Source organism: Enterococcus sp. E5-162 (assembly GCF_035725965.1).
Classification (GTDB): Bacteria; Bacillota; Bacilli; order Lactobacillales; family Enterococcaceae; genus Enterococcus_B; species Enterococcus_B lactis.
Map to the genome: position 1 here is coordinate 1 of NZ_JAPRFV010000007.1, position 115343 is coordinate 115343.

The 115343-nt window shown below is 37.3% G+C and carries 110 protein-coding genes, 1 pseudogene and 1 riboswitch (1 of these 112 running past the window's edge); of the genes and pseudogenes, 88 read left to right on the top strand and 23 right to left on the bottom strand.

The window, feature by feature from the left end:
- The first annotated feature begins 303 nt into the window (after positions 1-303).
- The 8 genes from OZZ83_RS08080 to OZZ83_RS08115 all read left to right on the top strand — a co-directional run bounded on the left by OZZ83_RS08080 (position 304) and on the right by OZZ83_RS08115 (position 7822).
- A complete protein-coding gene (locus OZZ83_RS08080) occupies positions 304-657 on the top strand; it encodes a DUF7006 family protein (protein ID WP_002309671.1) in 354 nt (117 codons plus the stop codon).
- A 780-nt stretch (positions 658-1437) separates the two neighbouring features.
- Positions 1438-2904: a helix-turn-helix domain-containing protein gene (locus OZZ83_RS08085; protein ID WP_002320356.1), complete on the top strand. Its 1467-nt coding sequence runs from the start codon at positions 1438-1440 to the stop codon at positions 2902-2904.
- Positions 2905-3066: 162 nt separating this feature from the next.
- The gene (locus OZZ83_RS08090; protein WP_278023714.1) at positions 3067-3726 is read left to right on the top strand and encodes a WxL domain-containing protein; all 660 of its coding nucleotides are present in this window, start codon (positions 3067-3069) and stop codon (positions 3724-3726) included.
- Positions 3713-4747 (top strand): DUF916 and DUF3324 domain-containing protein, encoded by a 1035-nt coding sequence (locus OZZ83_RS08095; RefSeq protein ID WP_278023712.1) that lies wholly within the window; start codon positions 3713-3715, stop codon positions 4745-4747. The genes OZZ83_RS08090 and OZZ83_RS08095 overlap by 14 nt, the downstream gene beginning before the upstream one ends.
- Before the next feature lie 139 nt (positions 4748-4886).
- Positions 4887-5204 (top strand): LPXTG cell wall anchor domain-containing protein, encoded by a 318-nt coding sequence (locus OZZ83_RS08100; RefSeq protein WP_002320353.1) that lies wholly within the window; start codon positions 4887-4889, stop codon positions 5202-5204.
- Positions 5191-6372: a hypothetical protein gene (locus tag OZZ83_RS08105; protein WP_278023711.1), complete on the top strand. Its 1182-nt coding sequence runs from the start codon at positions 5191-5193 to the stop codon at positions 6370-6372. The genes OZZ83_RS08100 and OZZ83_RS08105 overlap by 14 nt, the downstream gene beginning before the upstream one ends.
- Before the next feature lie 275 nt (positions 6373-6647).
- On the top strand, positions 6648-6881 hold the full coding sequence (locus OZZ83_RS08110; RefSeq protein ID WP_002320351.1) for a hypothetical protein: 234 nt from the start codon (positions 6648-6650) through the stop codon (positions 6879-6881).
- Complete coding sequence (locus OZZ83_RS08115; RefSeq protein WP_002320350.1) at positions 6869-7822, top strand: SPFH domain-containing protein; 954 nt, start codon at positions 6869-6871, stop codon at positions 7820-7822. Before OZZ83_RS08110 ends, OZZ83_RS08115 begins: the two co-directional genes overlap by 13 nt.
- Before the next feature lie 292 nt (positions 7823-8114).
- On the opposite strand, the gene OZZ83_RS08120 is transcribed toward OZZ83_RS08115, so the two are convergent.
- A complete protein-coding gene (locus OZZ83_RS08120; RefSeq protein WP_123830804.1) occupies positions 8115-8777 on the bottom strand; it encodes a CPBP family intramembrane glutamic endopeptidase in 663 nt (220 codons plus the stop codon).
- Complete coding sequence (locus tag OZZ83_RS08125; protein ID WP_002320349.1) at positions 8777-8953, bottom strand: hypothetical protein; 177 nt, start codon at positions 8951-8953, stop codon at positions 8777-8779. The genes OZZ83_RS08120 and OZZ83_RS08125 overlap by 1 nt, the downstream gene beginning before the upstream one ends.
- A 979-nt stretch (positions 8954-9932) precedes the next feature.
- Between OZZ83_RS08125 and OZZ83_RS08130 the strand changes: the two genes are divergently transcribed.
- The 19 genes from OZZ83_RS08130 (at position 9933) to OZZ83_RS08220 (ending at position 29413) form a co-directional block, all read left to right on the top strand.
- The gene (locus tag OZZ83_RS08130; RefSeq protein ID WP_002320348.1) at positions 9933-10349 is read left to right on the top strand and encodes a PTS mannose transporter subunit IIA; all 417 of its coding nucleotides are present in this window, start codon (positions 9933-9935) and stop codon (positions 10347-10349) included.
- A gap of 60 nt (positions 10350-10409) precedes the next feature.
- Positions 10410-10901 carry a PTS system mannose/fructose/N-acetylgalactosamine-transporter subunit IIB gene (locus OZZ83_RS08135; protein ID WP_002320347.1) on the top strand — a complete coding sequence of 164 codons (492 nt, stop codon included), beginning with the start codon at positions 10410-10412 and terminating at the stop codon, positions 10899-10901.
- A gap of 13 nt (positions 10902-10914) precedes the next feature.
- A complete protein-coding gene (locus tag OZZ83_RS08140; protein ID WP_002320346.1) occupies positions 10915-11724 on the top strand; it encodes a PTS mannose/fructose/sorbose/N-acetylgalactosamine transporter subunit IIC in 810 nt (269 codons plus the stop codon).
- Complete coding sequence (locus OZZ83_RS08145; protein WP_065772728.1) at positions 11721-12548, top strand: PTS system mannose/fructose/sorbose family transporter subunit IID; 828 nt, start codon at positions 11721-11723, stop codon at positions 12546-12548. Before OZZ83_RS08140 ends, OZZ83_RS08145 begins: the two co-directional genes overlap by 4 nt.
- Positions 12542-12808 carry a hypothetical protein gene (locus tag OZZ83_RS08150; RefSeq protein WP_278023709.1) on the top strand — a complete coding sequence of 89 codons (267 nt, stop codon included), beginning with the start codon at positions 12542-12544 and terminating at the stop codon, positions 12806-12808. Before OZZ83_RS08145 ends, OZZ83_RS08150 begins: the two co-directional genes overlap by 7 nt.
- Positions 12768-13253, top strand: a complete 486-nt coding sequence (locus tag OZZ83_RS08155) for an HAD-IA family hydrolase (protein ID WP_249457895.1) — start codon at positions 12768-12770, stop codon at positions 13251-13253. Before OZZ83_RS08150 ends, OZZ83_RS08155 begins: the two co-directional genes overlap by 41 nt.
- A 169-nt stretch (positions 13254-13422) precedes the next feature.
- On the top strand, positions 13423-15936 hold the full coding sequence (locus OZZ83_RS08160) for a sigma 54-interacting transcriptional regulator (protein WP_002345037.1): 2514 nt from the start codon (positions 13423-13425) through the stop codon (positions 15934-15936).
- 482 nt (positions 15937-16418) lie between these two features.
- On the top strand, positions 16419-18281 hold the full coding sequence (locus OZZ83_RS08165) for a BglG family transcription antiterminator (RefSeq protein WP_278023708.1): 1863 nt from the start codon (positions 16419-16421) through the stop codon (positions 18279-18281).
- A complete protein-coding gene (locus OZZ83_RS08170) occupies positions 18281-18613 on the top strand; it encodes a PRD domain-containing protein (RefSeq protein ID WP_002291790.1) in 333 nt (110 codons plus the stop codon). The genes OZZ83_RS08165 and OZZ83_RS08170 overlap by 1 nt, the downstream gene beginning before the upstream one ends.
- A gap of 19 nt (positions 18614-18632) precedes the next feature.
- The gene (locus OZZ83_RS08175) at positions 18633-18989 is read left to right on the top strand and encodes a glycine-rich SFCGS family protein (RefSeq protein ID WP_002309668.1); all 357 of its coding nucleotides are present in this window, start codon (positions 18633-18635) and stop codon (positions 18987-18989) included.
- Positions 18990-19004: 15 nt separating this feature from the next.
- Positions 19005-19355: a DUF4312 family protein gene (locus tag OZZ83_RS08180; protein WP_002288312.1), complete on the top strand. Its 351-nt coding sequence runs from the start codon at positions 19005-19007 to the stop codon at positions 19353-19355.
- 28 nt (positions 19356-19383) lie between these two features.
- A complete protein-coding gene (locus OZZ83_RS08185; RefSeq protein WP_002309666.1) occupies positions 19384-20163 on the top strand; it encodes a DUF4311 domain-containing protein in 780 nt (259 codons plus the stop codon).
- A 10-nt stretch (positions 20164-20173) separates the two neighbouring features.
- On the top strand, positions 20174-20851 hold the full coding sequence (locus OZZ83_RS08190; RefSeq protein WP_002309665.1) for a DUF4310 family protein: 678 nt from the start codon (positions 20174-20176) through the stop codon (positions 20849-20851).
- A gap of 18 nt (positions 20852-20869) precedes the next feature.
- The gene (locus tag OZZ83_RS08195; RefSeq protein ID WP_002309664.1) at positions 20870-21976 is read left to right on the top strand and encodes an amidohydrolase/deacetylase family metallohydrolase; all 1107 of its coding nucleotides are present in this window, start codon (positions 20870-20872) and stop codon (positions 21974-21976) included.
- Positions 21966-23057, top strand: a complete 1092-nt coding sequence (locus tag OZZ83_RS08200; protein WP_002320339.1) for a DgaE family pyridoxal phosphate-dependent ammonia lyase — start codon at positions 21966-21968, stop codon at positions 23055-23057. Before OZZ83_RS08195 ends, OZZ83_RS08200 begins: the two co-directional genes overlap by 11 nt.
- A gap of 12 nt (positions 23058-23069) precedes the next feature.
- Positions 23070-23810 carry a 2-dehydro-3-deoxy-phosphogluconate aldolase gene (gene dagF, locus OZZ83_RS08205; RefSeq protein ID WP_002309662.1) on the top strand — a complete coding sequence of 247 codons (741 nt, stop codon included), beginning with the start codon at positions 23070-23072 and terminating at the stop codon, positions 23808-23810.
- Between the two features lie 285 nt (positions 23811-24095).
- Positions 24096-26036: a PTS fructose transporter subunit IIABC gene (locus OZZ83_RS08210; RefSeq protein ID WP_325066042.1), complete on the top strand. Its 1941-nt coding sequence runs from the start codon at positions 24096-24098 to the stop codon at positions 26034-26036.
- 89 nt (positions 26037-26125) lie between these two features.
- Positions 26126-28048, top strand: coding sequence for a BglG family transcription antiterminator (locus tag OZZ83_RS08215; protein WP_002309660.1), 1923 nt, complete (start codon positions 26126-26128; stop codon positions 28046-28048).
- A gap of 342 nt (positions 28049-28390) precedes the next feature.
- Positions 28391-29413, top strand: a complete 1023-nt coding sequence (locus OZZ83_RS08220; RefSeq protein WP_002309658.1) for an LLM class flavin-dependent oxidoreductase — start codon at positions 28391-28393, stop codon at positions 29411-29413.
- A gap of 343 nt (positions 29414-29756) precedes the next feature.
- Here OZZ83_RS08220 and OZZ83_RS08225 read toward each other — a convergent pair whose 3' ends face one another.
- Together OZZ83_RS08225 and OZZ83_RS08230 are read right to left on the bottom strand one after the other, a co-directional pair.
- Positions 29757-30710 (bottom strand): 1-phosphofructokinase family hexose kinase, encoded by a 954-nt coding sequence (locus OZZ83_RS08225; RefSeq protein WP_002309657.1) that lies wholly within the window; start codon positions 30708-30710, stop codon positions 29757-29759.
- Positions 30676-31467: a DeoR/GlpR family DNA-binding transcription regulator gene (locus tag OZZ83_RS08230; protein WP_002309656.1), complete on the bottom strand. Its 792-nt coding sequence runs from the start codon at positions 31465-31467 to the stop codon at positions 30676-30678. The genes OZZ83_RS08225 and OZZ83_RS08230 overlap by 35 nt, the downstream gene beginning before the upstream one ends.
- 221 nt (positions 31468-31688) lie before the next feature.
- Between OZZ83_RS08230 and OZZ83_RS08235 the strand changes: the two genes are divergently transcribed.
- The 5 genes and pseudogenes from OZZ83_RS08235 (at position 31689) to OZZ83_RS08255 (ending at position 34938) form a co-directional block, all read left to right on the top strand.
- Complete coding sequence (locus OZZ83_RS08235) at positions 31689-32147, top strand: PTS sugar transporter subunit IIA (protein WP_002309655.1); 459 nt, start codon at positions 31689-31691, stop codon at positions 32145-32147.
- A gap of 11 nt (positions 32148-32158) precedes the next feature.
- Positions 32159-32458: a PTS sugar transporter subunit IIB gene (locus OZZ83_RS08240; protein WP_002309654.1), complete on the top strand. Its 300-nt coding sequence runs from the start codon at positions 32159-32161 to the stop codon at positions 32456-32458.
- A 70-nt stretch (positions 32459-32528) separates the two neighbouring features.
- Positions 32529-33890, top strand: a pseudogene (locus tag OZZ83_RS08245) (PTS galactitol transporter subunit IIC).
- A gap of 21 nt (positions 33891-33911) precedes the next feature.
- Entirely contained in the window at positions 33912-34172 is a 261-nt protein-coding gene (locus OZZ83_RS08250) for a hypothetical protein (protein ID WP_252707329.1), read from the top strand.
- Positions 34173-34185: 13 nt separating this feature from the next.
- Positions 34186-34938, top strand: coding sequence for a class II aldolase/adducin family protein (locus OZZ83_RS08255; protein ID WP_002291817.1), 753 nt, complete (start codon positions 34186-34188; stop codon positions 34936-34938).
- Between the two features lie 92 nt (positions 34939-35030).
- On the opposite strand, the gene OZZ83_RS08260 is transcribed toward OZZ83_RS08255, so the two are convergent.
- The 4 genes from OZZ83_RS08260 to celB all read right to left on the bottom strand — a co-directional run bounded on the left by OZZ83_RS08260 (position 35031) and on the right by celB (position 39253).
- Positions 35031-35636 (bottom strand): alpha/beta hydrolase, encoded by a 606-nt coding sequence (locus OZZ83_RS08260; protein ID WP_087062995.1) that lies wholly within the window; start codon positions 35634-35636, stop codon positions 35031-35033.
- Between the two features lie 52 nt (positions 35637-35688).
- Entirely contained in the window at positions 35689-36663 is a 975-nt protein-coding gene (locus OZZ83_RS08265; RefSeq protein ID WP_049142556.1) for a ring-cleaving dioxygenase, read from the bottom strand.
- Between the two features lie 471 nt (positions 36664-37134).
- Positions 37135-37854 (bottom strand): GntR family transcriptional regulator, encoded by a 720-nt coding sequence (locus OZZ83_RS08270; protein ID WP_002309645.1) that lies wholly within the window; start codon positions 37852-37854, stop codon positions 37135-37137.
- Between the two features lie 127 nt (positions 37855-37981).
- Entirely contained in the window at positions 37982-39253 is a 1272-nt protein-coding gene (gene celB, locus OZZ83_RS08275) for a PTS cellobiose transporter subunit IIC (protein ID WP_278023707.1), read from the bottom strand.
- A gap of 152 nt (positions 39254-39405) precedes the next feature.
- Here celB and OZZ83_RS08280 point away from each other — a divergent pair, with 152 nt between their 5' ends.
- The 4 genes from OZZ83_RS08280 to OZZ83_RS08295 all read left to right on the top strand — a co-directional run bounded on the left by OZZ83_RS08280 (position 39406) and on the right by OZZ83_RS08295 (position 42544).
- Positions 39406-40803 carry a glycoside hydrolase family 1 protein gene (locus tag OZZ83_RS08280; RefSeq protein ID WP_002309643.1) on the top strand — a complete coding sequence of 466 codons (1398 nt, stop codon included), beginning with the start codon at positions 39406-39408 and terminating at the stop codon, positions 40801-40803.
- Positions 40804-40883: 80 nt separating this feature from the next.
- Positions 40884-41324, top strand: a complete 441-nt coding sequence (locus OZZ83_RS08285) for a universal stress protein (RefSeq protein ID WP_002289467.1) — start codon at positions 40884-40886, stop codon at positions 41322-41324.
- A gap of 143 nt (positions 41325-41467) precedes the next feature.
- A complete protein-coding gene (locus tag OZZ83_RS08290; RefSeq protein WP_002291828.1) occupies positions 41468-41794 on the top strand; it encodes a PadR family transcriptional regulator in 327 nt (108 codons plus the stop codon).
- Entirely contained in the window at positions 41795-42544 is a 750-nt protein-coding gene (locus tag OZZ83_RS08295) for a permease prefix domain 1-containing protein (protein ID WP_278023706.1), read from the top strand.
- 160 nt (positions 42545-42704) lie between these two features.
- On the opposite strand, the gene OZZ83_RS08300 is transcribed toward OZZ83_RS08295, so the two are convergent.
- Both OZZ83_RS08300 and OZZ83_RS08305 read right to left on the bottom strand, forming a co-directional pair.
- Positions 42705-43160: a Spx/MgsR family RNA polymerase-binding regulatory protein gene (locus OZZ83_RS08300; protein ID WP_002316150.1), complete on the bottom strand. Its 456-nt coding sequence runs from the start codon at positions 43158-43160 to the stop codon at positions 42705-42707.
- Positions 43161-43582: 422 nt separating this feature from the next.
- Positions 43583-43858: a hypothetical protein gene (locus OZZ83_RS08305; RefSeq protein ID WP_002309639.1), complete on the bottom strand. Its 276-nt coding sequence runs from the start codon at positions 43856-43858 to the stop codon at positions 43583-43585.
- 294 nt (positions 43859-44152) lie between these two features.
- Here OZZ83_RS08305 and thiD point away from each other — a divergent pair, with 294 nt between their 5' ends.
- Positions 44153-44968, top strand: coding sequence for a bifunctional hydroxymethylpyrimidine kinase/phosphomethylpyrimidine kinase (thiD, locus tag OZZ83_RS08310; protein ID WP_002309637.1), 816 nt, complete (start codon positions 44153-44155; stop codon positions 44966-44968).
- Positions 44969-45294: 326 nt separating this feature from the next.
- Here the strand turns inward: thiD and cls are convergent, their stop codons facing one another.
- A complete protein-coding gene (gene cls, locus OZZ83_RS08315) occupies positions 45295-46776 on the bottom strand; it encodes a cardiolipin synthase (protein ID WP_002348259.1) in 1482 nt (493 codons plus the stop codon).
- A gap of 311 nt (positions 46777-47087) precedes the next feature.
- On the opposite strand from cls, the gene OZZ83_RS08320 reads away from it, so the two are divergent.
- The gene (locus tag OZZ83_RS08320) at positions 47088-49754 is read left to right on the top strand and encodes a cation-translocating P-type ATPase (protein WP_002345042.1); all 2667 of its coding nucleotides are present in this window, start codon (positions 47088-47090) and stop codon (positions 49752-49754) included.
- A gap of 424 nt (positions 49755-50178) precedes the next feature.
- Complete coding sequence (locus OZZ83_RS08325) at positions 50179-50931, top strand: class I SAM-dependent methyltransferase (protein ID WP_002309632.1); 753 nt, start codon at positions 50179-50181, stop codon at positions 50929-50931.
- A gap of 22 nt (positions 50932-50953) precedes the next feature.
- Here OZZ83_RS08325 and OZZ83_RS08330 read toward each other — a convergent pair whose 3' ends face one another.
- Complete coding sequence (locus OZZ83_RS08330; protein ID WP_002309630.1) at positions 50954-52108, bottom strand: hydroxymethylglutaryl-CoA synthase; 1155 nt, start codon at positions 52106-52108, stop codon at positions 50954-50956.
- A gap of 184 nt (positions 52109-52292) precedes the next feature.
- Here OZZ83_RS08330 and OZZ83_RS08335 point away from each other — a divergent pair, with 184 nt between their 5' ends.
- Positions 52293-54734, top strand: coding sequence for a hydroxymethylglutaryl-CoA reductase, degradative (locus tag OZZ83_RS08335; RefSeq protein WP_080491747.1), 2442 nt, complete (start codon positions 52293-52295; stop codon positions 54732-54734).
- A 158-nt stretch (positions 54735-54892) separates the two neighbouring features.
- Positions 54893-56260: a phosphatidylinositol-specific phospholipase C gene (locus tag OZZ83_RS08340; protein ID WP_002345885.1), complete on the top strand. Its 1368-nt coding sequence runs from the start codon at positions 54893-54895 to the stop codon at positions 56258-56260.
- A gap of 181 nt (positions 56261-56441) precedes the next feature.
- Here the strand turns inward: OZZ83_RS08340 and OZZ83_RS08345 are convergent, their stop codons facing one another.
- The 3 genes from OZZ83_RS08345 to OZZ83_RS08355 all read right to left on the bottom strand — a co-directional run bounded on the left by OZZ83_RS08345 (position 56442) and on the right by OZZ83_RS08355 (position 58445).
- On the bottom strand, positions 56442-57146 hold the full coding sequence (locus OZZ83_RS08345; protein WP_119365061.1) for a hypothetical protein: 705 nt from the start codon (positions 57144-57146) through the stop codon (positions 56442-56444).
- A 185-nt stretch (positions 57147-57331) separates the two neighbouring features.
- Positions 57332-57577, bottom strand: coding sequence for a hypothetical protein (locus OZZ83_RS08350; protein WP_002309626.1), 246 nt, complete (start codon positions 57575-57577; stop codon positions 57332-57334).
- A 16-nt stretch (positions 57578-57593) separates the two neighbouring features.
- The gene (locus OZZ83_RS08355) at positions 57594-58445 is read right to left on the bottom strand and encodes an aldo/keto reductase (protein ID WP_002309625.1); all 852 of its coding nucleotides are present in this window, start codon (positions 58443-58445) and stop codon (positions 57594-57596) included.
- Positions 58446-58610: 165 nt separating this feature from the next.
- Between OZZ83_RS08355 and OZZ83_RS08360 the strand changes: the two genes are divergently transcribed.
- Entirely contained in the window at positions 58611-59615 is a 1005-nt protein-coding gene (locus OZZ83_RS08360) for a nucleoid-associated protein (RefSeq protein ID WP_002290131.1), read from the top strand.
- A gap of 196 nt (positions 59616-59811) precedes the next feature.
- Here the strand turns inward: OZZ83_RS08360 and OZZ83_RS08365 are convergent, their stop codons facing one another.
- Positions 59812-60168, bottom strand: a complete 357-nt coding sequence (locus tag OZZ83_RS08365) for a YxeA family protein (protein WP_002309624.1) — start codon at positions 60166-60168, stop codon at positions 59812-59814.
- Positions 60169-60535: 367 nt separating this feature from the next.
- Here OZZ83_RS08365 and tuf point away from each other — a divergent pair, with 367 nt between their 5' ends.
- Entirely contained in the window at positions 60536-61723 is a 1188-nt protein-coding gene (gene tuf, locus OZZ83_RS08370; RefSeq protein ID WP_278023705.1) for an elongation factor Tu, read from the top strand.
- Positions 61724-61911: 188 nt separating this feature from the next.
- On the opposite strand, the gene mprF is transcribed toward tuf, so the two are convergent.
- Positions 61912-64503, bottom strand: a complete 2592-nt coding sequence (gene mprF, locus OZZ83_RS08375; protein WP_080491746.1) for a bifunctional lysylphosphatidylglycerol flippase/synthetase MprF — start codon at positions 64501-64503, stop codon at positions 61912-61914.
- Between the two features lie 25 nt (positions 64504-64528).
- Positions 64529-65290 carry an alpha/beta fold hydrolase gene (locus OZZ83_RS08380; protein WP_002313891.1) on the bottom strand — a complete coding sequence of 254 codons (762 nt, stop codon included), beginning with the start codon at positions 65288-65290 and terminating at the stop codon, positions 64529-64531.
- Between the two features lie 165 nt (positions 65291-65455).
- Between OZZ83_RS08380 and OZZ83_RS08385 the strand changes: the two genes are divergently transcribed.
- The 17 genes from OZZ83_RS08385 to OZZ83_RS08465 all read left to right on the top strand — a co-directional run bounded on the left by OZZ83_RS08385 (position 65456) and on the right by OZZ83_RS08465 (position 85424).
- Positions 65456-66088 (top strand): lysozyme family protein, encoded by a 633-nt coding sequence (locus OZZ83_RS08385; protein ID WP_002320675.1) that lies wholly within the window; start codon positions 65456-65458, stop codon positions 66086-66088.
- A gap of 57 nt (positions 66089-66145) precedes the next feature.
- Positions 66146-67006, top strand: a complete 861-nt coding sequence (locus tag OZZ83_RS08390; RefSeq protein ID WP_002309619.1) for a DUF368 domain-containing protein — start codon at positions 66146-66148, stop codon at positions 67004-67006.
- 187 nt (positions 67007-67193) lie between these two features.
- Positions 67194-69509, top strand: a complete 2316-nt coding sequence (locus tag OZZ83_RS08395) for a cation-translocating P-type ATPase (RefSeq protein WP_002309616.1) — start codon at positions 67194-67196, stop codon at positions 69507-69509.
- Positions 69510-69690: 181 nt separating this feature from the next.
- Entirely contained in the window at positions 69691-71532 is a 1842-nt protein-coding gene (dnaG, locus tag OZZ83_RS08400; RefSeq protein ID WP_002345046.1) for a DNA primase, read from the top strand.
- Between the two features lie 23 nt (positions 71533-71555).
- Positions 71556-72665, top strand: coding sequence for an RNA polymerase sigma factor RpoD (rpoD, locus tag OZZ83_RS08405; protein ID WP_002290142.1), 1110 nt, complete (start codon positions 71556-71558; stop codon positions 72663-72665).
- A gap of 216 nt (positions 72666-72881) precedes the next feature.
- Positions 72882-74975 (top strand): cell division site-positioning protein MapZ family protein, encoded by a 2094-nt coding sequence (locus OZZ83_RS08410; protein ID WP_278023704.1) that lies wholly within the window; start codon positions 72882-72884, stop codon positions 74973-74975.
- Positions 74976-75256: 281 nt separating this feature from the next.
- On the top strand, positions 75257-76120 hold the full coding sequence (locus tag OZZ83_RS08415; protein WP_002290150.1) for a virulence factor B family protein: 864 nt from the start codon (positions 75257-75259) through the stop codon (positions 76118-76120).
- Positions 76121-76224: 104 nt separating this feature from the next.
- Positions 76225-76698: a ferric iron uptake transcriptional regulator gene (gene fur, locus OZZ83_RS08420; protein ID WP_002290152.1), complete on the top strand. Its 474-nt coding sequence runs from the start codon at positions 76225-76227 to the stop codon at positions 76696-76698.
- A 95-nt stretch (positions 76699-76793) separates the two neighbouring features.
- Entirely contained in the window at positions 76794-77681 is an 888-nt protein-coding gene (gene xerD, locus OZZ83_RS08425) for a site-specific tyrosine recombinase XerD (protein WP_002309610.1), read from the top strand.
- 18 nt (positions 77682-77699) lie between these two features.
- On the top strand, positions 77700-78071 hold the full coding sequence (locus OZZ83_RS08430) for a GNAT family N-acetyltransferase (protein WP_002290158.1): 372 nt from the start codon (positions 77700-77702) through the stop codon (positions 78069-78071).
- A complete protein-coding gene (locus tag OZZ83_RS08435; protein ID WP_002316162.1) occupies positions 78068-78838 on the top strand; it encodes a segregation/condensation protein A in 771 nt (256 codons plus the stop codon). Before OZZ83_RS08430 ends, OZZ83_RS08435 begins: the two co-directional genes overlap by 4 nt.
- Entirely contained in the window at positions 78822-79397 is a 576-nt protein-coding gene (scpB, locus tag OZZ83_RS08440; protein WP_002309607.1) for an SMC-Scp complex subunit ScpB, read from the top strand. The genes OZZ83_RS08435 and scpB overlap by 17 nt, the downstream gene beginning before the upstream one ends.
- Positions 79398-80114, top strand: a complete 717-nt coding sequence (locus OZZ83_RS08445; RefSeq protein WP_002313886.1) for a pseudouridine synthase — start codon at positions 79398-79400, stop codon at positions 80112-80114.
- A gap of 81 nt (positions 80115-80195) precedes the next feature.
- A riboswitch (FMN riboswitch) is annotated at positions 80196-80320 on the top strand.
- Between the two features lie 123 nt (positions 80321-80443).
- Entirely contained in the window at positions 80444-81055 is a 612-nt protein-coding gene (locus tag OZZ83_RS08450) for an ECF transporter S component (protein ID WP_002309605.1), read from the top strand.
- A 377-nt stretch (positions 81056-81432) separates the two neighbouring features.
- Positions 81433-82956, top strand: coding sequence for a YfcC family protein (locus OZZ83_RS08455; protein WP_002290168.1), 1524 nt, complete (start codon positions 81433-81435; stop codon positions 82954-82956).
- Between the two features lie 236 nt (positions 82957-83192).
- Positions 83193-84533 (top strand): M20 family metallopeptidase, encoded by a 1341-nt coding sequence (locus OZZ83_RS08460; RefSeq protein ID WP_325066045.1) that lies wholly within the window; start codon positions 83193-83195, stop codon positions 84531-84533.
- Between the two features lie 153 nt (positions 84534-84686).
- A complete protein-coding gene (locus OZZ83_RS08465) occupies positions 84687-85424 on the top strand; it encodes an alpha/beta hydrolase (protein ID WP_002345049.1) in 738 nt (245 codons plus the stop codon).
- A 161-nt stretch (positions 85425-85585) separates the two neighbouring features.
- Here OZZ83_RS08465 and OZZ83_RS08470 read toward each other — a convergent pair whose 3' ends face one another.
- Entirely contained in the window at positions 85586-85807 is a 222-nt protein-coding gene (locus tag OZZ83_RS08470; protein ID WP_002309599.1) for a ferredoxin, read from the bottom strand.
- Between the two features lie 30 nt (positions 85808-85837).
- Here OZZ83_RS08470 and OZZ83_RS08475 point away from each other — a divergent pair, with 30 nt between their 5' ends.
- From OZZ83_RS08475 to OZZ83_RS08520, 10 genes are all read left to right on the top strand, one after another.
- Positions 85838-86869: a helix-turn-helix domain-containing protein gene (locus OZZ83_RS08475; protein WP_002309598.1), complete on the top strand. Its 1032-nt coding sequence runs from the start codon at positions 85838-85840 to the stop codon at positions 86867-86869.
- On the top strand, positions 86856-88259 hold the full coding sequence (locus OZZ83_RS08480) for a RecQ family ATP-dependent DNA helicase (RefSeq protein ID WP_002309597.1): 1404 nt from the start codon (positions 86856-86858) through the stop codon (positions 88257-88259). Before OZZ83_RS08475 ends, OZZ83_RS08480 begins: the two co-directional genes overlap by 14 nt.
- Positions 88260-88324: 65 nt before the next feature.
- Entirely contained in the window at positions 88325-88960 is a 636-nt protein-coding gene (locus OZZ83_RS08485; protein ID WP_002309596.1) for an SAG1386/EF1546 family surface-associated protein, read from the top strand.
- A 48-nt stretch (positions 88961-89008) separates the two neighbouring features.
- Positions 89009-89689, top strand: a complete 681-nt coding sequence (gene cmk / locus OZZ83_RS08490) for a (d)CMP kinase (protein WP_278023703.1) — start codon at positions 89009-89011, stop codon at positions 89687-89689.
- A gap of 134 nt (positions 89690-89823) precedes the next feature.
- Positions 89824-91053 carry a 30S ribosomal protein S1 gene (rpsA, locus tag OZZ83_RS08495; RefSeq protein ID WP_002320679.1) on the top strand — a complete coding sequence of 410 codons (1230 nt, stop codon included), beginning with the start codon at positions 89824-89826 and terminating at the stop codon, positions 91051-91053.
- 181 nt (positions 91054-91234) lie between these two features.
- Positions 91235-92545, top strand: coding sequence for a ribosome biogenesis GTPase Der (gene der, locus OZZ83_RS08500; RefSeq protein WP_002290177.1), 1311 nt, complete (start codon positions 91235-91237; stop codon positions 92543-92545).
- A gap of 242 nt (positions 92546-92787) precedes the next feature.
- Positions 92788-93063 (top strand): HU family DNA-binding protein, encoded by a 276-nt coding sequence (locus tag OZZ83_RS08505; protein ID WP_002290178.1) that lies wholly within the window; start codon positions 92788-92790, stop codon positions 93061-93063.
- 232 nt (positions 93064-93295) lie between these two features.
- Positions 93296-94342, top strand: coding sequence for a hypothetical protein (locus OZZ83_RS08510; RefSeq protein ID WP_104867277.1), 1047 nt, complete (start codon positions 93296-93298; stop codon positions 94340-94342).
- Between the two features lies 1 nt (position 94343).
- On the top strand, positions 94344-95603 hold the full coding sequence (locus OZZ83_RS08515; protein WP_002290180.1) for a tetratricopeptide repeat protein: 1260 nt from the start codon (positions 94344-94346) through the stop codon (positions 95601-95603).
- 5 nt (positions 95604-95608) lie between these two features.
- The gene (locus OZZ83_RS08520; RefSeq protein WP_002309587.1) at positions 95609-96190 is read left to right on the top strand and encodes a ReoY family proteolytic degradation factor; all 582 of its coding nucleotides are present in this window, start codon (positions 95609-95611) and stop codon (positions 96188-96190) included.
- 81 nt (positions 96191-96271) lie between these two features.
- Here the strand turns inward: OZZ83_RS08520 and OZZ83_RS08525 are convergent, their stop codons facing one another.
- Positions 96272-97147 carry a YitT family protein gene (locus OZZ83_RS08525; RefSeq protein WP_002309586.1) on the bottom strand — a complete coding sequence of 292 codons (876 nt, stop codon included), beginning with the start codon at positions 97145-97147 and terminating at the stop codon, positions 96272-96274.
- A gap of 147 nt (positions 97148-97294) precedes the next feature.
- Here OZZ83_RS08525 and OZZ83_RS08530 point away from each other — a divergent pair, with 147 nt between their 5' ends.
- The 8 genes from OZZ83_RS08530 to OZZ83_RS08565 all read left to right on the top strand — a co-directional run bounded on the left by OZZ83_RS08530 (position 97295) and on the right by OZZ83_RS08565 (position 105926).
- The gene (locus OZZ83_RS08530; protein ID WP_002309584.1) at positions 97295-97627 is read left to right on the top strand and encodes a nucleotide pyrophosphohydrolase; all 333 of its coding nucleotides are present in this window, start codon (positions 97295-97297) and stop codon (positions 97625-97627) included.
- A gap of 110 nt (positions 97628-97737) precedes the next feature.
- Complete coding sequence (locus OZZ83_RS08535) at positions 97738-98946, top strand: CCA tRNA nucleotidyltransferase (protein ID WP_002309583.1); 1209 nt, start codon at positions 97738-97740, stop codon at positions 98944-98946.
- 153 nt (positions 98947-99099) lie between these two features.
- A complete protein-coding gene (locus OZZ83_RS08540) occupies positions 99100-99555 on the top strand; it encodes a hypothetical protein (protein ID WP_002290187.1) in 456 nt (151 codons plus the stop codon).
- A 465-nt stretch (positions 99556-100020) separates the two neighbouring features.
- Entirely contained in the window at positions 100021-100296 is a 276-nt protein-coding gene (locus OZZ83_RS08545; protein ID WP_002290188.1) for a hypothetical protein, read from the top strand.
- Between the two features lie 12 nt (positions 100297-100308).
- Positions 100309-102387, top strand: a complete 2079-nt coding sequence (locus tag OZZ83_RS08550) for a cation:proton antiporter (protein ID WP_002309582.1) — start codon at positions 100309-100311, stop codon at positions 102385-102387.
- A 158-nt stretch (positions 102388-102545) separates the two neighbouring features.
- Positions 102546-104429, top strand: a complete 1884-nt coding sequence (locus OZZ83_RS08555) for an ABC-F family ATP-binding cassette domain-containing protein (protein ID WP_002309580.1) — start codon at positions 102546-102548, stop codon at positions 104427-104429.
- Between the two features lie 11 nt (positions 104430-104440).
- The gene (locus OZZ83_RS08560) at positions 104441-105388 is read left to right on the top strand and encodes a thymidylate synthase (protein WP_002345052.1); all 948 of its coding nucleotides are present in this window, start codon (positions 104441-104443) and stop codon (positions 105386-105388) included.
- Positions 105389-105407: 19 nt separating this feature from the next.
- Positions 105408-105926, top strand: a complete 519-nt coding sequence (locus OZZ83_RS08565; protein WP_002313876.1) for a dihydrofolate reductase — start codon at positions 105408-105410, stop codon at positions 105924-105926.
- 63 nt (positions 105927-105989) lie between these two features.
- Here the strand turns inward: OZZ83_RS08565 and trhA are convergent, their stop codons facing one another.
- The gene (gene trhA, locus OZZ83_RS08570) at positions 105990-106643 is read right to left on the bottom strand and encodes a PAQR family membrane homeostasis protein TrhA (RefSeq protein WP_002309577.1); all 654 of its coding nucleotides are present in this window, start codon (positions 106641-106643) and stop codon (positions 105990-105992) included.
- Between the two features lie 129 nt (positions 106644-106772).
- On the opposite strand from trhA, the gene OZZ83_RS08575 reads away from it, so the two are divergent.
- From OZZ83_RS08575 to lepB, 6 genes are all read left to right on the top strand, one after another.
- Complete coding sequence (locus tag OZZ83_RS08575; protein ID WP_002309576.1) at positions 106773-107615, top strand: DegV family protein; 843 nt, start codon at positions 106773-106775, stop codon at positions 107613-107615.
- Positions 107616-107771: 156 nt separating this feature from the next.
- A complete protein-coding gene (locus OZZ83_RS08580; RefSeq protein ID WP_002316172.1) occupies positions 107772-108665 on the top strand; it encodes an SGNH/GDSL hydrolase family protein in 894 nt (297 codons plus the stop codon).
- A 5-nt stretch (positions 108666-108670) separates the two neighbouring features.
- Positions 108671-109384, top strand: coding sequence for a YpmS family protein (locus OZZ83_RS08585; RefSeq protein WP_278023702.1), 714 nt, complete (start codon positions 108671-108673; stop codon positions 109382-109384).
- Positions 109385-109403: 19 nt separating this feature from the next.
- Positions 109404-109922, top strand: a complete 519-nt coding sequence (gene msrA, locus OZZ83_RS08590; RefSeq protein WP_002309572.1) for a peptide-methionine (S)-S-oxide reductase MsrA — start codon at positions 109404-109406, stop codon at positions 109920-109922.
- The gene (locus OZZ83_RS08595; protein ID WP_002309571.1) at positions 109919-110146 is read left to right on the top strand and encodes a YozE family protein; all 228 of its coding nucleotides are present in this window, start codon (positions 109919-109921) and stop codon (positions 110144-110146) included. Before msrA ends, OZZ83_RS08595 begins: the two co-directional genes overlap by 4 nt.
- A gap of 149 nt (positions 110147-110295) precedes the next feature.
- Positions 110296-110847 (top strand): signal peptidase I, encoded by a 552-nt coding sequence (gene lepB / locus OZZ83_RS08600; protein ID WP_195943657.1) that lies wholly within the window; start codon positions 110296-110298, stop codon positions 110845-110847.
- Between the two features lie 87 nt (positions 110848-110934).
- Here lepB and OZZ83_RS08605 read toward each other — a convergent pair whose 3' ends face one another.
- Complete coding sequence (locus OZZ83_RS08605) at positions 110935-111477, bottom strand: folate family ECF transporter S component (RefSeq protein ID WP_002313872.1); 543 nt, start codon at positions 111475-111477, stop codon at positions 110935-110937.
- A gap of 236 nt (positions 111478-111713) precedes the next feature.
- Positions 111714-112112 carry a VOC family protein gene (locus OZZ83_RS08610; RefSeq protein WP_278023700.1) on the bottom strand — a complete coding sequence of 133 codons (399 nt, stop codon included), beginning with the start codon at positions 112110-112112 and terminating at the stop codon, positions 111714-111716.
- Between the two features lie 260 nt (positions 112113-112372).
- On the opposite strand from OZZ83_RS08610, the gene ylqF reads away from it, so the two are divergent.
- From ylqF to topA, 4 genes are all read left to right on the top strand, one after another.
- Positions 112373-113233: a ribosome biogenesis GTPase YlqF gene (gene ylqF / locus OZZ83_RS08615; RefSeq protein WP_002309567.1), complete on the top strand. Its 861-nt coding sequence runs from the start codon at positions 112373-112375 to the stop codon at positions 113231-113233.
- Positions 113226-113993, top strand: a complete 768-nt coding sequence (locus tag OZZ83_RS08620; protein WP_002309565.1) for a ribonuclease HII — start codon at positions 113226-113228, stop codon at positions 113991-113993. The genes ylqF and OZZ83_RS08620 overlap by 8 nt, the downstream gene beginning before the upstream one ends.
- A 55-nt stretch (positions 113994-114048) precedes the next feature.
- Positions 114049-114906 carry a DNA-processing protein DprA gene (gene dprA, locus OZZ83_RS08625; protein WP_148411661.1) on the top strand — a complete coding sequence of 286 codons (858 nt, stop codon included), beginning with the start codon at positions 114049-114051 and terminating at the stop codon, positions 114904-114906.
- A 121-nt stretch (positions 114907-115027) separates the two neighbouring features.
- On the top strand, positions 115028-115343 hold the start of the coding sequence (gene topA / locus OZZ83_RS08630) for a type I DNA topoisomerase (protein ID WP_002313870.1). Its footprint extends 1763 nt past the window's final position; only the first 316 of its 2079 coding nucleotides appear in the window; the start codon lies at positions 115028-115030; its stop codon lies beyond the right edge, outside the window.

A 115343-nucleotide genomic window follows, 5' to 3' on the forward strand; every position in this document is an offset into this window, starting at 1 on the left:
ATAGGGACTCGTAGTCCTCAAGGCTTTGTTCGAACTTTCTTTCACTCTTCACTATAATCTAAAAATAGAAAATAGAGGAGAACATCATTCGTCAATGATGTTCCCCTCTAATCTTAGTATGTTTTTAAATGATTGCTTAAGCATTAAATATCAAAAAATATAGAGTTCAAAATTACTGCACAGATTAGATGAAAAATTTGAACAACAAAAAGTGTATTTTTATACTATAATAGCTTTTGAATTTAGTTACTCTATTCAACAGTTATGCTGTGGACAAGTAAAAGAATAAATAGAGGTGAGAAAATGAATAATTTCAAGAAAAAATTTGTGAGTAGATTTTTAAATATGAAAAATTTTTTTGAAAAAAAGGGAGATTATGATGCATATAATTATGTATTAAATCTAGAAAAGCAAACATATTATACACTACGTAAAAATGATGATAATGATTTTTGGACTATATTACCTAAAATGCTTTCGATTGACTCTAAGCTTTCCCTTTTGGAGGAATTTATTAATTTAGATATTGAAGAATTTTGCGGGGGAAAAGAGTTAATTAATATGATAGAGAGTGATTATCATACCTATTATAAAGAAAGTTGTGGATATAAAGTGGATGAGCAATGTCCACAATCAATTATTTTTTACGTTGAGTAATATGGACTATTAAGCAGGAAAGCAACTAGAAGCTACTGGTTTAGTATTTAAAAATATAAACTATATTGCTAACAATTATTTTCTAGAAGAAATAAAAGAACTAAGAATCAAGATGATGTCTTGACTCTTAGTTCTTTTAACATGGAAAAGATGGATAATGCACTGTTAATTTATGATGCATCATCAAAAAAGTTGGAAGGAGAAGATAGAAATCATTAAATGATTTCTACAGATGGTAAATGAAAAAACAAAATATTAGCAAAAATTTGCCTAAATAGATAGTAACACTTTCTAAATTAAATACAAGCGCATTCATAGAATGTTTATACAAATATCTATGTGTTAAAAATTGGATATGTTCACAATAAATAGGAATTAAAATAACGAATTTACGTTTGTTTTTAATTAACAATCAAATTATCTTAATGCAGGAATAAAAAATTAAATTACATATTGTTAATCATTTACATCTCCGTTAATAACTCAAAATGAAAAGATGTTTTTATTTTTATTCTATATTTCAGAAAAAAATTAAACTAGATTATAATAATTCTTCATGTAAAAATAAAAACAATTACTGCTATAATGTTTAAGATAAAACAATTATGAAATCGATATCCGTTTATATACTTGTCATAAGCTAGAAGCAAATAACTAGCCTATGTATGTAAGTGAGATTATATTTATTAAAAGGCTTCTTTTGTTCGATCAGTTATAGTCGAGCGAGAGAAGTTTATTCTTTGATTAAAATAAACAAAAGTAACTTATTGAGGTGAAATGATGCAAACTTTTTTAACTAAAACATCTTTCAAAAAAGTAGTTTTATTAGATTATTTGTTAGAAAAAGACAATTGGTGTGCAATGGAAGAACTTAGAAATTTACTTAATGTTACGGAGAAGTCAGTCTTACACTATATAGAAGAACTAGAGGATTTATTTAAGCAATATAATGGGAATATCCTTCTGAAAAATGAAGATAATAAACGCTTTTTCATAAAAAAAGAGAAAGATTTTCCTATTTATAATATTTATCTTCATTTTTATAAAGCTTCCTATAATTATCATTTGATTGATTTTATGTATAAATATCCTAGAAGTGTTCTAAAAGATTTTGCTAAAGAGCAATTTACTAGTGTATCTACTGTTTTCAGATATGCGAAGCTCTTAATTCCATATTTTAGGCGTTATCATATAACATTTCATCCATTTCAGTTAGAATTGAATGCATCAGAGGCAAACATTCGTAGCTTTTTTTATTATTTCTATTGGAATTCTACACGTGAAAGTAGTGATAAGTGGCCATTTCATATCGAACAAAAGGAAATAGAGAAGTATATAGTTGCTTTTGAGAGGATTTATGATATTACGTTAACTATTTTTCAAAAACGTGTATTTTCTTTTTGGTTAGCCATTAATATAGAAAGAAGTTCATTTAGAAAAGTACGAGTAGATAATGAATATAAATCAGTTATCTCAGATGATCCGCATTTTAATCTTTTGAAGAAGTGGTCAAAACAAATTAATCTTTCTTTTAACAGCGATGAACTGTGTTTCCTTTATCGAATAATTTATTCTTTTGGAGTAATTGATGGAAATGCAATATATGAAAATAGTCATGCATATGCACATCAGCGACAAAATACTTGTTCTTATCGAGCAGTTGAGAATTTGGAGAAAGTTTTACAAAGCATGTTCCGTTTTTCTTTAGATATAAAGGATCCAGAACTCATATTCAATTTTATTGCGTTTCATGAAAGAAGTTATCTATTTTATGGTAATCCAGATCTTTTTTTTAATCGTACGTATATCGAAGAAATGAAAGAAGAAGAACCTCGAACTTATCACATAATGGAAAAACTCAAAAAAGAATTACAAGCAAATGCGGATTTGGACGTATCAAAGAAATTAGAAAACTGGGCACAATTATTTTTGGATTATTATTATGTGTTAGATTATTATGATTTATTTTTAACAAATGTTAAACCGATTAAGATTTTAATACAAGATGATTTACACCATACGCATCGGTTATGGTTAATGAATAAAATTAATCTGTATTTTGGGCATTCTTATGTTTTTGCTTTTTATGATTACAGGACAAATATAACTGAAGTAGATTTGGTTATTTCTAATTACTACATCAATACTGGAAAAACGCCACTACTATTAATGAAAAATATACCTACCGAAAGAAACTGGCGTTTGTTCGAGAAAACGATTTATCAATTAAAAAAAGAAAAAAGCTAGCTTTCTTATGAAGAACAGCTAGCTTATTTGAATGAATCATCTAGTTTGCTTTCTAATTTTTTCTTTATTTTGGAAAATAGTTGAACTAGATAAAAAGTACTGGACGTGTCAAAATTATTTTGGATCAAATTATATCTATTATTATTTAGGAGGAATTATAAAATGAAGAAAACAATGATCACAACTGCTGCGTTAGGTTTGTTAGCAGTAACTGCTTCGGGAAGTATGGTTTCTGCAGATATGATATCAGGGACAACTAATAAGACAGACGTTACTTTGACGGAAGGATCTGGAACAGATGTCACACCAGTTGTGCCAGATGACACGCACGATGATGATCCAAGTACAGGAGACGTTGGTTCTTTATCGATTCCATTTGCATCTAATATCACATTTGGTAAACAAGAAATCCAACAGGGAGATACGGATTACTATGCATTGAATAAAAAACCGCATGTACAAGTAAACGATACTCGTGGAGGAGCAAAAGGCTGGACATTGGGAGTTACCATTTCTCCATTTATTGGAGAAAATGGGAAAGAGTTAACTGGAGCGAAGATGTCTTTGACAAATGGTCGGATAGTAACTAAAGATAATACTTCTGAAGCTCCTAAATTAGCCAATCAAACTTTTGATTTAAATGAAGCTTATCAAGACGTGATGCTTGCTAAAGAAGGACAGGGAGCCGGAGCTTTTGCTGCAGTTTTTGAAGGAAAAGATGGGCATAATGAAAACGTGAAGCTTCATGTACCACGAGCTGGAGTAGAAGCACAAAGCTATACAGCTGATTTGACTTGGGTGTTGTCTGATGCTCCAGCATAATGTCCGAAAAGGGTGGGGGAGAAGCTTTCCCCTCTTTTTTGTTGGTATAGTATTCTTTGCTTTATTCTATTTGTCTACAAACATATTCGCAGATTCAAACAAGGTATCTTTTGATGCACAAGCCATTTTACCAGATAACCAGCAGTCAGAAGCAAGTTATTATGATCTAAAGGTGACACCTGGCGCCACACAAGATTTATCACTAAAATTGAAAAACACTACTGCCAAACAAATAAAAGTAGTGGTAGAAGCCAATAATGCTTGTACCAATAAAAATGGAGCAATCGATTATTCTAACCATGAGGCTAAGTTATTGGGAAAACCTGTATTCCAAGATTTAATTTCTAAATCACAGACGATCACATTGAAGCCTTCTGAGGAACGTGATGTGACCTTTCAATTGAAAATCCCAGAGAAAGGTTTTGAAGGAACCATTTTAGGAGGATTTTATTGCTATGAAGATACAAAAGGAAAAGAAGAAAAAAATGAAGGTTTTAGTCTAAAGAATAAGTTTGCATATACAATCGGTGTAAAGCTAGTTTGTTCAGATAAAAAAGTGGAACCAGGATTTGCTTTAACAAAGGTTAAACCCGGATTAGAGAATGGCTATTTGACTCTTTTTGCCAATTTAGAAAATTCAGAGCCTGTGCTTAAAAGCAAAATGGATCTACATGCAGTCATCAAGAAAAAAGGGGAAAAGGAAGCGTTACATGAATTCAACCAAAAAGTGTCTTTTGCACCACGCACACAATTTCAGTTTCCTTTTAATTTGAATAATGAGCCACTGAAAAAAGGAACCTATGAATTAAGTATTCAGTTAAAAGATGATTCAGATAAAAAATGGACACTCTATAAAGAGTTCGAAATTAAAGGGGACGACGAAAAGCTCAACAAAGATGCAGTGGAAGTAAATAAAGAAAATAAGGATCATTCTTTATTCTATATTCTTTTAGTTCTTTGTTTGATCATTATCATCAGTTTAATTGGATATATTACTAAGTTACGACGAAAAAATCCATAAAAGTATTCGAATCATTTTTTAAGATTGTGAAGTGGGGAAACGATCTTAAAAAATGTGTGAATAATTCATATATAAAATAGATGATTTGGATAACTTTCTATAAAAATGATTGTATAAAAGATGTAGAAAGGAGACAAAAATGAAAAAAATTTTAACAATTATTTGCCTGGGATTGCTGATTGGGGCGGCAATCCCAGTGTCTGCATCAGCTGATGATCAAACAACTAGTAGGGTAGGAATTACTTTTTATCAGTCTACTAATAAGGCAGTACCTATGAAAAAAATAGTTGTACCTGATAAGATAGATCAGATTGCGCCAAGAGAATATAACCAATTGTTACCTAAAACAAATGATAAACAAAACTGGTTTATGAATATAACTGGTATAAGCCTCCTAATACTACTATACTATCTAAAAAAATTTTTATTAGCAGGTGAACAAGATGAAAAAAAATAAGCAGGTTATATTATTATTGCTATTTTTTAGTGGCTTCTTGTTTTTCACATCTCAAAGAGTAGAAGCAGCGCCGCGACCTTTAACAGATTTAGGGTACTTTCACTGGGCAAACCAGGCTAAAACACCAGCAGATAATACTTTTATTATGCACTACAGTGATGATCTTTCAGTAGAGCCAATAGAAGGGATAGCTAATACAAGCTTTATAGAAGTTAATCGTAACACTAATAAAAGTAAAGCATTAGTAAAAAATGTAGGGTTTTATAAAGGAAAAAAAGTAAATTTACTAATAACTTTGGAAAGAAATAGAGGAAACTTAAATGGGGGATCTATTTATTTAACCAAAGATGATTTTTTAAGAATTTATATTTACGGAGAAATGATTGTAACCTATGATTTTTTAGATGAGGATAATCAGCCTCTGACATTGGAAACTGCATTTAATTATAGTGGCTTAAATCAAAACAAATATATCGGTTTTTTGTCTCCTGCAACTTTGATTAAAGGGCTGTATGCTAATAATCCCACGAATATTCTATATGATGTTTGGGATGGAGGGCCAGATGACTATTGGGTATATTTTAAAAACCCAACAGGAGGAGGAGCTTGGGCAGTTGATCCGAGACAAGATTTGGAACTAACAACAAAACCAATTTCTAACGTAAAATTTGTCATCCATAATAATGATTCAACTACTTCTTCGATAAAGTACAGAACAGATTTCTTAGCTGAACCAGAGTTTCCTGTAGCTTACGGAGTAGATTCTTCATTTGAGAAAGCAAATCAGGACATTTATTTAAGAGCACAGCAAACGATTCCTAATATAGAAAAATGGGAAAAAAATAAATCAATGGAGTTATGTTTTAATTTACAAAAAATTTATTCGACCCATCAATATTCTTTTAAGGAAGCAAAAGTAACTAATCTCAATGGTGATGATTTAACAGACTTGTTTAAAACAAGCAATGAACCAAACGGTAATGTCGCTTTAGTGATAAACAATTTAAATGACAAACGTTTATATGATACGGTATTGCTATATGATATTAAACTAAACTGGAAAGGAACGTGGAATGGCAACAGTTTTTTTGACAAATTTTATAAGGTGCAGAACTTCTTTCCGTATGCTATTCCGATTGTCCTTGACAATGAGCCTCCTCGGATGTGACGATCTTCGGCAGGAGCTAACAGTTAAAGTTAGACTGCCTCGCTAGCGTTAGCACATCCGAGCTCATTATCAAGGATTCGCTGCGCCAATCTCTGGTTACGGTAACCAACCGGTGTCTCGTAGCCAAGTGTGCTTTGCAGTATTATTCTATTACCATCTCTGTTAAACAATTCTTTCTAATTTTCTAACTTTTTTAATTCTAATCCTGACCATATTAAATTTTTTGGGATTTTTTTTTTAATATTTAATATATAATAAGAGGAAAGGAGGAGAATATGGCAGATTATTTAGAAAATAAGGTCATAGGAAAGTACTTTCGTTCACCTACTGATCAATTTTTAGGTATTATTCGTGTTTATGGTACTTATACAGAATACCGTGTAATAGAAGGAGTCCCTGAAAAGGATGCTATGCTAGAAATCATAGATGTTCAGTCCGGTGTGCTTCTTACAAGAGTGAATAATAGTTTATTTGTAAACGGAAGAGGGTATATAGAATGTTGGTTGTGAAAATAATCGTTGGAGTATTTGTTGTAGCTTTTCTTATCTGGTTATTGACTAGTACTGCAGTTGTTGTACGTCAAGGGGAAGTAAAAGTAGTAGAAAGTTTTGGTAAGTATGTAAAAACGTTGGAGCCAGGATTACATTTCCTTATTCCAATATTATATACTGTGCGCGAAAGAGTATCGCTAAAACAGATTCCTTTAGAAATAGAACCTCAAAGTGCTATTACAAAAGATAATGTAATGGTTGAGATCGACGAAGCTATCAAATATCACGTTACAGATGTTCGAGCATTTGTTTATGATAATGAAAATTCCGTAGTATCAATGATCCAAGATGCGCAATCGAATTTGCGTGGAATTATCGGGAAAATGGAGCTAAATGAAGTATTGAATGGTACTGAAGAAATTAATGCCTCTTTGTTTGCTTCAATTAAAGATATTACTTCTGGCTATGGTTTGGCAATCGATCGAATTAATATTGGGGAAATAAAAGTATCTAAAGAAATTGTTGAATCAATGAACAAATTGATAACAGCTTCAAGAGACAAAGAATCAATGATTACTCGTGCAGAAGGTGAGAAATCATCTGCGGTACTTAATGCTGAAGCTAATGCATCTAAAATGACCATTGATGCACAAGCAAGGGCACAACAAACCCAAATTGACGCAGAAGCAAGAGCAAAGCGCATTCGTATTGACGCAGAGGCAGAAGCTGATCGTATTGAAAAAATTACTGAAGCAGAGAAAAAAAGAATAATAATCTTAAATGAAGCGATAAAAAATAGTCAACTCGATGAGGTATCCTTATCTTATTTAGGAATAGAAGCATTTAAAGAGGTAGTTTCTAGTCAAACAAATACCATTATATTACCTTCTAACATGACGGAATTAGGCAATATCCCTGTAGCAAAACAGTTATGGGAGAAACAAATAAAGGGAAATTAATTATGGATTACATTTACGTTTTAAAATAGTATAAATCTTTATCTTACTTACATTGTTACTGAAAAGGTCAGTGATCCGTAACCTTGGATTTCATAGTTAGAGAAAAATCACTATTCTTTTTTATATTGTCAAAAAGTAATCTATACAATTCTCCCTCTCAAAAGTTAGTTTAACTATTGAGAGGGAGAATTTTTGCAATATAATACTTCTTGGATTTTTCGATCAACATTTCCTAACGTTATCAAATTGATCCGTAACCTTAATTTCATAGATTGCTTTTTGAGAAAATATTTCACTCCAATTGTAATGGCTTATTAAAGATATCTCTTTTGCGCCATATCAATATAACTAGTATGATTAAAACAAATAAAGAAACGAATATGCTCATATAATCAATTGAGCTATGGTAGATAGTTTGGAAAAGTATACCTTCGCTATCTTGAGTAGAATTAGCCAAACCAAAAAAGTCAGACATAAAAAAGTTATAGGCGCCGTGAGAAGCTGCTGCAACCCAAGTATTAGAAAATAGAATTCTTAATAAAGCCCATACCATACCAATTAAAAAATAATCTATCAACTCTAGCGTAAATCCTCCTGCATTGCTCAGATGCATTAACATAAAAAATAAACTACTTACTACCACTCCCCATAAAAGATTAGTTTTTTTCGCGATCCCACCTAATACAAATCCTCGGCTAATTACTTCTTCTTGTGATCCTTGAGCTAGATAAAACACCATGCTTATTAGTAATGTAGACCAAGAAGATTTCGCAAAAACTTCTTGGAAATCAGCTCCGCCAATTAATACATAGCCGAATACAATAAAAGCAATTAAGAGACCTCCAATTAAATACCCTAAGATAAACTTTTTTAAGAAATCTTTTTTAGAAAAACCTAATATTCTGATATCTTTATATATTAACTTAGTTAATACTACAAAAAAGAAACTAATCATTAAAAAAAGAAAACATCAAGTATCAAGCTAACTAATTGGTTTCCTTGCAGATTTGGAAATAGTTGTTCAAAAAAAACGGATTTTAAATAAATGGAAATAAACAAACCTAAAAAAGCGACAAAATAACTCAGAACAGGGGGGATTATAATAGCAATTGCTTTTTTCATGATTCTCATAAGTCAACCTCCTTTTTTATTTTATTCTAATTGAAATAAACTTATTTAGTAAAACAATCTCTCTAATATACGTTTTATGATCTTATAAACATACGTATAAAGTTTAAATGATGGAATGTAATGATAATTTAATTTATTATCCATCTGAGAAACTTGGTTTAAACCTGTAATGAGTTTTTTTTTTTAATGAAAAATCACTTTTTCTCCTTCCTTAGTAATATCCGAAAGCGAAATGATTAAAGTATATCCTTAAAAATTAAGTGAAAGCTGATTACTTTCAGAGCAGGTAACTAAGACAGATAAATAAAGACCGTTTATAAAGTAAATAAAGAAGAAAAATGATAGTACGAAATCATTATGAAAAGCTGTCTCAACAACCGTTAAGAGAATATTTTTTATTTAAATATTTAAAAAAATTCTAAAAACAGTAAAATTTTCAAACTATTTTTATTTCTATTATCGTGACATAATTAAGTCACTATCACAGACCGTTGACAACTATCTTCCTTTTGAAAACTATTCTCAGGAGTATTTGTGATAGTACTCTTCTCATTATCATTATTCTGCTAGCACTAAACCATTCTCCTATGATTATGATAATGACCTTCTGTTCAAAAGCCACTTAGAAAAGTGGCTTTTTTTAATCAGAAGATTCATTTTTCAGGATAATAAAAATGATTTTTTACATTTTGGTTTATTAGTAGTTTTACCTCAAAATTTTTTATGAAAATAGAGCTTTCTCTCATATATTGAATGAAAGTTAACATGAGCGAAAACGCATCTGTATAGTTAATTAGGTTCGAAGTACTGGTTTAGACAAATTTATTATCAAGCTTTCTATCACCTATTAGCATCTGTTTAGAAGTAAATCAAACTGTTTAAACAGTTTGAAAAGTATTAGAAAGCTCAAGGAATGGGGCTTTCTTATACTTTTATTTTTTGGCATAGTATTTGCTTAATATAAAGTGAGGTGAAAAATATGAAAAAAAAATTTTTAGTTGCAACACATGGGCGACTAGCAAGCGGCTTTCAAAATTCAATGGCGATTCTAGCTGATAAAGGAGCAGAACTTGAAGTCATTAATGCATATTTAACAAATGAAGACTATACGCCCATCATTTCTAACTTTATAGATTCTATCGAAGAAGGAGAACAAGGAATTATCTTTACCGATCTGTTTGGCGGAAGTGTAAATCAAACAGTGGTAGCAGAAATGATAAAACAAAAAAAAGATCAATTGTTTGTCATTTCTAATAGTAATTTAGCAATTATATTATCTTTAGTCCTAACACCGGAAAGTGAAGTCTTTACAAAACAAAGTATAAACGAAGCAATTGAGATAAGCCAGGTTCGTTTAGTATCAACAGATTTGCCTACAGAAGAGACATTTTTTTAAATCAAAAGTGTAAGAAGAAACTATTATAGTAATTTGATACAAAATAAGGAGGAAAAAAGAATGATAACTCAAATACGTGTGGACGATCGACTAATCCATGGTCAAGTAGCTGTAGTTTGGACGAAAGAATTAAATGCGCCATTATTAGTGGTTGCTAATGATGAAGCAGCAAAAAATGAGGTCATGCAAATGACATTGAAGATGGCTGTACCAAATGGAATGAAACTATTGATTCGTTCGGTGGATGATGCTATCAATATATTCAATGATCCAAGAGGAGCCGACAAACGAATTTTTGTCATTGTAAATAGCGTATCCGATGCAAATAAAATAGCTCAAAATGTAGAAAACATAGAAACAGTCAATGTTGCTAACGCAGGTAGATTTGATAAATCTGATCCATCAACGAAAAAAATGATATTTCCTAGTGTGCAGTTGAATCCTAATGAATTAGCTGCAGCAAAGGAATTAGCTAAATTAGATCGAGTAAATAGTTACAACCAGGTGTTGCCGTCAAATCCGCAATTAAGTTTAGAAGATGCATTAGAGTAGGGAGGAATAAAATATGTTAATGCACGCAACTATGGCAGCTTTAGCAGTATTTATCTGTTTTGCGGGTAACTATTTGACTGGACAAAGTATGATGGAACGTCCATTAGTAGTAGGTCTCGTTACAGGTATTTTAATGGGGGACATGAAAACGGGTATTTTGATGGGAGCCTCTTTGGAAGCCGTATTTTTAGGAAATGTAAATATTGGCGGAGTGATAGCAGCAGAGCCAGTAACGGCCACAACTTTAGCTACAACTTTCGCCATCATTTCTAATGTAGAACAAAAAGCAGCAATGACTCTCGCTGTGCCAATTGGTATGTTAGCTGCATTTGTCGTTATGTTTTTGAAAAATGTTTTCATGAATATCTTTGCTCCAGCTTTAGATAAAGCTGCACGTGAAAATAACCAAAAAATGATCCTTACGCTACATTTTGGTACATGGGTGATCTATTATTTAATCATTGCATCTATTTCTTTCATTGGAATTTTAGCTGGGAGTGGTCCGGTAAATTCCTTTGTTGAACATATCCCTCAAAGTCTAATGAATGGTCTTAGTGCAGCTGGAGGGTTGTTGCCTGCTGTTGGATTTGCCATGTTGATGAAGCTCTTATGGGACAATAAGTTAGCTGTTTTTTATATCCTTGGGTTTGTTCTAACCGCTTACTTACAACTGCCGGCAGTGGCTGTTGCTGTGATTGGGGTTGTTATCTGTGTTGTCAGCGCTCAGCGGGATATTGAAATTAGAGAGGTTGGTAAAAATGGTAATAGGCATGACAAAGGGCTAATGACAAAAGCAGAAGAAGAGGAGGACTTTTTCGCATGAGATTCCAAGAAAACTTGACAAAAGAAGAAAAGAAAATGATGCGTTCTGTCTTTTGGCGTTCATGGACGATGAATGCCAGTCGTACTGGAGCAACGCAATACCACGCAGTAGGCGTCATTTACACGCTGCTGCCAGTTATCAATCGTTTTTATCAAACAAAAGAAGAACGTGCAGAGGCAATTGTTCGCCATACAACCTGGTTCAATGCAACGATGCATATTAATAATTTCATTATGGGATTAGTTGCTTCAATGGAAAAGCAAAATAGTGAAGATGAACATTTTGACGCCAGTTCAATCACTGCTGTTAAAGCATCATTAATGGGACCAATATCAGGTATTGGAGATTCATTTTTCTGGGGAATTTTACGGGTAATCGCAGCGGGTATCGGTATCTCTTTAGCAGCAACTGGTTCTCCGCTAGGTGCAATCATATTTTTATTGATTTATAATATTCCGGCTTTTCTCATTCACTATTACGCACTGTATAGCGGTTATTCTGTGGGTGCCAGTTTTATTCAACGAATGTATGAATCAGGTGGAATGAAAATTTTGACAAAAGCTTCAAGTATGTTGGGCTTAATGATGATGGGATCAATGACAGCATCGAATGTCAAATTCAAGACCATCTTAGAGGTGAGCGTGGAAGGCAGCAAAGAAGTGATGAAAATTCAAGATTACCTTGATCAATTATTTATAGGCATCGTACCATTAGCGGTGACGTTATTTGCATTTTGGTTATTACGGAAAAAAGTCAACGTAAATGTAGTAATGTTTGGTATTATGTTTTTAGGTATTATATTAGGACTGTTAGGGATATGCTAGAAAACACTGCTGTTTTTTTCGATATTGATGATACATTATTAGACAATTATAGTGCCTTCAAATGTACCATCCGAAAGTACTATCCTGACTCTTTCCTCGAAGAACCTTTTTTAAAGCGTCTTTATCATGAATTCCGCTGTCATAGCGAAAAGATTTATAAGTTTTATCAAGAAGGAAAATTAGATAAAAAAAAAGAAAGACGAACGATGGTTACTAGTGATGGAAACATTAAATTCAAAGAAGAATACCAATTTATCTGAATTAGATGCTTACTATCATTTATGCCAAAGCAAACAGACTTTGTCAGTTGAAATGTCTTTACTTTTAAGTGTTTTGAAAAAAAGTGGAATTCTATGCGGAATTATAACAAATGGATTCACTCAGCAACAGCAAAGTAAACTAGATCAATTAGAACTTGATCGTTTTATCGAACCGAGATGGCAATTTATTTCAGAAAAGTTAGGTGATGCAAAACCAAGTGTAAGCTGTTTTCGAAAAGTTTCTAAACAATTGCCAGAAAAGATAACAAAAATTTATTATTTAGGGGATAGTTATCAAAATGATGTTATTCCATCTAGATTAGCCGGCTGGTGTCCGATCTGGTTGAATCATTTTGTTGATGATGAAGCAGCAGAGATTCTACAAGCTAAAACCGACAATGAAGCAGCCACCTTGATATTATCTCAATTACTACGTTCGAAATAAGTAGAGCCGTGTCCCATAGGAAAAACTACTGTAGCTAAGAGTATGATTTGATACACTCTGACTGCAGTAGTTTTGATTTTTTAGTATTCCATCTGTTGTAAGTCTTTTTGGAGGATATGGCATTTCCATTTCTTATCATATACTATATTTTTTATGAGGAGGTTTGAGTATGCGACAAGAAACGAGAGAGCAGTTACTGAATTTATTATCTGGAGCAACTACCTTGACAACACAGGAGATTGCTGATTCTATCTCATTAAGCCGCTCAGCAACAAGCTTATATTTGAATGAATTATTAGATAAAAATGAAATACAAAAAAGCGGAACAAAACCAGTGTACTGGTCAATTGCTGAATCAGAAAATAAAGGCGTGAAAGATGCGTTTGCTCAGTATATTGGAAATAATGGTAGTGCTAAACGAGCAATTGAGACGTGTAAGGCAGCAGTATTGTATCCACCATTAGGATTACCACTTCTTTTGCACGGAGCAAGTGGAGTTGGAAAAAGTTTTTTAGCACACTTAATTTTTAAATATCTTAAAGAAAAAAAGTGTAAAGGAACAAAAAATTTCTTTGTCTTCAATTGTGCAGATTACGCTAATAACCCTGAGTTATTATCTTCTATTCTATTCGGACACACAAAAGGTGCTTTTACAGGAGCAGAAAAAGAAAAGGTTGGTCTTTTAGCGCAAGCTGATGATAGTGTTTTATTTTTAGACGAAGTACATCGATTATCTCACGAGAATCAGGAAAAACTATTTCAATTTATGGATACAGGGAATTTTCGGCCTATCGGCGAAGAAGCAGAAATGATTTCTTCGAATGTTCGATTATTATTTGCAACGACTGAAAAGCCTGAAGAAGCACTATTACCGACATTTTATCGACGTATTTCCGTTATTGTTGAATTACCAGCTTTTCATGAACGACCAATATTTGAGCGTATAGAGCTAGTCAAATATTTGTTTGAACGAGAAGCAAAGCGAATAAAAAAGAATATAGTTATTTCAAACGAGAATTTTTTTGCCTTAACAACACAAGAACTTTCAGGTAATATTGGAAGCTTATCAAATCAGGTAAGGATGAGTTGTGCTGATGCATTAAGGCTGACACCTCATAGTCAAACATTATTTATAGGTCAAGATAAGAAAACAACAGTTAAAATAACTTACCCCTCTACATCTAGTCCATCTATTGAGGAATACCAGATTTTTGCAGAGAGACTGATGCCTATATTAGATATAAATGAATTTGCTGAATTAAAAGAAAAATTACAAAAATTTGATAGTCAATACTTAGAAAATGTAGTGACTTTGTCAAATGATAGTTTGTCTTTAAGTATGAAAACAAGCATCCAAAAACAAAATCGTAGAATCATCGACAATGAAGCGATGACGCTAGAACCCCTTGAAATTGTTTGTAGGTTACTACAAATTTTAAAAGGAAAACTACCAGAAAAAAATTTAAAAGAAAAAATACATCTACTATCAAAACAGTATCCTAGAACTATACTTTTAACTACTAATCTCACAAGAGAGCTTCCTCTAGAAATTCGCCCCTTTGTTACTTTCTTCTTAGGTGTAATGCTGATTGGCAAGGTCTCAGAAGACATCCGTTACCAAGCATTACTAGTAGCTCATGGAAATGCGACTGCTAGTAGTATTCAAGCTGTGGCAAATAAAATGTGTGGAGATTACGTTTTTGATGCTATCAATATGCCTTTATCATCTTCTGCTAGAGATATTATCACAAAAGTTAATGATTGGCTTTCAGAAAGAGATACATCTGAAGGAGTGATCATGCTTGTGGATATGGGCTCATTAACTCATTTATATAAGAGCTTGAAGCCTCAAATTTTAGGAGAATTATTAGTTATTAATAATTTAACTACCTCTTATGCACTAGAGATTGGACAGCAACTAATCAATGGAAATCTTTTTTATGAGATTGCAAAAACGGCAGAAAGTGATTTTGTAACGAATATCCAGTATTTTGAAGGTTTTGCTGTAGAAAAAAATGTCATTATTTCTAGTATATCTGGTCGTGATATTGCTAAGAAAATAAAAATGATCTGTGAAAAATACTTTAATCCTGACATTAAGCTAATCGTATTAAACTACGGAGAATTAGTGAGCACATTAGAACGAGCTTCTTCGGAAGAAGGATATTTGAAAGAGACGGCGTTGATCTTGACAACTTCCTATCTGGATAACACAACCCCGGTTCCTAGTATTAATCTAATTGATGTTTTGGATGAAGATGCAGAGAATAAATTGAATAGACAATTGAGAAACCTAATTCATCCTAGTAGTGTTCCATTATTAACGAACGAATTCATTCATTTCTTTTCAAAAGAAGGTTTATCTGAAAAACTCGAATTTTTAAACCCTGATGTGATTATCCGACAAGTAGAAGATGTAGTAGAAAAGTGCGAGAAAAGATTCAGTCTTCAGTTGAATGCTAAAATGAAGTTCAATTTAATGATGCATCTAGCTTTGATGGTCGAACGAACGATACTTGGTGCAGAAGACTATCCAGTCCCAGAAGATATCAACCAGCTGAAAATCAACAACAAATTGTTTTATCAAAATACACAAACGATTTTCTATACTTTGGAACAGTTTTATAAAATCAAAATATCGACATGGGAATTATATATACTTTATGAAATTTTAGTGGGATAGAAAGTATGAATCCATCTGTTTGAATATTTTTTATTTGAGTATGATCAATACCAATAAACGTGTATCATTGATTAGTTTTATTCATTACTTTTAAATATTTATAGTCATAGATAAGCTTCATGTAGGAATTCGTCAGCCGCGTATTATTCTACATGGAGTTTAATTTTTGTATGGTGATCCAGTCAAACTTTATTTAGGATAGAACGTGTAAGCCATGATATTTTTAGAGAATATACGGTTTAAGATATTGAAAGCTGTTCTCAATTTTTTAATTTAAAAAATTTGAAAAAGCGTTTGATTATTTATATTACGACTTAGTGCAATAAAAAACGTATTTTAACAGTACATGTAGTCGTCTTTATAATAGATAAACTCTGTAAGTTTAGTTAAAAAGCTATAAGTTGCACTTAGTTAAGTGCAAACATTTCATATTGTTGTTAGTTTAGAAAACGCTTATATTAGCAATGTAAGGAGAGATGATAATGCAGCAGCTAACAAAAAGAGAAAGGCAGCTTTTGATTTACTTGGTGGAAATGTCTGAACCGGTAACAATCAAAAAGTTGGCTGAAAAAGAAAATGTTAGTGTTCGGACGATAAAATACGATCTAGATGATATAAGAGAGTGGCTGAATGAACGGAAGCAAGTCCTATATAGCAAACGTAGTCAGGGAATTTGGATGAATATTAGTAGCTCTGATCGAATCAAATTAAAAAGCGAATTGATGGATGTTAATCGTTTTGAAATATTTGCAGATCAAAGTCTCCGAATCAAACGTTTACTAATTATGCTTTTAGTAACAAAAGAAGCTATTACTGGAATGAAAATGGCCAACGCATTAGATGTCAGCAAAGATACGATCATGAATGATTTAGATGTGCTGGAAAATAATTTTCTTAAGGAAGGATTGACCTTGAATCGTCAGGCGCGAAAGGGTTTTTGGATCACAGGAGAAGAACGTCTAGTTCGATTAACGATTGAAGAGATTCTTCAAAAAGAGTTCACGGATTATGACATTTATAAATTAATGTCATTGTTATTGAACGGCGGTGAGACTGAATACTTTGAAATGTATTCTGCTACTGCTACACCTATCCAAGAGGTATTTAATCAAGTAATCATTCGAATGCGGCACTTACTGGAATTTGAAAATCTAGAGAAACTGAATTACGCGGAATTACTAAATATTCTGATTCGAGTGACAATTGCTACCGTTCGCTTACGCAAAGAGGCTACAATTGGTCGTTATCAATTGGTTGCTGAACAAGAATTAGACAAAAACGATCTTTCTTATCGCGTCATGCAGCAGGTCTTTGATTATTATCAGTTGCCACTGTTCGAGGATGAATATCATTATATCTATAGTGATACATTCGACACGATTCACCAGCAAGACGTTATGAAACTAGTTGAGAATGTGATTTATAAAGTAAGTAAAGCAATCAACCATTCTTTTTATCAAGATCCACAATTGTTGACGAATCTGTATGGTCATTTATCTATGCGATTATCGAGAAAGAAAAAATTTGTCAATGAATATAATCCTTTTAAAGAAGATATCAAGCAGAAATACCCGGAATTATTTGATGCAATCAAGCAAGCAGTTCGACAAGAAATAAGTGAACAAAATATTCTGATCAATGATTCTTTCGTGGCATATATCGCCTTACACTTTTTGGTTTCCTACGAAAGAGAAGAAGATCTACGAAGCGTTAGAGCCGTCTACATTTGTTCAACAGGGTTGGGTGTGACTAGTCTGATCAAGCAAAAGATCAATGAAGAATTAAATAATATCACTATCGTGGCATTTGCTTCAGTATTGAATGCGCAAGAAATGATTGCTACCAAAGATCCTGATTTGGTGATTAGTATTTTTCCAATCAATGGCATCGATCGTCCTTTCATCAAAGTCCATCCATTACCCACTGAACAGGACTTGAAAAAAATTCAACAAATAATAAAAAAAATACTAGCTTCTTCCAATCAGCAGGAAAGGCATAACTTGAATCTTAGAGAAACGTCCATCAATAAAGATACTTTAGAAGACTTTAGCAAGGAATTGATTTTGAAAGCTTATACGATTTATGAACGTTTACTTGTCATTTTGGAAGCAGAATTGATCCAAGAATATCGAGAAGCTTTTTTGCTTCATGTATTCTTAATGGTTCATCGTATCACATTTGATCAACAATATATGGCAGAAGGTCGTCAAGTAGATCAGATTATTTTAGACAAAGGAACACTGGTAGGAAAAATCGAAGCAGTTTTTGCAGAAAATAATTTAGGAATCAATCAGTCAGAAATCAGTGCATTATTCTCATATATAAAAGAAGGAGCGTCAAGTTAGTGAAAATGTCAGACGAGGCTTTAAAAATTATCGAGGAAAGTCAAAATCGGGAAAAGTTAAAACAAGTGATTGATCTAATTGAAGAGCGATTAGTAGAACATGCTATTGTACCAACCGAGTTGCAGTGGACCATTCTAATTAATCACTTGAATGAGATGCTGAAACGTTCTCAAAGAAAGGAAACGATTCCCGTAGTCGATCGGGATTTGTTCAAAGAAGTATCCAAAGAAGCCATAACTATTTCTGATGAAATAGTTAGAAGTATCGGTAATTTAACCGATGATGAAATATATGTTTTGTCGATTCATTTTGAAACAGCAAAAAATAATTAATATTTAGGAGGGAACAATCATGATTACAGTAGTTATTGCAGACCGTATGGGTAAAGGACAAAATGTGGCCAAAGGGGTAGAAGCAGCTGGCGGCAAAGCATTTGTCGTACCAGGAATGGGGGCAGATATGCGTTTGGGCGATGTGATGCAACAAGAGCATGCAGATATGGGTATCTCTTTTTGTGGTAGTGGTGGTGCAGGTGCATTAACAGCAGCAACAAAATATGGCTATCCAGAACGACATGGTATGCGTTCGATTGAAGAAGGGATCACAGCTATCAAGGATGGCAAAACTGTTCTAGGTTTCGGCTTTATGGATCAAGAGGAATTAGGGAAACGTCTGACAGAAGAATTTATCAAAAAGCATGGAAAATAGAAAGAGGGACATGAAATGAGCGTTCAAAAGACAATTCAGCAAAAAGTTATCGTCTCCGGTAAAGGGGAAACAAAGCAACATGCTTTTGCATCAGCGTTAGCAGAAATTCAAAACAAAATAATGGAACAATCAAACGTATTATTGCGAATCGAACCAGTCAATGTGGATATTTTAAAGGCGGTCGAAAACAAATACACAGAACGCTTTCTATTTTTCTTCTTCCCACGGCAACGTATCAGCTATGAAGTCGAACTTTCTGTTACTGTGGCTGTAACAGAAATAAAATTGGCAGACATATCGTTCAGCCAGCAAATGACTGAAGATCCAAATGGGATTGCCATTCCATTTGTAACTAAAAAAATCTAATTTTGAATTATAAGGGGGAAAGAATAACGTGGATTTCGTAATCATTCTAGTCAAATCGGTTATTATCGGGGGATTACTTGGTTTTGCAGCATCTGTCGGGGCAGCCCGAATGTTTCATGCACCTAATACACAAGGTTTAGGAGCTTTTAGAACATTAGGCGAAATGAATGCCTGCATGGGTGATCCAGCTTCTCATTTTTCATTTGGTTTAGGCTTTTTCTTTAATGCATGGGCTTCTTCAGTTGGTGCTGGTGCATTCACACAAGATGTGACGCATCGAATCATTCCCAATTGGGCAGCGGCAGCACTTCTAGCAAAAAACAAAGATGTCACCCAGACCATGCATGATCCGAAAAAAATGGGGATCATTGGAGCGGTTATCGGGGCAGGGGTGGTAGCCTTCTTAAACACAACAGCTGCAGCAATTCCAGAGGCGTTACAAGTGACGGCGGTTTCCGTTTTGGTACCAGCAGCGACGATTCTGATCAATACAGTAATGCCAGTTATTTTTTGGTTGGCAGCTTTAGACGCAGGGAAACGAACTGGTTTTTGGGGCACTCTTTTTGGTGGTATCGCGCAATTGATCATGGGAAATGCGGTACCTGGTGTTGTTCTAGGAATCTTGATTGGTAAAGGCGTCGATGAGAGCGGTTGGAATCGCGTCACGAAGAGCATGATGATCGCTATTGTTTTATTATTTATTTTCAGTGGATTTTTCCGTGGATTTGATATGGAAATGATCAAGAGCTTCCAGCTTCAAGTGCCTAATTGGCTTGATAACTTGCACAACATCTTTAGTGTGAAATAGGAGGAGAATCATGGAGACAACAGAAGAACAAGCAAAAGTATTAGAAGTAAAGCGGCAAAAGAGCTTTTGGTTTGCAGACTGGTCTTTTCCGCTAATCGTAGGAATTATGTCCGCTGCTGTATTTGCAGGAACACACATGTATGTGATGTATGGTGTGGGTGCATTCAATGAAGTTTCGATCGTGGCGATGTTAAAAGCCGGGCTGGATGGCGGATCCTATGGCGCAGCGGCAGCGTTTGGTGCTAGTTTCTTATTTGCCAGAATTTTAGAAGGCTCTTTAGTTGGGATCTTGGACTTAGGCGGTTCGATCCTAACTGGGATCGGAATTGGGGTACCAGCAATTCTCTTAAGTATGAAAATAGCGGCACCAATCGATAATTTTGCACTCTCTTTATTGACTGGTTTGGTTCTAGGTTTGATTGTTGGTGGCATCATTGTCTTGATTCGTAAATTTACGATCAATCAATCAAATTCCACTTTTGGTGCTGACGTCATGATGGGGGCAGGAAATTCATCTGGACGTTTTTTGGGTCCATTAATTATATTAAGCGCGTGTGCAGCATCTATTCCAATCGGCATTGGCGCTACATTAGGAGCACTAGGATTCTATGCTTGGAAAAAACCAATTGCTGGAGGTGCTATTTTAGGAGCAATGATTTTAGGAGCAATCTTCCCGGCAGTAAATTAATAGAAAGAGGGTCATTAAATGTTTGATACTTTGATTAAAAATGGAAGGTTGATTGATGGATCTAAGATAGAGGTCGCTATAGAAAAAGGCATGATTAAAGCAGTTGCAACAGAAATAAATCAGCCGGCGCAAGAAGTAGTTGACTTGGAGGGAAAGTATTATTTATCCGCTGGGTGGATCGATGATCATGTCCACTGCTATGAAAAGATGAATCTTTATTATGACTATCCTGATCAGATAGGGGTCGAAAAAGGTGTGACGACGGTCATTGATGCTGGAACTACGGGAGCAGAAAACATCCGTGAATTTTATCAATTGACGAAATCGGTCAAGACAAATGTGTATGCGCTAATGAATATCTCTAAATGGGGCATTGTCAAACAAGATGAACTTGCTGATCTAACAAAGATTCAAGAAGATCTAGTAAGTACTGCGTTAGCAGAACTGCCGGAATTTATTGTCGGGATCAAAGCGAGAATGAGTAAGACAGTTGTTGGTGAAAATGGCATTAAGCCATTAGAATTAGCTAAAAAAATCCAGTCAGAAAACAATGATCTGCCATTGATGGTTCATATCGGTTCTGCACCTCCTGAGTTAGAAGAAGTATTGTCAAGAATGGAAAGAGGCGATGTATTGACCCATTGTTTTAATGGAAAACCAAACGGTATTTTAGATCCAAAGACAGATCAAATTAAAAACTTTGTCTGGGATGCTTACAATAATGGTGTTGTCTTTGATATTGGACATGGGACGGATAGCTTTAATTTCCATGTGGCAGAAACCGCACTAAAAGCAGGAATGAAAGCTACCTCTATTAGTACGGATATCTACATCCGCAATCGTACAAATGGCCCAGTTTTTGATCTAGCAACTACTTTAGAAAAATTGAGGGTAGTCGGCTATTCTTGGGAAGAAATCATTGAAAAAGTTACAGCAGTTCCTGCACGGAATTTTCATTTGAAGAATAAGGGCCAGTTAGCTGTCAATTATGATGCAGATTTGACGATATTTGAGATTGTTGAAAATGAAAAGGAATTGAAAGATTCCAACGGATTTACACGTATAGCTAAAGAACAAATTTTACCGATTAAAACAATTATTGGAGGCGTCATATATGACAATTAGCTATGGAAAGTTTGATTTAAAAGAAGTCATTAATGCATCGGGAAAAATGACGATCCTAGGGGTTTCTAAGGTATCTGAAAGTGTCCTAGCAGCACAACGATTTGGAGGCGAGCATTTTTTTGAGATGAGTGATCTTGCCATCAAAACCGGCGCTTATCTTTCTCAATTACTGAAAGTGGAAGATGCGCAAATCGTTTCTTCTGCTTCAGCAGGGATAGCTCAATCTGTTGCTGCTTTAATCGGACAGGGCAACATGTACCATGTCTATCATCCCTATACAGAAAAAATCGCTAGACGGGAAATCATCATACCTAAGGGACATAATGTAGATTATGGGACACCGGTTGAAGTAATGGTTGCTCAAGGTGGAGGAAAAGTCATAGAAGCTGGCTATGCAAATATGTGTACACCGGAACATGTTTCCATGATGATTACGGAAAAAACTGCTGCGCTTCTATATATTAAAAGTCATCATGCAGTTCAGAAAAGTATGCTGACAGTGGCAGAAATGGTAGAAGTTGCCAAAGCTCATCGTTTGCCATTGATCGTTGATGCAGCTGCGGAAGAAGATTTATTCAAATATAGCGAAATGGGCGTTGACTTAGTGATTTACTCTGGGGCAAAAGCAATCGAAGGTCCGAGTGCCGGACTGGTCATAGGAAAAAAGAAGTATATTCAATGGATTCGGCTACAGTCTAAAGGTATTGGCCGAGCAATGAAAATCGGTAAAGATAATATTTTAGGCCTTACCCAGGCACTAGAAGATTATTTAAAAAATGGGAGCGAATCCGGTGACTCCATGAAGCAACGATTAACGCCTTTTGTTAACGCAATCAATCAACTTCCTGACCTATCAGCGAAAATAGTTCAAGATGGTGCCGGCAGAGATATTTATCGAGCAAGTGTAACGATTAATGGCGATAAAAGTGCGAAAGAAGTCATTCAGGAATTAAAAGCACGAAATCCAGCAGTCTACACTCGAGAATATCAAGCAAATAACGGAATCATTGAGTTCGACATTCGTTCCGTCAGCCAAAACGAAATGGAAAAAATCATAAAAAGATTGAGAGAAATCATGTAGGAGGCTTTTAAATTGTCAGTTATCCCAAATTATTATAAAAATCGGGTATGTTTAAATGTATTAGCTCATTCAGTTGAAAATGCAAAAGCATGCTATGAAGCAGCGGAAGGGCATGTCGTACTAGGTGTGCTATCGAAAAATTATGCTAGCGATGAAGCAGCAATCGAAGATATGAAAAGGTACCAAGACGCAACCAATAATGCGTTGTCAGTTGGATTAGGCGCTGGAGATCCAAACCAAAGTCAGATGGTTTCGCGTTTATCTGGGGTTTTACAACCACAACATGTCAATCAAGTATTTACTGGCGTGGGGACTTCTCGTGCTTTATTGGGCCAAAATGATACGGTCATCAATGGATTGGTTTCACCAACAGGTAAGATCGGCTATGTCAATATTGCTACAGGTCCGTTAAGTTCACAAGCGCCAGCAGCTGAAGTGCCTATTGAAACTGCCATTCAAATGCTGCAAGACATGGGAGGTACTTCAATCAAGTATTTCCCGATGAAAGGCTTAGCACATAGGGAAGAATTTAAAGCAGTTGCGGAAGCTTGCGCAAAATATGATTTCTATTTAGAGCCAACAGGAGGAATTGATCTTTCAAACTTTGAAGAAATTCTGAAAATTGCAATCGATGCAGGTGTAAAAAAAGTGATTCCTCATGTTTACAGTTCAATTATAGATAAAGAAACAGGAGATACGCGTATAGGAGACGTAAGGATACTATTAAGCATGGTAAAAAAAATTATTCACTAACTCATTAGAAAATAAGAAGCTTATTCCAGAATGAAATGGAATAAGCTTTTTATAATTAATTACGGAAATTGTTAATGTAGATAATAATTTAGATGTACGTAAGCAGAAGTACAGAAATGTAAGATTTTCCAATAGTATTTTATTCAACATAATAAATTGTATATCAATTTTTTAGCGAAATTTCTATTTATTCCAAAAATTTCAGTTATTACGGAATCATTTTGTGCTTAATAAAAAGAAACCGTTTTTATATACTGTAAGTGTAGAAAGAAAGGCGGTAGGAAAATGAAAAAAATTATTGCAATCACATCCTGTCCAGTTGGCATTGCCCATACATACATGGCAGCAGAAAACTTAGAGAAGGCGGGGAAAGCAGTTGGCGCCGAGGTAAAAGTCGAAACACATGGTTCTATCGGTATCGAAAATGAATTGACTGCAAAAGATATCGAAGAAGCAGCTGGTGTAATCATCGCAGCGGATACTAAAATAGATAAAACACGATTTGGCGGCAAACCATTGATAACCGTAGGCGTGCAAGAAGGAATTCATCATGCAGATGAATTGGTAGGAGAGATTTTAGCAGGAAAAGCGCCAATCTATAAAAGTACAGAGACCACTATTTCTGCCGAAAATAAAAGTGAATCAGAAAATTTAGGTAAGAAAATCTATAAGAGTTTGATGAATGGTGTTTCATATATGGTGCCATTCGTAGTTACAGGAGGATTATTGATCGCGATTTCATTAACATTGGGTGGAACAGCGACGCCTGAAGGAATCAAGATACCAGAAGGAACGATTTGGGCAACGATGAATAGTATCGGAAGTATTGCTATGGGATTGATGGTTCCAATCTTATCTGCATTTATTGCGCAAAGCATTGCAGATCGTCCGGGACTTGTTCCTGGATTTGTTGGGGGGATGTTAGCAGCAAATGGCGCATTATATGGTAGTGATGCGAATGCAGGGTTCTTAGGCGGAATCATCACTGGATTTTTAGCAGGTTTCATTGCTTTAGGAATCAAGAAAGTACGAGTACCGAAAGCTTTACAATCGATTATGCCAATCATTGTTATCCCAATTTTAGGATCATTGGCAGTTGGTTTTGTGTTTATCTACGTTATTGGAGAACCAGTAGCTCTTTTATTTAGTTCGTTGACTCACTTTTTAGCAGGGATGCAAGGAGGAAGTGAAATTGTTTTAGCTATGATCTTAGGAGCAATGATTGCTTTTGATATGGGTGGACCGTTCAATAAAGTAGCCTTTCTGTTCGGATCTGGCTTGATTGCAGAAGGAAATTATTCCATTATGGGTCCAATTGCTGTAGCTATCTGTATCCCTCCGTTAGCATTAGGATTGGCATCATTGACATTGAAAACCAAATTTACAAAAACAGAACGAGAAGCTGGTAAGGCATCCTTAGCAATGAGGCTGTTCGGGATCACAGAAGGTGCGATTCCGTTTGCTTCAACAGATCCATTACGAGTGATTCCAAGCATTGTAGTCGGAGCGATGACAGGAAGTGTCATCGCAATGCTTTCAGGAGTGACAGATCATGTCGCTCATGGCGGTCCAATCGTAGCAGTTTTAGGAGCAGTCGATCATGTAGCCATGTTTTTTGTAGCAGTGATTGCAGGTATTGCTGTCACCGTGTTAATGTTAAGAATCTTGAAACCAACATTACAACATACTGCAGTTGCTGCAGCAAATGGGGTAGCGGTAGCGGATTTAACAGAATCTGAAACAAGGGATGTTTATACAAAACCTGAAACGTTTGATTCTATTACGGATATTATGTCAGATGAAGCAATCGTTCTAGGAGAAACAGCAACAACAAAAGACGGAGTAATCGAAGATTTAGTCCAACGTTTAGAAAAAACAGCGGCGATCACAGATAAAAACGGATTTAAAGAAGTCATCTATGATAGAGAAAAGGAAAGTACAACGGGAATCGGCATGGGAATCGCTATTCCACACGGAAAATCAGCTTATGTTCGTAAACCAACGGTGGCTTTTGCCAGAAGTCAAGATGGAGTAGAGTGGCATTCTTTAGATGGAAAACTTGCACATATGATCTTTATGATTGCTGTACCTGAAAACAGCCAAGGAGATATGCACTTGAAAATACTGCAACGTCTTTCACGTAAATTGATGGATGATGATTTCCGTCAAGCATTGATGGATGCGCCAGATAAAGCAGCGGTTCACCAATTATTAAGTGAAATGTAATAACATAAGATGAAAAATCGACCGTGATGAGACATAATAGATGTGTTATCATGATCGATTTTTTATTTGGAAGGGAGTTTCTGCTTATTATGAATCAGCGTCAGCAATCTTTGATTTACCAATTAATTGAAACGAATAATTATATCACAATAAAAAAGCTAGCAGAGCATTTCCATGTGTCGGAAAGAACGGTTCATAGCGATTTGAATGTCATCGAAACTTGGTTCAGGGACAAACAGCTGCCTTTGATGATTGAAAGAAAAAAGGGTACAGGAATCTTGTTGAATGGTCTGCCTCACGAAAAGGAACAATTGAAACGAGCACTTAATGAAGAGGCACAAACAGAAATGGATAAAAACCAGCTTCGTCAATTATTGATTTTCCATCTGCTAGTAGCAAAAGACGGATTTAGTCTTGAAGAGCTTTCAGAAAAACTATATGTTGGAAAACGTACGATTCGTAAAGAATTGACAGAGCTGAAAAGCTTTTTTGAGTACCATAATTTACAGCTAGTATCCAAAACAAAACTTGGCACTTTTCTTAAAGGCGATGAACAAGAAAAAAGACAGCTGCTTGTTAAGACGCTACGCAATATGCAGAAAGAAGATCCGCAAAGTCCTTCGTTGAAAGAATTTTTTGCCAAAGATACGTTAAAAGTCATCCAACATACATTAAAAGAAGTTTTCTATGAAAATCATCTAGAACAACCAGGAGGACTGGCTAGTGTAGAGATTCATATCTATTTTATGCTTGAGCGAATGAAACAGTACCAGAAAGTGAAATTAAGTAAAGACGAAAATGAAGTCGTTGAGCATACCCAAGCACAGCAGTTAAGTAGTCAGATCTTAGCAAAGTTAGCTACTATTTACCCAATTGAATTTTCTCCTGATGAAATCAATTATCTGGCTTTACGTATCGCCAATCTTTTTACAAACTCACAAGCAGCCACACGATTTCAAAAGGAATCTAGTACACTTGCTGATCATTTGATTGTACAAGTGGAGCAGTTTTTAGGTTATTCATTGAAAGAAGATCAGTTACTGAAACAAAACTTAAGGTCTCATTTATCTTCGACCTATTTTCGACTCCATTACGGCTTGCAGATTTCTAATCCACTGACGAAAAATGTATTTAGTACGTACACACAACTTTTTTTAGTTTTACAGTTGATTCTAGAAGATTATTTTGAGAAAGAAAATTTTTATGTTCCGCAAGATGAGACAGCTTATTTAACGATCCATTTCCAAGCGGCGATCGAGCGACACAAACATCAGAAAAGTAAAAGATACCAAGCCGTTTTAGTTAGTGAATATTCAAAAGCTATGGCTACTTTTCTTGAAGCACGGCTGAACAGAGAACTTCCGGAATTAACGATTATAGATTTAATTGAATATAAGCCAGAACTAGAGAGGGAAGACTTTCCACCTGTTGATTTTATTTTAGCTACATTACCGTTTAAACATGCAAATATTCCAGTAATCGAGATTTCACCAATGATCACAGAAACTGACCTGGCTTATCTGACAAAATATATGCTGGAACATGTACCTATCAAGAAGAAAAAAACGTTTGATCTAGCAAGCTTTACTCATCCATTTTTGATCTTTCCTCATCTTGAATGGGCTGATCCAGTAGATATTTTAAATTTTATGGGGAATGTCTTAGTAGAACATCATTATGTGGAGCCGGAATTCGTCGATTCTGTCTTGGAACGAGACCGTCACGCCAGTACTAGAGTGGCACCATTTGTAACGATTCCTCACGGTAATCCGCTGTATGTAAAACATTCGATGATTTCTATTGCAACAATGAAAGAACCGATCCTATGGCATGGGGAACAGATACGTATCGTGCTGCTGTTAGCAATAAAGAGAAAGGATTTGAAACATGCAGAGTTCAAAAAAATTTTTTCTGTTATTCACTATTTAGAAAAGCAACCAGAACAAATGGCACAGTTGATGCAATCCAATCATCCACTAGAGATTTTAACCTTGTTGTCTAGTTATGAATAAGCAGATATTAAAAAACTGCCTTTATATCTATAATAATTCTAACTATTTATTTAGAAGTAGAAAACTAAATACAAAAAAAGAGGATGTGGTCAAAGTTGTGTCACATCCTTAAATACAGGTTAGAAACAATCATTTTGAGTCAAAAAACAACGATGGAAAAGACTATTAAAAGAGATTAAGACATGGCAGATGATGAAGGAAGTAGGGGTATAGTAAGCCAATAGATTTCTTGAATATGATGCGAGAACAATTATTCGTCTTTTAAGAAAAAAAGTAGTAGAATCAGTTCATATTAAAAATAAAAAACCTTCCATTTTTGTAGGGTTGGAGGAGGTCACTACCTTGAAAAAAATCGGCTTTTTAAGCTTTGGACATTGGATGGAGCAAGGATCACTCGTGAAAACAGCTCAAGATGCTTATTTGCAATCAATCGATTTAGCAGTGGAAGCAGAAAAAATTGGAGTAGACGGAGCGTTTTTCCGCGTACATCATTTTGCCCCTCAGATTGGGTCGCCGTTTCCTTTGTTAGCTGCAATCGGCGCAAAGACGAATAAGATCGAAATCGGTACAGGACTTATCGATATGCGCTATGAAAACCCTTATTATATGGCAGAAAATGCCGGATTGACAGATATCATCACGCAAGGAAGAGTGCAACTAGGAGTGGGGCGTGGTTCACCTGAACAAGTCCTAGATGGCTGGAAATACTTTGGTTATGATTACAGTGAAGAAGAAATCAAAGAGGTAACACGGGAACGCACCCTTGAATTCTTGGAATTACTTGAAGGAAAATCATTTGCAGAACCAAATCCTCAACCAATGTTCCCACAAGGATCAGGAAAATTACGGATCGAACCTTATTCAGAAGGATTACGACAAAGAATCTGGTGGGGAGCTGGTTCACAGCAAACGGCAATCTGGGCAGCACAACATGGAATGAATCTGCAATCATCTACATTAGTCAATTACGAATCCCATGAGCCGTTCCATATCCAACAAGCAAACCAATTACGTGCGTATAAAGAAGCGTGGAAGCAAGCAAGTCATGATTTTGAACCAAGAACATTGGTCACTCGCTCGATCCAGCCAATCACCACTGATTTGGATCGACGCTTATTTGGACAAGACGGTAGTCCGCAACAAGATGCTGTCGGCTATCTTGCTTATCATCGGAACCCGACGATTTTTGGAAAAACTTTTGCAGGTGAACCTGATCAATTAATCAAGGAGCTAGCTGAAGATGAAGCAATCAAAGAAGCAGACACAGTACTTGTCACGATTCCTAATACTTTGGGGGTAGAATACAACATGCACTTGCTTGAAACAATCGTAAAAGATATCGCTCCAGAATTAGGTTGGCGGTAAAAAGGATATTTCTGTAAGTGCAGGATACTTGAGTGAAAAAATAAACACTTCTAATAATCAGTTTAAAGCAAACTCCAAAAGCTAGACTTGAAAATCTGACTTTTGGAGTTTTTTTGTGAATAAACATATAGATAGGGGTACTTATTTTGGATATTCCATTGAGCAGTGAAAATAAGATAAATGAAAAAATTGTTTGTTTATTCATCATTTAGAAAATATTCGATATACTCCGTTTAGTAGATAGAATCGGTTGATATCTGTGGGGTATCATTAGTGTTTTTTACTTTTGTCTCACGCTCTTTTTTGTCTCATTTCATATAAACAATTATTTACTTTGTACTATTTATTTCATTTCTGTGATTTTAATACTTTTTGCTAGATTTTTTACATCAGCTGGAATAACTTTCCCGACTTCTGATTGCTGTGCATTTGACATGCCGCAAGCCATTGCGTACCTTACACATTCTTTTAAAGGATAATTCTGTTCTAATGAATGAGCAAAACCTCCAACAGTGGCATCCCCAGAGCCTGTTGTATTAATGACAGGAATCTTAGGGATCTCAACATTCCAAAATTCTTCTTTTACTTTGACTACTGCACCATACGAGCCGCAAGAAATCATGATAACATCGATATCTTTAAATAAAGGATTTGTTTTTAAATGGTATTTTATATCGCTTTTTTTAGTAATTTTTTGATGGATGATATCTGAAAACTCATGGATATTAGGTTTGATAAACATCGGTTTATACTTACTTGCTAAGACTTCACGGAGATGTTGTCCAGATATATCCATTAATATATAGATGGAAGGATCTATTTGTTCTTTGATATATTGTAATAATTTAGCATACAAAAAGGGGTCTTGATTGTTGACAGAACCATTTATTGTAATGACTGAAAGGTAATTATTTGTGCTGATTTGTTTGATATCATTCATTAATTTTTTGATAGTAGTATCTGCTATTTCAGGACCAGCTTCCACTAGCTCTGTCTGCGTTTCACCATCATGCATGATGGTGACGGCACCTCTTGATTCTTCTGCAATAGGTAAAAAATGCAAATCAAACAAATTTTCATTTTGCAGCATATCTTGAATCATACCGCCAAAATAACCGCCCAAAAACCCCGTTAAAATAACTGATGAACCTAGTAAAGCAGAAGCTCGTCCGCAATTGATTCCCTTGCCGCCTACATAGCGTACCGGAGAAGCAAAGCGTGTCATCGTACCTAATTCAAAGTGTTTTGTAAAATAAATGGAATCAATGGATGGGTTCATCGTGATTGTCAGTATCATTTTTTGGCTCCTTTAATATGGTTAAGTATTTTGAATAATGATGGAAATCTTGTTCTGATAAATGATTATCGGTTATTAGATAATCAAAATCGGTTAATTTTCTAAAAGTATAGACATCTGATTTATTTAATTTTGAATAATCTGCAACAATACATTTGATTTTGGCTGCATTGAGCGCTGCATTTTGAATATTTCCCTCAATAAATTGAGCAGTTGTGACATTGTTTTCAAATATTCCATTTGTTGCAGCGAAAGAGATATCGACATTCAAACTTTCAAAAGATCTTTCTGCAACTTCCCCAATGAACTCTTCTGTAATAGGAGAAAATTCGCCACCAGTAAGTAAAATCCGATAACTAGTATGATTCTTCAAATAGTTGAAAGCAATCAAACTATTTGTAATTACAAATAGATTTTTCTTTTGAATGAAAGGGAGTGCATACAGGATTGTTGTACCGGCGCCTACATAAATAGTAGAATTATCCGGAATTATACTGTTCATGACTTGACCAATATATTTTTTTTCGGCTACATTCGTATCAATCTTTTCTTGAGTCGATAGTTCTCGATTATAAGGTTCCTTTCGTTCAACGCCGCCATACAGCTTTTTTACTTTATTTTTTTTTGCTAATTCAGTGACATCTCGGCGTATGGTCATTTCTGATACGCCTAATTTGTTAGCGATTTCTGAATTAGTTAAATAAAAATCTTTCTCTAATAACGTAATGATTCGTTCTTGTCTTTCTTTTTTCAACATATAAATTACTCCTTTAACATAAAAGTCAAGTTTTGTTCGACTTTGTTCTTCTTAATTATATAGATAAACGATTTTATTTTCAAGTAGATCAAATTTAACAAAATAAATTTCTTTTGAAAGCGTTGACAAAACTAACTAACAGAAATATAATATTCTTGTAAACAAAGATGAACTTAGTAGAACACGAAATTAACAAACTTAATCAAAAAGAGGGTGGAGAAATGGAATATAAAGAGATGTTTGTTCCTAGTCTGATTCAATTAGCGGTAGACGTAAAAAATAAAGAAGAAGCTTTTTTAATAGCTGCCCAACGATTAGAAAAAATGGGGTACGTCAATGAGAATTATTTGAATGGGCTAATTGCAAGAGAAAGAAAATTTCCTACAGGATTGATTACTAAGTATTTAAATATTGCACTGCCACATTCGGAATGTGAATATGTCGAAAAGCCATTCGTTTTTGTTATGCAGCTGAAGAACCCAATTTATTTTTATCAAATGGGGGATAATCAGGAAATGACTGTAGAAAATCTATTTTTTTTAGGAATCAAAGAACCAAAAGAACAAGTAGGATTACTTCAAGCGTTTATGAATTTATTCATGGATGAAACATTCGTAGAAAATTATAAGAAACAAGAAACACCGCAAAAAATATACGAACTTATTACAAATTATATTTAGGAGGAAGAAAAATGAAGAACCGGTTAATTGTCGCATGTGGAAGTGGCGTAGCAACGAGTCAGACAATCGCGAGTAAGATCCAAAGTATGTTAGAAGATGATGGCCTTACATTTCCTGTAGAAGCAGTTGATTACAAATCAATCCAAAATGAGCTTCCTACTGCTGGAATCTATGTGTATGTCGCACAGCCTGATGATGAAGTACTTGAACAAGCAAAAGATTTAGGTATTGAAGTATTTCCAGGAATTCCATTTTTAACTGGAATGGGCGTAGAACCTATTTATGACAGTATCAAAGAGTTAATACAGTAAAGGAGGATTGTTGGATAAAAAATTGTCTCGTAGTTTTTCTACTATATTTCAAAAGAAAGAAGGTTTATTTATGGAAGTCTTCCAAACCGTGATCAATTATGTTTTGAATTTAGGATCAGCTATTTTTGTTCCTTTGATTATTTTGATACTTGGATTATTGGCAGGGATGAAATTTAAAAAAGCATTCATGTCTGCATTGACTTTAGGGATCGCTTTTAGCGGGATGTCTATGGTCATTGGCTATATGTCTAACGCAGTAAGTCCAGCATCAGAAGCATTGGCTAAAAATACGGGAATCAGTTTGCCGGCGCTCGATCTAGGGTGGACGGGTGCAGCAAGCATCACATGGTCGTGGAGTTACGCTTTTATATTCTTTGCAGTAACGATTGGGGTCAATTTTGTACTCTTACTTTTTAATTGGACGAAGACGTTAAATGTTGATATGTGGAATGTTTGGGGGAAAGCTTTAACTGCTTATTTAGTTTATTATGTTTCTGGTAGTTTGGCTGCAGGCTTTCTTACAGCAATGGTTCAAGTTATATTGGAATTAAAGCTTGGTGATATGTTTCAGAAGCATATACAGGATCTCACAGGGATTCCATTAGTAACAGTGACTCATTTTATGACATCTGCCGCTGTCTTGTTGCTCCCTTTCAATATGATCATGGATAAAATACCTGCATTGAATAAACGAGCGGATACGAATGCATTGAAGAAGAAAATTGGGATCTTCTCTGAAAACTCTGTAATGGGATTCATTATTGGCTTGGGACTTGGCTTTGCTGCTGCGTACGGTGTCTCAGGTTCTCTTAATCTGGCAGTATAGACTGCGACTGCATTAAGTCTGTTCCCGATGATCTCTAAAATGTTCATGCAATCTTTGTCTCCTTTAGCAGACGCGATGTCAGAATTTATGAAAAAGCGATTTAAGGATCGTGAAGTATATATTGGATTGGACTGGCCGATATTAGCTGGTCGTTCAGAGATTTGGGTTACTGCTATTTTACTTGTTCCTGTGTTTATCGGTTATGCTATTATTTTGCCAGGAAACCAAGTATTACCATTAGCAGGGATCATCAACTATTCGATTGCGGTCGGCGGATTGCTTCTAACAGGAGGAAACTTGGCTCGTATGCTGATCCTGGGAATCCTCACGATGCCTATTTATTTGTACGGTGCCACTTATCTTGCGCCAATACTCAGTGATTTAGCAGAAAAAAGCGGAGCAGTTGAGGGAATCAAGAAAGGACAGTTGATCACATGGTCATCAATAGAAGGGCCGGAGTTCAGGGTTTTATTTGCGGAGGCATTTAATAGAAATATTCTCGCTATTGTAGGATGCGTAATTTTTCTAGGATTGTTTGTTCTACTTTATAAATATATGATAAAAGCGAAAGTCCCGAGCGAACGTTATGCTGAACTGCAAAAATAGCATCGAAATGGTGGGAAAGCAATGAAAAGAGAAGAGATAGAAAAAATAAAATGGACAGTCGTTCTTTGTGGTACACTTCTGCTATTTCTATATGGACTCTTTAATCAGAATATCATCATCAATCTATTGGTTATTTTTTTCGCACTAGTGATCTATAAATATGGAAATCACGTTTTATTCAGAGAGTACGATGAAAAAAGAAAACAGAAAATAGAAGAATCAATGAAAATAAAAGAAGCTACCAAAGAAATATTGAGAGAAAAAAGTTTTATAAAAAGATAATGGAGGGGTCATTATGTCAGATGGACGTATGTTATTTGAGAGAGAACGACAGGACATGGCACGTATCGTAAGAGTGATTTTCGAAAGGAAAAATACAAATGTCGCAGGAGGGAATTTTTCCTTTAAAACCACTGATGATCAAGGAAAAGACTACATTATCATGACACCGACCATGATGTCAGAAGCCTATCTTGGAGAGATTTCTCCTGCACAAGTTCTAGTAGTAGAACCAAGAACGCGTAGAATCGTTGATGGAGTCGGTCATTTAACTCGTGAAATCAATATGCATGAAGCGATGTACGAGACTAATCCAGCAATCAAAGCTGTCTTGCATGCACATGCGCCTAATGCAATGTTCTGGGCGACTACTGGGTTGCCTATGCCTAATTTGACAGAAGCCACAGCTAAAGTAAAAGAGATTCCTGTCATGGACTTTGAGCCTAATTGCTCTGAAGAACTTGCTGAATTGACAAGCGATTATGTAAAAACACATGATTTAGAGTTGCCCCATATGTTATTACTCAATTCACATGGCGTATTGATCAACACAGGTGGAGAATCAGGAATCGAAGCTATCCATAAAGCACTGCAAATCCTTGATACAGTCGAATGGAATGCAGAAATCGCTTATAAACAGACGATTTTCCAAGCACTAGGGATTACTGATGGGTTTTATTCGAAAGGTGAGAAAATCGGCAGATTGGAAGATTTGAAACATAAAACGGCTATTTATAATAAATCTGTTATTACAGCTAGCGGAGACTAACCTATCTGGCAAAAAAACTACGACTTTCACACACTATGATCCAGATTGATGTCTGCTTCAGGTTGTGTCATATAAGTCGTAGTTCTTTTCTTTTATTTAGTTAGAAGATGCTCTGTCCATTCCCTCGCTTGCTCGATTTCGTCCATCGTCAACTGATGACCTGTTACAGTTAGCTGAATCGTCACATTTGCTTGGCGTGTTTCGAATTGATCGGCCAATTCTTTAAAGGAAGCAGGGGAAACGATTGGATCGTTATCACCATAAGAAAGCCAGACGGTTTTATCCTCTAATGTGGAACGGCTTTGATGGACACCTAGAGACATTGGATGGAAAAACAACCCTTTATTTAGCATGGTCTCACGCTCCAATAATAAATGAGCAGCGATGTTTGCGCCATTTGAATAGCCGACAAGCAGCCAATCGCTTAACGGTATCTGTTCTGTTTCGCTGATATCTTTGATTTTTTCATGGAGCTTATCTGTTTCTTTTTCCAAACTGTCCAGGTCGAATTGATTCAATCCATTACGCTTGAAAAAACGATTCATCCCATCTTCTTGGACCGTGCCACGAAAAGAAAGCAACGTACTGTTTGGTGCAAGAAAGTGAGCGATATCCAGTAAAGAATGTTCATCGCCACCTGTGCCATGAAGTAAGATCAAATGCTTGCCACTTGTTCCTTTTTCAAAAATGTAGGACATTTTGTTCCCTCTTTTCTGTTTCTATAGATGCAAATGAAGTGGCATGAAGAGATTATTCACGTTTTTTATTTGCGTCACTTGTATCGAAAGGACGGACATAGGCTTCAATGGCTTCACGACGTTCTTCTAAGAATGGAGGAAGAGATAGTTTTTCTCCAGCGGATTCTGCTGGTTCATCTTCAAGGAATCCAGGACCGTCAGTTGCTAGTTCAAACAGTACGTGATGAGCGGCTAGGAAGTACTCAGATTGGAAATAGAAACGATCGACGAAACCAGAATTTGGCAATTCAATCTTATTGATTACTTGAATCCAGTATTCCAATGCTTCTTTGTCTGCTACACGCAATGCTAAGTGATGGATATTTCCAAATCCTTCGATTGCTTTTGGCAAGTCTGTCCGATGTTCAATAATGATGCTTGCACCATTTCCGCCTTCACCGATTTCAAATAAGTAGAAATCTCCTGAATGGTCTGTTTCTTTGAATCCTAAGATTTTTTCAAGAATCAAGCGGATATGCTCTAATTGACTGACACGGACAAAGACAGGTCCAAGTCCTGTGATTGCAAATTCTGTCGGTACATTGCTGTTTTTCCAAGGAACGCCAGCTGCTACACCTTGATTGTTTTCGTCAGAGATCAATTGATAATATTGATTATCAAAATCTTCAAACTCGATATATTTTTTGCCGAAACGTTCATTGATTGCTGAATGAGCGACATCATATTTTTCAAATCGTTCCAACCAAAAGTCTAATGCAGCGTCACTTGGCACACGGAAAGAAGCACGAGAGATCGTATCTGTTCCTTTTTTTCCTTTTGGCTGATTTGGGAAATCAAAGAAAGTCATATCTGTTCCTGGTGCACCAGTATCATCTGTAAAGTAAAGATGGTAAGTTTCGATGTCATCTTGGTTAACGGTTTTTTTGATTAAGCGCATTCCTAAAATATCTGTAAAAAAGCGGTAGATTTTTGTTGCGCTAGATGTCATTGCTGTAACGTGGTGAATTCCTCTGATTTGTGTATCCATGATAAATTTCCTCCTGTTAACTTACAAAAAGTAAGTGATTGATTTAGACATAGTATAGAGGGTGCATCTTTATTTTGCAATTAATTTGTCTTCTAAAGTATCAGGAAGGAATCAAGAATGAAAAGAGGAGGAACGGATCAATAAAATAAAAAAACTTACGACTAGCTGTATCGATTTCAAAAAAACTAGCTTTAAAAAACTAACTTTAGAATCATTACGGGTGGTCATAAGTCTTTTTATGATTAGATGGAAACGAGCTTCTGAAAGTACTTGGTAAATGTTATTCAAAAGATTGTATCTGTGACAATCAATCGACTCAAAACTAAGCGGCTTTTTCACAACCTCTGATCCACGGTGTTCAAAAGCCAGTTTCTCGGTAGTAAGTCAAATTTATGCAAAAATGAGGAAAGCCATTTTCACAAAATTTTTCTTACTACTCGAAACTAAGCGACTTTTTCACAACCTCTTTGGTTAAGTTGAACGCACATCCAGCACAGAATAGTTCCGAACATCAAATCGGTTTCGGCTGGAAGAATATTCAATCGGCTGGCCATCTTTGAGATAGACGACTTGCTGAACTTCCAGTACAGGATCGTTTTCTGCACAGTTCAAATATTGCTGATCATATTCATCACTTTTATCTGCAGAAATAGCACGATAAGCCCCTGCAAAATGGACATTCAATTCTTGATGAAGATGATCATAGATAGAGGCTAACAAATGTTCTTTTTTTAAACCCGGCACAAGATGAACTGGCATAAAGGTATGCTCTAAAACATACGGCTCGCCATCTAAGATCCTTAACCGGTGAATATTGTAGACAGGTTGCTCGGCATCGATCATCAATCGTTCTTGGATATATTGATTAGGGAATTCAACATCAAAATGAATGATTTGACTCTTCAAAGAACGATTTCTGCGTTTCATTTGGAGGCTCAAACCTTCATACTCGTTAGCGGGCGATGTGTCTTTTTGCATGAATGGATGATTCAAAATTTTCGTTCCTGATCCTCGCTGCGAATAGACAAGTCCTTCCATCGCTAAGATATTGATGGCTTTTTTGATTGTCATCCGGCTCGCACCAAATTCTTTTACCAAGTCCACTTGATTAGGCAAAAAACTATCGGGAGGATACTCTTTTGAACGGATTCGTTCCCTTAAAATATTTGCGATTTCTTCGTATTTTGGCACGTTATTCACCTCTTCTAGAGTATAACGAAAGATTATGCTTCCGACAACTCGAAGTAGCATCTGGAACATTGTTTATTCGAAAAAAGAGGATATGACAAGTTTCTTGTCACATCCCCTTAATGATCCATTAAGCAATATCTAAATCTGGTTGTTTATCTAATACTTTCAAGAACGGGTACCAGATAAAGGCAACGATGATAAAGTCGATGACTTGCAGCATACCACCAAGCCATGAATTTGTTGCTAAGATACCGCTTGCAATGATTGGCACAGTCCATGGAACTGAGACGCCAGTTGGTGCAGGGACAAGTCCAGCAGCCATTACCAAATAATTGAACGTCGTTACGATTAGAGGCGCTACGACCCAAGGAATAAGGATTGTTGCATTCAATACGATTGGTAGACCAAAAATCGCTGGTTCATTTACATTGAAAATACCAGGTGCTAAAGCTAATCGACCAACATCACGATACTGTTTCTTTTTAAGAACAAAGGCCATCAATAAAACGACAGCTAAAGTCATTCCAGAGCCACCAATACCAACAGTGAAGGTTTCCATGAATGGTTTTGTGATGATGTGCGGTAATTCTTTTCCATGTTGATAAGCTTCTAAGTTATCAAGCATCAGTGTATTCCAAATCGGGTCCATTACAGAGTTGACGATGATTTGCCCGTGAAGTCCGAAGAACCATAAGAATTGGACAAAGAACAAAGCAATCAATGTTGCAGGTAAACTACTTCCCAAACCAGTTAATGGTTTTTGGATCACTTCATAAACGACATCATGTAAGTTAGCATTGAAAATACCAGTCATCACAGCGTTGATTACTAAGAAAACAGTTAGTGTGACTACAGCAGGGATCAAAGCGGCAAATGATTTTGTTACTGCAGGTGGAACTCCATCAGGCATTTTGATCTGCCAACCGCGTTTCGTGATTCTGCAGTAGATTTCTCCAGCCAAGAAAGCAGCGATCATTCCAATGAACATTCCTTTTGCGCCAAGACGATCAAGTGAAAGAACACCAGTTACATCTTCACCACCAACGGTTTTCATTGCAAAAGGCGTAAGAATCAAGAAGCTGGCAAAAGACACGGCACCACCGAAAATACCTTCAACGTCATAAGATTTTGATAAATAATAGCCGATACCAAAAGTAACAAAAACCGACATGATGCTCATTGTTGCATTTTGCCCATTACCGAATAAGTTCGATAAAGTTCCCTTTGTTGCGTCACTGAAAAAAGGCAAGTTATTGATAACGACAACAATCGAACCGAACATTGTTAAAGGGAAGGAAAGCATAAACGCATCCCGTAAAACTGTAAGGTAACGATTTTGCCCTAATAAATTAGCTAAGGGCATGATTTTCTCAGAAAGCTTGTCCATAAAACCGTTCATTTTTATTCACCTCAAATTTATTTGCAATCGATTACATACAAAGTATAACGCCGAATATTTTAAATGTCTAGTCATTTTTATAAAAAGTATTGATTTATTTTTTTAGGTTCGTTATGATTACGATATCAAGAAGAAAAGAGAGGAAGTACAAAATGAAAACCTACACATTTCCAGAAAATTTTTGGTGGGGTTCTGCTGCTAGCGGACCGCAAACAGAAGGAAGAGTAAGTAATGACGGGAAAGGAGAAAATATTTGGGATCATTGGTATACATTAGAGCCTGAAAAATTCTTTAATCAAGTAGGACCTGAAAAAACTTCGCAAGTTTACACAAAATACAAAGAAGATGTTCAGTTAATGAAAGAAACTGGCCATAACACATTTCGTACATCTATCCAATGGAGTCGTTTGATTCCAGAAGGGACAGGTGAAATCAATCAAAAAGCTGTTTCTTTTTATCGAGATTATTTTACTGAATTGCTGAACAATGGTATCGAGCCTTTTGTAAATCTTTACCATTTTGATATGCCACTGTCCTTGCAAGAAAAAGGCGGATGGTTATCAAGAGAAACGGTTGACGCTTATGTTTCTTATGCAGCCGCGTGTTTTGAATTGTTTGGAGACCTAGTCAAAAAATGGTTTACTCATAACGAGCCAATCGTGCCTGTAGAAGGAGGCTACTTGTATCAATTCCACTATCCAAATCATATCAATATGAAAGAAGCGGTCCAAGTAGGCTATCATGAGAATTTAGCAAGTGCAAAGGCAATCAAAGCCTACCATGAAGGTTGTCATGATGGTGAGATCGGAATCATCTTGAATCTGACACCAAGTTATCCGAGAGATGAAACGAACCCAGAAGATGTAAAAGCGGCGAAGATCGCTGACGCATTCTTCAACCGATCATTCCTTGACCCTGCAGTGAAAGGCGAGTTTCCACAAGAGTTGATCGAGATTGTCAAAACATTGGGGATAATACCTGACATTCATGAAGGAGACTTAGAACTCATCAGAGAAAACACAATTGACCTGTTAGGAATCAATTATTATCAGCCTCGTCGGATCAAAGCAAAAGAAACACCGATCAATCACGAACAAAGCCCCATGCCAGATGATTATTTTGATAATTACGACATGCCCAATAAAAAAATGAATCCATATCGTGGATGGGAAATTTACGAAAAAGGCATCTATGATATTTTAACGAATACAAGAGAAAACTATGGTAATATCAAATGCTATATTTCTGAAAATGGGATGGGAGTCGAAGGAGAAGAACGTTTTGTTAACAGCGAAGGCATGATTGAAGATGATTATCGGATCGAATTTGTGACGGATCATTTGAAATATGTCCATCAAGCAATCCAAGAAGGAACGAATTGTGTGGGTTACCACATGTGGACATGTATGGACAACTGGTCATGGACAAATGCTTACAAAAATCGCTATGGCTTTATCGCTGTTGACTTGGAACAAGACGGCAAACGCACGATTAAAAAATCAGGTCGCTGGTTTAAAAAGGTCTCTGAAAAAAACGGATTTGATGCCTGATATTTTTTGCTAAAACGTTCACAAAATGTTTGTCCTAACGCTGTAATCGTGCTACACTAACAGTGAAGGAGGCGTTTACAATGGTAGACACTTATCGCAATATTTTAGTAGCAATTGATGGTTCTGAAAAGGCAGAAAAAGCATTTCTTGAGGCAATCACGATTGCCAAACGAAATCAAGCAACGTTGCACATCCTGTATGTCAATGAAGTAACAGGCAATTACTTTGGTGATTTTGCATTTGTTACAACAAGCCTGCAGGAAGAATTGGATGAGGTTGCGGAAAATCAGATGAAAGAACATCGAAACTTGGCAATCGAAAAAGGCCTGACAGATATCGAGACATATGTTCTTTACGGTTATCCAAAGACACTGATCGCTAATTTCCATGAATCGAAAGAACCAATCGATCTGATTGTCATGGGGGCGACAGGTCTGAATGCGGTAGAACGTGCACTAGTAGGCTCCACTACTTCCTATGTAGTCAACCACGCATCATGTAACGTCATGGTTGTAAAATAAATTAAGGGAACAGAAAGCAAAAAAGCATAACGCTTCTTTTGCTTTCTGTTCCTTTTTATTTTTTGCAAAAAATTACTTTACCTGATGAAGTAATCATGCTATGCTGATTACAACGACAGATGGAGTAATATGGAGGAAAGAACATGATTTCAAGTGATGGAATACGCGGATACAATGATGCGATTATTTTATCGATCCTTAACAAAAACGATTCTTATGGATACGAAATTTCTAAAACGATCCGTGAGAGGACAAATGATTCCTATGTAATCAAAGAGACGACACTTTACTCCGTTTTTGCCCGTTTAGAAAAGAATCAATTGATTGTTTCGTACCCTGGTGAAGTGACCCATGGGAAAAAACGGACCTATTATAAAATCACTGAAATAGGACGTAATCTTTTAGAAGAAAAAAAGCAAGAGTGGCTGACGACGAAAGACGTGGTCGATCAATTTTTGGAGGGAAAGTAAATGGATACAATCCGTAATTATTTAGAAAGTCTTTTTATCGGAGTACCCCGAAGTACCGAGATAGAAAAGCTGAAAGCTGATTTGCTGGCAAATATGGAAGATCATTATCATGAATTAATGGGAGAAGGGAAAAATGAACAAGAGGCCATTGGTACAGTCATCTCGACATTTGGTTCAATCGATGAATTATTAGAAGAATTAGATGTCAAAAAAGAAAATCCAAGTCCCGAGACAGAATCAAATTCAGCTTTGATTTATTTAAGTGAAGCGGAAAACTACTGGAAAGAATACAGAGCAGCAGGTCTTCAAGTAGCGTCAGGTGTCCTATTCACTTGTTTATCCTTTGCAGGATTTCTGTTCTTTTGTTCAACAGGCTATGCATTCATGGGTGTTTCTTGTCTGATTTTCGGTATAGCATTAGCTGTCGGTTTTTTCATCGCTTCTGGTATGAAAATCACCCGCTTAAATCACTTTTTTTATAATAGAAAAATACCTGAAAAAGTATTAGCAGAAGCAAAAGAAAAAGAAGAAGCGTATCAGCGAAGTTTTGGCTTCTCGTTGATTGCAGGAATCGGATTATGTATTTTTTCACTTTTCCCACTTTTTGCTTCGATTTTGTGGTATATGGATGGTAGTATCGGTGCCTCTGGATTTTTTGTTACCGTAGGAACGGGTGTCTTTTTGATTATTTATGGCAGTCTTGTCCGTCATTCTTATCGTCAGTTCACTCAAAGCACTTATTCGTGGTAAGTGTGCGCAAATTTGAACACCGTGAGTCAGAGGTTGTGACAGAAGTAGTTAGCTACAAGAATTAGCTTCAAGAAATTTTGGCTTATTTTTCGTAGAAGCTACTTCTGGAACACTAGTTATTCGAAAAAATGACTGTGACACTTTTTTGTCACAGTCATTTTTATATAGAATAATTTAAAAATTCATCATCTAACTCCATAGAATTGTCTAAATCGCTTACCCACGTGAAATCGTTATAGACAGATTTGAGCTGGCTTCTGCGCCATTGAACAGGGATAAAAAGACGCATACTATCTTCATTGAACCCGACTAATAATTTTTTTCCGTCAGTAATGATAGGACGTTGCAACAAAGTAAAATGTGAGACGATTAAATCGACAAGTTCTGAGGTCGTACATTGGTCGATTTGATCTTTTAAATTTTTATAATCAATCGAGCGTTTAGCTAATAGATCGTCAAATCCGTTTTCTGTTAATGATAATAAATAAAAGATTTCTTTTCTGGTTAAAGGCTGTTTAGGCGTGAAAATTCGTTCTCTGTAAGGCATTTGATGGTCTTTCAGCCAATTTGCCATCAGATGGTAACTATGTGTACGAGAAGAATAGATCGTAAGCATAACAAAACTCCTTAAATTTTCCATTAATTTGTTCGATCTGTTGAGATAAATAATAGGTAAGGAGCTGAGCACAAGCGTGAAACAACCCAAACATCAATAGAAATAACTTTCTAAAGTCTTAAATTTGCGACGAGAAACAACTAGACTAATAGAAGGAATGTCTCAGCCATTTGGCTTCCTGTTTGTTTTTCTTGCTTATGCTGCAGCTCCTCGGGAAAGGGTTCTAACAATTTGAAGAAGGTTGATGATTGATCTAGTTTCAATTGTGTGAAATTTGAAATCTGGTGTTTTTACTAGATGAATCATCTAACAACTATGATTATAACTTATAGAACTGTTGTTTTGCATTCTGTTTTGTTATAGTTGTTATAAAGTTTTATTTTATTACAGAACCTATTTAGTTAAGAGCGTATAGTTAAAAGTTAAAATTGCTGATTCACATAGAGTTTATGACTTCTTGGAAATTCTTTTTCAATCAGTTTTTTCATCTGTTTATGAAATTCTTTTTTTTCAGTAAACATAAAGGTTTGGGTATCGTAACCTTCTTCATGTAGGAAATAGATTATTCCTTTTTCTGTGTTTTGCGTATAAGCTTTTATACTCCTGTCTTTTTTGAAAGAACAGATCGTATAGTTTTCTATTTGGTCTGGGAGACGTTTGATTTTCTTCAAAATGACTTTTTTATCCTCAAGTTTCATTTTTTCACCTGACTTTATTTTTTATCATATGGAAATCATAGCGCCATTGGTTATATGAAAACAAGAAGGATACTGAAATATATATAAATCGAATAGCGGGTATTTGTTATTAGAATAACTAGTCCAAATAAATGACAACTATTTTCTGATTTATTACAAATGTTTTTTCAAATAAATTTGATTACCAAGAAAAGGTAGTGGTATATTTACTGAGGGATACTTTGAAAAACATATGATAGAAACAGTAACAGCATCATGAAAAAATTTTTTTATAAAAATGGAGGGATTGATTTGATGGAAGAACAGTATGTACAAGCAATGACGATCGCAGGATCAGATAGCGATGGAAGCGCAGGGATGCAAGCAGATATGCATACATTCTTTACAAGAAGTGTTTACGGTGTTTCTGTCATGACCGCATGTGTTGCAGGAAATTCTTACGGAATCGGAGCAAGTGTGACCTTGCCAACCGATTTTATCGATAAAGAATTTGAACTGATTGCAGAGGACTTTCAAATACGTGCAGCTAAAACAGGTATGCTAGCAGATTCAAATTTGATTGAGACAGTTGTAAAAAATTATCAAAAATATGATTTTGGTCCATTAGTCGTGGATCCCGTGATCGTAACGAAACATGGAAATCTTTTACTAGAAGAATCTGCTTTACAAAGCTTGAAAGAAAAACTTGTCCCTTTGGCAGAAGTACTGACACCTAATTTTTACGAAGCAGAAAAGCTGACTGGACGGACATTAGCAACTGAAGAAGATTTTGTGCAAGCAGCAAAAGAACTGCAAGATATGGGTGCGAAAAACGTCATGATCAAAGGACATCATGCAAAAGATGCGCAGCAAGAAACAGTCAACGACTACGTATTGCTTGAATCAGGAAAATCATTTTGGCTGAATGCGCCATTTTATCCTACTGACCGGATCAATGGAACTGGCGATTCGTTATCTGCATGTATTGCAGCCGAATTAGCTAAAGGAAAAACAGTAGAACAAGCAATCCGATTGGCAAAAGACTATGTAAACCGTGCGATTCGTGAAGAAATAAACGTAGGGCATAAATATGGACCAATCAATCATTGGGCAGCCGGTGAATTAGAGTAAAAGAAAGAGGTTGTGAAAAATTCGCTTAGTTTCGAGTATTAAGAAAAATTTTGTGAAAATGGCTTTCTACATTTTTGCATAAATTTGGCTTAATACCGAGAAACTGGCTTTTGAACACCGTTTACCAAGAGGTCGTGAGCCTGCCGTCCAGCTCCGAGTCATAAGGAACAAGTTCAAAAAACAGCTTCTCATGTTTGATGAATATTGTGACTTGTGATCGAGGAGTTGGCAGGAGAACACCGTTTATTCGGAAGAAGGGACTGTGACAAGATTTTTGTCACAGTCCCTTTAACCTTAGTATATTTTTCTCTACTTGAATGGAAAAATTATAAGATTGGAGAAAACAATCGAGAAATTTGTTGTTTGAATAACAGCCAGTTAGACATTTCCTTCACTGTTTCAGTTGTCATTGGTGAACAATGTGTCTCATCTTCTTTGAACTGAGTAGCAAGCTCTTCTAAAAACTCAGGATCGTAAATGACAGCACTTGTTTCAAAATTCAATCGGTAGCTACGAATATCTTGATTTGCTGAACCTACCATGCAGATTTCATCATCCATTATTAATGTTTTTGCATGGAGGAAGCCATTCTCATAGACAAGGATCTGTACATTTTCCTTGATGAGCTGACGAGCATAATATTGTGTTGCTCGATAAATAAAAGGATGATCCGGTTTATTGGGGATCATGATTTTCACATCGACACCAGAAGCAGTTGCGATTTTCAAAGCAGCAATGACACTTTCATCAGGAACGAGGTAAGGTGTCTGTATCCAAACACGTTTTTTAGCAGAAGTAATCAATTTGATAAACGAAAGCTTGATTTGTTCTCGTTCGTTATTTGGTCCGCTTGAGACAAGCTGGATGGACGTATCAGCAAGTTTGGATTCATCTCGATCGGCTTTTTTAAAGAAATAATTCAAATGATAGCCGACCTTTTTTTCTTCAGACACTGAAACGTTCCAGTCTGTTAAAAAACGAAGTTGAAGTAAAGAAGAAGCAGCACCGAAAATTCGTATATGCGTATCACGCCAATAACCGAATTTTTTTGTCGTATTTACATATTGATTGGCAATATTGAAACCACCGGTGTAACTGATCTTTCCATCGATCACAACGATTTTTCGGTGATCATGGTAATTCAATCGGAAACGAAGCAATGCTTTTTGCGAGGTAACAAATGTATGGACATGTCCACCATTTTTGATTAGACGATTGAAATCTTTTGCTTTTGTGCCATGGGAGCCAAATGCATCATATAATATACGAACTTCTACGCCTTCTGCGGCTTTTTCTTCTAAAACGCGTAAGACTTGCTGACCGATATTATCTGTCACAAATGCGTAATATTCGATATGGATCGAATGTTTGGCTTTTTTTAGATCTTGAAGCAGTGAATCTAATTTCTTTTGTCCGTCTGTGAGAAGAGTGACAGAATTCATTCTTGTCAGCGGCATACGATTTAATGAAGAGAAGAAGTCGACAAATTGTTGTTTGTCTTTGTCGCCCATGTCAGGATCGTAATGTTCAATGGTATCTCCTCTAAAAGACTGAAAGTTTTCTAATTCTTTCAAGTCACTTTGTCGGAGATAGAATTTTTTCTTATCCGTTAATCCACGTCCGAAAAATAAATATAATACAAAACCCACCCCAGGAAGGGCAAACAATACTAAGAGCCATGCCCAAATAGCTGCTACATCTCGGGGTTTAATCAAGATCGCCACTAAAGCAATAAGTGCATTCAATAGATAAAGGGCGGATATAATACTAGATACCACAAAAATGTTCCTCCTTACATACAATAACATTAGTATAGCATGATAGAAGAAAGAAGCCTACCAAGGTGAATATACTTTTCACTATTTTCATGAAAATGTAGGTAAATCGGGCTAAAGTAGTTGCTTTTTGTAGTTTAATAAGGTAGGATATTAGTACAGTTGAATATCTCCTTAGGGGAGTAACCGGCAACATTTTGTTGCGATAATATCAACAGTAAGTTAACCAAATGGTTTTCTGGTATTGTATGAAATGGTGAGACCTAAGACAAATGCGCATTTGTCTTAGGTCTCTTTTTTTTCAGACAGGACTAGGACCGAGATCAAAAAATGGGGGATGAAATTTGGAAAACAAGGAACAAGCACAACGAGCGGTCTATAAAGAAACGATCGATTCGTTGATGCAGCAAACGCAGAGCTCAACCGATGGATTGAGCACCACGCAAGCGAAGGAAAAATTAGAAAGAGATGGCTTGAACCAGCTAAAAGAAAAGCCGAAGAAGCCAACTTGGAAATTGTTCTTAGAAACCTTCAAAGATGCAATGGTTATCGTATTGCTGATTGTCGCACTTATTCAGATGGTCATGGGAGATTACATCGAATTCTTAGTTATTTTTGCAGTGTTGATGTTGAATTCTATCATCAGTGTTGTCCAAACAAAAAAAGCAGAAAGTTCTTTAGAGGCATTGAAAAATCTTTCAGCACCTGATGCTCGAGTGATTCGTGACGGTAAAGAAAAAACGATTCCGGCAAACGAACTTGTCGTAGGGGATATCGTGTTGTTAGACGCAGGCGATTATGTACCTGCTGATGGACGATTACTGGATGCAGGTTCATTAAAAGTAGATGAAGGCATGCTGACAGGAGAGTCGACTTCCGCAGAAAAAGAAGTAATGGATATCACAAGTACTGTTCCAATCGGTGATCGTACGAATATGGTATTCAGTGGAACAATCGTAACTTACGGACGCGGTAAATTCTTAGTGACTTCAACTGGGAACAATACGGAGATCGGACAAGTTGCTGGTCTTTTGGAATCAACAACTGAGCAAGTCACTCCGTTACAACGAGGTCTGGATAAATTCAGTAAAAAACTAAGTCTGGCTATTTTGGCATTATCTCTATTGATTTTAGGTATCCAATTGTTCCGTATTTATCTTGGAGAAGGTACAGGAGATATGACTGCAGATATCGTGAGTGCAGTGATGTTTGCCGTAGCCGTAGCCGTAGCTGCTATTCCAGAAGCATTACAGTCTATCGTAACAATCGTGTTATCTTTGGGAACGAATAAAATGGCGAAACGTCATGCCATTATCCGAAAACTTCCAGCAGTTGAGACACTTGGCTCGACAAGTATCATCTGTACAGATAAAACTGGTACATTGACACAAAACAAAATGACAGTTGTTGACTACTTTTTAGGGAATGGCGATACTGGAGATTTCACAAACGATCCTTCAAAGTGGACAGCTGACGAACGCCGTTTGATTGAAATCAGTGTCTTAGCGAATGATGCATCGATCAGTGAAGACGGTACTAAATTGGGCGATCCCACGGAAGTAGCGTTTATCGATTTTAGTGAAAAACTAAACCAGCCTTATCAGGAAATTCGAAACAACTACCCAAGACAAGCAGAACTTCCTTTTGACTCAGATCGAAAATTGATGTCTACTGGACACACGATCGATAACGAAAATTACTTATTTGTCAAAGGTGGACCAGATATCGTCTTCCAACGCAGTAAAAAAGTATTACTGAATGGCGAAGTTGTTCCGATGACGGATGAATTGATGAAAAAATTCCAAGAGCAAAATGAAGCTTTTTCAACACGCGCATTACGTGTACTAGCTTTTGCTTACCGTCCACTTGATAATTTTGATTTATCATTTGAAGATGAAGATGATTTGATCCTGGTTGGTTTGCTTGCTATGATCGATCCTCCACGTGCTGAAGTCACTCAAGCGGTGACAGAAGCAAGAAGTGCAGGAATCAAAACGATCATGATCACTGGTGATCACAAAACAACAGCTGTTGCTATCGCAAAACAAATCGGGATTTTTGAAGAAGGAAACTTAGCTCTGACTGGAACGGAATTAGATGAATTAACAGAAGATCAACTAAACGAAGTTTTAGAAAAAGTGACCGTTTATGCACGTGTTTCTCCTGAAAATAAAATCCGTATCGTTCGTGCTTGGCAAAATAAAGGTCATATCTCCGCTATGACAGGTGATGGCGTAAATGATGCACCAGCATTGAAACAAGCAGACATCGGGATTGCTATGGGAACTGGTACAGATGTGGCAAAAGATGCAGCAGCGATGGTATTGACTGATGATAACTTTGCTTCTATTGTCAGCGCAGTAGAAGTAGGACGTAACGTGTTTGATAATATCAAGAAAGCTATTTCTTATCTATTTGCCGGAAACTTAGGTGCGATCATTGCGATCATCTTTGCCTTAGTTGCTGACTGGTCCAATCCATTTACAGCATTACAACTGCTGTTCATCAATTTAGTCAATGACTCACTGCCAGCGATTGCATTAGGTACAGAAAAAGCAGAACCCGCTACGATGAACCGTCCGCCAAGAGATCCAAATTCAGGAATCTTTACGGACAAAACATTGATTTCTGTAACGTATCGTGGTGTACTGATTGGGATTGCTGTTATCTTCGCTCAATGGCTTGGCATGCAGCATTCACCTGAATTCGGTGTAGCTATGTCATTTTCAACATTGATTTGGTGTCGGACACTGCAAACATTCCCAGCACGTTCAAATACACAAACAGCTATCCAAGCAGGGTTCTTCTCTAACAGAAGTGTCTTACTAGCTGTAGTTGTATGTAGCGCGCTTTACTGCTTAACAATGATCCCAGGACTGAAAGAAGTCTTCTCTATCCCATCAGCATTTGGATTGACAGAAGTCTTTACATGTATGGGAATCGCTCTTGTGACAATCATCTTGATGGAAATCACGAAATTGATCATTGTACGAGTACAAGGAAATAAATAAAACGAATCAAGGAGGTAGTGACAGAAGTGGTCAGCTTCAAGAAATAAGAAGGAATGTACGAAAATTGCTTCTCAAATTTTTGTGGCATTTCGGCTTATTTCTGAAGAAGTTACTTCAGGAACACCGTGTATCAGAGGTTGTGAAATCAGCGTTCTGATCTGAGTATTAGAGAAACAAACGGAAAAATAGTTCCTCATATTTTGCCGTTTGTTGAGCTAATGCCGAGGGTCAGCTGATTGAACACCGTTTATTCGGAATAAGGGACTGTGACACGACGTTTGTCACAGTCCTTTTTTATTTATAATAGACGGAAAGTAAAACATTTTTTTATTCATCAAAAGAGATATAATAGATGAAAGAGGAGAACAATTTATTCTGAAAAGTGAAAACATCTAACAAAAATCAAAAAGTAAGAGGGATTCAAATGAATGAAAAAGAATGGGATGATTTTGCGGAAGAATATTATGAAATCCAGCAAGAATCACAAACAACTATTGCAGAAGATGTAAGAGAATATCTGAAGTCGGAGAAAGTCCTGCCTGCTGAAATAGTAGCAGATGTTGCCGGAGGATCTGGCAGATTTATTTCTTTAGCAAAAGAAGTTAATCACTACGATTTGATCGATTTTTCTTCAGGAATGCTAGCAAATGCAAAAAAAGAAGCAGAGAAAATTGACTTGTCAAATGTTTCCTTTATCAAACGATCATTAGAAGAATTTATCCAATCCAGTGAGACATATGAAGTGGTTTTTACAGCAGCGAACCCAGCTTTGACACATCCCAATCAATTAGAAAAACTGATGAAAAAGGCAAGCAAATGGTGCGTGATAATGAGAGTAGTGGAATCAATCGATGATATTTTTTATCCTATCGAAAAGCAACTAGGAATGATAGAAGAAGATCCTAATACAACCCCATTTATCATGGATCAATTTGAATCATATTTAATTGATAAAGGAATCAAAGTAAAGAAAAACGATTTTACTTATTTTGCACAGGAATCAATTACTGAAGAGTGGATGAAGATGTACTATGAAGATTACGCAAAAGATCCTGTTGTGACTAGATATATTCGCAAACTATTCAGTGAAAAACAAGAAATCATCAGTACGACTAGGTTGACCTATCGATTGCTTCTCTGGTCCAATGACAAAAAAAAATTCCCCCACATTTCGTGAAGGGATCTTTTTTATGCGTTTATTATATTTTGTAATAACGAATATCATTTTCAATTTTTGTAATCGAGAAAGGTACGTCTGATGTATATTCTGCGCTTTCTCCATGTTCAGGAAGCGATTCGCTGAAAATCATTTCATATTCGTCAACAGAGATTCGTTTTCGAGAATCCAGCATCTCTTGATGAGATTGTGCGAAGAGATATTCTTGATAGTTTTCCTCCAGATAACCTGTAAAAAATTCACTTACTGCACCAGAACCGTAGCTGAATAAACCAATGCGGTCTCCTGGCTGCAATGATTTCGAATTTTCCAGTAGAGAAGTTAGTCCAAGGTATAATGAACCAGTGTAAAGATTACCGATTCGTCGGCTGTAACGAATGCTTTCTTCATAGCGAGCCAGTAGCCGTTCTTGATTTCCTTCATCTGTTTGGTCTAATACGCTTTGCAATGCTTTTTTTCCCATCTTCGTATATGGGATATGGAAAGCAATCGCTTGATAATCTTCGAGTCCTCGACCCGATAATTCTTTATGTCGATTCCAAACTTTTTGGAACGATTCAATATACGTAGAATTAGACAAAGGTCCATCGACAACAGGAAATTCACTGTAATCTGGACGCCAGAAATCATAGATATCTTCTGTCAGAAATACGCTGTCGTCTTCGATCGATAAAATACGCGGATTTTGAGTGATCATCATCGCAACAGCACCGACACCTTGCGTCACTTCACCCCCGCTTGCCAAGCCGTAACGAGCAATATCACTTGCTATGACTAGTACTTTTCGTTCTGGATGATTTTTGACATATTCTTTTGCCATGTGCAAAGCTGCGGTGCCACCGTAGCAAGCTTCTTTTACTTCAAAAGAACGAGCAAAAGATTGGATTTTTAGTAAATGGTGGATAATTACCGCACTCGCTTTTGAATGGTCAATTCCGGATTCTGTTCCGACGATGACCATGTCGATTCGCTCACGGTCTTTTTCTGTCACGATCTTGCTGGCAGCATTTGCCCCTAGTGTAATGATATCTTCATTCGCACGATTGACTGCCATTTGGTCTTGACCAATACCGATATGATATTTTGCAGGGTCATCTCCACGGCTTTCTGCTAAATCTGTCATATCTAAATATAAATTAGGAATAAAAAAGGAAAGACGATCAATCCCTATTTTCATTTCAACACCTCTTTACTCATGATAAAAAACTTACTTTACTAAAGTATCATAAAAAGATTAAAAGAAATATAAAAAAGCGAATATTTAAGGATTGTTAAAATTTAATCTTAGAAAAAAACAACTGGAACAAGAGCTATTTGTTTTTATAGCAAAGAATGGTATATTTTTGTAGGAGGTGGCTTACTTGAAAGAAGTCGTAATGATAGATGCTGCAAGAACGCCAATAGGAAAGTATCGCGGAAGTTTAAGTTCATTTACTGCAGTTGAATTAGGCACACTTGTGACCAAAGAATTATTAGATAAAACAAAACTGAAAAAAGATAAAATAGATCAAGTAATATTTGGGAATGTCCTGCAGGCTGGTAATGGTCAAAATGTTGCTAGACAAATTGCTTTGAACAGCGGTATCCCAGTGGATGTCCCTGCAATGACAATCAATGAAGTTTGTGGATCTGGTATGAAAGCAGTGATTTTAGCACGCCAGCTGATCCAATTAGGTGAAGCAGAGCTTGTGGTAGCCGGCGGAACAGAGAGTATGTCACAAGCACCTATGCTGAAACCCTATCAGTCAGAAACAAATGAATATGGCGAACCAATTTCCAGTATGGTCAATGACGGATTGACTGACGCATTTTCAAATACACATATGGGATTAACCGCAGAGAATGTGGCAACTCAATTTTCTGTGAGCAGAGAAGAGCAGGATCGTTATGCCTTGGCATCCCAGTTGAAAGCAGCTCAAGCTGTTGAAGCTGGCGTATTTTCTGAGGAGATCATTCCGGTCAAGATTTCTGCTGAAGACGTGTTATCTGAGGATGAAGCAGTTCGTGGAAATAGTACATTGGAAAAATTGGGTACATTACGTACAGTATTCTCGGAAGAAGGAACAGTAACAGCAGGCAATGCTTCTCCATTGAATGACGGTGCCTCAGTGGTGATCCTTGCATCCAAAGAATACGCAGAGAATAATAATCTGCCTTATTTGGCAACCATCAAAGAAGTAGCGGAAGTTGGTATTGATCCAAGCATCATGGGAATCGCTCCAATCACAGCCATTCAAAAATTGACAGATAAAGCAGGAATAGCTTTACCAATGATCGATCTTTTTGAAATCAATGAAGCATTTGCGGCTTCATCTATTGTGGTCAATCGAGAACTACAGTTAGATGAAGAAAAGGTCAATATCTATGGAGGAGCAATCGCATTAGGACATCCAATTGGGGCAAGCGGTGCACGGATTTTGACCACGTTAGCTTACGGATTGCTTCGTGAGCAGAAGAGATACGGTGTTGCTTCATTATGTATTGGCGGAGGTTTAGGCTTGGCAGTCTTGTTAGAAGCGAATACGGAGCAAACACGTGAGGATTTGCAAAAAAAAAAGTTCTATCAGCTCACGCCATCTGAACGGCGCAGTCAATTAGTCGAAAAAGGTGTATTGACACAGGAAAATGCACTGATTTTTGAGGAACAAACACTTTCTGAAGAGCTCTCAGATCACATGATTGAAAACCAAGTGAGCGAAGTGGAGATCCCAATGGGCATTGCACAAAATTTCCAAATCAATGGCAAGAAAAAATGGATCCCGATGGCTACAGAAGAACCATCTGTTATTGCAGCTGCAAGCAATGGCGCAAAAATCTGTGGAGATATCTGTGCAGAAACACCTCAACGGTTGATGCGTGGACAAATCGTTCTATCAGGAAAATCGGAGTATCAAGCAGTGATCGATGCAGTGAATCATCGAAAAGAAGAACTGATTCTTTGTGCAAATGAAAGCTATCCTTCCATCGTGAAACGCGGGGGCGGTGTTCAAGATATCTCTACACGGGAATTTATGGGAAGTTTCCATGCCTACCTATCTATTGATTTTTTAGTGGATGTAAAAGATGCAATGGGTGCCAACATGATCAACTCGATTCTTGAGAGTGTAGCAGACAAATTACGGGGATGGTTCCCTGAGGAAGAGATTCTATTCAGTATTTTAAGTAATTTTGCTACAGAATCGTTGGCTTCTGCCTGTTGTGAAATTCCCTTTGAACGCTTAGGGAGAAGCAAAGAAATTGGTGAACAAATCGCTAAAAAAATCCAACAAGCAGGGGAGTATGCGAAGCTGGATCCTTATCGTGCAGCGACGCATAATAAAGGAATCATGAATGGTATAGAAGCTGTAGTAGCAGCTACAGGAAATGATACACGTGCGGTAAGTGCTTCGATCCATGCCTATGCGGCAAGAAACGGATTATACCAAGGATTAACAGACTGGCAGATTAAAGAAAATAAACTAGTTGGGAAGTTAACGGTACCTTTGGCTGTGGCCACAGTAGGCGGAGCTTCTAATATCTTGCCAAAAGCTAAAGTATCCTTAGCTATGCTAGATGTTGATTCAGCCAAGGAACTAGCACAAGTAATGGCTGCTGTAGGGTTAGCTCAAAATCTTGCTGCTTTGCGAGCATTAGTTACAGAAGGAATCCAAAAAGGACACATGGGGCTTCAAGCTCGTTCATTAGCGATCTCAATTGGGGCAGTTGGTGAGGAAATCGAGCAAGTTGCGCAAAAATTACGTGAAGCAGAAAAGATGAATCAGCAGACAGCTATACAACTATTGGAAAAAATCCGGGAAAAATAAAAGAACAATATCTTTAGAGGAATAAAGCAAGATTTGCAGTTATTTTAGTTACTGTAGATCTTGTCTTTTTTCTTTTACGAGAAAAATGTGTTCATTGTTAAAATATATTTCTAGCTATAATTAGGTGTGCGCACAAAATAGAAAAGAATGGAGAACTTATGAATAAGAAAAAATTTACTGTACTATTGTGTATTTGTTTCGGTTTATTTTTACTAGGATATAAAACACCAATGTCTTATGCACATATAAATGGTGGAGATTGGTCGTCACGTACATATAATCGGTATTGGATGAGTGAATTAAATGATAATGTACGTCTTTCAGAATTATCTATTCCAGGGACCCATAATTCAGCAACAGGAACGTTCTCAGGTATAGCAAGTGGATACGTAAAGACACAAAGTATCGATATCCGCAAGCAGCTTGACAATGGAATACGTTTTTTAGATATACGTGCGCGTGCTATTGATGGTGCTTTTACGATGCATCACGACAGGTACTATCTAAACCAGAATTTCGGTGATGTACTTAATAAAACAGTGGCCTTTCTTCGTGACAATCCTGGAGAAGTAGTCTATATGAGATTGAAACAAGAATACAGTAGTGTAAATGACCATACATTCAACCATATTCTTAATACAAGATATTTACAAGATAGTCGTTGGAGAGATTACTTTTATTATGGAAATGCTAATCCGACTCTTAGAGAGACACGAGGAAAAATCGTCATTTTTTGTAATTTCTTGGGAAATAATGTCGGAATCCCTTATCCGTCAAGTTTTGATATACAAGACTATTGGAATCCAGTGAATCCAAATGATAAACGGTGGGCCGTCGAGCAACAATTCGACAAGGCACACCAAAGCAGAGGAATAAATGGTGTCAAATATATCAATTATCTAAGTGCAAATGGATTTTGGAATGGTGTATGGGGATACGCAGATGTAATCAATCATTTTTCTTTTTACCGGATAATAAATAGAAATATCAAACATACGGGAATCGTACCTATCGACTATCCAAGTGAGTGGCTCGTTAATTCCATCATCGATATCAATCATCGTTTATTGAAAGACCGTGAAAGCAAAGGGAAATACGATGGATATATCACTTCTATCCAATGTGAAGCAGATACCTCAAAAGTTGTGGATTGGAATCAAGGAAATAACAGAGGAATCATTTACCATAACGCTGGGAGTAGAAATCAAAAGTGGTACTTAGATTATGATGTTGCGAGTAAAGCATACATATTGCGAAGTCAACGTAACAGGGATCATGTGTTAGCAGAAAATAGTTCTTTTGGTATAGATGTAACGAACCAGCCAAGTATACAAAATCGTGCAAGATGGCGATTGTTATCGTCTGGGCTAGAGCATATGCTAGGAGATGTGTATTATTTGCAAAATGCTCATAGTAACCGAATACTAGAAGTAAGAGATGGCGTATACAACAATAATCAAGAATTGATTACTGCGCCAGTCGCTCATATACAAAGACAACGATTTGTGATCCATAGAGAAGATTGATAAAGAAAATCAATCATAGCGAATTCATTAATTGTTGATCATTAGTTATTTATTCAACGGAACGAAATAATAAAAAATACTATATGACTATAAAGAAACCGCTTGGCATTTGTTTAACCTACCAAGCGGTTTTTTATTCAACCAACGGATTAACTTCAACAGTTTCTACAGTTGAATGTTTCTATCTTTCCGTAATCGCTGTCGCTGAAAATTGTTCAATTAAAGGAATCAAAGCCAATTTGACTTTGTATTTTCGTTCAAGTGCTTTTTCGATGGCAAATTCATTTTCAGCAGTCATAGAAATAGTTGCTAACTTACGAGGTTCATCGGCATTTTTTTCATAAATAACTACTTCTTGTTCATTTTGTTCTGTGTAAAATTTAGGATACTCAGCAACAGCTTTTGAAAAATCAGCAAAACTTAAAGCGGCATTCGTATCAGTTGAGCGTGTATTTTCAGTTGTGTCCGCTTTTGGTTCTTCCACTTTTTCTTCTGGCACACTGACTGTTTCTTCTGTCACTGGTGTTGCAACGGCTTGTGCAGTTGGTTCATCGTTTTTCAAACGTTGATCATTCCAGTAAGATACGATCTCAATAAGAAGATTGTCACGGAATCGTTCGAAAATACCGTTTTCTCCTGAACGGATCCGCTTTAATACAGTATTGAAATTATCATCGATAGGCACATTGATTCGTGTATCTTCATTTGTTTTTCCAGCTAATCCGATCGTTAAGATTTGACGGTTTTTGGGATCAAGCATGACTTGTAATGGCAAACCATAACGTCTCAAGCTTTCATTTTCTAGAGAACGGAATAACTGTCCTCTTACACTATCCAATGAAGGACGGAATTGATTTAATAATTTTTGTTTCTGTTTTTTCTTCATATGTTCTCTCCTTCGCTCATACCCTTTCGATTATAAGAAAAAAAAAGCCAAATGAAAAGGAGTAATGCAAAAAAACTTGCGTATACGCAAATTACAACAGAAAAATTTGCTTATTTTTCCATTTTTTGAAAGAAAAATAAAAAAATGGAACAGGTTATGTGGATAGATAACCTGTTCCAATCTTTTTATTTTTTCGGTATCAAGGCAAAAATAGGTAACTCAGGTGAATAAATGACTTCATGTTCGTGCCAAGTTGTGACCATTAGTGAATGATTGAACCGTTTTTTCAGCTCTTCGATGATTTGATCATGTGTCCAGTTTCTTGCAGGGAAATGTTGGATCTTCTCTGCATCGATCAAAAAGACAAAATCGGAATGAAAAGTCTGAATGACGTCTTCCGAGAGAGAATTCAAGCGTTCGATTGGATCCATAAAATCACCTTTCGTCTTAGAATTGGGTAGTATCTGGGTCTTTTGCCTTGCCAACTACACCATCTAACTGATCAATTTGTTTCATTTCTTCTTCTGTCAATTCAAAATCAAACAGTTCAGTATTTTCTTTGATTCTGCTTGGTGTGACAGATTTAGGAAGAGGAAGGAATCCGTGTTGCAACGACCAACGTAAAGCGACTTGTGCGATCGTCTTGTCATGCGCTTCAGCGATTTGTTTCATTTCAGGGACATCGAAGATTTTACCAGTGCCTAATGGGCTATATGCTTCAAGGATCATCTCATGTTTTTTTGCATACTCAACTACATCTGGCTGCAATTCACCCGGTGCAAGGAAAACCTGATTGACCATTGGCATGATTTTTGCTGTTTTAGCAAGTGTATCTAGATGGTGGGGCAAGAAATTGCTCACACCGATTGCTTTGATTTTACCTGCTTCATACAGTTCTTCAAATGCACGCCATGTATCTGCGTTTGCTTGTTCCCAATTATCACGAAAAGCAACTGGATTTGGCCAGTGAATCAAGAACAGATCTACATAATCTGTTTGAAGTTTCTTTAATGATTCTTCAAAAGAAGACATCACAAGTTCATAACTGTGATTGGCATTCCATAATTTTGTTGTTAGGAAGATCTCTTTTCTAGGAATGCCACTTTCCTTAATCGCTTGGCCGACACTTTCTTCATTCTTGTATCCTTGGGCAGTATCGATATGGCGATAACCTGCAGCCAGTGCTTCTTTAACAGAGGAAACAGCGACATCCCCATCAGGTGTTTGCCATGTGCCGAATCCTACTACTGGAATTTCGTAACCATTTGATAGACGATACGTGCTTGTTAATGAATTCATACTTTCAGCTCCTTTTTTATTCGTTCATCTATAAGTTTAGCGCATTTTCCAAAAAAAAGAATCCATTTTGTTTCTACTATTGAAATTTTTGTTTAAAAGAAAATGATTTTGATTCTGGTATTTTTGATTTTTTTTCCGTAAACTAAGACAGAAGGGAATGAGGAAATGGATATCTATTTAAAAAAAGCAATCCTGCATATTATTGACAGAGAGACGGGTTCGCCGGTCTTTTCGCAAAAAGAGCTGGATCTGACAAAAGAATATATTCGTGATTTTCTTCAAAAGAAAATCCAAAAAATCTCTTCTGCCCAAACGAAAACTGGACAATTGGCAGAAGAAAGCATGATCGTTGAATCACTTAAAATCGCTCAAGAAAATTTTGTGGAAGCAAGTGAAGCAATTGTTCAGCGATGGTTCGATATTTACCAAGAAAGTGAAGAGGCGCCAAGTGCAGATGTATTTGTCGTTTTGTATGAATTAGATACAGTGATGTACTTATCTTTATTGAAAGTCAATTATCGTGAGGCTTATACGCATTTTGTTGAAGCAGACGAAGTAGGAATTGACAACCGTTTGATTTTGAACCGAGCAATACTAGGCGCGAAAACACAAAAAGCAGATGAAGCCTTCGCGGTGAACTTGTCCGATTGGACCTATGAATTGATTGAAAAAAAATATGAGTTTTCCGGTAAAAAAGAGCTTTATTTTTCTGGAAGAGTGATCGAAAGTGTTCCTGCACCTTCTTTAGAAGAAAATGTAAAAGTGATCCAAAAAGTAGCCAAGCATCTTGGAAAAAAATTCGAGACAGAAGAATTTGATATCATGGCTGATTTAAAAGAAGCTGTCTATGACACGATAGAAGAAAAAGGACGGTTGGATCATGAGATGATCGCAGAAAAAGTCTTCAAGGAAAACATTACGGCAAAACTGGCTTTTAAAGAAGAAGTACAGGAACAAGGGTTTGTCCCAGAAGCACCTCCTGTAAAAGAAGTACAAGAAATTTCTGAGAAAAAATTTGGAAAACAAAAATTTAAATTATCAAACGGAATCGAACTGATTGTACCAGTCGATGTATATCGCAACCCAGATTTGATTGAATTTGTGAATAATCCAGATGGTACGATATCTGTGATGATCAAAAATGTGGATGAAGTATTAAATCGTTTATAAAAGTGACTGGAACATTAGATGTTCAACTACCGATGTTTAGTTGAATGAATGGTCCATGAGAAGGATCTGAAAGGACGAATATAACAAAAAAAGAGCGTGAGACAAAAGTAAAGAACACTTTTGTCTCACGCTCTAAAAACGTATAAACGCTTCTGTCCCAGCCTCTTTTTATCTAATAAAATTTTAAGACCATCGATTATTGATCGATTTTTTCTGCCGCATTTTTAGGGACTTCAGAAGCTTTTATTTCTTCCCAGCTTAATACACCTTTACGAGGATTGACTTTGAGTTTAAGATACGCATTCATCTTTAATGGATGTTCTCTTTTTTCGCGAAGCGTCACTTGTTTTTTTTCTCCATCTTTATTATAAGCCGCTTGCTTGTAGGTATAAGTCGTGAATTTCTCTCCGTTATCTGCTTGGATAGCTGATATTTCGCCATTCGTCGTGATTTTTGTATAATAGGCTTCACCGCCGTAAAAATAATGATAAGCTGCAAAACTTCCGCCGAGAAAGATGCCTAAAACGACAAGTACGCCAATTAATTTTTTCATGTACTTCACCTCTCCTCTTATTATTAACGAAATAGAAGATTTCGTCTATTGAAAGTTGTTGGCGACAGCTGAATTTTAAACTTTTCCTCATTTTGTTCTTATTGCTTCAAAAGAAAGGTAAGGACTAGCTTGAAGCTTTTCTCAAAAAACACAATTTTTTATTTATAAAAGGTACTTTTCTCGTGTGTAAGATAGGCGAGTGCTCTTAGTTTGCTTTGACCAATTTTGACGTATAATAAGCTTAGTTCGAATCTTACAAAAAGTAAGCCGGACGTATTCTTTTTGATTTATTCAAAAAAAGACTATAATAAAAAAGTGAGAGCTGAAATCCTTCAGTGATCTATATTATTTAGGAGGTTTGTAAATTATGGCAAAAGAACATTACGACAGAAGTAAACCACACGTTAACATTGGTACAATTGGACACGTTGACCATGGGAAAACTACTTTAACTGCTGCGATCACTACAGTATTAGGCAAAAAAGGCCTAGCAAATCCTCAAGACTATGCTAGTATTGATGCAGCTCCAGAAGAACGTGAACGTGGAATTACGATCAATACCGCACACGTAGAATATGAAACAGAAAAACGCCACTATGCGCATATCGATGCACCAGGACACGCGGACTATGTGAAAAACATGATTACAGGGGCAGCCCAAATGGATGGTGCCATCTTAGTCGTTTCTGCAACTGATGGTCCGATGCCTCAAACACGTGAACACATTTTGTTGTCACGTCAAGTTGGTGTAAAATACCTAATTATTTTCTTGAACAAAGTAGATTTAGTCGATGATGAAGAATTGATTGATTTGGTAGAAATGGAAGTTCGCGAGTTATTAAGCGAATATGGTTTCCCAGGCGATGACACTCCTGTGATCAAAGGTTCCGCATTAAAAGCATTGCAAGGCGATCCCGATGCTGAAGCTGCTATTATGGAACTGATGGATACAGTGGATGAATATATCCCAACGCCAGAACGTGATACAGATAAACCATTACTATTACCAGTGGAAGATGTTTTCTCCATTACAGGACGAGGAACTGTTGCCTCAGGTCGTATTGACCGCGGTGCTGTTCGTGTCGGTGATGAAGTAGAGATCGTAGGGATCAAACCTGAAACACAAAAAGCAGTTGTCACAGGTGTAGAAATGTTCCGTAAAACGTTAGATTACGGGGAAGCTGGAGATAACGTCGGCGTACTGTTACGTGGTATCCAGCGGGACGATATCGAACGTGGACAAGTACTTGCTAAACCAGGTTCCATTACTCCACATACAAAATTCAAAGCTGAAGTGTACGTGTTGACCAAAGAAGAAGGTGGACGTCATACACCATTCTTTAACAACTACCGCCCACAATTCTACTTCCGTACAACTGACGTTACTGGAACAATCACGTTACCAGAAGATACAGAAATGGTCATGCCTGGTGACAATGTGACGATTGATGTTGACTTGATCCACCCAATCGCTGTTGAAAACGGAACGACCTTCTCGATTCGTGAAGGTGGCCGTACAGTAGGTTCAGGTATCGTTACAGAAATCGAAGCATAAGAAACGCGACTCGAATATTTTGGCAATGAAAAATGTTTAAAATGAAAAAGCGGTCAAAACAGAAATCCTGTTTTGACCGCTTTTTTTATTCTACAATTGTACAATAAGAGAGGGTAGGAGCCGTACCTCACGCTTTGGTTCAGTCTCTTTTATTTATACTGTGAGTATTTCCTTACAATACGCAGTTTTTAGTACTTTCTTCGTATCCATTTTTTCAAACCACTTATTCGACCTTGTGTCTGCTCAACTGGCGCATTATCAATAATCAGCAAGGCAATCATAACGTATGCAATCCAGCTATCTCGCGAATATAGGGTGTAGCGTGAGACCCAGTTCGTAGCGTACTTGCTTTTGTATTCTCTTAATCCATGGAAAGAATAAAAATGAGAGCCAAACTCGTAAACCAAGTAAGCAATTCTTTCCTGTAAAAAACTCTTTCTGGAAGTACCAACATTTGAAAGAGGGGCCATCCCTAAATTGAACCATTGGATATGTTCTTCTTTCATATAAGCAAACAAATGCAGGAACAAGAAATCCATACTGCCGGAAGGTGCTTTTTTGGGATCATATCGCATCAAATCGATCGTTCCTACTTTGTTGTTCGTGTAAGTAGGCATGATCGTCGCAAAAGCGACAATTTCTTCTTGAGTATTTTTGACTACAGCAATAGGCGCTCTTTGTAAATAATCTTCAGAGAAAAAGCCTAAAGAAAAACCTTTTTCTTTTCGTGAACCCAACCAATTATCAGAAATATTTTTGAAAATACTCATTTGCTCAGCAGAAAATGGCGGTTGTAAGACATCAAATGTAAATCCTTCTCGTTCAATTCGGTTCAAGACAGCCCGAGTGCCCTTCATTTTTTTCCCTGATGTTGTAAAACTATTCAGGTCTACATAAGCTTCTTCCCCCATTTTAATGAAGTCATAGCCGAATTCATGCAAAATCATAACGATCTCTTCGCTTGTTTCGTAGAAAACAGGTAAATAACATAATCGGTCTGTCTCTTCGATGAAAGCTTCAATTGCTTCTGGAAAATCTTCTTTCTTACCAGAAGGATCGCCCATTACGACGCATTTATTATTGAAGCAAGCGAATTGGAGAAGCACAGTTGGTTCACCGTCTTTTTCGTAGACAAACATCCGCTTGTCTTTTAAGAAGATCAATTGACTGTCGGAGTTTCCTCCATAAGTTGTGAGGATCTTCAGTGCCTTTTCTTCATTAAAGGCTTCGCCAATCTGTTTCTTTTCTCCTTGAAGAAAATGGACAAATAGAACGATCATGAAACTAACGGCGATAATGGCCAACAACCCTGAAAACCAAATCTTTTCAGAAGGGAATAAGAAAAAGGAAATAAAATGGTGACGCCGATGTGGAAAATCAGGCAGATTGTATACACCAATAACAATATAAAGCAATGTCAATGCACCGATAATGATTCCATCGATCGTACGCCATTCCCACGAATAGATGAGTTGTTCCCGAAACAGTTCGTTTTTGGACGCAAGAATGATCAGAAACAGAATAGACAAGAAAATCACCGGTGTGAAGCTAAAATCGCTTAATAAAACATAAAATAAAGCGAGTGCGATCAAGAAAATTGTAGGCAGATAGGCTCGTTTTACGCGTGCAGCGATCCCTCTCCCCATAACAATCAAAAGAAATCCTAATAATATACTAGGAAACTGGATAATAAAGTGGAATTTCAATGGGTTCAAACTATGAAGCCAGCGAAACTCTGTAAAAGCTTGCGGAATAGTGGCAGAAAGTACCAACATGATTCCAGAAAAGTATAAAAGTACAACCACGATTTTATGCGCGATTTCTGTTGCTAACTGCTTAGGGATACCTGAATAACGCTGATCAAAAGTGGAACCGATATTTTTGAAGAAAAAGACGATTCCAATCAAAAACGGAATGATGTAGTAGAACAGACGATAAAGCAAGATCCACACAACGACTGTTTCTCTTGGCACACCAATAGCAGATAATCCGATAATCATCATCACATCGAAACTGCCGATCTCGCCAGGAATCATAGACACGATCCCTATCACTGAAGCAGCAATGAATAACGGAATCGTTTGCCACAGATCGATTCGGATTTCCATTAGGTAACCAACAGAAAGGAAACTGAACAGGACACCAGACCATTCCAATAATGAAACAAGCAAGAGCTGTCCTTGCGTTTTAAGTGAGGTACCACCAAGGAATCCTTTCTTTTTGAAAGTAGTGAATAAAAAGACAACAGGAAAATACAGACCACCGCCAATCAGCCATATCCAATATTGCTTCAAGAAAGGAGCGACTGGTGTGAAGACTACAAGTAAAAAAGAAAGCAGACTGTAAATAGAAAGTCCAGCCATCAAAAACAAGAAAACTTTCGATAATGCTTGGATCACGTTTCTGCTCTCTTTCTTTTGTCCATATAGTTCAGAGCGAAGCCCCACACTAACAAACCCGCCGAAACCGGCAATATTATTGATTGTATTGATCAGCCAGCTTGTCTCAAACAAGTAACGAGGATTCTGCTTTTGTTCAAGCATCCGATTCAAAATAATATCATAACCAATCATAGGTAACACAGAGACAAGACCAATCAACAGCATAAGTCCGCTTTTCCAAATAGGTATAGTGGCAAACGTTTCTCCTAATTGCTGGATAGATAGAGTTTTACCGATGGACATCAATTCACCGACAATAATGACAATGACAGAAATCAAAAAGATTGTTTTGAACAGTCCTAGATGGTTTTTCAGCCATTGTATGGTAGTTTTTATCAAATAAATCACCTTCTATTCCTAATAATTATGTTTCAGAAAGAAATTGAAGAACTTCTCGGTTGAAGCGTTCAGGATCTTTTCTAGCTAATTCATGTCCTTGTTCTTTTACAAGTACAAAAGAAGCTTTTGGTATAGTTTTAGCTATATACAGAGAATGTTTCAGCTTGATTACATCTTTTTTTCCTACAATAATTAATGTTGGGGAGTTGATTTTTTTTAAATCATTTTCTGTAAGGCCGATATCATGTAGCAATAGTTTAATAACTAACAGATTTTTGCGAAGGCTTGGGCGAAATAAAGAGAGCAACCATACCCATGCATAATGAAAATTGCTGATGACTCTGGCAGAAAAACGAACACCTTTAACTAGCGTGTTTCCAGAATTTAAAATCAGTCGATGAACTTTTTGAGGAAAGCTGCTAGCAAATACCAATGCCAAATTTGCGCCATCACTAAATCCAAGAAAATCTGCCTGATTGATTTTTTCTAGCAACATAATCGTATTCAGATCCTCAGCCATCAAATGAAAATTCAATATAGATGCTTCATTTGTTGAACGGCCATGTCCTCTGCTGTCTACTAGATAAACGGTATAGTAGCGTTCAAGTACGGGAACCTGTTCTGAAAAAAAGCGGCCGCTGCCATCATTGCCATGCAGTAAAAAGAGTGGGAAGCCTTGACCACTCTTTTCATAATAAATTTTGCTCCCGTCTGACATTTTTGCATATTTCTTTTCTTTTTTCACATAATCACCTACTGTGTAAAGTATAACGATTATAACAGTCATTGGGCAATTGTTTTTACTGAAAAACAACGATCATTTTCGTAAGATGATAAAAAACACAGGAAAATTCATTTTTTCTTAAGGTGTACACAGAATTTAAGGAAGAAATAGCCAAGAAGATAAAGAAATAGTAAGATAAAAAAGATGTCAAAATAACTAGGTGATGAAATGAAGCGAAAACGATTATCTATTATCCGTATTCTTTTTTACATGATCATTCTAACGGTCATTGGTGCGGTGTTGTTTTTAGGAGGAAGAACTTATCGCTCGGTAAAACGGGTGGAAAGCTATCAAATAGAAATAACGACAGCTGCAAAAAATTATCATATGGAAGCATACGAAAAATTGATCAAGGCAATAATCTTGACCGAATCAAAAGGAAAAGGCACAGATCTCATGCAGAGTTCAGAGAGTTTGCATGGAGAAGCCGATGTCATTGATAATCCAGCTGACAGTATTGATCAAGGGGTCAAATATTTGGCGGAGATGATAATGGAAGCAAAAAAACAAGGATGTGATCTGTGGACTGCTGTCCAAGCGTATAATTTTGGGAAAGATTATATTGCCTACGTAAAAAATCATGGCGGAGAAAACACAGTAGAACTAGCAGAAGCGTATTCTAAAGATGTGTTGAGCCCACTTTTAGGAAATGAAGAAGGAAAACAGTACCGCTATTGGCGGATCCAGTCCTTGCTTTACAACGGCGGCTATCTCTATCATAATGGAGGTAATATGTTTTATCCTGATATTGTCAAAATGAATGAAAAAATAATAGAGACTTACGAAAAAGTCTTTAAATAAACGAATAGGAAATATCCGAACATAATAAAATGAGCTGAAAGAAGGAGTGCGCAAATAGTGGAAAAAAGGCAAAAAATGGAAAATCAAAAAGTGGGGTACACAACCAAAGATTGGATGTTGCGGTTTGTGAAGGGAATGTTTATCGGTTCAGGATTTATCTTGCCGGGGGTCAGCGGGGGTGCATTAGCAGCTGTTTTTGGCATGTATGAGCGACTGATTTCTTTTCTAGCCCATATCACAAAAAATTTCAAAGAAAATGTTTTGTTTTTCCTGCCTGTTGGTCTAGGCGGAGTGACAGGCATCTTTTTACTTTCTTTTTTAGTCAGTTTTTTATTAGGGGCGTATGAAACAACAATATTGTGGTTTTTTGTTGGGTGTATCGTCGGAACTGTTCCTGCGTTATGGAAAGAAGCAGGAAAAAAAGGACGAGATACTTCTGATGTAATCATCATGGTTGTTACTTTTGTTCTGGCTTATTTGTTTTTATTATACGGTGCTCGATTATTTGATGGACAAGTCGATCAGAATTTTGGGACTTGGCTGATCGCCGGCGGATTGATTGGTTTAGGTATGATTGTCCCAGGATTGAGTCCTTCTAATTTTTTGGTATATATGGGATTGTACAAAGCGATGGCTGACGGATTTAAAGAAGTTCGGTTTGAAGTTATCTTGCCGATTGGAATTGGTGGGGTTCTTTGTGTCCTTGGCCTGTCAAAAATCATGGATTATATTTTCTCAAAGGCATACAGTAAGCTATTCCATTTTATTTTAGGCGTCGTTTTTGCTTCAACGATTATGATCATCCCTACTGATTACGCGGGATTGGGAGTCGCTGGAGTGCTAGCTTGTCCTGTTCTTTTTGTAGCTGGTACAGCACTAGGATGGTGGATGAGCCGTTTGGAAGAACAATATAAGTAAAGATAGTTCGATAATAAAAAACAACACACGGGTGATTCATACAAAAAAGGTCAGCATCTTTTTCGTAAGAATCATTCGTGTGTTTTTCTATAAATTTTATAAAAACAAGTTGTTTTTAATCTTGGAACACGCTAGACTTAAACACGTGATTATTTTTGAAAGTTGGCGGAAAATGGAGAAAAAGAAAATGAATGGACTTACACAGCAAGAAGTAGTTCAGAAAATGGCTTCTGGCCAGCAAAATGACTACCAGGAAGATGCATCAAAAAGTACAAAGCAAATATTCAGCGATAATATATTGACGTTATTCAATTTTCTGAACTTCGGTATCGGAATTTGTCTGTTATTTGTAGGTGCTTATTCCAACATGGCGTATTTAGCAATTATTATCGTAAATATCGTTATTGGAATTTATCAAGAAATACATGCAAGAAATCTTGTACGAAAATTATCGATTGTTTCCCAATCAGAAGTACTAGTGATTCGGGACGGTAAAGAACAATCGATTTCTACTAAAGAGCTGGTATTAGGAGATTTGGTAAAGATCGGAGCTGGAGAACAGATACCAGCCGATTTGCAGGTCATATCAGGACGGGCAGAAGCAAATGAAGCTCTTTTGACAGGTGAATCTGACTTGATTGTCAAAGAAGCTGGAGCTGAATTGCTTTCTGGGAGCTTTTTGACAAGTGGTTCTGTCATGGCTGAAGTCATCCGAGTAGGGGCAGATAATTATGCTGTCCGCTTGACTAGCGAGGCAAAAACCCACAAAGCTATTCATTCTGAACTTGTAGATTCGATTCGTAAAGTATCCAAGTTCACTAGTTTCGTGATTATTCCTTTAGGGATCATACTATTTTTGGAGGCACTGTTCATTCGCGATGCTTCTATCAAGATTTCAGTTATTGCCTCTGCAGCAGCTTTGTTAGGGATGCTTCCAAAGGGATTAGTATTGTTGATAAGTATTGCGTTAACGACAGGTGTAACAAAACTGGCAAAAAAACGGATTCTTGTTCAAGACATGTATTCCATTGAAACACTTGCTCACGTCGATACATTATGTTTGGATAAAACAGGAACCATTACTGAAGGGAAAATGAGTATCCAGCGTGTAGAAGCATTACATCCGCTGTATGAAAAAGCTATTCCAGAAATTATGGGAACGTATCTTGCAGAAAGCAGTGATAACAACATCACCATGCGGGCGATGAGAGAGTATTTTGAGCTTTCTAATCGTTATGATGTAACAAACAAAGTCGCATTTTCTTCTGATCGCAAATGGGGTGCGATGGAGTTTCCAGAATTAGGAGTCGTATACGTAGGAGCACCTGAACGCTTGGTGGAAGAAGATCGACTGCCAGATAGTCTAAAAACAGCTCAAGCGAATGGCTATCGCGTCCTTATGTTGGGGATTGCTCCAAATCAGCAATTAAACGAAGAAACCCCCGCGTTTGTTGAGCCAGTTGCTCTGTTTGAAATCGATGATCCAATCCGAAAAAATGCGCCAGAAACACTAGCTTATCTTCATGAGGAAGGCGTTGACCTGAAAGTAATCTCTGGAGATAATCCATTTACTGTCTCCAATATTGCTAGACGTGCAGGATTACCGAATTATGATGCGTATATCGACCTTTCTCAGATTACTGAAGAATCGGACGTGCGAGAAGCCGCGCATCAATATACCGTTTTTGGTCGAGTGAGTCCTCAGCAAAAGAAGTTACTGGTAAATGAATTAAAAGATAGCGGCAGAACGGTTGCGATGACAGGTGACGGCGTGAATGATGTTTTGGCATTAAGAGAAGCAGATTGCAGTATCGCCATGGCAGAAGGTGACGGAGCGACACGTCAAATTGCTAATCTAGTATTGTTGGACTCTGATTTTACGACATTGCCAGAAGTCCTGTTTGAAGGACGTCGAGTAGTCAACAATGTGACGAAAGTCTCCGGTATCTTTTTCATCAAAACGATTTATTCTTTTATTTTATCGATTATCTGTGCCGTTACAGCTATTGGATTTCCATTTATCCCTATCCAGATCACGCTGATTGATTTGGCGATTGAAGGGTATCCTTCCTTCTTTTTATCATTTGAACAAGATAAACGCAAAATCACTTACCGTTACTTGCCTACTGCACTTATCAACGCTTTGCCGAATGCCTTGCTTGTAGTAGTGAATATCATAGCAGTGTATCTACTTGGAAAAACGTTCGCGTGGGGAAGTAGTGAAACCACTACGTTGATGTATTACTTGCTAATTGGAATCAGCTGCATGGCAGTTGTAAAAGCTTGTTATCCTTTCAACCCGTTGCGAATATTCTTAGCAGTAACAACAATCGTAGGGATATATGTAGCTGCGATGCTGTTCCACGGAATTTTGGAAGTAAACTTAGGTTTAGGAGAAACCATAGGATACTTCGTTATGTTCATGATCGTAAATATTGTCCTTCGATTATTGTACTGGAAGGCTGATATTCAAAATCAGCTACTGAAAAGAGTAGCAAATTGATGCTTAATTAAATAGAAATGTGTTATACTTGAAAAAGAATTGAAATATGATACAATCAAACATGTATAATTGTGTCCTTTAAAATCGCACTGATTTCAGTTAGTGCGATTTTTTACCGGTTATTCTCCTGAAATATCTTTTGTTAAAACGAAAAGATATCAATAAAGCAGGGGGTGGAAAAATGGCTCAACGGATTCCTCAAGAAGTTATCGAAACGGTACGCAGTCAAACGAATATCGTTGAGGTGATTGGACAATATGTCCAATTGAAAAAGTCTGGTAAAAACTACTTAGGGTTGTGTCCTTTTCATGAAGAACGCACACCATCCTTCTCTGTTGCAGAAGACAAGCAGATCTTTCATTGCTTTGGTTGCGGTAAGGGCGGAAACGTGTTTACTTTTCTTCAAGAACTAGAAGGACTGAGTTTTCCAGAAGCAGTGATAAAAGTAGCAGATTTCGAACAGATTCCGTTGGAAGATCAATGGCGTCAGCGAACGGTAGCTGTACAAAATCCTGAATCTGCTACAGGAAAATTGATTGCTGCTCATGAAAAAGCAGCGGAAATCTATCATCACATGCTGTTGCATACAAAAGCGGGACAGCCAGCCTTAGAATATTTGCAAAGTCGTGGGTTGTCTTTAGAATTGATTGAAGAATTCAATATCGGCTTTGCACCTAATGAACGCTCGTTTCTTCAGCAAGTCTTCAAGAATGAATCATTCTCAAATGAATTGTTAGAACGTTCTGGATTGTTTGTCACACATGATGATGGCCGTATGTCGGACCGTTTTTACCAAAGGGTGATGTTTCCCCTTCGTAATCCTCAAGGCCAGACAATCGGGTTTTCAGGACGCTGGCTTGCACCTGAAAAAGGGCAGGAAAAAGATCAGCCCAAATATTTGAACAGTCCGGAAACAGAATTATTCAATAAAAGACAAGTTTTATTTAATCTTGATAAAGCAAGAAGCGATATCCGAAAAAATGGAGAAGTCGTGTTGTTCGAAGGTTTTATGGATGTGATTGCTGCATGGCAGGCTGGTATCAAAACTGGATTAGCTTCCATGGGAACAAGTCTGACAGCTCAACAGATCCAGCAAATGGAAAAACTGACGAAAGAACTGGTTTTTTGTTATGACGGAGATAACGCAGGTTTTGAAGCAACCAATCGAGGGATTGAATTGCTTCGGCAAAATAGTCGCTTAGGACTTTCGGTCGTAGTCGTTCCAGAAAAGCTTGATCCTGATGAATATCTCCGTAAGTATGGGGAAGCATCTTTTCAAGAATTAGTGGCTCATGGGCGTGAAACAGTTTTTACTTTTAAATCACGTTATTTGAAACAAGGGAAAAATTTAGAGAATGAAAAAGACAAAATCGAGTACCTTGAAGAATTATTAGTTGAACTTAGCCGAGTCGTTTCACCAATTGAACAAGATATGTATTTATCGCAGCTGTCCACAGAGTTTCAGGTCAGCAGAGAGACGATACAAAAACAATTGCGTGAGCTCCGAAGAACAAATCAGCAAAATCGTCAAGAACCTCAGGAAAACCAGTATACGCAGACCAAGAGACAAGAAACTGCACGGAAGAAGAGACCGTTGACGCAGGTAGAAAAGGCAGAGCAGATTCTGTTGTACCGCGCATTTAAAGAAGTTTCTGTCCGCAATATTTTAAAAGAACGAGAATTTCAGTTTATCCACGACGCATACGCAGAAGTTTATTTTTTATTCGATGCATATGTCTCACAACATTATGAATTCAACCTTGCAGAGTTTTTAGACTTTTTGCAAGATGAAAATTTAAGGCGGTTGGTGGTGGAGATCGAATATTTACCGGTGGCAGAAGAAAGTTCGCCACGGGAAATCCAAGACTTGCTAGATGTGATCAGCAAATCTGGCTTAGCTGATGAAATAACATTAAAAAAACAAATGCAGCAAGAAGCCAGACGTACTGGGAACAAACAGCTTGAGCTTGAATTGACGATCGAAATCATCAATTTAACGAAACAGTTAAAACAAGCCAAATAGCTACTCAAGGGGGGCCTTCTTTTATGGCAAATGGAACAGATAAAAAAAAGTATGAAGCAGCAGTAGCAGCTTTCATCAAAGAAAACAAACCCAAACGACAAGTTGTATATGATGATTTATCCAATCAGCTTGCTACACCATTCACTTTGAATGCAGATGAAATGGACAAATTGATCCAAAAGATTGAAGACGCAGGTATCAGTGTGGTGGATGAAAATGGTGATCCATCAATTCACAGCTTGAAAAGTGCTGAGAAAAAAGCTGAACAGGCAAAAACAGAAGATCTATCTGCGCCAACCGGTGTAAAAATCAATGACCCGGTTCGTATGTATCTGAAAGAAATTGGCCGTGTCTCCCTTTTAACTGCGGAAGAAGAAGTAGCGTTAGCATTGAAAATCGAAGAAGGCGACCAAGAAGCAAAACAGCGTTTAGCAGAAGCAAACCTTCGTTTAGTAGTAAGTATCGCTAAACGTTATGTAGGGCGAGGCATGCAGTTCCTTGACTTGATCCAAGAAGGAAATATGGGGCTGATGAAGGCAGTTGAAAAATTTGACTATCGCAAAGGGTTCAAGTTTTCTACTTATGCTACATGGTGGATTCGTCAAGCAATTACTCGTGCAATCGCCGACCAAGCACGTACGATCCGTATTCCAGTTCACATGGTAGAAACAATCAATAAATTGATTCGTATCCAGCGTCAATTGTTGCAAGACCTAGGAAGAGAACCTACGCCGGAAGAAATCGGTGCAGAAATGGACCTTCCGACAGAAAAAGTCCGCGAAATCTTGAAAATCGCGCAGGAACCTGTTTCTCTTGAAACGCCAATCGGTGAAGAAGATGATTCTCATTTAGGTGATTTCATCGAAGACCAAGAAGCAACAAGTCCAGCAGAACACGCAGCATATGAACTACTAAAAGAACAATTGGAAGATGTACTAGATACATTGACTGATCGGGAAGAGAATGTCCTTCGCTTACGTTTTGGCCTAGACGATGGACGTACGAGAACACTGGAAGAAGTAGGAAAAGTATTTGGTGTTACTCGGGAACGTATTCGTCAGATCGAGGCTAAAGCGTTGAGAAAATTACGTCATCCTTCTCGTTCAAAACAATTAAAAGACTTCTTAGAATAAGCATGAACTATTGATCAGAAGAGAAATCAGTAAAATGGTTTGGTTTATTTTAAAAGAAAAAAAGCTTGGGACTACGCGGTCTCAAGCTTTTTTTTCTATAGGGAAAAAATTTATTCATTATTTTTAAGTAAATCCTAAAAATAAGCTATTGGCGTGACGTATAGAATATGATAGATTAAATGGTAGCGTAAACCTAGTAAAGGAGCCGATCGCTAAGTGATGAAAAAATGTCCAAATTGCGGATCGAAAAAAATGGATGAGAACAATATCTGTCCAGACTGCGGTCATCAACTAACTGCAGAAGATCAGCAAACAAAAGAAACAATCGAAGAAATAAATGCAGATGAAACTATGCAGGATAAATCAACTGAAGACGCAGTCTTTCCTGATACAGAATTAAACGATCCAATCGAATGGTCGGAATTGAAAGATCTACCTCTCGAATCTGTGATGGAATTATTCGAAAAAACAGAACCAGAAGACGATGTATCATCTACTCACGATAAAGTAGCCAATAAAGAAAAAATGGAACAGAAGAAAGTGACTGTTCATGAGACTTTGGAAAAATCAGGAAAGAATCAAGAGGAAACCCTTGAATCAAAACAAAAAAGAAGAGTAGCTGAACTAAAAGAAATCGTCGAGAATGAGGAAGAAAATTCGATACTATCCGCCTATATCAAAGCACATCGTGAAGATACAAAGGAAGAGCACGCGGAAGAGCTGCTCAAAATGATCAGTGAAAAAATTGCACAGGAAAACAAAGTAGAACCAGAACATGAAGCTGAAAAAGACATTAGTAGAGTAAACGCTGCAGGTAAAGAATCAGTAAAAACGAATGATCTAAAAACGGATGTCCCGGAAAAAACTGAAACATTGTCTGAAAAACAATCAGAAGACGAGAAATCGAATGGATTGCCGGAAGCAGAGAAAAAAGAAATGCTCGAAAAAGCAGACAAGAAATCAACAGAGTCAGATAGTATAAATAATGAAGCCGATGCTGAAAGTCAATCTGCAAGTGAAGATAGCACTGTTCTTGAAGCTAAAATAGAAAAAGAAGAGAACCAGCCTGAGCTGATTGAAGCAGAAACAGAATCAACAACAATCGTGCCAAATACTGTAAAAACGCCTCAAGAATCAAACCTAGAAAAAAAAGATCTAGATAAGACACAAAAGAAAAAATCAAAAAAAGTGCCTTATCTCGCTTTAGCAGCAGTTCTTCTACTAGGTGGGGGAGGCTGGGCTTATTATGACCATCATCAAAAAGTAGAAGCCGAAGTAGCAGCAGAAGCAAAAAGACAGCGACAAATGGAAGACCTTCACGGGAAACTTGCTGCCTTTTATACAGATGATCACCATCAATTTATTCGTGCAGATATGATTCATCAAGATCTATCGAAACTAAAAAATGATTTATCAAGTCTTAAGAATGAAAAAGGATATTCAGAGTTAGAAACAACTTATCAAGATATCCAATCTAAGATCCAAGATATCCAGAAAGTGAATGAATGGTTCGTAGCTCCTGTGATCGTCGATGATCATCTAGCAGATGACATCAAGTTGAAAGCAGATAAAGAGATACAAACGATCGAAACGGATAACACAGATTTTGGAAAATTGATTCAACAAGCACAAACAGAAGCTAAAAATCAATATGCTGAATTGCAAACAGCTAAAGAAAAAACAGCTATAGTCTTTAAAGACGGAAAAGTAGTGGGTTCAGCGACACGCGACCAATACAAGACGGCAAAAGAAGCAGTAGAAAAGGTGAAAAATACAGATCTATCTGCTCAGTTGAATGAACAATTGAAACAAGTAGATAAGATGCTCACTGATAAAGAGAAAAAAGAAGAAGAGGAAAAGAAAAAAGCAGAAGAAGCGAAAAAAGCAGCTGAAGAACAAGCAAAACAAGCCGCTCAACAAGCTGCCGCTCAAGCCGCTCAACAAGCTGCGGTCGCACAAGCAGCACAGCAAGAAGCGGCATCCTCGACCCCGTCCTCTTCAAACTCAGCAAATCAGCCAATCAAATCTGCCAGAGCAAGTGATATTGCCGATGCATCTAATCCAGCATGGACGTGGGCACCAGGTGTCCAAAGCAAAGTGATTGCTACATGTATCCAACGTGGATATATCGTTGAAGGAGGATACAGATTAGAAAAAGCCAGAATCGAAAATGGGGAAGGCTATTACAATCTATATGCCACTTCAACAAAATCTGCATTGATGAAAGGCATTGGAGAAAGTGCGTTGCCATTTTATATCGTAACGATCAACTGTAAAACTGGGTGGTTCGGAGGAAATGGGAGCAATTAGTTTTAGCTAAACGAAAGAGGTTGTGAGCCTGCCGTTTCACTCTGAGTCACAAGGAACAATTTCAAAAAACAGCTTCTCATGTTTGATGAATAGTGTGACTTGAAACCGAAGAGTTGGCAGGTGAACATCGTTTATTCGAAAAAGGGGAGTATGACACAACTGTCGTCATACTCCTTTTTTCACCTTTCCAAAGCAAGGCTCAGCTATTCAAGTAGATAACATTATGTTATGATAGCAAAGAAATGTATTAAGAAAACCTTTCACTATAGAGGGAGAAAAAAATGAACGATTTATTAGCAACTATATTTACAGGTATTATTATTGATGAAAATGAAAAAAATTACTTTGTCCAAAAAAATGGGCAAACCTTTGGCTTAAGCAAATCAGAGGGCGAGCACAAAATCGGTGAGGCAGTGGAAGGATTCGGCTACCAAAATCAAAAACATGAAAACCGGATCACTACACAAATTCCAAAAAGTCGCATCGGTCACTATGCATTTGGAATCGTTACTGCTACACGAAAGGATTTAGGGGCATTTGTCGATATCGGTCTTCCAGATAAAGACTTTGTCGTATCTCTTGATGAATTACCGACCATGACAGAGCTGTGGCCTAAAAAGGGAGATCGTTTGATGATTTCCCTTAGAGTTGACGCAAAGGACCGTGTTTGGGGGAGCTTAGCAGACGAAAAAATATTCAAATCTTTAAGCAAGTATGGAACAGAAGAAATGAAAAACAAAGATGTGATAGGAACAGCCTACCGTTTGAAATTAACAGGTACATATGTTTTGACTGAAGATTTCTATCTTGGGTTTATCCATCCTTCTGAACGATATAACGAACCTCGACTAGGCGAGCAGGTAAAAGGGCGTGTGATCGGTGTCCGACCAGATGGTGTACTGAATCTTTCATTGAAACCAAGAGCGTATGAAGCAATATCAGATGATGCACAAATGATTTTAACCATTTTAGAACGTTCTGCAGATCAGCAAATCAACTTTACAGATAAATCAGATCCAGAAGACATCATGAAAGCTTTCGGCATCAGCAAAGGTGCTTTTAAGCGAGCATTAGGCAATCTTTTGAAACAAGGACTGATTAAACAAGAAAATGGTGTGACAAAATTAGTCAAAAAATCTAATTGAGAATCCCTTGCATGTTTTTCTTAACTAGCTTATAATAATTTTAATTAACACAGTGCTATTGTTTTTCTAAATTGTAATTATTATAAATTGTTGGGGTTGAGTAAATGGTCATGAATGCTATTTCGGCGATGAAAAAAACAAAACAGCAGCTACATGAATCGGGGTTCAAGCTGACACCGCAAAGAGAAGCTACCCTGCTTGTGCTTTTGGAGAATGAGAAAGAGCATTTGTCTGCAGAAGAGATCTTCTTTTTAGTGAAAAAAAAGAGTCCAGAAATTGGACTTGCTACTGTTTATAGAACCCTTGAAATCTTGACAGAATTAAAAATTGTCGATAAAGTAAGTTTTAATGATGGATTAGCCCGTTATGATTTGAGAAAAGAAGGCGCCAAACATTTCCATCATCATTTACTATGCTTGAACTGCGGCACGATCGAGGAAGTAGAAGAGGATCTTTTACTTGAAGTGGAGCAAGTAGTAGAAGAACGTTATCATTTTTTAGTAAAAGATCATCGGCTGACGTTCCATGGAATCTGTCAGGAATGTTATGAAAAAGAAAAAAGAAACCAGTCCGTCTGAGTGTCTAGACGGCTTTTTCTTTGCTCAGATTATGGAAAAAGACTATCAGAATGAAGCGGTATCTGATATGATAGAGAGGCATGAGGGGGATTATTATGAAAGAGCAAATCAACGATTATCTCCACTACTTGAATATTGAACGGGGATTATCCGCCAATACACGTCAAAGCTATGAACGTGATTTGGAACAATACTTGCATTTTCTAGAAGAGCAGAAAGTTGCTTCATGGCAAGATGTCGATCGTTTTTTAGTCATCCGTTTTCTGGAAAAACTGCATGAAGAAAAAAAAGCGACAGCAACCGTTACGCGGATGATCTCAAGCCTCAGAAGATTCCATCAGTTTTTACGACAAGAGCGTGTTACGGATCATGATCCAATGCAGCATATCGATACGCCAAAGAAAGCGCAGAAATTACCAAGTACATTGACGCTGGCAGAAGTAGAAAAGCTGATTGAAGCACCTGATACGACAAAAACGTTAGGGATAAGAGATCGTGCAATCTTAGAAGTCATGTATGCTACTGGGATGCGCGTCAGTGAATTGATTGGATTGAAATTGGGAGATCTTCATCTTTCTCTTGGGCTGGTACAGACAGTCGGTAAAGGAGATAAAGAGCGGATTATTCCTTTAGGTGATTATGCGATCCAATGGCTGGAACGCTACTTAGACGAAGCACGTCCGTTACTTGTAAAGGACGCATCTGAAATGCATGTATTTGTCAATAATCACGGAAAAGGTCTTTCCCGGCAAGGAATCTGGAAAAATCTGAAACAGCTAGTAAGAGAGGCTGGGATTTACAAAGAAGTAACGCCGCATACGCTGCGGCACAGCTTTGCCACCCACTTGCTAGAAAACGGAGCAGATTTGCGGACAGTACAAGAATTGTTAGGTCACGCGGATATCTCTACGACACAGATTTATACACATATCACGAAAAAAAGGATGACAGATGTTTATAAGCAGCATTTTCCAAGGGCTTAGTCATAGGAAGGTGAGAAGATGTTAACACATTACCGAAAAGAAAACCGTAAAATTGCTATGGGACTGTTGAGTTTCCATAAGAAGCTGACAGGTAAGTCTTCTTTGTTGAAGGAGATAGATACGTACGAATCTGAAGATGATTATGAACTTTTTTTCTTTACGCCAGAAGGTTCGACCAACATTCAAGGAATCATTGGTGTTTATTGGGCAACGAACGATCAGCTGATCATCCATGACATTTCTTTGAATCCATCTTATCGTGGTGAGAATATGGGCTTCCAAATGTTAGATGAATTACAAGAAAAGTATCCGGATGTCTCCATCCGTGCAACTGAAATCACAGAGCCTTATATTGGAAAGTGGCTAGCAAAGAAAAAGAAGAAAGAGTGAATGAGTTGACGGAGATCAATATTAAATTAGATGTATTCGAGGGACCTCTCGATCTGCTGCTTCATCTGATTCAGCAAATGGAAATCGATATATATGATATACCAATTGCTACGATCACAGAGCAATATATGAATTATATCCATACAATGAAAACACTAGAGCTAGCTGTTGCAGGAGAATACCTAGTGATGGCTGCTACATTGATGGCAATCAAAAGTAAGACGTTGCTCCCTATCCAAGAGTTTGTTACAGATGATGAAGAACTATGGGAAGAAGATCCTCGAGAAGAATTGGTCACTCAGCTTTTAGAATACCGTAAGTATAAGTATGCGGCTGAAAAATTAACAGAAAAAGCAGAGGAACGAAGTCTTTATTACACAAAAGACCCTATGAACATCGATGGATTGGCGGATGTTGAAAAGCCGTTGAAGCGAGGACAAGTCAAAAAAATCGATCTGATCCGTGCCATGCAGAAAATTTTGGAACGTAAGAAATTTTCTCAAAAAGTGGAAAAAACGATCACGCCGGATGATACAACGATCGAAGAACGAATGATCTTTATCGAAGAGCGTATAAAAAGAAATACGCATGGCTGTACCTTCAACTCTTTTTTTGAGTCGCCTTCCAAAAGTGAAGTTGTCACTACTTTTATGGCTTTGCTAGAGTTGATGAAAAAAGGACAGATTATTGCGCAACAAAAAGAAAACTATGAATCAATTATGCTTTATCCAGCAGTAGGAGATACCGAACATGACGAAATTAAGTGAACTTGAAGCCCTTCTTTTTATTGTTGGCGAGGAAGGAATCAGTAATGAAGAATTAAGCGGACTGTTGAATCTCAGTGAAGCAGAAGTCGCAAATTTAGTGAAAGAATTAAGAGACTCTTACGCTCAAAACCCGCACTCAGCTTTGCATATTTTTGAAACGGAAAGCCATTATGTATTAACGACTAAAAAAGAGCTAGCGCCATTGCTCAAGCGATATGCGCAAGGAACATCGAACACGTTATCTCAAGCCGCTGTCGAGACTTTAGCAATCATTGCCTATAAACAACCAATCACACGAGCTGAGATCGAGCAGATTCGAGGCGTTCAGGTTTCAGGAGCGGTACAGCGTCTGGCTGCTCATAAACTGATTGAAGAAAAAGGCAGAGTAGAAGGACCAGGTCGACCGATATTATATGGAACAACTGGTTACTTCTTGGATTATTTTGGGCTGAAATCATTAGAGGAACTGCCTGATACACAAGAAATGGAAATTTCACTTGAAGAAGATGTGTCACCAGATCTATTCTTTGATGGAATGAATAAAGGAGAACAATTGTAAATGGAGAGATTACAAAAAGTAATTGCCCACGCTGGCATTACTTCTCGTCGAAAAGCAGAAGAATTTATCCTTGCAGGACGTGTAAAAGTAAACGGACAAGTTGTAAGAGAATTAGGGATAAAAGTTGGAAAACATGACACTGTGGAAGTGGATGAAGTGCCAATTTATCAAGAAGAATACGGTTATTATTTATTATACAAACCTAAAGGAGTCATTTCTGCTGTAGCAGATGACAAAGGAAGAAAAGTCGTTACGGACCTTCTGCCGATGGTAAAAGAACGAATTTACCCCGTAGGTCGACTGGATTACGATACTTCGGGTATCTTACTGCTGACAAATGATGGAGATTTTGCCCAGCGCCTGACACATCCAAAACATGAAGTGGATAAAGTTTATGTCGCAAAAGTAAAAGGGATTGCGACAAAATCAATGCTTGCACCTTTGGCAAAAGGAATAAAGATCGAAGGACGAAAAACGTCTCCAGCTAAGTTCCAAATTTTATCAGTGGATCCTAAGACAAATCACAGTATCGTGGAATTGACGATCCACGAAGGACGGAATCATCAAGTGAAAAATATGCTTCAAGCAGTTGGGCTCCCTGTGCAAAAGTTAAAACGTGAAAAATACGGTGATTTGACATTACAAGGTCTACGCCCTGGGGATTATCGTGAATTGAACAAAAAAGAAGTCAGCAGCTTATTGAACCATTCAAAATAAACACTTACTTTTTATAAGTGTTAAATGTTGCGTTTTTTGAAGAGATATGTATAATGAATATGTAAACAAAATTTATATAAGGTTCGTCTTCAGGGGCAGGGTGAAATTCCCGACCGGTGGTTATAGTCCACGACCTATTTTGCAAAAAATAGCTGAATCGGTGAAATTCCGATACCGACAGTACAGTCTGGATAAAGAAGATAGGGCTTATTTGACGCACACTTGATCAAATAACTCTAACTCTATTTTCCCTGGAAAATAGAGTTTTTTCATTTGGAGAGAAACGTCAAAAAGTTCGCTGAAGAGGAGTCCTAACAGGAGGATTTCAAATGAAGAACACCCGTGTACAGAAAATGGTTGCAGTAGCGATGTTTGCTGCGATCGCATTAGTTTTACAGTATTTTGCTTTTCCGATCATGCCGGCTTTTAGTTTTTTGAAGATTGATTTTAGTGATATCCCGGTATTGATCAGTATGTTCTTATTCGGTCCAGCGGCCGGAGTAGCAACAGCGTTCTTGCGTTCAGTATTACATCTGCTGACTACAGGTTTTTCTCCAGATAACCTAGTGGGAGACACAGCTAGTTTCTTATCAACAACGATCTTTACCTTTCCGATTTATTACTTCTTTAGTGTAAAGAAACAGCATAAAGGAAGAAATAAATTTTTAGGTGTGATTACAGGAACGATTGCTCTGACTATTTTCATGAGTATCGCGAATTATTTCGTTATTACGCCTCTTTACTTAATGTTTTTAGGACTGAACGCGACACAGATGTTGGGGATGTCTTTAGCAAATTATGTATTGATTGGGATTGTTCCTTTCAACTTAATCAAAGGATTCATCGTGAGTGCTGTCTTTTTAGTGCTACATGCGCAACTTCTTCCATGGTTAAGTCGAAAACAACATCAGTTGGAACAACGTCATACAGCAGTTAAATAAATGTCAAAAAGATCAAGAAATTCTTGATCTTTTTTTTTGGAAAAAAATACAATACATGCAATATTGTAAACGTTTTATTTGTCTGTTTTGAGTATTTTTTTTATTTATGCATAAAAATCAATTGGTTCTTTTGAAATGTGAAATCCTTCTCCTTTTAAAAGACGGAAATGTTTGTTTATATAAAAAAGGAAACGCTACAATAAAAATGAAGAAAGCTTTAAAAACCTAAGAGAAGGGGGAGGAAATAGGAAAAAACGAACTTTTTGAACAAAAGTTTTATAAAATGCGTGTTATTATTTTTGTTCTGGTACTCTTTTTGATAAAATAACATTAGAGCCAAAAATGATGTCTCTAACGGAAAAGAAAGGAAGAAGAAGATGGAACAAACAAAGAAGAAAAAATTTCAAATGCCTTCAGCGTATACGGTCTTATTCATTATCATTGCAGTAATCGCTGTACTTACTTGGTTTATACCAGCTGGGCACTATAGTGTAGACGATGCAGGCAACATTGTCGCTGGATCATATGAACGAGTACAACAAAATCCTCAAGGGCTGTGGGATATTTTCATGGCGCCAATCAATGGGATGCTAGGTGTACCAGCGGGGGAGCTAACTAAAGAAACACCTGCTGCAATCCCAATCTCTTTCTTCATTTTAGTTGTTGGTGGATTTTTAGGTATTATCAACAAAACAGGTGCACTAGATGCCGGAATTGCTTCAGTTGTGAAGAAATTCAAAGGAAAAGAAAAAATGCTTATTCCAGTATTGATGCTGTTATTTGCATTAGGCGGATCTACTTATGGAATGGCAGAAGAAACGATTCCGTTCTATGCTTTACTGATCCCAGTTATGATGGCAGTAGGCTTTGATACAGTGGTAGCAGTAGCCATCGTATTAGTAGGGTCTCAAGTAGGTTGTTTAGCTTCAACGGTCAATCCTTTCGCAACAGGCGTAGCTTCACAAGCTGTTGGGATTTCGATGGGTGAAGGTATTGGTCTTCGATTCTTGATGTTCGTTATTTTGTTAGCTATTTCTATTGTATATGTGTATCGCTATGCATCAAAAATCGAAAAAGATCCAACAAAATCATTAGTATACAATCAACGTAAAGAAGATATGAAACATTTCGATATCGAAGCAATCGGTCGCCAAGAAGTAATCACGAAAAAACAAAAACATGTAAATGTATTGTTCTTCATTACTTTTGGTATCATGATCATCAGTTTGATTCCTTGGACAACCTTGAATGCGAATTTCACAATTTTTGAATCGTTGACAAACTGGTTAACAAATCTTCCAGTACTAGGTACTGTTTTAGGTAAAAGCATGCTTCCACTAGGTGACTGGTACTTCCCAGAAATTACTATGTTGTTCTTAGTCATGTCAATCGTCGTAGCAATCACGTATGGTATGAAAGAATCTGAATTCGTCTCTGAATTTTTAGCTGGTGCTTCTGACTTGATTGGTGTAGCTATCGTAGTAGCTGTTGCTCGTGGTATCCAAGTAGTTATGAACAACGGGTTGATTACAGACACTATCTTACACTGGGGCGAACAAGGATTAAGTTCATTATCTTCAAGTGTATTCATCATCATTACATTTATTTTCTATATTCCTATGTCATTCTTGATTCCTTCAACTTCTGGCTTAGCTGCTGCAACAATGGGAATCATGGGACCTATGGGTGAATTTGCCGGTGTAGGGAAGGATTTAGTTATCACTGCTTATCAATCTGCGTCTGGCTTAGTAAACTTGATTACACCAACATCAGCTATCGTAATGGGTGCTGTAGCGATTGCTCGTTTCGATGTTTCAGTATGGTGGAAATTTACTGGTAAATTAATTGCGATATTATTTGTAGCCATCTGTGTGATCCTAGGTGTAGCAGCAATGTTCTAAACCTAGACAAATACAGGTACAAGGTCTATCATAAGAGTGAAGAAACCGATATACGGCTATCGATAAGCACGTGGATAAGTCGATTGCTCCATTCAGTGAGTGTTTTTTCTTTCATCATTTGTTAAGAACATTCTGCTTGCTGATGGAGCAGGCTTAAAACGTCATTATTAGAGAAGAAGAGGTTGTGTCGGAGGCATTTGACATAACCCTTTTTAACATATTAGGAGGTTAAAATCATGAAACAATTTGTGACAGAACAACATCATGAACAAGCATTAGAATCATTGAGCGAATTGATCCGTATCCCTTCCGTACTAGATGAAGCAGATTCAGGGAAAGGACACCCCTTCGGTAAAAAAGTGATTGAAGCTTTAGACAAAGTATTGGAAATCAGTGAAAAGCTAGGATTTAGAACATTTAAAGATCCAGAAGGCTATTACGGTTATTCAGAGATTGGCTCAGGAGATGAATTATTCGGTATCTTGTGTCATATGGATGTTGTTCCGGCAGGCGACGAAAACAATTGGGAAACGAAACCATTCGATCCAACCGTAAAAGATGGCTGGTTAGTTGGTCGTGGCTCCCAAGATGACAAAGGTCCTTCCATTGCGGCAATGTATGCTGTAAAAGCTTTGATGGACGCTGGCGTGGAATTCAAAACACGTATTCGTTTTATCTTTGGTACTGATGAAGAAAATTTGTGGCGTTGTTTAGAAAAATATAACGAAAAAGAAGAAGGCATTACGCAAGGATTTGCGCCAGACGCTGAATTCCCTTTAATTTATGCGGAAAAAGGCTTATTACAAGCTTACTTGACAGGCCCTGGAACGAACGATTTTTCTGTAAAAGCTGGCGGGGCGCTGAATGTTGTTCCTGATGCAGCTCCTTATTCTGGTGAAAAGATTTCTGAAGTAAAAGAAGTATTGAAAAAACACGGATTCGATTTCGAAGAACAAGGCGAAGGAATCGTCGTTCTTGGTAAAAGTATCCACGCGAAAGATGCCGCACAAGGAGTGAATGCTATTTCTCGTCTGGCAATCGCTCTTTCAGAAGTATTCGATTTTGGCCCAATCAATTTCTTAGGAAAATTAGTTCAAGAAAATGCAACTGGTGAAGCAGTCGTGGGCAAGACAGAAGATGAACAATCTGGTGAGCTAACGATGAACTTTGCAAGTTTGGAAATCACACCAGAACAAACAAAAATCGGTGTAGATATGAGAATTCCTGTGACATTCAAAAAAGAGGATTTAGTAGCTAAATTAACGAAAACAGCAGAAAAATATGAGTTGTCTTATGAAGAGTTTGACTTCCTAGATTCATTATACGTGCCATTGGATAGTGAGTTAGTGAAAAACCTATTGGGGACATATCGCGAGATTACTGGAGACATGACTGAACCATTTGTATCAGGTGGCGCTACCTTTGCCCGTACGATGAACCAGTGTGTGGCATTCGGTGCGATGTTCCCTGATACTCCTGACTTCATGCATCAGGCAAATGAACGATGGGAATTAAGCAGTATGTATAAAGCAATGGAAATTTATGCAGAAGCAGTGTATCGTTTGTGCGCTAAATAAAAAATAATCATATAAAAAGGCGGATATTCAAATGGATATTCCGTCTTTTTTATTTGGTGCTGGAAAGTTTGCATTTTTCTCTTATTTTTTTTAAGGTATAATCATACTTGATTGAGAAGAAGGTATAAACTCAGATAGAAAAGGTGGGAGAAATTGAAAATATTTAGACGAATACTAATTGGCTTAGTCATTATTTTAGGATTACTTGGCGGAGGCGGTTATTACTATATACAGCAAAATACGTACGAACCATCGTTAGAAGCACAAAAGGTGGTAAAAGAAGGAAGAAACAAAGAAGATTATTTGTTTTTTGAAGGAGAGAAAAAGAACCAGGCAAAGTCTCCATTACTTATTTTTTATCCTGGTGCTCTCGTAGACCCAGAAAGTTATAGTATTTGGGCGCAAGATTTAGCAAAAAACGGCTACTCAGTTGCTATTGTCAAAATGCCTCTTGATCTAGCAGTGATAGGTGGAAACAAAGCGGATAAGATCAAAGAAGATTTTCCGGATTCCGATTATGTGATCGGTGGTCACTCTTTAGGCGGTGTCATGGCAAGTCGATATGCGAATAAGAATCATTCAGACAGTCATTTAAAAGGGGTATTCTTCATGGCAAGCTATCCCGATAAAAAAGGAACATTGAAAGAATCAGCTGTCCCAGTTTTATCCATTACAGCAACTAAAGATAAAGTATTGAATCAGAAAGCTTATGAAGAAGCCAAGCAGTACTTACCAGAAAGAACAGAGTATGTATCAATCAACGGCGGGAACCACGGAGGCTTTGGTAGCTATGGTGAGCAAAAAGGAGATGGAGAAGCAGAAATTTCTAACGCAGATCAGCAAACTGTGATTGTCAATACATTGGAAAACTGGCTGAAAAAGTTGAAATAACCGAAATGGGTCCTATAGGGTCTATGAAAAAACAAGTCAAATAAATAGATAATAAATATAACTTTCAAAATAAGTCGGGATTTCACGGAATGGGAGAAACAGATCCCGGCTTATTTTCAAGTTTAGAAAATCTAGTGTTCATTTTTAAAGCTTAGTTTGACTTAAATTTTGTTTTCTAATAAAATCGCCCGAACTGGACATTTTTGATACGCTTTTCTTACATACGCTTCTTCTTCCGGCATGACGAACTGTTGATGAGCCTCTGGTTCTTGGGCAAATAAAACGATTCCTTCTTCATCATAATCGAAAATATCCGGCGCTTCGATTTGGCAAAGACCGCATGCAATACAGCGTTCAGGTACAAGTTTACATAGTAGTGACATTTCTAACCATCCTAACTTAAGGAGAATAATATGATTGTTTTTATTTTATCGCTATTTTCATCAAGAAACAAGCTGCGAGTCAGCTCTCTTTACCAGCTCCTTGTGGGAAAACGAACGACTTCAGTACTTATTTTCGGATTTACTCACGAACTTTTATTTGCTCATAACAGTTTTCCAGAATTGAAACAGGACAAGTTTTCTCAGATTATGCAAAAACTTGCACAGCAAGGCTGGATCGAAATAAATGAAAATGAAGCAAAACTAACGTCTGCAGGAGCAGATAGGTTGTCTGAACTTCACACAGAATATACTGGTTTGCGTTTTGACCGATATGGACGAACTGGGGAAACTAGTTGGCGGCTCATCAAATTTGCTGTTCAAGTGATTTCTAATCTGGCATCTGGGAACCAAAATTATCTTCCAGCAGAGACAAGTCCTTTTTATACTTTTCAACTGAAAAAATGGCTTAGTGGAAGCAGATTGTCACGTGGAATTTTGATTGATAGCGCGTATGAAAGTTTAGCGCAGCTGTTTTCGGAGATACCAGAAGGAGCAGCCGATTTTTTAGCTAACCAATTCTCTGGAAATGATCGAACAGGCCTTCTGCCATATCAGCTAGCAAAAACCAATGATGAGTCAGCTGTTTATTTACAACAAAGCAGATGTATCCATCTTTTGCTCGCACAAATAGAAGAACGGCCAGATTCGCTATGGTATGTGTTGATTGATCCGTTATTACAGCAAAATTTCAATCAAAGCATGATGATCACCAAGCAGATGTTTATGAATGGTCAGACAATTGACCAGATTATGGCAATCCGTCATTTAAAAAAAGGGACGGTAACAGATCATCTTATTGAGTGGGCCTTGTTTTTTGATGATTTTCCATACGAGCGGATTCTCTCTCAAGAAACGGTCGAACGGTTGGAACCAAATAAGGATTCCGTGCGCGAGTGGCGCTTCAGCGAATGGAATGTAGATGGACAATTAGATTATGGAGAATTTCGTTTGTATCAAATCTATCTATTGAGAAAGGAAGCGATACAGAATGTTAATAAATGAATTAAAAAAATATTTTGGATTCGATTCATTTCGACCCGGCCAAGAAGAAATTATTCAGGCGTTGCTTGATGGAGAAGATACTCTCGCTATTTTGCCTACAGGAACGGGGAAAAGCCTATGCTATCAATTAACAGGGTATTTAATGGATGGGATGGTCCTCATCGTGTCACCGCTACTTTCTCTCATGGAAGATCAAGTAACACAACTGCAAAAACGAGGGGAAAAACGAGTAGCTGCTTTCAATAGCTTGCTTTCGCGAGCTGAAAGAGGATATGTTCTCCGTCATCTGTCGCAATATAAATTTTTATTTTTGAGTCCGGAAATGTTGACTAACCCTTCTCTATTAGAGCAGCTGAAAAAACAGGATATAGCGCTATATGTAGTGGATGAGGCCCATTGTGTATCACAATGGGGGGTTGATTTTCGGCCAGAATATCAACAGTTAGGAAAAATCCGCGAGCATTTGGGAAACCCAGTCACATTGGCTCTAACGGCGACAGCGACAGATTTGGTAGCGAAAGATATACGTCAGGTGCTATTTGATCGACAGCCAAAAGAGGTTAGACAATCAGTCAATCGACAAAACATCTCGCTTTTTGTTCGAAAGACGCAGCAAAAAGAACAAGAACTTGAACAATTCATGGAAAGAGCACAAGGTGCGGCAATTATTTATTGTGCAACAAAAAAAGAAGTCGAACGCTTGTATCATTTATTCAGGGAGCGCTTTTCAGTTGGATATTATCACGGTGGCCTTGACACAGCTCAAAGAAGACAGCTTCAGCAACAGTTTGTAAAAAATCAGCTGCAGTTTCTCATTGCTACGAACGCATTTGGTATGGGGATCGATAAATCTGATATTCGTTATGTGATCCATTACGATTTGCCAGACAGTCTGGAAAACTATGTACAAGAAATTGGTCGAGCAGGCAGAGATCAAGAAGAAAGTGCAGCAATCCTTTTATATCAAAGTGGAGATGAACGTATTCATTATTTCTTTAATCAACTTTCTAGAGAACAGCGACAAAGTTTTGAGCTTTATTTGGAATATGCAGCAGAGCAAGCGCCATTTGATGAGCTGCAAAAAAAATGGATGGAGTTGATCCAACAGTCTGAAAAACCAGAAAATTGGGTGGAACGGCTCAAACGCCAGGAAAAAGAAAAAGAATTCCGCCTACAGCAGATGCTTCGTTATATCCATGAAGAAGACTGCCGCAGAAAATTCATCTTGGCCTATTTTGGTGAAGAACTTTCCGAAAAGCCGCAGAATTGTTGTGATATTGATGGCGCAAAAGTAGAACTTCTACCAAAGAAAAAGGCTTTTTCTAAGACTGAACCGCTTCATTGGGAATCGATTTTACTAAATTTATTTAAAAAAAACATGGAACATTGATTTTTTAGGACAAGACACTTTTTCCTATGGTATAATACACACGATAGAGTTTAGGAGGTAAAACAGTGAGCAGAAAAGATAGACATCAATCTACAGAAAATAACGAAACACAAGAACCATGGGAACAACCAATCTATGATACAGATGATGAGGTTTCATCAAGAAGTTCTCAGAGACAACAAAAGAAAGGAAATACATTATTTCTTTCGCTATTTTTGATTTTACTAGTCTTATGTATCGCTATTCCAGCAGGTGCTTATTTCTGGATCAGAAACGGATCAAGCAACAATGCAACAGCAGCATCTTCTTCTGAAACTTCGACATCAGTAGTAGAAAGTTCCACAAGTACAACAAAAGAGGAGTCAACTGAGACTTCAACAGTAGAATCTAGTACAATGGCGGAAGAATCTACTGTTTCTCAAGATACAGGGGTAACGTCAGAAAGCAGTATTGCAGCAGAGACAACACCTTCTTCCTCAAGTGACACAACTTATCAAGCAGGGGATTCAAGCAGCAATGCAGCAGAAACAACACCTTCTTCCTCAGCTGTAGCCGGTACGACAACGACTGTTCAAGCAGGCGAAGGTCCAAAACAAGTGGCTGAGCGTGCAGGAATCACCATTGACCAATTGTTTGAATTGAATGGCTTAGATCCAAACAACTTTATGCTTTACCCTGGTCAAGAACTAAGAATTAAATAATAATAGCCGCGCTTTGCGGCTTTTTTTTTGAGAAAAAGGAGTTATATCATGACACAAATCAGTATTGCAATCGACGGACCTGCTTCATCTGGAAAAAGCACCGTTGCCAAAATCTTAGCAAAAGAATTAAATTATATTTATACGGATACCGGTGCCATGTATCGCGCAGTAACTTATCTAGCTATTACGAATAATGTATCTTTTTCAGATGAGGAAGGACTAGTTTCACTGATCAAAAAGTATCCTATCTCTTTTTCACAACAAGAAGATGGGCAGCATGTATTCACAGCATCAAAAGACGTCACACTAGAAATCCGTCAGCCAGATGTCACAAAAGCTGTTTCAGAAGTCTCTGCTCATAGGAAAGTAAGAGAAGAACTAGTTGCTATCCAACGGAAAATAGGCGAACGCGGTGGCGTTGTGATGGACGGAAGAGACATTGGGACAGCTGTATTGCCGAATGCAGAAGTAAAAATCTTTTTAGTAGCAAGCGTAAGTGAGCGTGCAGAAAGACGATTCAAAGAGAACCAAGAAAAGGGGATCCCAACTGATCTTGAAACATTAACAAAAGAGATACAGGCAAGAGACCATTATGATTCAACAAGGGAAGTTTCTCCGCTGCAGCAAGCAGAGGACGCTGTTCGTATTGATACTACCGGCAAATCCATTCCAGAAGTCGTTGCAGCGATAAAAGCCGTCGTTTTGGAAAAGGGATATCTTCTTTTTTAAATGAAGAAAAAAACTGAAAAACAATTGTTTTTTCAAGGAAAACGAACGAAATCGCTTTATTTTTTTTGAATAATCAATTAAACTAAAAACAGTACCGTACTTACGGCAGAATGTTGGTTAGGAGGACAAGTGTTATGACAGAATTTGATCAAAATCAAGAGAACAACCAGTCAATGGAAGACGCAATGAAAAGCGTCCAAGAAGTAAAAGTTGGCGATGTTGTTAAGGGCGAAGTTTTGGTTATCGAAGACAAACAAGTAATTATCGGAATCGAAGGGGCCGGAGTTGAAGGCGTCGTTCCAGCAAAAGAATTATCAACTTTACCAGTAGAAGATATCAACGAAGTAGTGAAAGTCGGCGATGTATTAGACTTAGTTGTTATCAGTACGATCGGCAAAGATAAAGAAAACGGCAGCTATCTTCTTTCAAAACGCCGTTTAGATGCTAAAAAAGTTTGGGAAGACATCGAAAGAGATTTCCAAGACGGCAAGGTAATTGAAGCACCTGTTACAAATGTTGTCAAAGGCGGTTTAGTCGTTGACGTCGGTGTGCGTGGTTTTGTCCCTGCATCAATGGTGGAAGATCATTTTGTTGCGGACTTTTCAGATTATAAAGGCAAAACATTGAGTTTTAAAATCATTGAAATCGAACCATCAGAAAATCGTTTGATCTTATCGCACAAAGCGGTAGTTGAAAATGAAAGAGAAGAAAAGAAAAAAGAAATCCTTTCAACGATTCATGAGGGCGATGTTCTTAGCGGACGTGTCGCACGTCTTACTGATTTCGGGGCATTTGTCGACCTAGGCGGAATTGACGGCCTAGTCCATGTCTCAGAGATTTCTCATAGTCATGTAGCAAAACCAAGTGATGTGTTAGCTGTTAATGATGAAGTAAACGTTAAAGTGTTGTCTATCAACCCTGAACAAGAACGTGTTTCCTTGTCAATCAAAGATACACAGCCTGGACCTTGGTCAGAAATCGATACAAAAGCCCCAGTTGGAGCAGTATTGGACGGAACTGTTAAACGTCTGACAAGTTTCGGTGCCTTTGTTGAAGTATTCCCTGGAGTAGAAGGGCTAGTCCACATCTCACAAATCTCACATAAACATATCGCCACACCTCACGAAGTACTTCATGAAGGCGACGAAGTGAAAGTGAAAGTATTGGAGATCCATCCAGAAGAACATCGTATTGCATTGAGTATCAAAGCTTTAGAAGAAAAACCAGCTTCAGAAGAAGAACCAAAAAATGTGGAGTCTTATGAATTACCAGAAGAAAATACTGGATTCACTATGGGAGACATTTTAGGGGATGCGTTGAAAGAAGAAGTAGAAGAAAAAGCAACCGATGATTCTGAAAAATAATTGATTTTGTATCTGTGACTGAGATGAAAGCAGCTGCTTTTGTCTCAGTTTTTCTTTTGAAAAGCGGTTAGTATTTCATTAAGGAATAAAAATACTTCGTTTAATTGACAATCTATGCTTGAAAGTTGGCATTGCATTCGTTAAACTAAGTGAGATTGGAAACTTGTGAGGAGGAAATAATATGGCAAATCCAACAATTGCAATCGTTGGCCGCCCGAACGTCGGTAAGTCTACGATTTTTAACCGCATCGCTGGTGAGCGTATCTCGATTGTCGAAGATACTCCTGGAGTAACTCGTGATCGTATTTATGCAAAAGGCGAATGGTTAGGTCGAGAATTTAGCGTGATCGACACAGGCGGAATTGATCTTGGCGATGAACCTTTTATGGATCAGATCAAACATCAAGCAGAAATCGCGATTGAAGAAGCAGATGTGATCATCTGTGTCGTCAGCGGACGCGAAGGCGTGACAGACGCAGATGAGATGGTTGCGAAAATTTTATACAGAAGTAATAAACCAGTGATTTTAGCAGTCAATAAAGTAGATAATCCGGAAATGAGAAATGATATCTATGAATTTTATTCTTTAGGACTAGGCGATCCTTATCCTGTTTCAGGAAGCCACGGACTAGGAATTGGCGATATTTTAGATGAAGCAGTGAAGTATTTCTCTGAAGAGACTGAAGAAGAGGATGACGACACGATCAAGTTTAGTTTGATTGGTCGCCCAAATGTTGGTAAATCTTCTTTGATCAACGCGATTTTAGGAGAAGAACGGGTGATTGTTTCGGATATTGAAGGAACGACAAGGGATGCAATCGATACTCACTTTGTTTCTGAAAGTGGACAGAAATTCTTGATGATCGATACAGCCGGCATGCGTAAACGCGGAAAAGTATATGAAAATACTGAGAAATACAGCGTGATGCGTGCGATGCGTGCGATCGACCGTTCTGACATCGTTTTGATGGTACTGAACGCGGAAGAAGGGATTCGAGAACAAGACAAGCGAGTAGCGGGTTACGCTCATGAAGCTGGTCGTGGTGTCATTATCGTTGTGAATAAATGGGATCTTGTGAAGAAAGAAACCAATACGATGCGTGATTTCGAACAAGAGATCCGTGATGAATTCCGATATTTAGATTACGCACCGATCGTCTTTGTTTCTGCAGTGACTAAACAACGGTTGGAACGTCTTCCTGAAATGATCGAACAAGTAAGTATGAACCAGAATCTTCGTATCTCTTCTGCTGTTTTGAATGATATCATTATGGATGCTGTAGCCATCAATCCAACACCGACAGATAAAGGAAAACGGCTGAAGATCTTTTATGCTACACAAGTCGCTGTCAAACCGCCTACATTTGTTGTTTTTGTCAATGAAGAGGAATTGATGCACTTTTCTTATGAGCGTTTCTTAGAAAATCAAATCAGAAAAGCATTTACTTTTGAAGGGACATCCATTCGAATCATCCCTCGTAGAAGAAAATAGGCATTTTACCATATCAACGTTTTTTTTTCAAAAGAAAAAGATAGTTTTGTTTGTTACGTTTCTATGACTAAAAAAAGCATATGAAAATTGGTAAAAACCTTGCTATTAAGCGGTTCATATGATATCGTGATAACAGAATATTGAAGTTAATCAATATTTCTTTTTAAACTTCTGGACCACTCAGAAAGTTTTAACTAAATGATATTTCTATCATATCTCTTGTGGAGGAGGTGAATCTATCCATGGCAAACAAAGCAGAATTAATCGAAAAAGTTGCTTCAGCTACTGATTTAACTAAAAAAGATGCAACTGCAGCAGTAGATGCTGTATTTTCAACTATTCAAGATGCTTTAGCTAACGGCGAAAAAGTTCAATTAATCGGTTTTGGTAACTTTGAAGTTCGCGAACGCGCAGCTCGCAAAGGTCGCAACCCACAAACTGGTGAAGAAATCGAAATTCCAGCTAGCAAAGTACCTGCATTCAAACCAGGTAAAGCATTAAAAGACGCTGTTAAATAAGACAGTAAAAAAGCGCTTGTGGCTCTAAGGCTACAAGTGCTTTTCTTTTTATTTCCTAGCAGAAAAAGTCAATTAAGAGACAAAAATTTCGAATCCGTATGTCATACATAAAAAACACATGTATTTTATTTAATTTTTATTTATTTCCAAGTTAAGAGGTGGACTTTGCCCTTATCTTTTCTAGATTTTGCTTACTAATGGTAAAATAAAAATAAGAAGAGGAGGGATGCGCATGGAACTTGATTATCAAGTAGAAGAAGCATTGACAAAAGTGTTCTACGGAGAAACGCTTGTCAGTCAACTAAGAGCACTTTCGATCGATCAACCCATCTTGTTTTTAACAAATCAGCGTTATTATGATTTGTTTGCAGATAAGATCAACCCATTATTTGCAAATCAGGCAAATAATGACTGGTACATTTGTGCCAATACTCAATGCAATCATTTAACAGAATTGAAGAACTTGCTTGATTTCACCAAACGCTATCCCGAAAATCAATCCATGTTTGTTATCGGATTTGGAAATGAAGGGATCATGGATCTGGCAGGTTTTTTTCAAAAACATACAATCCTTGATTCATCACTTTGGCTGATTCCTGTCTCGATCCGTTCGCTGAGCCGAGCATTAACTCCACAGCAAACGATTTTGCAGCTACCGAATCGTGTCGTGCTACAAACCATCAACATGCCAGAACGCATCGTTTATGATCAAACGATCAGCGAGCGGCAAGTGGACGGAAAACAGATTGACTTTTTGACTTTTATCTGTTGCGGAATGATTTGTGATCACCGTTTTTTACAAAATTTGTATAAAAACTATCCAAATAAAAAGCAATTAACGACCCGGCCATTTGCCGGGATGATCGAAGAAATGATTTATTTTTATCAATTAGAGGCAGAAAATCTGTCGAATTATGGTAAACTATTTGAACAAGCTTTTTATCTGACTGAAAATGGACACTTGCTTTCTGCTAGTATGAAAAAATTCTTAGGGATGATGTTTCATTTCGTGTGGAATCTCCAAGCCTATCCGTTTGATTTCCAACTAAAAAATTTTTTTGTATGGCTAGACTTGCTTGGCTATCCTATCCAATGGTTGGAACAGATTTCAAAGATGGAGTATTTGGAAAAAGTCCTTTTCTTGGCAGAAAAAAGCAAAAAAATACTTGTTTTAGAAAAAATAGGTATAATAGACGGATACCAACGACCAAACGAAAAAGAATTGTTGAGAACAATGACGGTATTTCAACAAATCGTCAGCGAGATAAGAGGGAATTGAAATGAATACAAATAGCGAAAAAATGTTGCAAGCTTTATCAGATGAAGATCTGGCACAAGCACAACTCTTTTTAGAAAAAGCATTAAAGGAAGATCCAGCAGATATATTAGCTGAACTAGGGGAAGAATTGCTAGCTATTGGCTTTTTGATTGAGGCAAAACAGATTTTTGAACAATTGATCAACCAATATCCAGAAAATGACGGACTAAACATCCCGCTAGCAGAAATTGCAATCGAAGACAATGAGATTGACCTAGCTTTTGAATACTTGGAAAAAGTGGATAAGGAAAGTGATTACTATCCGCAAAGCTTATTGGCGATAGCTGATTTGTACCAAGTCATCGGGATTCCTGAAGTAAGTGAAGCAAAATTGAAAGAAGCGGCAGGGTTGCTACCGGATGAACCATTGATCCAGTTTGCACTAGCTGAATTGTATTTTTCAGTCGATCGTTTCAAAGAGGCAGCAGTAATTTATGAAACATTGTTGGCAAGTGGAATAAACGAGATGTCAGGAATCTCGATGCAAGAACGTTTAGGGCAATCCTTAAGCATGCAAGGTGAATTTGAAGCAGCTATCGCACCTTTAGAAGAAGCATTGAAAGAAGAAAAGACAGATGATCGACTGTTTCAGCTAGCTTTTACGAATCTCCAATTAAAAGAAAATCAGCAAGCAATTAACTATCTGGAAGAGCTTCGAGAAGTTAATCCACATTATCAATCATTATATCTATATCTAGGACAAGCTCTTCAAGAAGAAGAAATGGTTGAAGAAGCGCAAACAGTGTTAGAAGAAGGAATCAAAGAAAATCCTTACCAAGTTGAACTTTATCATCTAGCCTCTGAAAATGCTTTTCGTCTGCACGACAAACAGCGAGCAGAGGAACTCTTGCTGAAAGCTTTAGAAGTAGGAGATAAACAAGATGAAACATTACTTACTTTAAGCAATCTTTACTTGGATGATGAAAGATATGAAGATGTGATACAAGTGATCAATCAGATGGAAGAAACTGCTAATCCGTATGCGGAATGGAATCTAGCGCATGCTTATAATGAATTAGAAGACTTCACCGTTGCAGCTGTACACTATGAACAAGCTTATCATGAACTATCTCATGAACCAGATTTCTTGAAAGAATATGCCTTTTTCTTAAGAGAAGAAGGACAGCTAAAAAGAGCGCAAGAATTATTGACTCATTATTTAAAACTTGAACCAGGAGATATGGAGGCACTGTCATTATTAGATGATCTAACAGAGAGGTGAGAAAAATGCTAATTGATGTACGGGAAAAGAAGAATTTTTTAACGTGGATGGTCAATCATGTATCTTTTAGCCGAAGAGAAGTTTTTTGGATCTTGAATTATCTTGCCAATCATGAAGCGATTTTAAGTAATGTCCACTTTGTAGAAGGGGCAAATTTTGCGGATCGAGGTCTGCAAATCAGTGATCTATCTGTTGAAGGGGAACCAATGAAATTGTTTTTGCAGGGAAAAGAATTTACGGATACAGATCAGATTTTTCATGAGATCCGATTGAATTGGAAGAAACCCTTATATGTGGAATGTCTATTTGAGAATGCTTGGCAGACAAGAGAATATCTATCGATCTTAGAAGATAATCCATTTTCTTCTTGGGATGCTTCTGTTAGTGAAGAAGATACTGAATTGATCGAGCGATATTTTCAAGAAAAAGAAGAAGCAGCAAAACTAAATATGCTTTATGCTCAAATCGATCAAGCGCTAGAAGATGGAGATAGGGATGCTTTTTTGAAATTATCTGATGAAGTTAACCGAAAGATCCTTTTGCAGACACAAAAGAAAAGTAACCGGGTAAGTGAACATAACAATTAGTTAAAAACAGTATAGTACTAAAAAAGACAAAGGTCAGCTGGATGTGGAATCTTTCCTCATAGCCAATCTTTGTCTTTTTTCTTATAGTTTTTTCAGTAATCTTGTCTGTGGCTTCAAATAAGTAAAGCCTTGCCCTTCCACTTCATGCACATTGATGATTGAAAGGAAAGCTTTTTCGTCAATCTCGTGGACGATCCTCTTAGCTTCAGTTAATTCACTAGAGCTAACGACCATATAGATGATTTTTTTTGAATTACCAGAGAATGCGCCTTCTCCAGAAAGGAAAGTCACACCTCTTTGCAGACCGGTCATCAGTAGCGGTGCAATCTCTTCACTTTTGTTGGAGACGACAAGTAGACCTTTTGCAGAATATCCGCCATCTAAGATCGAATCAATCACACGACTGAAAACATACGAAACGATCAACGTATACATCATGCGTTTCAAGTCGATATAGGTTAAGGAAGCAAGCAAGACGATGATATCGAATGCCAATAGGGAACGTCCCATGGAGATGCCGTAATTTTGTTCTAAAATCCGAGCGATAATATCGCTTCCGCCTGTTGTTCCACCCATCCGATAGACGATCCCGCTTCCTACCCCTGCAACCAAACCCGCAAGTAGAGAAACGATCAGTAGATCATGCTGTAAATTAATTTCTAGCGGAACCCGTTGCCAAATCCATAAAAAGAATGACAAAGAGAGTGTACCTAGAACAGTATAGGCTAAAGAACGTTTTCCGAGGATCTTTCCCCCTAGTAAAATCAACGGGATATTAATTAATAAAGTCGTATAAGCTGGATCAATTCCGAATAAAGCTCTCAAGATCAAGGTGATCCCTGAGACGCCCCCTTCTGCTAAGTGATTAGCGATGTTCAAATAAACAAGTCCAAATGCGTAAATACTCGTTCCTATAATAATAAAAAGTACTTCTTTTACTGTTTTCCGTGTAGCCATATGAATCCCAGCTTTCAATTATGTATTTTCAAAGAATCTCCATTTAGAAATTCCTTCCTAAATGTAGCACGGAAATTCGTTTTTCTCAATTGCTCTTATCTAGGATTTGCGTTAAAGTTTTGGTAAGATAGTTTTGGAGGGAAAAAGATGGATGAAAAACGTTCTTTATACAGTATGCAGCAGGAAGTAGATGAATATATCCAACAATTCAAGGTCGGGTATTTCTCTCCATTAGCTCAACTGGCTCGATTAACGGAAGAAGTAGGTGAATTGGCCAGAGAAGTCAACCACGCTTATGGAGAAAAAAGCAAAAAAGCTTCGGAACCAGATAACTCGGTAGCAGAAGAACTTGGAGATGTTTTATTCGTTACGATGATCATGGCTAATTCATTGAATATCGACTTAACTGATGTTTTTGAAAAAAATATGGAAAAATTCAATCAAAGAGACCATAACCGCTTTGAACGTAAGGACAAGTAAAAAAATAAAGTGGTTTGTGCTTTGAAGCTACTAAAACGGACTTATCAATCAGGCATCATGCAACTGAGTACTTATCTCAGTACAAGAAACACGCAGGAAAGGTTGGAAAAATGAAATTAAAACAATTACCTCTGGAATACCAAAAGGCAATTCCAGTTCTGAAAAAATTAGAAAATGCAGGATATGAAGCTTATTTTGTAGGTGGAAGTGTTCGTGATATCTTGCTGAACCAGCCGATCCATGATGTGGATATCGCAACAAGCGCATTTCCAGAAGAAATCAAACAGCTTTTTCCAAAAACGATAGATATCGGGATTGAACACGGGACTGTATTGGTATTAGAAAACGATGAACAATATGAAATCACTACATTTCGGACGGAATCAACTTATCAAGACTACCGCAGACCAGATCATGTAGAATTCGTTCGTTCGTTGGAAGAAGACTTAAAACGAAGAGATTTTACAATCAATGCCTTTGCTTTGAAAGAAGACGGCGAAATCATCGATTTGTTCGATGGTCTGCAAGATTTAGAAGAACAAATCTTGCGAGCTGTAGGCAATCCTCATGAGCGGTTCCATGAAGATGCCTTGCGAATGATGCGTGGGTTGCGTTTTGTCAGTCAATTAGGATTCAAATTAGAGGAAGAAACCTTCTACGCCATCAAAGAAAACCACGAGCTATTAGGCAAAATATCTGTAGAACGTATAAATGTGGAATTCATCAAGATGCTTTTGGGAAATGAACGGTCTGCAGGAATCCATGCATTCATTGAAACAGAATGTTATATTTGCTGCCCTGGTTTGAGAGAAGAAGGTGAAGCACTTTTACGTTTTGCTGAATTACCTTCCGTTCCATTGAAAGAAGAGAGTCAAGCATGGACATTATTAATCAGTCAACTGGATCTAAAAGAAAATGAAATTCGCTCCTTTTTGAAATCGTGGAAGTGTTCCAATCAAATGATCAAGGATGTCCAAGCACTTGTTCAAGGACTGCGTCAACGAAAAACTGGAGTTTTAGAACCGTTCGAATTATACTTCTTAGGCAAAAAGCATGCATTGCAAGTAGAAGAATTAATGACTTATTTTGATGAAACACCACAGATGGATGTCGTAGAAGAATCCTATGATCGTTTACCTATCAAGTCATTAAGCGAATTAGCTGTAGATGGTAAAATCTTGCTGGAAGAAAGTGGAAAAAAACCTGGTAAGTGGGTTAGTGAAGCTTTGCAATCAGCTGAAAAAGCTGTCGTAGAACAAAGAATAGAAAATGATAAAAAACAGGTTTTGGATTTTTTATCGAAAGAAAAATTGATTTAAAAAACGCTAGACTGTATCTGCTCAGCTTGGCTAGCTACTTAAACTGGGCAGATACGTCATTAGAAGAAAAAACATAAAATGTGACCACTTACATAAATTTGTGCTAAACTGAGAAAGTACAAGAATAAATTACATCATAAAGGAGTCTTTTTAATGAGTAAAGAAATGACAGCGCTAAAATTTTATTTTAGAAATGGAGAAACATGGACGATTAACCGCCGTCACATCGGCGATCTTTGGATCAAACAAATCACAACAAGTTTTGGACGGATCAACGGCAGTGAATTTGTTGAAATCCATCCATGTGCTGGATTTAAAATCGAAATTTTCCATGAGGGGGACGCAGTTGCGACACATGATATCAACTTAGGTGGACTGGAAATGGGCATGTTTAATCGTGCATTGAAATACGAAGATATCGAACGAATGGAAATCCTTTACCGCAATGGAACACCTGATCTTGTATACTTCCCATATCTAGATAAAGGAACAGAAGGATTAGACAATCAATACCAATCTACAAAAATCAGCGAAAAAACAGGTAACTTGTACATCGTGATCAACCCAGACCAACGTGTAGAAGATGTATACGGAGAATTTTTCGAATAAATTGATCTTACGCAAAAATGAGGTTGTGAAAGAGACATTCAGCCTTGAGCGATGATGAGAACTCTAACAAAGAAATTGCGACGAGTAACCGCAGGAGCGATAAGAAGTGATTTTTGAAAAATAGCTTCTCATATTTTTACAAAATCGTGCCTTATGGCTAATAGGCTGTCTCTAGAACACCATTTATTCAGAATAAGGGACTGTGACAAAAATATTGTCACAGTCTTTTTTTTGTTGTGACAAAGGAACAAGGAGGATATGATAAAAAAACAAATATTATTTTTGTTAGAAACTTTTATCTTTCTTAAGTTTTACTTGATATCTGAGACTATTTGGAATAGAATGAGGCGTTGAAAAATTTATGGAAATTTCTAACTAGCAATAAACGATGAAACAATGAAATATTTTTCATTCAAAGAGAACTTTGCTATAATGATGGAAGTTTGTGTATAGGAGATCTAGAAAATGAGAGAAAGTTTTGAACAACAAAAAAAACTGTTGCATGATCGCTATGGCGCCCTTTCGATGGATGACCGCCGTCAAATACTTTGTAAGTTGCGTAAAAGAAATATATTGATGTATCGTCAGTTGGAACGTCTGAAACATGATCTGCTTCGTTTGGAGTCAAAACGTGTACAGTGTGAATTAGAGGGAAATCAAACACAAGTTGAAGTAGTTGAAACCAAAATTTTAAAGAAAAAAGAACAATTTTTAAAAATGCTTACACAAAATAAAAAGTAAAGGGGATGGACGATGGAATTTGCTGAGTTAGTTATTGTATTTGCAGTAACGATCACCTTATCGAACATAGCTAGCCGCATTTTGCCAATGATCCCAGCTCCACTGATCCAAATTTTCCTTGGAGTGGTATTAGGTCTGACAGAGTGGGGACAATCAGTTGATTTTGAACCTGAATTGTTCTTGGTTATGATCATTGCACCATTGTTATTTAGAGAAGGAGAAAAAGCAGATATTTCTTCGATTCTCAAAAATTTCGGGACGATTCTGTTCTTGGCATTTGGCGGAGTCATTTTGACCCTTGTCGGCGTAGGTGCGACGTTGTCATTCCTGTTGCCAAGTGTCCCTCTTGCTGCCTGCTTTGCTTTTGGAGCAGCGTTAGGTCCGACAGATGCGGTAGCAGTCAGTTCGCTTTCTGGACGGGTGAATATTCCTAAGAAAGCAATGCATATTTTAGAAGGAGAAGGCCTGTTGAATGACGCATCTGGCGTTACTGCCTTCCAGTTTGCTCTTGGTGCGCTAATCACCGGTTCTTTTTCCGCAGTAAACGCTGGGGTGAGTTTAGTGGTCTCCAGTATTGGTGGAGCTTTGATCGGTTTTTTGCTTGTCTGGTTCAAACAAAAAATAATCCATTTGATTGAAAAAGCATCGGCACAAGATGTCACAGGGTATCTGCTAATCGAACTTTTGCTTCCTTTTCTAGCCTATGTCTTGGCAGAGGCATTTGATGTATCTGGGATCATTGCTGCGGTGGCAGCAGGTATTCTCCAAGCTTCTGGTTTTAGGAGAATCACCGTGTTTGATGCAGAGTTGTCGAGTTTGTCCCACAGTACATGGACAACTATTGCTTTTACACTGAATGCATTAGTGTTTATATTCTTAGGAATCGAACTGACACAAGTATTCTCGCCGGTATGGGGAGACGGTTTATATCCAAATGGTCTTTTGTTAGCAATTATCGTATTGATCTCTATTATGCTTTTTGTGATTAGATTCATTTCCATCAGTCTTTTTTATGTATTCAAAGATGGCAGTAAAAAGTTCAAAAAACAGTTGAACGAGATCTTGATTTTGACATTTGGCGGTGTAAAGGGAACAGTCAGTTTGGCTACGATCTTTATTTTGCCCTTTTCAATCAATAATATGATGTTTTACCAGCGATCTTTACTTTTGTTTTTGACGGCCGGTGTTATCTTAGTGACTTTGGTCATAGGGATCATTGTCTTGCCTATGCTGACGGAAACAGAGGAAGCGAAAAGCACGGATTTGAATGCTTTGATGATCTTAGAAGAGGTCGTTGAAGTTTTGCGAAAAGAAATAAAGGAAATTGATCGTGATACAAAAGAATTTTTAGCCACTGAAGCAGTGATAGAAAATTACCAGGAACGGATACGTGATCTGTACTTGGAAGATTTAACCGATGATGAAAAGCAAGAAGTACAAGAAATACAAGCACTGATTTTGTCGATCGAACGCGACGGATTAGATGAAAGTTATCGTTCGGGTAAACTTTCTTCTAATGGTTATCGCTTTTATTCCCGTTTTCTTTCCCGGTTCGAACATTCGATCACCAGTCAATTTTTATCTTTTATCGGCTTTTGGTTCATTGTTGTCCGTAGGTTGATGCGAATCGTTCTCCACCCAAAAATGTTTTGGCAAAGAAGGTATGCGGATCGTCAGACATTTATTAGTGATGAAGATATCCAAGAAATCAGGGAGACATATCAAAAAAATACACAATTGATTATTGAAAGTTTAGATAACTTGACTGATATTTATGATGAAACAATGCTTCAATTTTTTATCCAGCAACGCAAACTTGAGGGAATAAAAATGAGCTCGGGGAATTTGATTTCTTCGTGGATGATCCAGCAAGATAACCTGTTTACGAAAAAAATGCTGAGAGGTTACTATCTTGAAAGAAAAATCATCGATGAATACGAAGTTGCTGAGAAAATCACGACGTTTTCTGCGAATAGCTACCGTAGGAATATCAATTTGTTAGAATCTTACACGATGAACAAACCGTCAGATAACTTTTCTTTCCGATTTGCGTTTCGAGCAAAGTCAAAAAAATCGAGCGCAACGAAATAAAAAAATAGATTTTCAAGAACGATAAAAACAAAACATGTCAGAACAGGATCAGATCGGTCCTGTTCTTTTTTTGGAACACAAAAAGAACAAATTCGAAAAAAATTTTCCTGAAGTTCACTATTTTTATGATACAATATCCAAGATAAGGAGGGAACACGTTGAAAGAATTAAAAGTAACTGACCTCAAAAAAACTTATGGTGAAAAAGATTTGTTTGACCAGATTTCTTTTTTGATCCACGAAAAAGACCGTATCGGGTTGATTGGGACGAACGGGACGGGTAAAACAAGTCTCTTAAATATTATTGCTGGTATCGATAGCGGCGATGGCGATCGGCAAACAGTGTTTTATCCAACTGATTACCGTATAGGTTATCTTTCTCAAGCAGCTGAATTTTCTGATGAACTAACTGTTCTCCAAGCAGTCTTTCAGGGAAACAGTCCCTTGATCCAAACTGTTCGAGCATATGAGGAAGCATTGATCGAACTAGGGGAAAATGGAGAAGACCCTAATGTGCAAAAACGTTATGCTAAAGCAGAAGAACAAATGAATAAAGAAGATGCTTGGACCACAGATACCAATGCGAAGATTATTTTGCAAAAATTAGGAATCAGTGAATTAGATAAAAAAATCAATACGCTATCGGGTGGACAGAAAAAACGAGTTAGTTTAGCTCAAGTGCTGATTGATGAACCCGATTTACTATTACTAGACGAGCCAACAAACCATTTGGATTATCAAGCAATCGAGTGGTTGGAAAACTATTTGAAACAATACCGTGGCGCTCTATTGATGGTTACTCACGATCGTTATTTTCTAGATCGAGTAGCAAACCGGATCTTCGAACTTTCATTTGGAAAATTATACGAGTACAAAGGAAATTATGAAGCTTACGTCTTAGAAAAAGCAGAACGTGATCGTGTAGAAGTAGAACAAGAAGAAAAGCGCAAGCGACTTTATAAGCAAGAACTAGCATGGATGAGGGCAGGAGTGCAAGCTCGTGGTACCAAGCAGCAAGCACGAATTAACCGTTTCGAAGATCTAAAGGAGAATTTATATCAAGTAAACCAAGAAGATGACTTAGAATTGAATCTAGCGACACAACGTTTAGGAAAAAAAGTATTGGAAATCAAAGATGGCAGTTACCGTATAAATGACCAAACACTGCTAGAACATTTAGATTTGCTGATCCAATCTCGGGAAAGGCTAGGAATTACTGGTAAAAATGGGGCAGGGAAATCGACATTGCTTAATATTCTAGCTGGCAGAATTCCTCTGGATAGCGGTACAATTTCTATCGGTGAAACGGTTCGGCTTGCGTATTATACACAAGAAAATGAAGAAATGGCGCCAGATAAACGGATGATTGCTTACTTGCAAGAAGCTGCTGAAGAAGCAAAAACGGTTGATGGCAGTCAAATCGGGGTAGCAGAATTACTTGAACGATTTTTATTTCCGAGATTTATGCATGGGACACTGATTGGTAAACTTTCAGGTGGAGAGAAACGGCGATTGTTTTTGTTGAAACTGCTGATCCAACAACCCAATGTGTTATTATTGGATGAACCGACCAATGATTTGGACATAGCAACATTGACGATTTTGGAAGACTATTTCAGAAGTTTCCCAGGTGCTGTGATCACTGTTTCCCATGACCGTTATTTCTTGGATAAGGTAGCAGATAAGCTATTGGTATTCCAAGGAAACGGAAAACAAGAACTTTATTATGGAAACATGTCCAGTTATTTGCTGAAGCAAAAAGAACTCCAGCAGCCTGCTGAAAAAGTGAAGCCAAAAACACAGAGCAAGGAACCTGCTGGAAAGAAAAAATTATCTTATATGGAGCAAAAAGAATGGGAAACGATTGAAGAGGATATTGCAGAACTTGAAGAAAAAATCTCATTACTCCAAGAAGAGATGAATCATCAAGGAGATGATTTCACTCGGTTACAGGAATTGCAAAACGACGTATCTGAGACAGAAGCACAACTTGAAGAAAAAATGGCACGTTGGGAATATTTGAGTGAATGGGCAGAAGATTAGGAGGAAAAGGGATGGAACAAGCGTATCTTGACTTAGGAAGAAAATTGTTGGAAGAAGGACATCGTAAAGAAGACAGAACAGGCACGGGCACGTTAAGTTTATTCGGGTATCAAATGCGGTTTGATCTGCAAAAAGGTTTTCCTTTGTTAACAACGAAACGAGTACCTTTTGGCTTGATCAAAAGCGAACTGCTTTGGTTTTTAAAAGGAGATACGAACATCCGCTATCTATTACAAAATAAAAACCATATTTGGGATGAGTGGGCATTTGAACGCTATATCAAAAGTACAGATTATAACGGACCAGATATGACTGATTTTGGACATAGAAGTTTGACAGATCCTGAATTCAATGAAGAATATAAAAAGCAGAGCAAACTTTTTTGCGAAAAGATCCTAACAGATGATTCCTTTGCTGAGAAATACGGTGATCTTGGTCACATCTACGGTTATCAATGGCGGCACTGGGAGACAAAAGACGGCGGTTTTATTGATCAAATCAAAGAAGTGATCGAAGCAATCAAAAAAACACCTGATTCTAGAAGATTGATTGTCTCTGCATGGAATCCAGAAGATGTTCCTAGCATGGCTTTGCCTCCTTGCCATACGATGTTTCAATTTTATGTGCAAGAGGGACGGTTAAGCTGCCAATTGTATCAACGTAGTGGGGATGTCTTTCTAGGTGTTCCGTTCAATATTGCAAGTTATGCGTTGCTGACTCACTTGATTGCACATGAAACAGGTTTAGAGGTGGGAGAATTTGTTCATACATTAGGAGATGCTCATCTTTATATCAACCATATCGAACAAATGAAAGAACAATTAAGCCGAGAAGTACGCGCATTTCCAACTTTAGCTTTGAATCAGGAAAAGCAGTCAGTATTTGATTTTGAGATGGAAGATATCCAGTTAGAAGGATATGACCCACATCCAACGATCAAAGCGCCTATCGCTGTTTAAAATCAGAAAGGATGAGAAAATGTTAGCTGCAATTTGGGCACAGGACGAAAACGGATTGATTGGAAAAGAAGACCGTCTTCCTTGGCGTTTGCCAAATGATCTGAAATTCTTTAAACAAATGACAGAAGCAAATACATTAGTGATGGGACGTAAAACTTTCGAAGGGATGGGCAGCCGTCCGTTGCCGAATCGTCAAACGATTGTTTTGACTAGAGATTCTTCCTATACAGCAGAAGGCGTGCATGTTATGCATAGTGTAGAAGAAGTGCTTGCCTTGGAAAAAGAAACAGATGGTATTTTTTTCATCGCTGGAGGTTCAGCTGTTTATCAAGAATTTCTACCTTTTTGTACGATATTATACCGGACAGTCATCTATCATGTATTTGATGGAGATGCTTATTTTCCACCTGTTGACTGGTCTGATTGGTCATTGATCAATACGAGTCAAGGAGAAATAGATGAAAAAAATCGTTACCCGCATCAATTTGAAACCTATCAGCGTAATGAGAATCCTTTAAAAAATGGGACAGGCGAATAGACGATAAAAAAACTATTGATGGAACAGCTTTTATTTAGAGCTGACCCATCAATAGCTTTTTTATTAAGTAAAGAATAAAACAGAGAAGTACATAAAACCTGCACCTAACATAACAAACAAATGCCAAACCACATGCATATAGCGGATAGAATTCAAGCTATAAAAGAATGCGCCTATCGTGTAAGAAAGACCGCCTGCCACCATCAAAATAACACCAGTCATTCCAAGAGAATGATAAAGAGGAACAGCAGCCACGACACAGAGCCACCCCATAAAAATATAGATGATCGTAGATACTTTTGATACTCTCTCGCGTTTATGCAACGTCAACGCTTTATATATAATGCCAAGAATCGCAAACAACCAAATCAATACAAATAAAGTCCAACCTAGCCATCCTCGGATACTCAGCAAACAAAAAGGAGTATAACTTCCTGCAATCAAAAGAAAAATCGAACTATGATCGAATACTTGGAACACCTTTTTTGCTTTTGTAAAAATCAATGAATGAAACAACGTAGACGTTAAAAATAAAAGAATCATCATCGATCCATAGATAGCATAAGAGACAATATGGAGAGAGGAATGCAAGTGGGCACCCTTTATCAAAAGAATCACTAGTCCAGCGATACTCAATCCAGTCCCAATTCCATGGGTGACTGCATTAAACACTTCATTTAATATTTCATACGTTCGATTAAATTTCGTTTTTTCCATGAAAACGGCTCCTTTACTAGGTGTAATTAATGAAAAATCATTATTTGTCTGTTATACTAAAAATAGAAATTGTCTTACATGTAGTTTAACATGAATAAGACATCTTGTTAAAGAAAGAGAGAGAAAATAATGACAAACGTAAAAATCGTAACAGATTCTTCATGTACGATGGAAAAAAACATACGCGACGCTTTAGGCATTCGTGTCATGCCGCTATCCATCATGATTGACGGAACAGTATATCCGGATGATGACCAATTAGACGGTGAAAGATTTATGGAAATGATGGCGAAAGCAAAAAATCTGCCAAAAACCAGCCAACCACCGATTGGAGAATTCATCTCAATGTATGATGAGTTAGGAGAAGACGGCAGTGAAGTGATTTCGATCCATATGACAAAAGGCTTGAGTGGAACAGTAGAAGCAGCAAGACAAGCTAGTAATTTAACCAAAACGAAAGTAACGGTTATCGACAGTGATACCACTGACCAAGGATTATCGTTTCAGGTAATTCGAGCAGCTGAATTAGCAAAAGAAGGTAAATCAGTAGAGGAAATCCTTGAAGAAGTCAAAAAAGTACAAGATAATACAAAATTATACATCGGAATTTCCACACTAGACAACTTGGTAAAAGGTGGAAGAATCAGCCGAACGACTGGTTTACTGTCTAGTGTTTTGAACATACGCGTGGTGATGAATTTCGCCCACTCTGAATTGATCCCTGTAACGAAGGGGCGAGGAAAGAAAACGTTCGACAAATGGTTCAATAATTTGAAAAACGAACTGAAAGAATTGCCAAATGTGCGGCAAATCGGCATCTCTCATGCGGATGCAAAAGAACTGGCACAAGAATTCAAAGAAGGTCTGCAAGAATTGTTTCCGGATATGCATATCCCTGTACTGCATACGAATCCGGTTATCGCTACGCATACTGGTAAAGACGCGTTTGCAATCATGTATTACGTAGACTAGTCAAAAAGAGGATAAGCCCTCAGCCTGCAAGGCTTTTAGCTTATTCTCTTTTTCTTTGTAAAAATAGGAAAATAATTATTTTCTTTTTTCATAAAGACTACCTTTTTGATAAAATTTTTGATAACATTAGACCAATCGAATACAAGAGGTGAAAAGATGAAATTAACGAAACGGCATTTGATCCTCGTTTTGTTCCCATTATTAATTGCGATCATCATCTATGCAGGTCTAGCTGCTTCCATACCGAAAGCTGGCCCTCTAATGAAACCAGTAACTACTGTGAGAGAAGATCCAAATAAAAAAGAAAAACTTCACTACATAGCTATCGGAGATTCGCTGACTGAAGGAGTAGGGGATCAAACCAAACAAGGAGGCTTCGTTCCCCTTGTCGCAAATGATCTAAAAGACCGTTATAATTTGACTGCGGTTGAAACAGAAAACTATGGTGTAAATGGTGAACGAAGTGACCAGATCTTAAAGCGAGTAAAAACAAAAGAAGAAATTCGAAACAATATCAAAACAGCTGATTTTATCACGCTGACTGTTGGCGGAAATGATTTGATGAAAGTTATCCAAAATAATTTGTTCGGGTTAACGGTCAATTCCTTTAAAAAACCGATGAAAAACTATCAGGAAAATGTCACAGAACTATTGGAAGAATTTCGATCCCTCAATAAAACTGCGCCAATTTATATTTTAGGCATCTACAATCCATTTTATTTGAACTTTCCTGAAATCACTGACATGCAGACCATCGTTAATAATTGGAACAAAGGAACAGAAACGGTGACAAAAAAAATGCCGAACTGCTACTTTATTCCAATCAATGACTTGCTTTATCAAGGATTGAATCAAGAAGTAGGTGTCACAGAAGAAGGCACAGATCAAACAACTAGCACGACAGAAAATCTAAATGGCATCAAAAACAATGTGCTTTACGAAGAAGATCATTTCCATCCGAATAATTTAGGTTATCAATTGATGGCAAATGCAGTGAGAGATCAGCTGATCGAGACACAAAACCAATGGCTAGAGAAGGAGGACGAGTAAAAAACATGAAAACAAGGTCTGGAGCAACTTCAAACAAAGCAAAGAAAACGAATTACTGGAAAGTCGCTTTTCTTATCCTTCTTGGGGTAGTACTCGGTTCGACAGTATTTTTAGGTAGCCGTATTTTTGCTAATCGGGAACCAGAACTCCCAGAAATACCTGCCCTCACGGAAAGGCAAGGCGATCCTGTCCTCACAATCAATTCAAATAAAGAAAAAGTCAATCAAATCATTAGCTTTTTCCTTAGTGAGTATCAAAAAGATAGTGATATCGAATATAAATTCTATTTGGAAAATGAAGCACTACTCAATGGTACTTTCGAAGTATTAGGTTTTCCTATCAATTTCTATTTATATTTTGATCCTTATGTGATGGAAAATGGAAATGTCCAACTAAAAGCTAGAAGTCTTTCTATTGGAACCTTGAGTTTGCCAATCAAAGATGTGATGAATATGATCAAGAGAAACTATAAATTGCCAGATTGGATCGAAGTTAATACAGATGATTTGACTATCATGCTTAGATTGGATCAATTCCGAATGCAAAACGGGATGTATATTAAAGCAGATAAAATTGACTTAGTAAATGATGACATTCGATTTAGTCTATATTTGCCAAAAGATACCTCTGATACTTCAAGCAACTCAAATACAAACAAAACTAGCAACAGCAGTACTGAAAGCAAGACAAAAGAGAACAAAAAAACATCAAATGAGTAGTATTAGAGGAGGAATAATAATGGAACGAGCAATATTTGCAGGAGGCTGCTTCTGGTGTATGATCCAACCTTTCGATACGCTTCCGGGTATTCATACAGTGATGTCAGGATATACTGGAGGACACGTACCAGATCCAACTTATGAACAAGTAAAAAGCCAAACGACTGGACATACGGAAGCAGTGGAGATTATCTATGATCCAACATTGATTTCATATGAACAGTTAGTAGAACTTTACTGGCAGCAAACGGATCCGACTGATGCTTTCGGACAATTTGAGGATCGCGGCGACAATTATCGTCCGGTCATCTTTTATTTGACAGAAGAACAACGGATCATTGCTGAAAATAGTAAGAAACAATTAGCTGAAAGTGGACGTTTCGAACAGCCAATCGTTACGAAAATCGAACCAGCCCAACCATTTTATCTAGCAGAAGAAGACCATCAAGAGTATTATAAAAAGCATCCTGAAAATTTTAAAAGAAACCATGCACGCCGGGCTGCCTTTATTGAAGAAAATTGGAGGAACGAAGGGTGAATCGAAGCTTTTTTCACTATTTAATGACACTGCGAGGCGGTGGTGCACATGATACTTTATCTATTTTTGCTACAGAAGCCGGTAAAGATATCCAATTCCCTAAGCACAGCTCTAGCTACGAAGAAATTTCTAGTTATCTAGAATTGAATGTCGACTATTTGCCATCCATGGATATTTTTGACGAAGCTTGGGAAAAATATTTAGAGAACAATCATGACTTATAAAAATTGGCTTTCCATTTATGATCCAAGCGCTTTTTGTCCAACAGCTTGATAGAAAGAATTATTTTTATTTCAGCTATCTAGTCGCATTTTTTTGATATTTTTCTTATAATAAAGAAAGAAGGAAAAAACGAGGGATGGATTGATAGAGATTGACAAAAAAACAACGCTATATTGATCGCTTCTGGCTTATATTCAAATACTTACTTGTTTCTGGATTCATTGCGTTCATGTTGCGGGGATTTTTGTTCATCCCTGTACCAGTAGAAGGCAATTCAATGGAAAATGTGTTGAAACAAGGCGACATGGTTGTGATGGAAAAATTTTCGGAGATCAGACGATTTGATATTGTTGTTTTTCAATTAGCAGATGGGACGATTTATATCAAACGAGTGATTGGGCTTCCAGGAGAAAATGTTAGCTACCAAAATGATCAATTGAAGATCAATGGAAAAGTAGTGAAGGAGCCTTATCTAACTAAAAACATAAAGTCAGATCATGCAAATGCATCCTATACGACGAACTTCACACTACAAGAACTGACGGGACAATCGAAGCTTCCCGAAGATAGTTATTTTGTACTTGGAGATAATCGAAGAGTTTCAAAAGATAGCCGCTCATTTGGTACGATCAATAAAACGGATATTTTAGGTAAAGCAAGATTCGTTTATTATCCGCTTGATGAAATAAAATGGATTCAGTGAGAAACAATAAAGAGGTTGTGACCATTCTTTTGTCACAACCTCTTTATCGTATGGTCCAAAATCAGCATATTACCTTAGTACATAAAATCAAACAGCTCGTTTAAACACTTTTCTAGCCTCTAAAGCTTTGATAAATGAATAAACAACCGTTATTTGAATAGGGATCTGAATCATATTCCTGATAACCCTACCTAGAAAAATCACTTTGAAATCTGCACCAAACAAAACAGACATCAGCCAAGAATTGATAAAAAGGCTAACTGGAATCATAATCAATAGTTGGGCAGCGATGACGGAAAGCAGGTTTATCTTTTTATGATATAAAAATAAGCCATTGATAAACCCACCAAGGAATGCTGTGATAAGAAAAGCAACTTGAAACGTACCTGAACCAAATATTGTGAAATTCAAAGTGTTCGACAACGTTTCAAGCAAACCAGCCCAGATCGGCCCATATAGATAACCCATAAGTGCCATACTTAAAAATCCGAATGTGACTTGAAAATAAGCAGGACCAATCGCTATCTTGTATAAGATGACATCAAGAGCTAATAAAAGGGCAGAAGTCGATAACAATCTTGCATTCATTTCGGGCAATCTAAAAACGTCTTTTGCAATCAAAGTGTTCAAAATATTCTCTCCTTTGTCAGTTAATAAGAAAAGGATACCATAAAATCGCCAAGGTGTCATGACACCTTGGCGATTTACAAAAATAACCATCCAACAACTAATAAAATGAGAAGAAGACTGCTTTTATAAACTGTAAAAAAGGCAATTGTACGATCGAAAAAAATAGAGGTGGAGAATACTTATCGCATCATCCATCTCTATTTTTTTGTTATAAAAACGTCAGTTTCGTTATCTGCTTACATCTTCATCCATACGGGTTCTAATGTGTTTCCATCCAAATCTTGGACTTCTAATGAAAACATTTCTTCTTCAGGTATTCCCATATCGACTTCGTGGAAAGCACCACCATTTTCTTTTGCAATTTGAGCGAATTTTTTTACTTTATCCGCGTTGTCCATACTAAACGAAATCAAAGCGCCACTTGTTTTTTTATTATCGGCTATTTCTTTATCTTTTATAAATTTTTTATAAAAATCATGAGAGAGGAGCATCACCCAAAAAGTTTCATCCCACACCATTGAACTAGCTTCTTCAGTAGAGAATTCTTCGTTTTTTTTAAACCCAAGCTTTTCATAAAAAGCAACGGAACGATTGACATCGGCAACAGGAAAATTAACAAAAACCATACTATTCATTTGTTTCGTCTCCTTTCTGCATTGTTCGTCTATCATCTCTTGTTTAGGAAGCGCTGTCAAAAAATCAGACTCGTATACAGAAATCAAAATAAAAAATTTACATCATCAAAAAAGAGAAGATGTGATAGAATGAGGACTGGTTCACTTTCACTTAACTAATAGATAGGATTTTTTATAATAGAAAAAAGTGAATATATATTGAAAAATAAAAAACAAGTAAAGTCGGAGAATATTCCGATATGAAAGGAATGGAGAGAACAATGACCATCCAATGGTTTCCAGGACACATGGCAAAAGCCCGACGAGAAGTTTCTGAAAAAATGAAATATGTGGACATCGTATTTGAATTGGTAGATGCACGTTTACCTTTATCTTCTCGTAATCCAATGTTAGATCAGATCATTCAGCAAAAGCCTCGGCTTGTTTTGTTGAATAAAGCGGATCTGGCAGATCCACAACAGACAAAGCTGTGGCAAGAATATTTTCGTAAGCAAGGCCACCTTGCGTTAGCTATCACGGCACAAGAAAGTAAAGGAATCAAAGGGCTAGTACCTGCAGCCAAAGAAGCGTTGAAAGAAAAACGAGCAAGAGACGCTGCTCGTGGGATCAAGCCTCGCGCTATTCGGGCAATGGTATTGGGTATTCCGAATGTTGGAAAGTCTACGTTGATGAATCGACTAGTAGGCAAAAAAATTGCTCAGACAGGAAATAAACCAGGTGTAACAAAAGGTCAGCAGTGGCTTCGTTTGGGTAACGAGTTGGAATTGTTAGACACACCAGGGATTTTATGGCCCAAATTTGAAGATGAAGAAATCGGCAAAAAACTAGCGCTGACAGGCGCCATCAAAGACCAACTTGTCCATTTAGATGATTTGGCGATTTACGGATTGGACTTTTTTGCCCGATATTATTCAGGAAGAATCAGCGATCGTTATGGTTTGCCAATCGAGCAAGAAGAAAAATTGGCACCGGAATTGCTGATGGATATCACAGCAAAACGTGGGTATAAAGAAGACTATGATCGTGGCAGCGAATTAGTCGTGCATGATATCCGTCAAGGAAAACTTGGTCGATACACATTGGATCGTTGCGAAGAAATGGAGCAAAAAAGCGATGACTGAATCCATCCAAAGTATCAAAGAACGATTGAAAAGCATACAGAGAATAGATGATCCTACACTAGAATCATTGAGGAACGATCCACGCAAAGGCGTACAGCAAGCGCTAGTTTCTTTTGAACGACGATTGAAAAAAGAGGCATTGATCAAGGAAAAATATGAAGAAATGTTTTGCTTTGAAAAACAAGGGTACGCACAAGGTCACCAATGGATTGCCGGCATTGATGAAGTAGGAAGAGGACCGTTAGCTGGACCTGTCGTGGCAGCTGCAGTTATCTTGCCGAAAAATGAGATCATATTAGGGCTGAATGATTCAAAACAGTTATCAGAGAAAAAACGAGAACTTCTTTCTCAACAAATTCAAGAAAAAGCTTTGGCCATCGGGATCGGAATCATTGATCAGCAGACAATCGATGAAGTGAATATTTATGAAGCAAGTAAATTGGCGATGATCCAAGCAGTAGAAAACTTGTCTATTGCACCAAGCTATTTGTTGATCGATGCGATGACCTTGGATTTGTCTATACAGCAGGAAAAAATAATCAAAGGGGATGCACGATCTGTGTCGATTGCGGCTGCAAGTATCATTGCTAAAGTATATCGAGACCAATTGATGAAAGAATATGACGTGCTTTATCCTGGGTATGGTTTCTCGCATAATGCAGGCTATGGAACAAAGGAACATTTAGAAGGACTTGAAAGACAAGGGATTACGCCAATCCATCGCAAAAGTTTTGCACCTGTAAAAAAATATTTACAATAAAAAACAGCCGCTTTTACGTATCTTATTAGAAAGAGAGACGAAAGGCGGTTTTATGATGTATCAAATAGAAGAGAATTTATTGAAACTTGCTTATGCAAAAGGAATTAGTAGCCAAGGGAAATGGGCACTTGCTAACTGGATGATGCAGTATCCTTACAAAGAAATCGGATTTGAAGACATCGTTAAGATAGGAAAAATCACCGCACATCGGGAGCTGTTCCGTACAAGTTGGAAAGAAATTCACAATAATTGGGGCAAAATCCAATTGAAACAGTCGTTTATTACTTGCTTTGATCCCAACTATCCCCCTCAGTTGCTTCACTTGACCTATCCGCCAATTGTCCTGTTTTACAGTGGTGACCTATCTTTACTTTCTTGTAATATGTTAAGCGTTGTTGGTGGAAGACGTACTTCTGCTTTAGCCAAAAAAACAGTGTATTATTTACTAAAACCAGTGGTAGAAACTGGATATGTAATCGTCAGTGGCTGCGCGAAAGGGATAGATACCTACAGTCACCAAGCAGCAATCTCTCATGGTGGACGGACAATCGCGGTCATTGGAACAGGGATAGAGCAAGTCTATCCTGCTGAAAATCGTGACCTGCAAGAGGTGATTGCAAATGATCATCTTCTTTTGAGTGAATATCCTCCTCAATCCGGCCCGAAAAAGCATCGTTTTCCAATGAGAAATCGTATTATCGCAGCTTTGTCTAAAGGAACATGTGTCTTTGAAGCCAAGAAAAAAAGCGGCTCTCTGATAACAGCCCAGCAAGCATTGGATCTTGGAAGAACAGTTTTTTCTGTTCCAGGAAATATTTTAACAGAACATTCTGCCGGATGTCATCATTTGATCCAAGACGGTGCAGTTTGCACGGTTTCGGGTGAAGATATCTTGGCAGAATTTAAAGAATAACACCATACTTTTCATTTGCTTTTCTTGACAAACGTTTTCTGAATGGATATGATTAGCTACGATTTGTATGAATCCTCTTTTAATAGTAGGAACACGACAATGGAAAGGAGTCCATTCAGTAATGGCGTATAAATATTTAGTGATTGTAGAATCACCTGCAAAAGCCAAGACGATTGAGAAATATCTTGGACGAAACTATAAAGTAATGGCCAGTGTTGGTCATATAAGAGATTTACCGAAAAGTAAAATGGGTATCGATTTTGAAAACAATTATGAACCCCATTATATTTCTATACGCGGAAAAGGCGATGTCATCAAAAGCCTGAAAGCCGCAGCAAAAAAAGCTCAAAAAGTTTACTTGGCAAGTGACCCGGATAGAGAAGGAGAAGCAATTGCTTGGCATTTAGCGTACCTACTTGGGTTGGATCTGAAAGAAA

Bases quoted from the DNA above. Each gene is read 5' to 3' on its own strand.
- OZZ83_RS08300 (WP_002316150.1), bottom strand. From the start codon at position 43,160: ATGCTTACGATCTATTCTTCTCGTACACATAGTTACCATCTGATGGCA.
- OZZ83_RS08250 (WP_252707329.1), top strand. From the start codon at position 33,912: ATGAAAAGAGAAGAGATAGAAAAAATAAAATGGACAGTCGTTCTTTGT.
- OZZ83_RS08380 (WP_002313891.1), bottom strand. From the start codon at position 65,290: ATGACTGTTATAATCGTTATACTTTACACAGTAGGTGATTATGTGAAA.
- dnaG (WP_002345046.1), top strand. From the start codon at position 69,691: ATGGCTCAACGGATTCCTCAAGAAGTTATCGAAACGGTACGCAGTCAA.
- tuf (WP_278023705.1), top strand. From the start codon at position 60,536: ATGGCAAAAGAACATTACGACAGAAGTAAACCACACGTTAACATTGGT.
- OZZ83_RS08395 (WP_002309616.1), top strand. From the start codon at position 67,194: ATGAATGGACTTACACAGCAAGAAGTAGTTCAGAAAATGGCTTCTGGC.
- OZZ83_RS08620 (WP_002309565.1), top strand. From the start codon at position 113,226: ATGACTGAATCCATCCAAAGTATCAAAGAACGATTGAAAAGCATACAG.
- OZZ83_RS08285 (WP_002289467.1), top strand. From the start codon at position 40,884: ATGGTAGACACTTATCGCAATATTTTAGTAGCAATTGATGGTTCTGAA.
- OZZ83_RS08200 (WP_002320339.1), top strand. From the start codon at position 21,966: ATGACAATTAGCTATGGAAAGTTTGATTTAAAAGAAGTCATTAATGCA.
- OZZ83_RS08115 (WP_002320350.1), top strand. From the start codon at position 6,869: ATGTTGGTTGTGAAAATAATCGTTGGAGTATTTGTTGTAGCTTTTCTT.
- OZZ83_RS08575 (WP_002309576.1), top strand. From the start codon at position 106,773: ATGACAAACGTAAAAATCGTAACAGATTCTTCATGTACGATGGAAAAA.
- OZZ83_RS08130 (WP_002320348.1), top strand. From the start codon at position 9,933: ATGAAAAAAAAATTTTTAGTTGCAACACATGGGCGACTAGCAAGCGGC.
- OZZ83_RS08515 (WP_002290180.1), top strand. From the start codon at position 94,344: ATGAATACAAATAGCGAAAAAATGTTGCAAGCTTTATCAGATGAAGAT.
- OZZ83_RS08090 (WP_278023714.1), top strand. From the start codon at position 3,067: ATGAAGAAAACAATGATCACAACTGCTGCGTTAGGTTTGTTAGCAGTA.
- OZZ83_RS08235 (WP_002309655.1), top strand. From the start codon at position 31,689: ATGGAATATAAAGAGATGTTTGTTCCTAGTCTGATTCAATTAGCGGTA.
- OZZ83_RS08150 (WP_278023709.1), top strand. From the start codon at position 12,542: ATGCTAGAAAACACTGCTGTTTTTTTCGATATTGATGATACATTATTA.
- OZZ83_RS08085 (WP_002320356.1), top strand. From the start codon at position 1,438: ATGCAAACTTTTTTAACTAAAACATCTTTCAAAAAAGTAGTTTTATTA.
- OZZ83_RS08180 (WP_002288312.1), top strand. From the start codon at position 19,005: ATGAGCGTTCAAAAGACAATTCAGCAAAAAGTTATCGTCTCCGGTAAA.
- OZZ83_RS08225 (WP_002309657.1), bottom strand. From the start codon at position 30,710: ATGATACTGACAATCACGATGAACCCATCCATTGATTCCATTTATTTT.
- OZZ83_RS08325 (WP_002309632.1), top strand. From the start codon at position 50,179: ATGAATGAAAAAGAATGGGATGATTTTGCGGAAGAATATTATGAAATC.
- OZZ83_RS08125 (WP_002320349.1), bottom strand. From the start codon at position 8,953: ATGAGAATCATGAAAAAAGCAATTGCTATTATAATCCCCCCTGTTCTG.
- OZZ83_RS08350 (WP_002309626.1), bottom strand. From the start codon at position 57,577: ATGGATCCAATCGAACGCTTGAATTCTCTCTCGGAAGACGTCATTCAG.
- OZZ83_RS08415 (WP_002290150.1), top strand. From the start codon at position 75,257: ATGAACGATTTATTAGCAACTATATTTACAGGTATTATTATTGATGAA.
- OZZ83_RS08175 (WP_002309668.1), top strand. From the start codon at position 18,633: ATGATTACAGTAGTTATTGCAGACCGTATGGGTAAAGGACAAAATGTG.
- msrA (WP_002309572.1), top strand. From the start codon at position 109,404: ATGGAACGAGCAATATTTGCAGGAGGCTGCTTCTGGTGTATGATCCAA.
- OZZ83_RS08295 (WP_278023706.1), top strand. From the start codon at position 41,795: ATGGATACAATCCGTAATTATTTAGAAAGTCTTTTTATCGGAGTACCC.
- OZZ83_RS08540 (WP_002290187.1), top strand. From the start codon at position 99,100: ATGAGTAAAGAAATGACAGCGCTAAAATTTTATTTTAGAAATGGAGAA.
- OZZ83_RS08525 (WP_002309586.1), bottom strand. From the start codon at position 97,147: ATGGCTACACGGAAAACAGTAAAAGAAGTACTTTTTATTATTATAGGA.
- cmk (WP_278023703.1), top strand. From the start codon at position 89,009: ATGACACAAATCAGTATTGCAATCGACGGACCTGCTTCATCTGGAAAA.
- OZZ83_RS08530 (WP_002309584.1), top strand. From the start codon at position 97,295: ATGGATGAAAAACGTTCTTTATACAGTATGCAGCAGGAAGTAGATGAA.
- OZZ83_RS08260 (WP_087062995.1), bottom strand. From the start codon at position 35,636: ATGTCCTACATTTTTGAAAAAGGAACAAGTGGCAAGCATTTGATCTTA.
- cls (WP_002348259.1), bottom strand. From the start codon at position 46,776: ATGTTATTGTATGTAAGGAGGAACATTTTTGTGGTATCTAGTATTATA.
- OZZ83_RS08280 (WP_002309643.1), top strand. From the start codon at position 39,406: ATGAAAACCTACACATTTCCAGAAAATTTTTGGTGGGGTTCTGCTGCT.
- OZZ83_RS08145 (WP_065772728.1), top strand. From the start codon at position 11,721: ATGAGATTCCAAGAAAACTTGACAAAAGAAGAAAAGAAAATGATGCGT.
- OZZ83_RS08365 (WP_002309624.1), bottom strand. From the start codon at position 60,168: ATGAAAAAATTAATTGGCGTACTTGTCGTTTTAGGCATCTTTCTCGGC.
- OZZ83_RS08585 (WP_278023702.1), top strand. From the start codon at position 108,671: ATGAAAACAAGGTCTGGAGCAACTTCAAACAAAGCAAAGAAAACGAAT.
- OZZ83_RS08360 (WP_002290131.1), top strand. From the start codon at position 58,611: ATGGATATCTATTTAAAAAAAGCAATCCTGCATATTATTGACAGAGAG.
- OZZ83_RS08545 (WP_002290188.1), top strand. From the start codon at position 100,021: ATGAGAGAAAGTTTTGAACAACAAAAAAAACTGTTGCATGATCGCTAT.
- OZZ83_RS08505 (WP_002290178.1), top strand. From the start codon at position 92,788: ATGGCAAACAAAGCAGAATTAATCGAAAAAGTTGCTTCAGCTACTGAT.
- OZZ83_RS08080 (WP_002309671.1), top strand. From the start codon at position 304: ATGAATAATTTCAAGAAAAAATTTGTGAGTAGATTTTTAAATATGAAA.
- rpsA (WP_002320679.1), top strand. From the start codon at position 89,824: ATGACAGAATTTGATCAAAATCAAGAGAACAACCAGTCAATGGAAGAC.
- OZZ83_RS08455 (WP_002290168.1), top strand. From the start codon at position 81,433: ATGGAACAAACAAAGAAGAAAAAATTTCAAATGCCTTCAGCGTATACG.
- xerD (WP_002309610.1), top strand. From the start codon at position 76,794: ATGAAAGAGCAAATCAACGATTATCTCCACTACTTGAATATTGAACGG.
- OZZ83_RS08345 (WP_119365061.1), bottom strand. From the start codon at position 57,146: ATGAAGAAAAAACAGAAACAAAAATTATTAAATCAATTCCGTCCTTCA.
- OZZ83_RS08195 (WP_002309664.1), top strand. From the start codon at position 20,870: ATGTTTGATACTTTGATTAAAAATGGAAGGTTGATTGATGGATCTAAG.
- OZZ83_RS08305 (WP_002309639.1), bottom strand. From the start codon at position 43,858: ATGAAACTTGAGGATAAAAAAGTCATTTTGAAGAAAATCAAACGTCTC.
- scpB (WP_002309607.1), top strand. From the start codon at position 78,822: ATGACGAAATTAAGTGAACTTGAAGCCCTTCTTTTTATTGTTGGCGAG.
- OZZ83_RS08120 (WP_123830804.1), bottom strand. From the start codon at position 8,777: ATGATTAGTTTCTTTTTTGTAGTATTAACTAAGTTAATATATAAAGAT.
- OZZ83_RS08560 (WP_002345052.1), top strand. From the start codon at position 104,441: ATGGAACAAGCGTATCTTGACTTAGGAAGAAAATTGTTGGAAGAAGGA.
- OZZ83_RS08475 (WP_002309598.1), top strand. From the start codon at position 85,838: ATGATTGTTTTTATTTTATCGCTATTTTCATCAAGAAACAAGCTGCGA.
- OZZ83_RS08355 (WP_002309625.1), bottom strand. From the start codon at position 58,445: ATGAATTCATTAACAAGCACGTATCGTCTATCAAATGGTTACGAAATT.
- OZZ83_RS08580 (WP_002316172.1), top strand. From the start codon at position 107,772: ATGAAATTAACGAAACGGCATTTGATCCTCGTTTTGTTCCCATTATTA.
- OZZ83_RS08430 (WP_002290158.1), top strand. From the start codon at position 77,700: ATGTTAACACATTACCGAAAAGAAAACCGTAAAATTGCTATGGGACTG.
- OZZ83_RS08255 (WP_002291817.1), top strand. From the start codon at position 34,186: ATGTCAGATGGACGTATGTTATTTGAGAGAGAACGACAGGACATGGCA.
- dprA (WP_148411661.1), top strand. From the start codon at position 114,049: ATGTATCAAATAGAAGAGAATTTATTGAAACTTGCTTATGCAAAAGGA.
- OZZ83_RS08520 (WP_002309587.1), top strand. From the start codon at position 95,609: ATGCTAATTGATGTACGGGAAAAGAAGAATTTTTTAACGTGGATGGTC.
- OZZ83_RS08165 (WP_278023708.1), top strand. From the start codon at position 16,419: ATGCAGCAGCTAACAAAAAGAGAAAGGCAGCTTTTGATTTACTTGGTG.
- OZZ83_RS08190 (WP_002309665.1), top strand. From the start codon at position 20,174: ATGGAGACAACAGAAGAACAAGCAAAAGTATTAGAAGTAAAGCGGCAA.
- OZZ83_RS08565 (WP_002313876.1), top strand. From the start codon at position 105,408: ATGTTAGCTGCAATTTGGGCACAGGACGAAAACGGATTGATTGGAAAA.
- celB (WP_278023707.1), bottom strand. From the start codon at position 39,253: ATGAACGGTTTTATGGACAAGCTTTCTGAGAAAATCATGCCCTTAGCT.
- OZZ83_RS08535 (WP_002309583.1), top strand. From the start codon at position 97,738: ATGAAATTAAAACAATTACCTCTGGAATACCAAAAGGCAATTCCAGTT.
- OZZ83_RS08110 (WP_002320351.1), top strand. From the start codon at position 6,648: ATGGCAGATTATTTAGAAAATAAGGTCATAGGAAAGTACTTTCGTTCA.
- OZZ83_RS08290 (WP_002291828.1), top strand. From the start codon at position 41,468: ATGATTTCAAGTGATGGAATACGCGGATACAATGATGCGATTATTTTA.
- OZZ83_RS08210 (WP_325066042.1), top strand. From the start codon at position 24,096: ATGAAAAAAATTATTGCAATCACATCCTGTCCAGTTGGCATTGCCCAT.
- OZZ83_RS08480 (WP_002309597.1), top strand. From the start codon at position 86,856: ATGTTAATAAATGAATTAAAAAAATATTTTGGATTCGATTCATTTCGA.
- OZZ83_RS08135 (WP_002320347.1), top strand. From the start codon at position 10,410: ATGATAACTCAAATACGTGTGGACGATCGACTAATCCATGGTCAAGTA.
- OZZ83_RS08095 (WP_278023712.1), top strand. From the start codon at position 3,713: ATGCTCCAGCATAATGTCCGAAAAGGGTGGGGGAGAAGCTTTCCCCTC.
- OZZ83_RS08105 (WP_278023711.1), top strand. From the start codon at position 5,191: ATGAAAAAAAATAAGCAGGTTATATTATTATTGCTATTTTTTAGTGGC.
- OZZ83_RS08470 (WP_002309599.1), bottom strand. From the start codon at position 85,807: ATGTCACTACTATGTAAACTTGTACCTGAACGCTGTATTGCATGCGGT.
- OZZ83_RS08340 (WP_002345885.1), top strand. From the start codon at position 54,893: ATGAATAAGAAAAAATTTACTGTACTATTGTGTATTTGTTTCGGTTTA.
- OZZ83_RS08610 (WP_278023700.1), bottom strand. From the start codon at position 112,112: ATGAATAGTATGGTTTTTGTTAATTTTCCTGTTGCCGATGTCAATCGT.
- OZZ83_RS08460 (WP_325066045.1), top strand. From the start codon at position 83,193: ATGAAACAATTTGTGACAGAACAACATCATGAACAAGCATTAGAATCA.
- OZZ83_RS08155 (WP_249457895.1), top strand. From the start codon at position 12,768: ATGGAAACATTAAATTCAAAGAAGAATACCAATTTATCTGAATTAGAT.
- OZZ83_RS08510 (WP_104867277.1), top strand. From the start codon at position 93,296: ATGGAACTTGATTATCAAGTAGAAGAAGCATTGACAAAAGTGTTCTAC.
- OZZ83_RS08385 (WP_002320675.1), top strand. From the start codon at position 65,456: ATGAAGCGAAAACGATTATCTATTATCCGTATTCTTTTTTACATGATC.
- ylqF (WP_002309567.1), top strand. From the start codon at position 112,373: ATGACCATCCAATGGTTTCCAGGACACATGGCAAAAGCCCGACGAGAA.
- fur (WP_002290152.1), top strand. From the start codon at position 76,225: ATGGTCATGAATGCTATTTCGGCGATGAAAAAAACAAAACAGCAGCTA.
- OZZ83_RS08265 (WP_049142556.1), bottom strand. From the start codon at position 36,663: ATGGATACACAAATCAGAGGAATTCACCACGTTACAGCAATGACATCT.
- OZZ83_RS08100 (WP_002320353.1), top strand. From the start codon at position 4,887: ATGAAAAAAATTTTAACAATTATTTGCCTGGGATTGCTGATTGGGGCG.
- OZZ83_RS08140 (WP_002320346.1), top strand. From the start codon at position 10,915: ATGTTAATGCACGCAACTATGGCAGCTTTAGCAGTATTTATCTGTTTT.
- trhA (WP_002309577.1), bottom strand. From the start codon at position 106,643: ATGGAAAAAACGAAATTTAATCGAACGTATGAAATATTAAATGAAGTG.
- OZZ83_RS08330 (WP_002309630.1), bottom strand. From the start codon at position 52,108: ATGAAAATAGGGATTGATCGTCTTTCCTTTTTTATTCCTAATTTATAT.
- OZZ83_RS08550 (WP_002309582.1), top strand. From the start codon at position 100,309: ATGGAATTTGCTGAGTTAGTTATTGTATTTGCAGTAACGATCACCTTA.
- OZZ83_RS08160 (WP_002345037.1), top strand. From the start codon at position 13,423: ATGCGACAAGAAACGAGAGAGCAGTTACTGAATTTATTATCTGGAGCA.
- OZZ83_RS08450 (WP_002309605.1), top strand. From the start codon at position 80,444: ATGAAGAACACCCGTGTACAGAAAATGGTTGCAGTAGCGATGTTTGCT.
- OZZ83_RS08215 (WP_002309660.1), top strand. From the start codon at position 26,126: ATGAATCAGCGTCAGCAATCTTTGATTTACCAATTAATTGAAACGAAT.
- OZZ83_RS08445 (WP_002313886.1), top strand. From the start codon at position 79,398: ATGGAGAGATTACAAAAAGTAATTGCCCACGCTGGCATTACTTCTCGT.
- OZZ83_RS08230 (WP_002309656.1), bottom strand. From the start codon at position 31,467: ATGTTGAAAAAAGAAAGACAAGAACGAATCATTACGTTATTAGAGAAA.
- thiD (WP_002309637.1), top strand. From the start codon at position 44,153: ATGGAAGAACAGTATGTACAAGCAATGACGATCGCAGGATCAGATAGC.
- OZZ83_RS08240 (WP_002309654.1), top strand. From the start codon at position 32,159: ATGAAGAACCGGTTAATTGTCGCATGTGGAAGTGGCGTAGCAACGAGT.
- rpoD (WP_002290142.1), top strand. From the start codon at position 71,556: ATGGCAAATGGAACAGATAAAAAAAAGTATGAAGCAGCAGTAGCAGCT.
- der (WP_002290177.1), top strand. From the start codon at position 91,235: ATGGCAAATCCAACAATTGCAATCGTTGGCCGCCCGAACGTCGGTAAG.